Source organism: Companilactobacillus sp. RD055328 (assembly GCF_022835675.1).
Taxonomy (GTDB): Bacteria; Bacillota; Bacilli; order Lactobacillales; family Lactobacillaceae; genus BQUT01.
Map to the genome: position 1 here is coordinate 734,913 of NZ_BQUT01000005.1, position 115,343 is coordinate 850,255.

Annotated in this window: 119 protein-coding genes and 1 tRNA gene (1 of these 120 only partly in view); 32 read left to right on the top strand and 88 right to left on the bottom strand. The window is 33.9% G+C overall.

What is annotated here, in order from left to right:
- A protein-coding gene (locus RD055328_RS05885) for a WxL domain-containing protein (protein WP_244087865.1) crosses the window boundary here: on the bottom strand, positions 1 to 181 show its start. 425 nt of this gene lie to the left of the window's left edge; 181 of the gene's 606 nt are visible here — the first part of the coding sequence; it begins with the start codon at positions 179 to 181; the stop codon falls past the left edge of the window.
- 146 nt (positions 182 to 327) lie between these two features.
- On the opposite strand from RD055328_RS05885, the gene RD055328_RS05890 reads away from it, so the two are divergent.
- Positions 328 to 1,818: a helix-turn-helix domain-containing protein gene (locus tag RD055328_RS05890; protein WP_244087866.1), complete on the top strand. Its 1,491-nt coding sequence runs from the start codon at positions 328 to 330 to the stop codon at positions 1,816 to 1,818.
- A 34-nt stretch (positions 1,819 to 1,852) separates the two neighbouring features.
- On the opposite strand, the gene RD055328_RS05895 is transcribed toward RD055328_RS05890, so the two are convergent.
- Positions 1,853 to 1,925: transfer RNA gene (locus RD055328_RS05895), tRNA-Thr, on the bottom strand.
- Between the two features lie 103 nt (positions 1,926 to 2,028).
- On the opposite strand from RD055328_RS05895, the gene RD055328_RS05900 reads away from it, so the two are divergent.
- Positions 2,029 to 2,664 (top strand): metal-dependent transcriptional regulator, encoded by a 636-nt coding sequence (locus RD055328_RS05900; protein ID WP_244087867.1) that lies wholly within the window; start codon positions 2,029 to 2,031, stop codon positions 2,662 to 2,664.
- Between the two features lie 14 nt (positions 2,665 to 2,678).
- Here RD055328_RS05900 and RD055328_RS05905 read toward each other — a convergent pair whose 3' ends face one another.
- Positions 2,679 to 3,398: a DUF975 family protein gene (locus RD055328_RS05905; protein WP_244087868.1), complete on the bottom strand. Its 720-nt coding sequence runs from the start codon at positions 3,396 to 3,398 to the stop codon at positions 2,679 to 2,681.
- A 313-nt stretch (positions 3,399 to 3,711) separates the two neighbouring features.
- On the opposite strand from RD055328_RS05905, the gene trpX reads away from it, so the two are divergent.
- The 3 genes from trpX to RD055328_RS05920 are packed head-to-tail and all read left to right on the top strand — an operon-like array spanning position 3,712 to position 6,334.
- Positions 3,712 to 4,704 carry a tryptophan ABC transporter substrate-binding protein gene (gene trpX / locus RD055328_RS05910; protein WP_244087869.1) on the top strand — a complete coding sequence of 331 codons (993 nt, stop codon included), beginning with the start codon at positions 3,712 to 3,714 and terminating at the stop codon, positions 4,702 to 4,704.
- Positions 4,701 to 5,579, top strand: a complete 879-nt coding sequence (locus RD055328_RS05915; protein ID WP_244087870.1) for an ABC transporter permease — start codon at positions 4,701 to 4,703, stop codon at positions 5,577 to 5,579. Before trpX ends, RD055328_RS05915 begins: the two co-directional genes overlap by 4 nt.
- Positions 5,579 to 6,334: an ABC transporter ATP-binding protein gene (locus RD055328_RS05920; protein ID WP_244087871.1), complete on the top strand. Its 756-nt coding sequence runs from the start codon at positions 5,579 to 5,581 to the stop codon at positions 6,332 to 6,334. Before RD055328_RS05915 ends, RD055328_RS05920 begins: the two co-directional genes overlap by 1 nt.
- A 27-nt stretch (positions 6,335 to 6,361) precedes the next feature.
- Here RD055328_RS05920 and RD055328_RS05925 read toward each other — a convergent pair whose 3' ends face one another.
- The 7 genes from RD055328_RS05925 to RD055328_RS05955 form a co-directional block, all read right to left on the bottom strand.
- Positions 6,362 to 7,186, bottom strand: coding sequence for a DUF4097 family beta strand repeat-containing protein (locus RD055328_RS05925; RefSeq protein ID WP_244087872.1), 825 nt, complete (start codon positions 7,184 to 7,186; stop codon positions 6,362 to 6,364).
- Positions 7,186 to 7,830: a DUF1700 domain-containing protein gene (locus RD055328_RS05930; protein ID WP_244087873.1), complete on the bottom strand. Its 645-nt coding sequence runs from the start codon at positions 7,828 to 7,830 to the stop codon at positions 7,186 to 7,188. Before RD055328_RS05930 ends, RD055328_RS05925 begins: the two co-directional genes overlap by 1 nt.
- Positions 7,823 to 8,137, bottom strand: coding sequence for a PadR family transcriptional regulator (locus tag RD055328_RS05935; protein ID WP_244087874.1), 315 nt, complete (start codon positions 8,135 to 8,137; stop codon positions 7,823 to 7,825). Before RD055328_RS05935 ends, RD055328_RS05930 begins: the two co-directional genes overlap by 8 nt.
- 75 nt (positions 8,138 to 8,212) lie before the next feature.
- Positions 8,213 to 9,001: a phosphonate ABC transporter, permease protein PhnE gene (gene phnE / locus RD055328_RS05940; protein WP_244087875.1), complete on the bottom strand. Its 789-nt coding sequence runs from the start codon at positions 8,999 to 9,001 to the stop codon at positions 8,213 to 8,215.
- Positions 9,001 to 9,789, bottom strand: coding sequence for a phosphonate ABC transporter, permease protein PhnE (phnE, locus tag RD055328_RS05945; RefSeq protein WP_244087876.1), 789 nt, complete (start codon positions 9,787 to 9,789; stop codon positions 9,001 to 9,003). The genes phnE (RD055328_RS05940) and phnE (RD055328_RS05945) overlap by 1 nt, the downstream gene beginning before the upstream one ends.
- On the bottom strand, positions 9,782 to 10,558 hold the full coding sequence (gene phnC / locus RD055328_RS05950; protein WP_244087877.1) for a phosphonate ABC transporter ATP-binding protein: 777 nt from the start codon (positions 10,556 to 10,558) through the stop codon (positions 9,782 to 9,784). The genes phnE (RD055328_RS05945) and phnC overlap by 8 nt, the downstream gene beginning before the upstream one ends.
- Positions 10,559 to 10,641: 83 nt before the next feature.
- Positions 10,642 to 11,574 carry a phosphate/phosphite/phosphonate ABC transporter substrate-binding protein gene (locus RD055328_RS05955; protein ID WP_244087878.1) on the bottom strand — a complete coding sequence of 311 codons (933 nt, stop codon included), beginning with the start codon at positions 11,572 to 11,574 and terminating at the stop codon, positions 10,642 to 10,644.
- 290 nt (positions 11,575 to 11,864) lie between these two features.
- On the opposite strand from RD055328_RS05955, the gene RD055328_RS05960 reads away from it, so the two are divergent.
- Both RD055328_RS05960 and RD055328_RS05965 read left to right on the top strand, forming a co-directional pair.
- Positions 11,865 to 12,839 (top strand): GMP reductase, encoded by a 975-nt coding sequence (locus tag RD055328_RS05960; protein ID WP_244087879.1) that lies wholly within the window; start codon positions 11,865 to 11,867, stop codon positions 12,837 to 12,839.
- 17 nt (positions 12,840 to 12,856) lie between these two features.
- Positions 12,857 to 13,315, top strand: a complete 459-nt coding sequence (locus tag RD055328_RS05965) for a nucleoside 2-deoxyribosyltransferase (RefSeq protein WP_244087880.1) — start codon at positions 12,857 to 12,859, stop codon at positions 13,313 to 13,315.
- Between the two features lie 35 nt (positions 13,316 to 13,350).
- Here the strand turns inward: RD055328_RS05965 and RD055328_RS05970 are convergent, their stop codons facing one another.
- The 9 genes from RD055328_RS05970 to RD055328_RS06010 form a co-directional block, all read right to left on the bottom strand.
- Positions 13,351 to 13,815, bottom strand: coding sequence for a GNAT family N-acetyltransferase (locus tag RD055328_RS05970; protein ID WP_244087881.1), 465 nt, complete (start codon positions 13,813 to 13,815; stop codon positions 13,351 to 13,353).
- Positions 13,816 to 13,850: 35 nt separating this feature from the next.
- Positions 13,851 to 15,620 carry an ABC transporter ATP-binding protein gene (locus RD055328_RS05975; protein ID WP_244087882.1) on the bottom strand — a complete coding sequence of 590 codons (1,770 nt, stop codon included), beginning with the start codon at positions 15,618 to 15,620 and terminating at the stop codon, positions 13,851 to 13,853.
- A gap of 6 nt (positions 15,621 to 15,626) precedes the next feature.
- Positions 15,627 to 16,199, bottom strand: coding sequence for a MarR family winged helix-turn-helix transcriptional regulator (locus RD055328_RS05980; RefSeq protein ID WP_244087883.1), 573 nt, complete (start codon positions 16,197 to 16,199; stop codon positions 15,627 to 15,629).
- A gap of 144 nt (positions 16,200 to 16,343) precedes the next feature.
- Positions 16,344 to 17,000, bottom strand: a complete 657-nt coding sequence (locus tag RD055328_RS05985; RefSeq protein ID WP_244087884.1) for a hypothetical protein — start codon at positions 16,998 to 17,000, stop codon at positions 16,344 to 16,346.
- 18 nt (positions 17,001 to 17,018) lie between these two features.
- The gene (locus RD055328_RS05990; RefSeq protein WP_244087885.1) at positions 17,019 to 17,654 is read right to left on the bottom strand and encodes a DNA alkylation repair protein; all 636 of its coding nucleotides are present in this window, start codon (positions 17,652 to 17,654) and stop codon (positions 17,019 to 17,021) included.
- 75 nt (positions 17,655 to 17,729) lie between these two features.
- Positions 17,730 to 20,120, bottom strand: a complete 2,391-nt coding sequence (locus RD055328_RS05995; protein ID WP_375708068.1) for a YhgE/Pip domain-containing protein — start codon at positions 20,118 to 20,120, stop codon at positions 17,730 to 17,732.
- Positions 20,121 to 20,316: 196 nt separating this feature from the next.
- Positions 20,317 to 21,006 carry a 2,3-diphosphoglycerate-dependent phosphoglycerate mutase gene (locus RD055328_RS06000; RefSeq protein WP_244087886.1) on the bottom strand — a complete coding sequence of 230 codons (690 nt, stop codon included), beginning with the start codon at positions 21,004 to 21,006 and terminating at the stop codon, positions 20,317 to 20,319.
- A 70-nt stretch (positions 21,007 to 21,076) separates the two neighbouring features.
- Positions 21,077 to 22,126: an AI-2E family transporter gene (locus RD055328_RS06005; protein ID WP_244087887.1), complete on the bottom strand. Its 1,050-nt coding sequence runs from the start codon at positions 22,124 to 22,126 to the stop codon at positions 21,077 to 21,079.
- Positions 22,127 to 22,253: 127 nt separating this feature from the next.
- Complete coding sequence (locus RD055328_RS06010; RefSeq protein WP_244087888.1) at positions 22,254 to 23,591, bottom strand: SLAP domain-containing protein; 1,338 nt, start codon at positions 23,589 to 23,591, stop codon at positions 22,254 to 22,256.
- A gap of 130 nt (positions 23,592 to 23,721) precedes the next feature.
- On the opposite strand from RD055328_RS06010, the gene RD055328_RS06015 reads away from it, so the two are divergent.
- On the top strand, positions 23,722 to 24,249 hold the full coding sequence (locus tag RD055328_RS06015; RefSeq protein WP_244087889.1) for a DUF308 domain-containing protein: 528 nt from the start codon (positions 23,722 to 23,724) through the stop codon (positions 24,247 to 24,249).
- A 24-nt stretch (positions 24,250 to 24,273) separates the two neighbouring features.
- On the opposite strand, the gene RD055328_RS06020 is transcribed toward RD055328_RS06015, so the two are convergent.
- The 9 genes from RD055328_RS06020 to RD055328_RS06060 form a co-directional block, all read right to left on the bottom strand.
- Positions 24,274 to 25,029, bottom strand: coding sequence for an alpha/beta fold hydrolase (locus RD055328_RS06020; protein ID WP_244087890.1), 756 nt, complete (start codon positions 25,027 to 25,029; stop codon positions 24,274 to 24,276).
- A complete protein-coding gene (locus RD055328_RS06025; RefSeq protein WP_244087891.1) occupies positions 25,023 to 26,960 on the bottom strand; it encodes a M13 family metallopeptidase in 1,938 nt (645 codons plus the stop codon). The genes RD055328_RS06020 and RD055328_RS06025 overlap by 7 nt, the downstream gene beginning before the upstream one ends.
- A 74-nt stretch (positions 26,961 to 27,034) precedes the next feature.
- Positions 27,035 to 27,505, bottom strand: a complete 471-nt coding sequence (locus RD055328_RS06030; protein ID WP_244087892.1) for a universal stress protein — start codon at positions 27,503 to 27,505, stop codon at positions 27,035 to 27,037.
- A gap of 85 nt (positions 27,506 to 27,590) precedes the next feature.
- Positions 27,591 to 28,775: a metallophosphoesterase gene (locus RD055328_RS06035; protein WP_244087893.1), complete on the bottom strand. Its 1,185-nt coding sequence runs from the start codon at positions 28,773 to 28,775 to the stop codon at positions 27,591 to 27,593.
- An 80-nt stretch (positions 28,776 to 28,855) separates the two neighbouring features.
- On the bottom strand, positions 28,856 to 29,386 hold the full coding sequence (locus RD055328_RS06040) for a GNAT family N-acetyltransferase (protein WP_244087894.1): 531 nt from the start codon (positions 29,384 to 29,386) through the stop codon (positions 28,856 to 28,858).
- A gap of 173 nt (positions 29,387 to 29,559) precedes the next feature.
- Positions 29,560 to 30,057, bottom strand: a complete 498-nt coding sequence (locus RD055328_RS06045; RefSeq protein ID WP_244087895.1) for a hypothetical protein — start codon at positions 30,055 to 30,057, stop codon at positions 29,560 to 29,562.
- A gap of 21 nt (positions 30,058 to 30,078) precedes the next feature.
- The gene (locus RD055328_RS06050) at positions 30,079 to 30,987 is read right to left on the bottom strand and encodes a DMT family transporter (protein WP_244087896.1); all 909 of its coding nucleotides are present in this window, start codon (positions 30,985 to 30,987) and stop codon (positions 30,079 to 30,081) included.
- A 9-nt stretch (positions 30,988 to 30,996) separates the two neighbouring features.
- Entirely contained in the window at positions 30,997 to 31,548 is a 552-nt protein-coding gene (locus RD055328_RS06055) for a DNA-3-methyladenine glycosylase I (protein ID WP_244087897.1), read from the bottom strand.
- A gap of 132 nt (positions 31,549 to 31,680) precedes the next feature.
- On the bottom strand, positions 31,681 to 32,145 hold the full coding sequence (locus RD055328_RS06060; protein WP_244087898.1) for a universal stress protein: 465 nt from the start codon (positions 32,143 to 32,145) through the stop codon (positions 31,681 to 31,683).
- Between the two features lie 172 nt (positions 32,146 to 32,317).
- Between RD055328_RS06060 and RD055328_RS06065 the strand changes: the two genes are divergently transcribed.
- Positions 32,318 to 33,112, top strand: coding sequence for a tyrosine-protein phosphatase (locus RD055328_RS06065; RefSeq protein ID WP_244087899.1), 795 nt, complete (start codon positions 32,318 to 32,320; stop codon positions 33,110 to 33,112).
- 233 nt (positions 33,113 to 33,345) lie between these two features.
- Here RD055328_RS06065 and RD055328_RS06070 read toward each other — a convergent pair whose 3' ends face one another.
- Positions 33,346 to 34,107: a hypothetical protein gene (locus RD055328_RS06070; RefSeq protein WP_244087900.1), complete on the bottom strand. Its 762-nt coding sequence runs from the start codon at positions 34,105 to 34,107 to the stop codon at positions 33,346 to 33,348.
- Between the two features lie 202 nt (positions 34,108 to 34,309).
- Between RD055328_RS06070 and RD055328_RS06075 the strand changes: the two genes are divergently transcribed.
- A complete protein-coding gene (locus tag RD055328_RS06075) occupies positions 34,310 to 35,671 on the top strand; it encodes a hemolysin family protein (RefSeq protein ID WP_244087901.1) in 1,362 nt (453 codons plus the stop codon).
- On the opposite strand, the gene RD055328_RS06080 is transcribed toward RD055328_RS06075, so the two are convergent.
- Both RD055328_RS06080 and RD055328_RS06085 read right to left on the bottom strand, forming a co-directional pair.
- The gene (locus RD055328_RS06080) at positions 35,668 to 36,036 is read right to left on the bottom strand and encodes an iron-sulfur cluster biosynthesis family protein (RefSeq protein ID WP_244087902.1); all 369 of its coding nucleotides are present in this window, start codon (positions 36,034 to 36,036) and stop codon (positions 35,668 to 35,670) included. The genes RD055328_RS06075 and RD055328_RS06080 overlap by 4 nt on opposite strands.
- Before the next feature lie 27 nt (positions 36,037 to 36,063).
- A complete protein-coding gene (locus RD055328_RS06085; protein ID WP_244087903.1) occupies positions 36,064 to 36,732 on the bottom strand; it encodes an HAD-IA family hydrolase in 669 nt (222 codons plus the stop codon).
- A 105-nt stretch (positions 36,733 to 36,837) separates the two neighbouring features.
- Between RD055328_RS06085 and RD055328_RS06090 the strand changes: the two genes are divergently transcribed.
- Entirely contained in the window at positions 36,838 to 39,141 is a 2,304-nt protein-coding gene (locus RD055328_RS06090) for an HAD-IC family P-type ATPase (RefSeq protein ID WP_244087904.1), read from the top strand.
- Positions 39,142 to 39,170: 29 nt separating this feature from the next.
- Here RD055328_RS06090 and RD055328_RS06095 read toward each other — a convergent pair whose 3' ends face one another.
- From RD055328_RS06095 to RD055328_RS06105, 3 genes are read right to left on the bottom strand one after another with little or no spacing between them, the layout of a single operon-like run.
- Positions 39,171 to 39,497 (bottom strand): DUF805 domain-containing protein, encoded by a 327-nt coding sequence (locus RD055328_RS06095; RefSeq protein ID WP_244087905.1) that lies wholly within the window; start codon positions 39,495 to 39,497, stop codon positions 39,171 to 39,173.
- Between the two features lie 55 nt (positions 39,498 to 39,552).
- Positions 39,553 to 40,515, bottom strand: a complete 963-nt coding sequence (locus tag RD055328_RS06100; protein WP_244087906.1) for a ribose-phosphate pyrophosphokinase — start codon at positions 40,513 to 40,515, stop codon at positions 39,553 to 39,555.
- Between the two features lie 17 nt (positions 40,516 to 40,532).
- Positions 40,533 to 40,910 (bottom strand): YueI family protein, encoded by a 378-nt coding sequence (locus tag RD055328_RS06105; RefSeq protein WP_244087907.1) that lies wholly within the window; start codon positions 40,908 to 40,910, stop codon positions 40,533 to 40,535.
- Positions 40,911 to 41,010: 100 nt separating this feature from the next.
- On the opposite strand from RD055328_RS06105, the gene RD055328_RS06110 reads away from it, so the two are divergent.
- The gene (locus RD055328_RS06110; protein ID WP_244087908.1) at positions 41,011 to 41,247 is read left to right on the top strand and encodes a hypothetical protein; all 237 of its coding nucleotides are present in this window, start codon (positions 41,011 to 41,013) and stop codon (positions 41,245 to 41,247) included.
- Between the two features lie 26 nt (positions 41,248 to 41,273).
- Here the strand turns inward: RD055328_RS06110 and RD055328_RS06115 are convergent, their stop codons facing one another.
- Genes RD055328_RS06115 through RD055328_RS06125 form a run of 3 tightly spaced genes read right to left on the bottom strand, consistent with a single transcriptional unit; the run spans position 41,274 to position 43,223 of the window.
- Positions 41,274 to 42,050, bottom strand: coding sequence for a DUF4931 domain-containing protein (locus RD055328_RS06115; protein WP_244087909.1), 777 nt, complete (start codon positions 42,048 to 42,050; stop codon positions 41,274 to 41,276).
- A gap of 14 nt (positions 42,051 to 42,064) precedes the next feature.
- Complete coding sequence (locus RD055328_RS06120; protein WP_244087910.1) at positions 42,065 to 42,442, bottom strand: HTH domain-containing protein; 378 nt, start codon at positions 42,440 to 42,442, stop codon at positions 42,065 to 42,067.
- Positions 42,432 to 43,223 carry a glycosyltransferase family A protein gene (locus RD055328_RS06125; protein WP_244087911.1) on the bottom strand — a complete coding sequence of 264 codons (792 nt, stop codon included), beginning with the start codon at positions 43,221 to 43,223 and terminating at the stop codon, positions 42,432 to 42,434. Before RD055328_RS06125 ends, RD055328_RS06120 begins: the two co-directional genes overlap by 11 nt.
- 198 nt (positions 43,224 to 43,421) lie before the next feature.
- Between RD055328_RS06125 and RD055328_RS06130 the strand changes: the two genes are divergently transcribed.
- Positions 43,422 to 45,380, top strand: coding sequence for an ABC transporter ATP-binding protein/permease (locus RD055328_RS06130; RefSeq protein WP_244087912.1), 1,959 nt, complete (start codon positions 43,422 to 43,424; stop codon positions 45,378 to 45,380).
- A 55-nt stretch (positions 45,381 to 45,435) separates the two neighbouring features.
- On the opposite strand, the gene RD055328_RS06135 is transcribed toward RD055328_RS06130, so the two are convergent.
- The 12 genes from RD055328_RS06135 to RD055328_RS06190 form a co-directional block, all read right to left on the bottom strand.
- Positions 45,436 to 46,971, bottom strand: coding sequence for a ClC family H(+)/Cl(-) exchange transporter (locus RD055328_RS06135; protein WP_244087913.1), 1,536 nt, complete (start codon positions 46,969 to 46,971; stop codon positions 45,436 to 45,438).
- A 77-nt stretch (positions 46,972 to 47,048) separates the two neighbouring features.
- Positions 47,049 to 47,777 (bottom strand): glycerophosphodiester phosphodiesterase family protein, encoded by a 729-nt coding sequence (locus RD055328_RS06140; RefSeq protein ID WP_244087914.1) that lies wholly within the window; start codon positions 47,775 to 47,777, stop codon positions 47,049 to 47,051.
- A gap of 104 nt (positions 47,778 to 47,881) precedes the next feature.
- Positions 47,882 to 49,039 (bottom strand): N-acetylglucosamine-6-phosphate deacetylase, encoded by a 1,158-nt coding sequence (gene nagA / locus RD055328_RS06145; protein ID WP_244087915.1) that lies wholly within the window; start codon positions 49,037 to 49,039, stop codon positions 47,882 to 47,884.
- A 110-nt stretch (positions 49,040 to 49,149) separates the two neighbouring features.
- A complete protein-coding gene (locus tag RD055328_RS06150) occupies positions 49,150 to 50,022 on the bottom strand; it encodes a PTS system mannose/fructose/sorbose family transporter subunit IID (RefSeq protein ID WP_244087916.1) in 873 nt (290 codons plus the stop codon).
- A complete protein-coding gene (gene agaW / locus RD055328_RS06155; RefSeq protein ID WP_244087917.1) occupies positions 50,012 to 50,803 on the bottom strand; it encodes a PTS N-acetylgalactosamine transporter subunit IIC in 792 nt (263 codons plus the stop codon). The genes RD055328_RS06150 and agaW overlap by 11 nt, the downstream gene beginning before the upstream one ends.
- Positions 50,804 to 50,829: 26 nt before the next feature.
- Positions 50,830 to 51,318, bottom strand: coding sequence for a PTS N-acetylgalactosamine transporter subunit IIB (agaV, locus tag RD055328_RS06160; protein WP_244087918.1), 489 nt, complete (start codon positions 51,316 to 51,318; stop codon positions 50,830 to 50,832).
- Positions 51,319 to 51,341: 23 nt separating this feature from the next.
- A complete protein-coding gene (locus RD055328_RS06165; RefSeq protein ID WP_244087919.1) occupies positions 51,342 to 52,517 on the bottom strand; it encodes an SIS domain-containing protein in 1,176 nt (391 codons plus the stop codon).
- A 9-nt stretch (positions 52,518 to 52,526) separates the two neighbouring features.
- Complete coding sequence (gene agaF, locus RD055328_RS06170; RefSeq protein WP_244087920.1) at positions 52,527 to 52,952, bottom strand: PTS galactosamine/N-acetylgalactosamine transporter subunit IIA; 426 nt, start codon at positions 52,950 to 52,952, stop codon at positions 52,527 to 52,529.
- Positions 52,953 to 52,972: 20 nt separating this feature from the next.
- Entirely contained in the window at positions 52,973 to 53,704 is a 732-nt protein-coding gene (locus RD055328_RS06175) for a GntR family transcriptional regulator (protein WP_244087921.1), read from the bottom strand.
- 119 nt (positions 53,705 to 53,823) lie between these two features.
- Positions 53,824 to 54,234: a hypothetical protein gene (locus tag RD055328_RS06180; protein ID WP_244087922.1), complete on the bottom strand. Its 411-nt coding sequence runs from the start codon at positions 54,232 to 54,234 to the stop codon at positions 53,824 to 53,826.
- Positions 54,235 to 54,245: 11 nt separating this feature from the next.
- Positions 54,246 to 55,304, bottom strand: a complete 1,059-nt coding sequence (locus tag RD055328_RS06185) for a D-alanine--D-alanine ligase (RefSeq protein WP_244087923.1) — start codon at positions 55,302 to 55,304, stop codon at positions 54,246 to 54,248.
- Between the two features lie 133 nt (positions 55,305 to 55,437).
- Positions 55,438 to 56,748, bottom strand: coding sequence for an NCS2 family permease (locus RD055328_RS06190; RefSeq protein WP_244087924.1), 1,311 nt, complete (start codon positions 56,746 to 56,748; stop codon positions 55,438 to 55,440).
- A 202-nt stretch (positions 56,749 to 56,950) separates the two neighbouring features.
- On the opposite strand from RD055328_RS06190, the gene RD055328_RS06195 reads away from it, so the two are divergent.
- Positions 56,951 to 57,898 (top strand): DUF1002 domain-containing protein, encoded by a 948-nt coding sequence (locus RD055328_RS06195; protein WP_375708069.1) that lies wholly within the window; start codon positions 56,951 to 56,953, stop codon positions 57,896 to 57,898.
- A 29-nt stretch (positions 57,899 to 57,927) separates the two neighbouring features.
- Here the strand turns inward: RD055328_RS06195 and RD055328_RS06200 are convergent, their stop codons facing one another.
- Positions 57,928 to 58,575, bottom strand: a complete 648-nt coding sequence (locus tag RD055328_RS06200; RefSeq protein ID WP_244087925.1) for a ribonuclease H family protein — start codon at positions 58,573 to 58,575, stop codon at positions 57,928 to 57,930.
- A 66-nt stretch (positions 58,576 to 58,641) separates the two neighbouring features.
- On the opposite strand from RD055328_RS06200, the gene RD055328_RS06205 reads away from it, so the two are divergent.
- The 4 genes from RD055328_RS06205 (at position 58,642) to cls (ending at position 62,119) form a co-directional block, all read left to right on the top strand.
- On the top strand, positions 58,642 to 59,424 hold the full coding sequence (locus tag RD055328_RS06205) for an alpha/beta hydrolase (protein ID WP_244087926.1): 783 nt from the start codon (positions 58,642 to 58,644) through the stop codon (positions 59,422 to 59,424).
- Between the two features lie 16 nt (positions 59,425 to 59,440).
- The gene (locus tag RD055328_RS06210) at positions 59,441 to 59,866 is read left to right on the top strand and encodes a hypothetical protein (RefSeq protein ID WP_244087927.1); all 426 of its coding nucleotides are present in this window, start codon (positions 59,441 to 59,443) and stop codon (positions 59,864 to 59,866) included.
- Between the two features lie 22 nt (positions 59,867 to 59,888).
- A complete protein-coding gene (locus RD055328_RS06215; RefSeq protein ID WP_244087928.1) occupies positions 59,889 to 60,587 on the top strand; it encodes a zinc metallopeptidase in 699 nt (232 codons plus the stop codon).
- Positions 60,588 to 60,649: 62 nt separating this feature from the next.
- Positions 60,650 to 62,119, top strand: coding sequence for a cardiolipin synthase (gene cls, locus RD055328_RS06220; RefSeq protein ID WP_244087929.1), 1,470 nt, complete (start codon positions 60,650 to 60,652; stop codon positions 62,117 to 62,119).
- 35 nt (positions 62,120 to 62,154) lie between these two features.
- Here the strand turns inward: cls and RD055328_RS06225 are convergent, their stop codons facing one another.
- The 5 genes from RD055328_RS06225 to RD055328_RS06245 all read right to left on the bottom strand — a co-directional run bounded on the left by RD055328_RS06225 (position 62,155) and on the right by RD055328_RS06245 (position 68,169).
- Positions 62,155 to 63,114 carry an ABC transporter permease gene (locus RD055328_RS06225; protein WP_244087930.1) on the bottom strand — a complete coding sequence of 320 codons (960 nt, stop codon included), beginning with the start codon at positions 63,112 to 63,114 and terminating at the stop codon, positions 62,155 to 62,157.
- Positions 63,114 to 64,175 carry an ABC transporter permease gene (locus RD055328_RS06230; protein WP_244087931.1) on the bottom strand — a complete coding sequence of 354 codons (1,062 nt, stop codon included), beginning with the start codon at positions 64,173 to 64,175 and terminating at the stop codon, positions 63,114 to 63,116. The genes RD055328_RS06225 and RD055328_RS06230 overlap by 1 nt, the downstream gene beginning before the upstream one ends.
- Positions 64,168 to 65,673, bottom strand: coding sequence for an ABC transporter ATP-binding protein (locus RD055328_RS06235; protein ID WP_375708074.1), 1,506 nt, complete (start codon positions 65,671 to 65,673; stop codon positions 64,168 to 64,170). Before RD055328_RS06235 ends, RD055328_RS06230 begins: the two co-directional genes overlap by 8 nt.
- 63 nt (positions 65,674 to 65,736) lie before the next feature.
- On the bottom strand, positions 65,737 to 66,759 hold the full coding sequence (locus RD055328_RS06240; protein WP_244087933.1) for a BMP family protein: 1,023 nt from the start codon (positions 66,757 to 66,759) through the stop codon (positions 65,737 to 65,739).
- A gap of 147 nt (positions 66,760 to 66,906) precedes the next feature.
- Positions 66,907 to 68,169, bottom strand: coding sequence for a solute carrier family 23 protein (locus RD055328_RS06245; RefSeq protein WP_244087934.1), 1,263 nt, complete (start codon positions 68,167 to 68,169; stop codon positions 66,907 to 66,909).
- 216 nt (positions 68,170 to 68,385) lie between these two features.
- On the opposite strand from RD055328_RS06245, the gene RD055328_RS06250 reads away from it, so the two are divergent.
- Positions 68,386 to 68,577 carry a hypothetical protein gene (locus RD055328_RS06250; protein WP_244087935.1) on the top strand — a complete coding sequence of 64 codons (192 nt, stop codon included), beginning with the start codon at positions 68,386 to 68,388 and terminating at the stop codon, positions 68,575 to 68,577.
- Between the two features lie 82 nt (positions 68,578 to 68,659).
- Here the strand turns inward: RD055328_RS06250 and lacD are convergent, their stop codons facing one another.
- Complete coding sequence (gene lacD, locus RD055328_RS06255) at positions 68,660 to 69,649, bottom strand: tagatose-bisphosphate aldolase (RefSeq protein WP_244087936.1); 990 nt, start codon at positions 69,647 to 69,649, stop codon at positions 68,660 to 68,662.
- A 331-nt stretch (positions 69,650 to 69,980) separates the two neighbouring features.
- On the opposite strand from lacD, the gene RD055328_RS06260 reads away from it, so the two are divergent.
- The 5 genes from RD055328_RS06260 to RD055328_RS06280 all read left to right on the top strand — a co-directional run bounded on the left by RD055328_RS06260 (position 69,981) and on the right by RD055328_RS06280 (position 73,471).
- Positions 69,981 to 70,748: a DeoR/GlpR family DNA-binding transcription regulator gene (locus tag RD055328_RS06260; protein WP_244087937.1), complete on the top strand. Its 768-nt coding sequence runs from the start codon at positions 69,981 to 69,983 to the stop codon at positions 70,746 to 70,748.
- Positions 70,749 to 70,763: 15 nt separating this feature from the next.
- Positions 70,764 to 71,192, top strand: coding sequence for a galactose-6-phosphate isomerase subunit LacA (gene lacA, locus RD055328_RS06265; protein WP_244087938.1), 429 nt, complete (start codon positions 70,764 to 70,766; stop codon positions 71,190 to 71,192).
- Between the two features lie 68 nt (positions 71,193 to 71,260).
- Positions 71,261 to 71,779, top strand: a complete 519-nt coding sequence (lacB, locus tag RD055328_RS06270) for a galactose-6-phosphate isomerase subunit LacB (RefSeq protein WP_244088154.1) — start codon at positions 71,261 to 71,263, stop codon at positions 71,777 to 71,779.
- A gap of 40 nt (positions 71,780 to 71,819) precedes the next feature.
- On the top strand, positions 71,820 to 72,764 hold the full coding sequence (locus RD055328_RS06275) for a hexose kinase (RefSeq protein ID WP_244087939.1): 945 nt from the start codon (positions 71,820 to 71,822) through the stop codon (positions 72,762 to 72,764).
- Between the two features lie 86 nt (positions 72,765 to 72,850).
- The gene (locus RD055328_RS06280) at positions 72,851 to 73,471 is read left to right on the top strand and encodes a histidine phosphatase family protein (RefSeq protein WP_244087940.1); all 621 of its coding nucleotides are present in this window, start codon (positions 72,851 to 72,853) and stop codon (positions 73,469 to 73,471) included.
- A 178-nt stretch (positions 73,472 to 73,649) separates the two neighbouring features.
- On the opposite strand, the gene RD055328_RS06285 is transcribed toward RD055328_RS06280, so the two are convergent.
- Positions 73,650 to 74,090, bottom strand: a complete 441-nt coding sequence (locus RD055328_RS06285) for an Hsp20/alpha crystallin family protein (protein WP_244087941.1) — start codon at positions 74,088 to 74,090, stop codon at positions 73,650 to 73,652.
- A gap of 105 nt (positions 74,091 to 74,195) precedes the next feature.
- Here RD055328_RS06285 and RD055328_RS06290 point away from each other — a divergent pair, with 105 nt between their 5' ends.
- Positions 74,196 to 74,546 (top strand): DUF488 domain-containing protein, encoded by a 351-nt coding sequence (locus RD055328_RS06290; protein WP_375708070.1) that lies wholly within the window; start codon positions 74,196 to 74,198, stop codon positions 74,544 to 74,546.
- On the opposite strand, the gene RD055328_RS06295 is transcribed toward RD055328_RS06290, so the two are convergent.
- Together RD055328_RS06295 and RD055328_RS06300 are read right to left on the bottom strand one after the other, a co-directional pair.
- Positions 74,543 to 75,277 (bottom strand): hypothetical protein, encoded by a 735-nt coding sequence (locus RD055328_RS06295; RefSeq protein ID WP_244087942.1) that lies wholly within the window; start codon positions 75,275 to 75,277, stop codon positions 74,543 to 74,545. The genes RD055328_RS06290 and RD055328_RS06295 overlap by 4 nt on opposite strands.
- A gap of 101 nt (positions 75,278 to 75,378) precedes the next feature.
- Positions 75,379 to 76,719: an Nramp family divalent metal transporter gene (locus tag RD055328_RS06300; protein ID WP_244087943.1), complete on the bottom strand. Its 1,341-nt coding sequence runs from the start codon at positions 76,717 to 76,719 to the stop codon at positions 75,379 to 75,381.
- Between the two features lie 153 nt (positions 76,720 to 76,872).
- On the opposite strand from RD055328_RS06300, the gene RD055328_RS06305 reads away from it, so the two are divergent.
- Positions 76,873 to 77,349, top strand: a complete 477-nt coding sequence (locus RD055328_RS06305) for a hypothetical protein (protein WP_244087944.1) — start codon at positions 76,873 to 76,875, stop codon at positions 77,347 to 77,349.
- A 51-nt stretch (positions 77,350 to 77,400) separates the two neighbouring features.
- On the opposite strand, the gene RD055328_RS06310 is transcribed toward RD055328_RS06305, so the two are convergent.
- Positions 77,401 to 79,314: a fructose-1,6-bisphosphatase gene (locus tag RD055328_RS06310; protein ID WP_244087945.1), complete on the bottom strand. Its 1,914-nt coding sequence runs from the start codon at positions 79,312 to 79,314 to the stop codon at positions 77,401 to 77,403.
- A gap of 126 nt (positions 79,315 to 79,440) precedes the next feature.
- Positions 79,441 to 80,733 (bottom strand): nucleobase:cation symporter-2 family protein, encoded by a 1,293-nt coding sequence (locus RD055328_RS06315; RefSeq protein WP_244087946.1) that lies wholly within the window; start codon positions 80,731 to 80,733, stop codon positions 79,441 to 79,443.
- A 195-nt stretch (positions 80,734 to 80,928) separates the two neighbouring features.
- Between RD055328_RS06315 and RD055328_RS06320 the strand changes: the two genes are divergently transcribed.
- A complete protein-coding gene (locus tag RD055328_RS06320; RefSeq protein WP_244087947.1) occupies positions 80,929 to 82,356 on the top strand; it encodes a C69 family dipeptidase in 1,428 nt (475 codons plus the stop codon).
- A 44-nt stretch (positions 82,357 to 82,400) separates the two neighbouring features.
- On the opposite strand, the gene RD055328_RS06325 is transcribed toward RD055328_RS06320, so the two are convergent.
- From RD055328_RS06325 to RD055328_RS06415, 19 genes are all read right to left on the bottom strand, one after another.
- Positions 82,401 to 82,928, bottom strand: coding sequence for a hypothetical protein (locus RD055328_RS06325; RefSeq protein WP_244087948.1), 528 nt, complete (start codon positions 82,926 to 82,928; stop codon positions 82,401 to 82,403).
- A gap of 326 nt (positions 82,929 to 83,254) precedes the next feature.
- The gene (locus RD055328_RS06330; RefSeq protein ID WP_244087949.1) at positions 83,255 to 83,551 is read right to left on the bottom strand and encodes a hypothetical protein; all 297 of its coding nucleotides are present in this window, start codon (positions 83,549 to 83,551) and stop codon (positions 83,255 to 83,257) included.
- The gene (locus RD055328_RS06335) at positions 83,544 to 83,804 is read right to left on the bottom strand and encodes a DUF2089 family protein (RefSeq protein ID WP_244087950.1); all 261 of its coding nucleotides are present in this window, start codon (positions 83,802 to 83,804) and stop codon (positions 83,544 to 83,546) included. Before RD055328_RS06335 ends, RD055328_RS06330 begins: the two co-directional genes overlap by 8 nt.
- 103 nt (positions 83,805 to 83,907) lie before the next feature.
- On the bottom strand, positions 83,908 to 84,324 hold the full coding sequence (locus RD055328_RS06340; RefSeq protein ID WP_244087951.1) for a hypothetical protein: 417 nt from the start codon (positions 84,322 to 84,324) through the stop codon (positions 83,908 to 83,910).
- 157 nt (positions 84,325 to 84,481) lie between these two features.
- Positions 84,482 to 84,721, bottom strand: a complete 240-nt coding sequence (locus tag RD055328_RS06345) for a DUF2922 domain-containing protein (protein WP_244087952.1) — start codon at positions 84,719 to 84,721, stop codon at positions 84,482 to 84,484.
- Between the two features lie 20 nt (positions 84,722 to 84,741).
- Positions 84,742 to 84,957, bottom strand: a complete 216-nt coding sequence (locus RD055328_RS06350; protein WP_244087953.1) for a hypothetical protein — start codon at positions 84,955 to 84,957, stop codon at positions 84,742 to 84,744.
- A 221-nt stretch (positions 84,958 to 85,178) separates the two neighbouring features.
- Positions 85,179 to 89,939 carry a hypothetical protein gene (locus RD055328_RS06355; protein ID WP_244087954.1) on the bottom strand — a complete coding sequence of 1,587 codons (4,761 nt, stop codon included), beginning with the start codon at positions 89,937 to 89,939 and terminating at the stop codon, positions 85,179 to 85,181.
- 196 nt (positions 89,940 to 90,135) lie between these two features.
- A complete protein-coding gene (locus RD055328_RS06360; RefSeq protein WP_244087955.1) occupies positions 90,136 to 94,944 on the bottom strand; it encodes a hypothetical protein in 4,809 nt (1,602 codons plus the stop codon).
- Between the two features lie 240 nt (positions 94,945 to 95,184).
- Entirely contained in the window at positions 95,185 to 96,243 is a 1,059-nt protein-coding gene (locus RD055328_RS06365) for a DUF916 and DUF3324 domain-containing protein (RefSeq protein WP_244087956.1), read from the bottom strand.
- Between the two features lie 29 nt (positions 96,244 to 96,272).
- Positions 96,273 to 97,019, bottom strand: coding sequence for a WxL domain-containing protein (locus RD055328_RS06370; protein ID WP_244087957.1), 747 nt, complete (start codon positions 97,017 to 97,019; stop codon positions 96,273 to 96,275).
- Positions 97,020 to 97,044: 25 nt separating this feature from the next.
- Positions 97,045 to 97,755: a WxL domain-containing protein gene (locus RD055328_RS06375; RefSeq protein ID WP_244087958.1), complete on the bottom strand. Its 711-nt coding sequence runs from the start codon at positions 97,753 to 97,755 to the stop codon at positions 97,045 to 97,047.
- Between the two features lie 28 nt (positions 97,756 to 97,783).
- A complete protein-coding gene (locus tag RD055328_RS06380; protein WP_244087959.1) occupies positions 97,784 to 98,569 on the bottom strand; it encodes a WxL domain-containing protein in 786 nt (261 codons plus the stop codon).
- Positions 98,570 to 98,601: 32 nt separating this feature from the next.
- Positions 98,602 to 99,363, bottom strand: coding sequence for a WxL domain-containing protein (locus RD055328_RS06385; RefSeq protein WP_244087960.1), 762 nt, complete (start codon positions 99,361 to 99,363; stop codon positions 98,602 to 98,604).
- A 24-nt stretch (positions 99,364 to 99,387) separates the two neighbouring features.
- Complete coding sequence (locus RD055328_RS06390; protein ID WP_244087961.1) at positions 99,388 to 100,086, bottom strand: WxL domain-containing protein; 699 nt, start codon at positions 100,084 to 100,086, stop codon at positions 99,388 to 99,390.
- A 34-nt stretch (positions 100,087 to 100,120) separates the two neighbouring features.
- Entirely contained in the window at positions 100,121 to 100,834 is a 714-nt protein-coding gene (locus tag RD055328_RS06395; protein ID WP_244087962.1) for a WxL domain-containing protein, read from the bottom strand.
- A gap of 40 nt (positions 100,835 to 100,874) precedes the next feature.
- On the bottom strand, positions 100,875 to 101,501 hold the full coding sequence (locus RD055328_RS06400) for a WxL domain-containing protein (RefSeq protein WP_244087963.1): 627 nt from the start codon (positions 101,499 to 101,501) through the stop codon (positions 100,875 to 100,877).
- Positions 101,502 to 101,543: 42 nt separating this feature from the next.
- Positions 101,544 to 102,185, bottom strand: coding sequence for a WxL domain-containing protein (locus tag RD055328_RS06405; protein WP_244087964.1), 642 nt, complete (start codon positions 102,183 to 102,185; stop codon positions 101,544 to 101,546).
- A 52-nt stretch (positions 102,186 to 102,237) separates the two neighbouring features.
- A complete protein-coding gene (locus tag RD055328_RS06410; RefSeq protein WP_244087965.1) occupies positions 102,238 to 102,894 on the bottom strand; it encodes a WxL domain-containing protein in 657 nt (218 codons plus the stop codon).
- Positions 102,895 to 103,218 (bottom strand): LPXTG cell wall anchor domain-containing protein, encoded by a 324-nt coding sequence (locus tag RD055328_RS06415; protein ID WP_244087966.1) that lies wholly within the window; start codon positions 103,216 to 103,218, stop codon positions 102,895 to 102,897.
- A gap of 295 nt (positions 103,219 to 103,513) precedes the next feature.
- Here RD055328_RS06415 and RD055328_RS06420 point away from each other — a divergent pair, with 295 nt between their 5' ends.
- Both RD055328_RS06420 and RD055328_RS06425 read left to right on the top strand, forming a co-directional pair.
- Entirely contained in the window at positions 103,514 to 104,434 is a 921-nt protein-coding gene (locus tag RD055328_RS06420; RefSeq protein ID WP_244087967.1) for a DMT family transporter, read from the top strand.
- Positions 104,435 to 104,486: 52 nt separating this feature from the next.
- Entirely contained in the window at positions 104,487 to 105,479 is a 993-nt protein-coding gene (locus RD055328_RS06425; protein ID WP_244087968.1) for a D-2-hydroxyacid dehydrogenase, read from the top strand.
- 29 nt (positions 105,480 to 105,508) lie between these two features.
- Here RD055328_RS06425 and RD055328_RS06430 read toward each other — a convergent pair whose 3' ends face one another.
- Positions 105,509 to 105,712: a hypothetical protein gene (locus RD055328_RS06430; RefSeq protein WP_244087969.1), complete on the bottom strand. Its 204-nt coding sequence runs from the start codon at positions 105,710 to 105,712 to the stop codon at positions 105,509 to 105,511.
- A 372-nt stretch (positions 105,713 to 106,084) separates the two neighbouring features.
- Between RD055328_RS06430 and RD055328_RS06435 the strand changes: the two genes are divergently transcribed.
- A complete protein-coding gene (locus tag RD055328_RS06435; RefSeq protein WP_244087970.1) occupies positions 106,085 to 106,567 on the top strand; it encodes a helix-turn-helix domain-containing protein in 483 nt (160 codons plus the stop codon).
- A 185-nt stretch (positions 106,568 to 106,752) separates the two neighbouring features.
- Here RD055328_RS06435 and ahpF read toward each other — a convergent pair whose 3' ends face one another.
- From ahpF to RD055328_RS06460, 5 genes are all read right to left on the bottom strand, one after another.
- Entirely contained in the window at positions 106,753 to 108,294 is a 1,542-nt protein-coding gene (gene ahpF, locus RD055328_RS06440) for an alkyl hydroperoxide reductase subunit F (RefSeq protein WP_375708075.1), read from the bottom strand.
- Between the two features lie 17 nt (positions 108,295 to 108,311).
- Positions 108,312 to 108,875, bottom strand: a complete 564-nt coding sequence (ahpC, locus tag RD055328_RS06445; protein ID WP_244087972.1) for an alkyl hydroperoxide reductase subunit C — start codon at positions 108,873 to 108,875, stop codon at positions 108,312 to 108,314.
- A 111-nt stretch (positions 108,876 to 108,986) separates the two neighbouring features.
- Positions 108,987 to 109,658 carry an MmcQ/YjbR family DNA-binding protein gene (locus RD055328_RS06450; protein WP_244087973.1) on the bottom strand — a complete coding sequence of 224 codons (672 nt, stop codon included), beginning with the start codon at positions 109,656 to 109,658 and terminating at the stop codon, positions 108,987 to 108,989.
- A 30-nt stretch (positions 109,659 to 109,688) separates the two neighbouring features.
- Positions 109,689 to 110,048: a hypothetical protein gene (locus RD055328_RS06455; protein WP_244087974.1), complete on the bottom strand. Its 360-nt coding sequence runs from the start codon at positions 110,046 to 110,048 to the stop codon at positions 109,689 to 109,691.
- A 146-nt stretch (positions 110,049 to 110,194) separates the two neighbouring features.
- The gene (locus RD055328_RS06460; RefSeq protein WP_244087975.1) at positions 110,195 to 110,698 is read right to left on the bottom strand and encodes a DUF1836 domain-containing protein; all 504 of its coding nucleotides are present in this window, start codon (positions 110,696 to 110,698) and stop codon (positions 110,195 to 110,197) included.
- 127 nt (positions 110,699 to 110,825) lie between these two features.
- Here RD055328_RS06460 and RD055328_RS06465 point away from each other — a divergent pair, with 127 nt between their 5' ends.
- Complete coding sequence (locus RD055328_RS06465) at positions 110,826 to 111,671, top strand: DegV family protein (protein ID WP_244087976.1); 846 nt, start codon at positions 110,826 to 110,828, stop codon at positions 111,669 to 111,671.
- A gap of 68 nt (positions 111,672 to 111,739) precedes the next feature.
- The gene (locus RD055328_RS06470) at positions 111,740 to 112,171 is read left to right on the top strand and encodes a MarR family winged helix-turn-helix transcriptional regulator (RefSeq protein ID WP_244087977.1); all 432 of its coding nucleotides are present in this window, start codon (positions 111,740 to 111,742) and stop codon (positions 112,169 to 112,171) included.
- Between the two features lie 27 nt (positions 112,172 to 112,198).
- Here the strand turns inward: RD055328_RS06470 and ade are convergent, their stop codons facing one another.
- Together ade and RD055328_RS06480 are read right to left on the bottom strand one after the other, a co-directional pair.
- Positions 112,199 to 113,938: an adenine deaminase gene (ade, locus tag RD055328_RS06475; RefSeq protein ID WP_244087978.1), complete on the bottom strand. Its 1,740-nt coding sequence runs from the start codon at positions 113,936 to 113,938 to the stop codon at positions 112,199 to 112,201.
- 12 nt (positions 113,939 to 113,950) lie between these two features.
- Positions 113,951 to 115,309 carry an NCS2 family permease gene (locus RD055328_RS06480; protein WP_244087979.1) on the bottom strand — a complete coding sequence of 453 codons (1,359 nt, stop codon included), beginning with the start codon at positions 115,307 to 115,309 and terminating at the stop codon, positions 113,951 to 113,953.
- Positions 115,310 to 115,343: the final 34 nt, after the last annotated feature.

Genomic DNA, 115,343 nt, shown 5'->3' on the forward strand with positions numbered 1-115,343 from the left:
TGCCAAAATTAAGACTAGGAACATTGACTATTTCTAATGAATTCTCAGTTTGATTGTTAAATGATATGTTTGTGTTTGTAGCCTTATTATCAGCGGCTAAGATTGAAGACCCTCCCATTAAAAGAGCACTTAAAAACGCTGTAATAATAACTATTTTTTTAATATTTAATGAATTAGTCATTAAATCCCCCCAAAAAATGTATATTACTCTTATAGATATTATATTGTTAAACCTCTTTATTTTTATTCAACATTATTGACGGGGTTAAAGAAATATGAATATAATCTACTTAATGGATGAAATAACTATACTTGGTGGGCAATTCTATGTACGATTTCTTAAATAAACAAGATCAAAAAGGCATGAAAGTTTTCAGATACTTATACGCCAACGGAAGCACCACACTTAAAGAAGTGGCAGAAGCCGTTAATATTGTCACTCCCACTGTCAGCAAAATAATAAGCGACGTCACTAAGGATAATAAGGCACTAAGTAAACAAGTTTTCGAAAAAAAAGGCGATATTATTGTTAATAACTTGGATCTTAATGCTGTTTTGAATCATTATTTAAAAGATTCCATCTTGTATGAAATGATTAATTCTCTTGTATACACAGGAAAAATTAGTCGAGACGACTTTGAGAACAGGTTATTTATTAGTCAGTCTACTTTCTCTAGAAACAGAGCTCGATTAAAAGAAATCCTCAACAAATTCAAACTAGACTTAAATAATAGAAATGAAATTGAAGGTAGCGAATACGTTATTAGGAAGTTCTTTTATTTCTTCTACACAAATACCTCTGGATATACAAAAGTAGATGAAGATGATTTCAATACGAAACTACACTTCTTATTTAAGGCGGCACCTTTTTTAAGGAATAATAATCACGGATCTTATTTCAAAATGTACAGGCTGTTAAAAATTAGTACATTACGAATTACTCAGGGGTATTATATGGATAAAGAAATCCATGTGAATTCAGAATTGTTCCCTATTATCAGCAATCTTAAAGAGAATATGCCCGAATACATCACTCAAAAACAATTACCCGAAGAAGTGAAGAATAAAGAAATCAACTTTTTCATCTATGCATTATATAGAGAGTACATTACTGATTACAATTTGAGCCATGAAGAACTAGTTGAACTGTTTAGAATTCCTGATCCTGAGTTTTACTCTGTTGAAAAGAAAATTGTCGATTCCATTATTAATGAAATTTCCTTTAAAGGTGAAATATCTAAAGATGTTAAAGGAGAAGTCGATGAGCTTGTTAATCGTTATCACTTAGAAATGATGTATGGCTTGATTGATAGGATATTCTTTGAAGTTGTAAGTAGTAAAGAAGAAGTATTAAACGGTGTTGAACAACAACTATTAGAAGAAGCTGACCAGATTTATGAAAAGTTAAAAAATAATGCAGAATATAGCGCATGGGTTAGAAAGAATGATATTGCTCCCGATAAGTATATATTCACAACCAACTTATTCTTCTTTATTTATAAAGCTAAGATATTTAATGCCAAAGCTAACAAGTCACTTCTGAACGCAAATAAAATCAAACTCTTCATTCAAATGACTCATCCTGAAATTGAAAGATTAGTTCAAACAAAGTTTGAACTATTATTCTGGAATCGTATTTACTTTGTTAATGATGTCTCTCAAAAACCAGACTTCATCATTGCCGATATAGACTATCCTGAATATGAAGGATTCAAAACACATTTTCTAGCATCAATTCCTACAGAAGAGCAAACAGAAAAAATTATGCACGAAGTTTCTAAAAATATCTTAAATGAGTTTTTAAAAAAGATGGTCTAAATGACCATCTTTTTTAATTAGTTTATATTTATTAAGCCACCTATCGGATTTGAACCGACGACCCCCACCTTACCATGGTGATGCTCTACCTACTGAGCTAAGGTGGCAAAGATTCTTCAATAATAATATCAAACTATTCACATAACTCTCAACAAAAAATTTCTTTATGCTATAGTTTAATTAATCTATACTCTAAATAAAGGAGTCAACATGTCACCTAACAAAGAAAATTATTTAAAAGTAGTCTACGAACTAACCTTGGACTTTAGAAAGGTTAACAATAAAAATATTGCATTGATTATGAACGTTTCGGCTGCCTCAGTTACCGAAATGTTATCTTCTCTTGCAGAAGATGGTCTTATCGATCATAAGCCATATAATGAGATTACATTAACTAAAGCGGGGCAAAAAGTCGCTCGCGAATTAGTTAAACGTCATCGTATTTGGGAAGTTTTTTTATCAAAAAAACTAAACTACGAAATCGACACACTTCACGAGATTTCCGATCAACTAGAACATACTGCTGATGCAGACTTAATTGAACGATTAAACGAATTTCTTAACTTCCCAATTCGTTGTCCTCATGGCGGACTAGTCCCCGGCAACGTCAAAAAAAGAACCGACGATGACACTCCATTAACTGATTATGATATTGGAGCTATCAAAAAAATTCACCGAGTAGTCGATAACCACGAATTCCTTAAAAAATTCAAAACCACCGGCTTAACCATTGGTGAAGAAATTAAGATTATTGATAAGAATGAAAAAGAAATAATTGTTGAATCTACAGAAGATGGTGCTGTTAAAATCCCATTAGCTGATGCTAACTTTATTTTCTTAGTCTAAAAAAGGCGAGCTTTTTAAAGCTCACCCTTTTTTATTTCTATTAATTTTTTATAAAACATAGTATATGTCATGTTCTTATATGGAACTAACCAAACAGATAACAATCCAAATGTTAATGAATTTAAAATATCCCATCCTAAGAAGCTAAGATCTAATAACAAATATTGCATCTTAAAGCCTTTGATTAAAGCTACACTATTTGAAAAAGTAGCAAGAATACCTAACTTGTTTCCTGAGTCATTGCCTTGTTTATACACAAAATATATTTGTGAAAACATAAGATATAAAATCACTCCAGGAATGATGAATAGATAACTGGCATACTGAACTGCCATTGATGACACTAACCATAACAATATAACTGGCGAGAAATATTTAGCACTAAATATTTGTAGTGAGTCGTTAAATGGATGCTTCAATTCTTTATCACCTGTTTCTTTTAAGAAATCAAGCATTGAATATTGTACTCCGACTTTTATCATAGCCACAAATAACTCGAATCCCATAATTAACACTGTTGTGCGCATTGATTGTCCCTGAGTTGCTAATTTTGAAATATCAGCAGCTGAATAAGTACTAATGATGTTGTAAGTAACCACATTAATACCACTAAAGTATAAAATATTTAAAATAATAGAAATCATGTTTAACTTTAAAAATTTATTTCCTTGTGTCTTCAACAACATTTTAGATTGTTGTTTTATATCCTTACGATTGACTTGATTTAAATTCAAAATCTTACCTGCCCTTCAACAATTAATACTATACTATCACAGTTTTATTACCCACCAAAAATATAAAATTGACTTTCATTTTTATATTATTTATAATTCATAACATTAAGAGAAGAAAGAAGTATGTTATGCAAAAACTATCAGCAATGACTAATAACATTCGTTGGCAAAGCCTACACTAAACGTGTTGGCTAATTTTGTGTAACTCAAAATTACCCACACGGAAAAACTCTGTGTGGGTTTTAATTTGTCGAAAACAAATTATCCCACTTAACTATAAGTGGGATTTTTTTGTCTAATAAGGAGTATATTTATGAAGAAATTATACGCAACTATCGCTATAATAATTAGCTTTTTACTAGTAGCTTTTTTCACTACTAACGACACTACTAAAAATAATAAAATACCTCGAGTTGGAGTATTACAATTAATGAGTCATCCAGCTCTTGATGAAATAAATAAGGGTATTAATGACAGCCTGAAAAAATCCGGCTATGAAAACGGCAAAAATATTCACATTGATTATTTAAATGCTCAAGGAGATCAGAGTAATCTCAATACTATGAGTAATCAACTACTTCAAAAAAACGCTGATGTGTTGGTGGGTATCGCAACCCCATCTGCCCAATCTTTAGCTAACGTTACCAAGAAAACGCCTATTGTCTTAAGTGGTGTAACCGATCCAAAAAAATCCGGGTTAGTAAAAAACAATATACATACTGGCAATAATATCACCGGCGTTTCGGACCAAGCTCCACTAGATCAACAATTCGAATTAATCAAAAAAATCATGCCTGAACTTCGCAATATCGGAATTATCTATACTTCTAGTGACCCTTCGGCAACAACTCAGATGAAACAATTCAAAAAAATCGCAGAAGCTAACAACATCAAAGTACACCTAGCGAGCATCAGTTCTTTGAATGATTTAACACAAGTTACTCGTTCTTTAATTCCCAAAGTTGAGTCTATTTATATTCCAACTGATAATACAGTTGCTAGTGGATTGAACAACATTAAAGATATCACCACTCAAGCTAACATTCCAGTTTTTCCAGCAGCAGAAACTATGATGAAAGATGGCGGTTTAGCAACAGTTGGATTAAGCCAATATGAAATTGGACGACAATCTGGTGAGATGATTGTTGATATCTTGAAGCATAATAAACAACCTAACAAAACACCAATTAGATTTATTAAAAAAGGTAAACTAATTATCAACTTGAAACAAGCAAAAGCTCTACATATGAAACTACCACAGTCAGTGATTAATGAAGCTGAAAAGAAAGGAGAAATCATACGATGAATATTTTAGTATCTACAATTGGTCAAGGATTAATCTGGAGCCTGTTAGCCATCGGATTATATATAACTTTTCGTATTCTAGATTTCCCAGACATGACCGTTGAAGGAAGTTTCCCATTAGGTGCCGCTATTGCAGTAATTAACATTCATTCAGGTAACTCAATTTTTTATTCGATGATTCTTGCTTTTGTTGGTGGAGCTATTGCTGGTCTAGTAACAGCCTTACTATATACAAAACTAAAAATTCCAGTACTACTTTCTGGAATTCTGACAATGACGGCTCTTTATTCCGTTAATCTACGTGTACTTAAAAAAGCAAACCTTTCATTATTAAATAACAAAACAATTTTTTCATTCATGCAAGATTTACCGCCTAATTTCAACATTATTGTAATAGGAATTATTTTCATTTCAATTATCATCTTGTTATTAAGCATCTTTTTAAATACAGAAATGGGACAAGCTTTAATTGCTACTGGTGATAACGAAGTAATGGCTGAATCTTTAGGTGTCTCAACCGATAACATGAAGATTATCGGCTTAATGGTATCTAATGGACTAGTTGCACTAACTGGATCTTTAGTAGCCCAACAAAGCGGTTACGCTGATATTACTATGGGTATTGGCGTGATTGTTATCGGTTTGGCAGCCATCATTATCGGTGAAGTAGCATTTGGGGATCTTTCCTTAACTAATCGTATTATTGCAATAGTGATTGGTAGTATTATCTATCGTTTAATATTGTTAGTTGTATTACAGTTAGGATTTAACCCTAATGATTTAAAACTTATTTCTGCTATCATCTTAGCCATCTGTCTGGCTCTTCCCACAGTTAGAGGTAGAGCAAAACACCTTTTGAAAAGAGGTATTAAGTAATGACAATAAAATTAAATATTACAAATATTTCTAAAATAATTACTAGTAATGAAACAGAAATTTCAATCCTAAAACCCACATCTATTGCTATTAACGATCAGGATTTCGTTGTAATTCTAGGTACAAATGGAGCTGGTAAATCTACTTTCTTAAATTTAATAACCGGAAACACTCAAGCCTCAACAGGTTCTATAAGTATAAATAATATAGATATTACTAATCTAAAAAAAGAAAAACGTGCTAAGTATATTAGCCAAGTATTTCAAGATCCAAAATTAGGTACTGCCCCACGAATGACGGTCGCAGAGAACTTATTGCTGGCTCAAAGACGTGGATTATCTCGTCGCCTGTTCCCAAGAAAATTAAAATCTCAACTTAAATTATTCCAGGAGCTCACAGCTAAGTTGCCTAACAATCTAGACTCGAGATTAAATACCGCTACTGAAAAACTTTCTGGCGGACAACGTCAGACACTTAGTTTTTTAATGTCGGTCCTTAAAAAACCAGAATTGTTATTACTCGATGAACACACAGCAGCTTTGGATCCACAAACCAGTAATGAATTAATGCAACTAACGGATGAAACCATCAAAAGTGAAAAACTCACTTGTTTGATGATTACCCATAATATTGAAGATGCATTGAAGTACGGCAATCGATTATTAATCTTTAATAACGGTGAGATTGTTCTAGACGCAAATAAAGAGTCTAAGAGTAAACTAACAAAATCACAACTAATGGAATACTTCGACTAAAAAAGACACTCAATTGAGTGTCTTTTTTTAACGAATGCTAATTTCTCCATAGCGACTATTTAAATTGATAAGGTTAGCATTGTTTTCATCATTCTTGAATGATTCTCTATACTCGCGACCTTGATAATCAATCTCTTCATCATTATCTTCTACATTTGCTATGATTCCAGCATTAGTGATTTGATATGCTTCAATTTCACCATCACTAGTATCAACATAATTGTTACGGCCTTTAACAGTAACTTGTCGAAGTTCAATATCCCCTGTATTAGTTGAGATTTGTGTTCCTTCTATAGTACTATTTTGAAGTTTAACTTCACCATCTGTCAATTCAATTTTTGAACCATTCTGTAGATTAACATTACTTAAATCAACATCTGAATCATTTGAATTAATAGTTAGAACATTAACTAAATCATCACCGATAATTATGTCACTATCATAGTTATTGATTTTTATATTATCGAGTTTTTGTCCACGAGGAATAGTTACTTCAATTAAAGTATCTAAATAATCATCAGAAAAACCAATGTTAATACTTCTATTCTCTTTACGGTCAATTGATAATGTATCATTGCTCAAACTCATTTTTACAGGGTTATTTTTGTATGATACTTGTCTTACTGAATACTCAGTTCCATATACAATTTTAACGTTACCATCATTGCCATTAATTTCAAGATTTTTAAAACTATCGAATTTTTTAGTTTTTTCTAGAGTACCCGTTTTAGCAATTCCCATGTGACCATTATTATACTCAATATTGCGGAAACCGCCCATTGAGAGGCCAACTATAGCTAACAACATCCCGAAAAATAATACAATCGAAGTAATTATATAGTATTTTTTCATTATTTTTCCTCCTTTGATTGATAGTATTGTTTATTAAAAAATTTACGTCCTACCCATCTTACAAACATAGTAATTCCATCAATTAATATCTTAATTAAATAATATGCAGCTGGTACTAACATTAGACCAATTGTTGTTAGGATAATTCCTATACCTAAATATAGCATTCCCACCGGTAATGAACCAAATAGTGTGGCTATAGCAATTCCCATTAATACTATTCCACCAATTACAAGCCCAAAAATAGTTCCAAAGAATCCTAAAAAGATTCCGAATACTGCCATAAACAATCCAAACACTATTCCTAATAAGGCAAACGCTACTGGAATTGCAGCTGGAATAGCAAACAATCCGATAATAATAATCCAAATTGTTTTCATTTGATTTTCTTTTTTCGGTTGTTTTTCTTCTTTAGTATTCGCTGAATCATCTTCGACAGTTACTGAATGATCAGCCAAAATCTTTCTAGCCAACTTTTTAGGTGTTCCTAGTTCTGATATTATTTCATTTTCGCTATTCATATCAGAATCTAAAATAAATTCACGATAGAATTCTAAAATGTCATTCTGCTCATCTTGCTGAAGTCGAGTGATATTATTTTTTAACTCATTTATATATGAGTTAACGATTTCTTGTTTAGTCATCTTTTTCCTCCAATATATCATTGGTTGTTAACATAAAAGTCAACCAATCTTTTTGTATTTCCTTTAAACGAATACTACCATCTTCTGTAATTTTGTAGTAGCGACGATTACGTCCTTGAAATGGCTGATCGTAAGTTTCTAAATAACCATCTTTTTTAAGTCTTCTTAAGACTGGATAAATAGTTGATTCAGAAATATCAAATTTTTCCTGAAACTTCTGAGTTAATGTATATCCATACAAATCTTCTTTTGTTAAAAAAGCTAACATAGATCCATCGAGTATTTCACTTGGAATTTGAATAGCCATTATTATCCCCTTTCTAATATTATATGTTATATAGTATTATACAAAATAAAAAAGACGTTTGTCAACGTCTTTAATTTATACTAATTTTTTCCTCAAAGTTCCTGATAATAAATCGATAGCTGTGACCATAATAATAATACCTATTAGAATGATACCAACCCTACTCCAAGAACGAGTTTGAATTGCAAATATCAATGGTGTACCAATACCACCGGCTCCTACCATCCCTAGAATTGAAGCAGACCTAACCGCAATTTCAAACCTATATAAAGTTAAAGATAAGAATTCCGGAAGAACTGTTGGTAATGTTGCAAAGAACAATACTTGACCATGATTCCCACCAGCACTCGTTATTGCTTCACTAGGTCCAAAATCAGCATTTTCTAAAGCTTCAGAGAATAGTTTGCCAAGCATACCGATGGAATGAATACTTAAAGCCAGCACTCCGGCAAAAGCTCCTGGCCCAACAGCTTTAATAAACATAATTGCTAAAACTATTTCTGGAAAAGTTCTAATAATAGTTAGAATAACTTTCCCACTTTGACTACGCCATCTATTACTTGATTGTTGAATATGTGCTGCCCAAAAAGCAAAAGGAATACTTAGTATTGCTGATACAAATGTTCCTAAAAAGGCGATAGCAAGTGTTTGAATAATTAATGAGAATAGATCTTCTCCTGATCCATCATACATATAAGACCAATCAGGATTAAATAATCCACTAAAAATAGATTTACTCACTTCACTTGCACTATCTTTTATTCCACTAAATTGAATCCCTGAAAAACTCCATACATATATGGCAATGATAATAGCGCCCCAGAAAACCCAACTGTATTTAGAGTTACTTTTTATTTTTTTCATTACATAAATTTCTCCCTTAATACATTACTTAAAGTATCAATTACCACTACGACTACGAAAATAGCAATAATAATAACTGCTGTTTGATCATATCTAAACGATGATAATGACCTCTGTAAATACACACCAATTCCGCCGGCGCCTAAGTATCCCAGAACCGTTGATGCACGAACATTAATCTCAAACGTATATAGGAAGTAACTAATAAAATTATTCAATACCTGCGGAATAATTGCTATCATGATAATTTGTATCTTATTAGCTCCACTAGTAGTTAAAGCTTCAATGGAGCCGATATCAATTGTTTCAATTGCTTCATAAAAAAGTTTAGAAATCATTGCAAATGAAAAAACTGCTAAAGTTGCAACCCCTGCGACTGGTCCAATTCCTACAATTGCTACAAACAATGCTGCTAGTAACAAATCAGGTAATGTTCTCATCAAGTTTAAAAAGAAACGAACTATCCCGGTAACAAACTTATTTTTAATAACAGTTCTTGCAGCAATAAATGATACCGGGAGCGCAACAATTGTTCCGATACTTGTACCAATTACTGCCATTTGAATGGTTTCTAATAGTGGACTTAATATGTACTTAGTATAAGCCCAGTCAGGGTGTGCCATTTGAGTTAGCAATTCAAAAAATTGTGAAATATTTTGAACTAGTAATTCAAAATTAACACCGGTTATGACAGAACTTGCTACTAAACAAAAGATAAATAGACCAAACCATAGAATAAATTTCACATGGAATTTTTGAATTAAAGTTCTCTGTGGAATTTCATTCATAGACCTTCTCCTTTTTAGTATTCTCACCATCATAGATACTATCTAAATCAGAATCAGTTACATTATCTATTGGCTTATCATAAATTAACTCGCCATCTCGAAGCCCAATTATACGAGTAGCATACTTCTTAGCAAGTTCTTTAGAATGAAGATTGACCATAATTGTAATTCCTAATTCTTCATTAATACTTCTTAAATCATCAAGAACTAGTTTTGCAGTCAATGGATCTAAGGATGCTATTGGTTCATCAGCCAAGATAATCTTTGGATCTTGCACCAATGCTCTAGCAATTGCCACACGTTGTTGTTGGCCACCAGATAAAGCATCAGCTCTGGTATATATTTTTTCTAATAGTTGCACTTTTTTTAATGCTTGTTCTACTTTCAACTTATCTTCTTTTGAGAATAATCCAAAAACACTTCGCAATGTTGAATAGTGCCCAACTCTACCTGACATAACATTTCGTTGCACGCTAGATTGTTTAACTAAATTAAAACTTTGAAAAATCATCCCGATATTTCTTCTTAATTCTCGAAGTTTTTTCCCTTTAGCTGCAACAATGGATTCACCTGCAATCAATACATCACCTGAACTAATCGTTTGTAATTGATTAATCGATCTTAATAGCGTACTCTTCCCAGCACCTGATAAACCAACGATAACAATAAATTCGTTAGGCTTAACTGATAAATTGATGTCTTTTAAACCTTTTGCTCCATTATCGTATATTTTAGAAACATTCTTAAATTCAATAATAGGCTCATTCATATTGATTAACCGCCTTCTCATAAAAAAGGGCGTTTATCAAAAATAAACGACCTTTCCCTAATTCATATTATTTTTTTCGAAAATTATTTTGTTAGCTTTTTAACGTCTTTACTATATTCTCTCATTAAATCAAAGTTACTATCCTTTGATTTTGTATATCCTTCATGAGAATAAATTTCAGAGACAATCTTGTGTCCTTTTTTGCTCTTAGCAATATCGATAAAGGCATTTTGAATCTTCTTTTGCCATTTATCTGACATATCTTTTCTTACTGAAATAGTATCGTTAGGAATTGGTTGAGTAAAGTAGATAGGTTCTACTTTATCCATAATATCTGGAACGTCTTTTTTAACAATATTACGAGCATCTTCAAATACAAAAGCTGCATCTGTATCACCGTTTAGAACTGACATAACACCTTGATCATGTCCTTTAACTTGTACTGTCTTAATACCATTCTTGTTGATATTAACACCTTTTTTCATTAGATCTACTGCGGGGAAAATAAATCCTGATGCTGAAGTTGTATCTTGTACGGCAATCTTCTTGCCTTTTAAATCATCAATAGTTTTGATTCCACTGCCTTTTTTAACAACAACCATTGAGCGATATTTATCAACTAACTTAGTGCTGTTTTCTCCACCAGGTTGTGTGATTTTGTAACGTTCAGCTTGTAGTAAAACTTTGGTTCCGTTTTGTTTGTGTGCCATTACATAAGCGTCAGGTGGTAAGAAACCTACATCAACTTGTTTTGAACCCATTGCTTCAACTATCGTATTGTAATCAGTTGATACACTTACTTTAACAGGAATCCCTAATTCCTTTGAAAGTAATTTTTCAAGTGGTTTAGCCTTGGCTTCCATCTTATCAGCTTGAGATGATGGGACAAACTGCACCTTTAGTTCTTTAGGTGTGTAGGCTGTATCCTTACTACTGTCTTTAGATCCACATGCAGCTAAGCCAGCACCAAGAACTAATGCCAGTGATCCCAGTAGCACTTTTTTCCAGATTTTCATATACTTCGTTCCTCCTATTTGTTATAGACCAAGAATAGTACAAAAAACGAACTTTATCAACGTGATTTTTTATAAATATCGTTTTTTATTGGTACGAACCAATATGAAAAGGCTACACAAGTGTGAAATTTGTAATTTAACAGTAAAATACGAACAATAACCCAAAATTACGTATTGACTTTCGCCTGGGTTAAGTGCTATATATAGATGGTAGTTATATTCTAGATACAACATAGAGTATGCTACAAATAATAGTTCGGTCGTTAACATTCGACTTTAAGGGGATTTACATGCAAACTTTCGATTATAATGATATCCAATTAATTCCAAATAAATGTATTGTTGCAAGTCGCTCAGAATGCGACACATCAGTGACTCTCGGCAATCATACATTCAAAATTCCCGTTGTACCTGCTAATATGCAAACCGTGATTGATGAATCATTAGCAGAGAAATTAGCGCAAAATAATTTTTTCTATGTTATGCATAGATTCGAACCAAACAGAAGAAAATCTTTTGTTGAACACATGAACGAAAAGAATTTAATTAGTTCAATTAGTATCGGTATTAAAGATGAAGAATTCGAATTCATCTCTGAACTAGCAGCAGATAATAACATACCTGATTATATAACTATTGATGTTGCTCACGGTCACAGTGATATTGTTATCAAAATGATTAAACACGTTAAACAAACACTCCCTAATTCATTTTTAATAGTTGGCAACGTAGCAACTCCTGAAGCTGTACGTGAATTAGAAAATGCCGGAGCTGACGCTACCAAAGTCGGCGTTGGCCCAGGACGCGCTTGTATTACAAAACTAAAAACCGGCTTTGGTACTGGTGGTTGGCAACTAAGTGCAATCCACTTATGTTCTAAAGCTGCGCGCAAGCCGATAATTGCTGATGGTGGTTTACGTTTTAACGGAGATATCGCAAAATCAATCCGCTTCGGCGCTTGTATGGTTATGATAGGTTCATTATTAGCTGGTCACGAAGAATCTCCAGGTGAAACAATCATTACTGATGGACACAAACAGAAGGAATATTTTGGTTCTGCTTCTGAATATCAAAAAAACGAGCATAAAAATGTTGAAGGAAAAAAATTATTTATCGACTATCGCGGTAGTATTTTTGATACACTAAAAGAAATGCAAGAAGATTTACAATCTGCAATATCATACGCTGGTGGAAAAGATCTTGATTCAATTCGTAAAGTTGATTATGTAATTGTTAAGAATTCAATTCTAAATGGCGATATATAACCTAAGGAGAAAGATTTATGAGAAACATTTACCTTGCTGCCCCATTCTTTGATGAAAAACAAATAGAACGCCGTGACAAAATGGTAAAGTTGTTAAACGAAAATCCAACTGTTAACGAAGTTTTTATTCCTGGTGAACATGAAGAAGATACTGCTTTTGAATTCGGAACACTTGAATGGCAAGTTGCTACATTCAAACTTGATACTAATCAAATTGATGTTAACGACATAGTTGTTGGAATCCTTGATTACGAAGAAGCTGACACATCAGATCCTGGAACAATCTGGGAACTAGGGTATGCATCTGCAAGTAAAATGCCTACAATTGCTGTTAAGTTTGGTGATTCAAACAAATTGAATTTAATGTTAGCTCGCAGTCTAACAGCCTTCTTCAATGGTGAAGAAGACGTTGAAAATATTAAAAACTACGATTTCAACTTATTACAAACAAGATTTTCTGATTACGAAGTATTCTAAATAAAAAACACCACTTTAAAAGTGGTGTTTTTTTATTAAAATGCTTTTTGATAAATAATATTTCCTTTAATTAGATGAGCAAATTCAAAACCTGCTCGTTGAGCAACATTAATGGCTCGTGTATTATTTCGATTGACAATAATTTTGAGCTTATCAACTGTTGTTTTTTCGTCTAAATTTGCCACTAAATTTGAAACAATCCCTTGTCCTTCAAATACTTCATCAATCCAATAGCCAACTTCAGCAGATGCATTATTTAGATCTACACGTTGTAAATCTACAATACCAATAATATGATTTTCAAACTTAATACTATATAGTTCTTGAGTTTCATCAAATATTGATATTTCAATGAATTCCTTCTCATCTTCAACTGTTGTGACTTTTTCAACCCAATTAAACCATTGATTAAAACGATCACGATTGCGATTGATTAATTCAAATATTTCCTGAGTATCATTTAATGTTGTCTCTTCTAATCTTATTTTCTTAGTTTTCATGTATATTACCCCATACATCACATGAAATTTTGTGATTAATCTTGATTAAATTGTGTTTCTACATATTCGCGGTACAGTTCATGATTTTTCACTAATTCAGAATGAGTTCCAGATCCACTGACCGAACCGTGTTCAATAAAGTAAATTTTGTTAGCATCTACTATTGTACTTAAACGGTGAGCAATCACTAATGTCGTGCGCCCTTTCATCAATTGATCTAACGCTTTTTGAACCATTGCTTCTGATTCTGAATCAAGACTTGCAGTAGCCTCATCCAACATCAAAATCTTAGGATTTCGTAAGAATGCGCGAGCAATCGCAATTCTTTGGCGTTGTCCACCTGACACTTTAACCCCACGCTCTCCAACTTGCGTATCAAGCTGGTTAGGCATTTCTTTTACAAAACCATCTGCAAAGGCTAACTTTAATACATCCCACAATTGGTCATCTGTATAATCACCATCTAGTCCGTATGTTAAATTATCACGAATAGTTCCAGCAAGAATAGCTGAATCTTGACTAACAAAACCTATCTGTTCACGCCAACTATGTAAACTAATATCTTTCACATTCTGGCCATTAATTGTGATCTCACCATTAGTTGGCTCATAAAATCTTTCTAACAAGCTAAAGACGGTAGATTTCCCACCACCTGAAGGTCCCGCAAATGCCACAACTGTATTTGGTTTTGCCTCAAAACTAACATCTTTCAAAATTGGATTACTATTATCGTAGGCGAAGTCTACATTCTTCATTTCTAAAATCTTACCTTCAACATCTACGTAACTTCCATCTTCTAGTTTCTCTTCATGTTCCATTAATAAGTTTTGAATTCTTTGTGTTGAACCACTAGCTTTAGCTAATGTTGTGAAGAACGTTCCCAAAGTCGCTGCTGGTCCAATGATTTGGAACATATACATAAGAAATGAGAACATAGCTCCCATTGAAAGAGTTCCCGCAGAAACACGAGAAGCACCGTAAGCTAACACTCCAACAAACATTCCCATCATTACAGCTGTCATAATTGGTCCTGCAACTGAATCAAAGAATACTTCTCTTAAACCGATTTTATATAGTTTTTCGATTTCACCATAACCGCTTGTTGCTTCTTGTTGTTCAGAGTTAGATGATTTAACTAATCTAATCTCTGATAAAATGTCTCCGGCATCGCCAGAAAAATCTGCTAAGGCATCTTGTCTTGCATGTCCTACTTTGTGACTTTGACGACCGATTGGAATCATAACTAACATAACTAACGGAATTGCCAAGAATACAATTGCTGTCATTTTCCAATCCATAATAATCATTAATACTAAAGCGCCAACTATTGATAATAGTGATGTAATTAAACTAGGAAAAGCTCTAGCTAACAAATCTTTAACTTGTGTCGAATCGTTAACCAACCGTGATGTCATCTCACCCGACTTGTTTTCATCAAAATAATTGACATGTAGTGTTAATAACTTATCCCATATTTTCTTACGAAGTTCACTAACAATATCTTCTCCGAAGAATCCTAACAAGCTACCTGACGCTGCACTAATAACTGCACTTGCTAAAAACACAACAATTATTAAAGCTACAAGTTTGCCATCTACTGAGTGTTGGAATCCATTAATCAAATTCTTAGCAAAGCTAGGAACAATTAACTGCATTCCTGTCGCAATCATTCCTAAGAATAATCCTAACCATAATTGCCAATATTTTGGCTTAGTATCTTTTAACAAAGCCATAAATGTCTTTAAATTAAATTTTTCTGGCTTAGCTTCTCGCTTAGCCTTATTCATTGCTTGTCGATTGTCCATAATTCTTTAATCCCACCAACTTCTGTATTCTCTTTTTAAACGATTCATATGATGATGCATTTCATGACGCATTGCTTCTCCATGTATTCCCGCAAAATTATCGAAGAATTTATTAGTCTTATCCTTATCCAACTTCGTTAACCGTTCATTTATCTTGTTTAAAATACGACTTAAGTCTTCTTTTTCTTGTTCTGTTAAATCTTTAAAAATATTGTTTGTCGCATTATCAGTTTTTTCAGTCCCATTTTCAATCTCTTGCTTACCTTTTTCTGTCAGATAAATTAATGATACACGCTTGTCATTCTCACTTTCATGCCGTTCAACTAGACCCTCTTCTTCTAGCGTTTGAACCTGCATGCTAACTGAACTAGGTTTAATATCCAAAATTTCTACAATTTCAGAATTCTTCAGACCATCTTTGTCTTTCAACAAAAACAAAATTCTCGTTTTTCCACGAACCGAATGTAAATCATCATTTAGCTGTGTCTTACGATGACTGGCCATCATAGCTGTCATGAAATAGCGTGATCTTGTCATTTTGCCAAATAAACTAATTAAATTATCTGTATTATCTGTCATATTAAGTCCTCCCAATATAGTTAGTTAGTTTTTATTTTACCTAACGAAATATTATAATAACACTTAGTTAGTTTATGTCAATCATAAACTAACTATTTTTGTAAAATAAAAAAAACACCACTTAATCGTAGTGTTCATCAATCTTTATATATTATGTTTCAGGTTAGTAAATATATACCTGTCAGCCCATCCTATTAAGCTACCTTGGAAGAATAAGGCTATTACTGTTCCAATATTCACAGCAACTAAATTCTTCATTATAATTCCACTAATAATCAAAATTATTAGCGGTGGTATGAAACTAGCAATCTGTGCTTTAGAAGGATCGCCGTGTAAATATTTAAATCTCAAGATATATGCTAAGTCATCATTAGGATGCAAAACTAAATTGACACGTTGATATATCGATACCGCAATAGCTATTAATAAGATAGCAACTAAGTCTAGTATCAAACGAATAATTATTGGCATTTCAATAATATGTAGAGATGATAGCCATTGAGTTATAACTTGTACTAAATAACTAAAAGGGGTAATAAATATTAAATTTCCGACCATTCTTGGCCACTCAAGGCGACCCAATAAAATCGCATTAAAAATAACTACTAATATTCCATAGAAGAACAATACTGTACCTAAATCGATTCCTGTTAGTTTCGACAAGTTCGCCGCAGAAGCCGTCCATAAGGCACTTCCCAAATTAGTTGAAATCGTTAAAGCATTAGCAAATGAATTTAGAATAATAGAAAATATAAAATAAAACATTGTTTCAGTTGTTGTTAATTTTCGATTATCGTTCATTACCACTCCTCTATTACATTATTTTAAGTATTTTGACGCTTCATCTTGGGCTAGTTTAGACAGTTGAGTTGTACTTAAAAAATTATACACCCAATCTCTGTTAGTTTTTGAATAATCTCGTAGTGCCCACCCAATTGCTTTTTGAATAAAAAATTCTTCCGTATCTTTATCATACATAATCATTTCGGTTAAGTATTCAATATCTGTCTCATCTTTAAATCCTAATTGAAGTATGATGCCAATTCTTCGCATCCAAAATATTTCGTGATTTTTAAATAAAGAACTTATCCACTCAAATTCTTCGGGATTAACTTTGATATATTCACTGAACAACTTTCGCCAGGCATCAATACTATCCCACCACATCTTAGTTTGAGATAACTGCAAGAATTCTAGAATGTTGTCTCTAGACCATTTTCTTTTTGCTCGCACTGCTAGATCAATAGCTAAGTATTGATATTCGCGTGGAGTTTTTTCATAATATCTTTTAATTTCTATTAACAGTTCGTCAGCAGGCATGTCTTTTATTTCTTGCCAAGCTAGTTTTTCTAACTCATGTCTTTTTTTAGCTCCCACTCCGTTGAATGGAAATAGATCCCTCATATAGGAAGCCATTTTAACTTGGCTATCTTGATTAATTGGTAACTCAATCATTATTATCCCTCATTTGACTACAAAAATTTCACAACATATAAAAAGCATAACCAAAACGGTTATGCTTTTAAACTATTATTTTTCTAATTCTTGTAATTTTTGATTATCATCAAGTTGTGAAATTCCTGCTTGTCCACGTTTTTGTAGCCAGTTCATTCCAACCCATAGTAATGCTAAATTAACTACGGTGAATACTAATAGAATTAGCATTGATTGTGTAATTTGTCCATTACCTAATCCTGAAGTAATTGCTTGACGGAAGCCTAGAGTAGACCAAGTCATTGGCAAGAATGGATGAATAGCATTGTAGAATCCATTTGTTACTTCCATTGGGAACGTACCACCGGCACCACCAAGTTGAAGCATCAAGAGAATCATTGCTACAAATCGACCAGGATTATCAAATACCATTGATAAGAACATAACTATGGCCATCGATGTTATTGAGAACATAATTGAAATTGCAAAGAATTGTCCTGGATTATCAATTTGTAAGCCAGCTACCATCATTAATGCTGGTTCAATAATAGCCATTGTTACAGCAACTAATCCACCAATAGTGATTTTACTTAAGAACCATGCTGTTGCAGATTGACCTTCCATTGAAATCTTACGGATTGGGAAAGCAAAGTTAAAGACAATGGCACCAACATATAATGCAAGTGATAGTACATAAGGAGCTAAAGCATGTCCATAATTAGGAACATAACTGTAGTTCTCATGTTTTAACTTAGAAGGAGCTGCAAATTGAGCTGCAGTCTTATCAGTTAGCTTAATTGAGTTGATTGTCTTAGCTCCATCACTTAATGAGCTAGCAAGAGTTTCATTACCATCTTTCAATTGGCTTGCACCATCTGTTAAGGTACTTGAGTTAGCTGCAAGTTGACCTGTACCATCAGCTAATTGGTTAACACCTGATGTCAAAGCAGGAACACTTGCATTCAATGTGCTAGTTCCACTAGCTAATTGACTTGAACCAGAGTTTAAAGCACTTGAGTTAGCTGCTAATTGACTCGATCCACTAGCTGCAGTAGCAACGCCACTAGTATATTGAGTCAATCCAGATGAAATTGTCTTAGATCCAGACTGTAGTTTTGTAATTCCTTTATCAAGCTCACTCATACCTGGTGCAAGTCCAAGTTGCTCTTGATTTCCATTAAGTGCACCCTGTATTGTATGCAGGTTATTTAGCATTGAAATAGAACCATTAGTAGCGGTTTGTAAGTCAGCAAAATCTTTATCCGTTATCTTACTATTAACAGTGGCTTGAACACCGGAAATAATTTGATTTGCTTCATCAATAGCGCCTGTTTTTAGTTGTTCCGCCACAAATTTTTCGACGTCTGCTTGTTTATCGGCAGGTACTTGCGCACCTTTCATTTTCATACCTAATACAAATAATTTTGCTTTTTTATCATAATCTTGATTCTCAACTTGATCAACTATTGGTTGTAATAGAGTACTCAAGTTTTTTGAAGCTGTTTTAACTTCTGTTATTAATACTGAAATTTTTTTATAACTATTGACAGCATTATTATAGGCTTCTTCAGTTTCAAAGTTTTCATTATTATTCAACTCAGTTTGAATTTGTGTTAACCCATCAGAAATTAAAAAACTACCCTTCTTTAAGTCATCAACACCACTAGTCAATGCATTGGCACCTGTTCTTAGCTCACCATTTTTACTAGCTAAAGTTTGTAATCCACTGTTTAGGGTTCCAACACCAGATGTGTAAGTACCAATTCCTGTGTTCAATTGGCTTGAACCACTAGCTAGTTGAGCAACTCCACTTGATAAGGGAACGACACTTGTTTGCATTGTCATAACACCATCATTAACTTTATCAACACCTGATGTATAAACATTCAATCCGTCTGATAAAGTTGTTGAACCATCACTCAATTGTGTAGCACCTTTAGCAGCTGTTTTGAATCCTTTACCTGCAGTTGCAACTTGTTTGAACATTACTTTTGAATAAGCTGTGGTTACTGCTTCTCGCACTTGAGAATTAAGTTCTTTAGCACCAACCTCAGAGATTACTTCACCAATGAAGTTCAATGAATCATTGGTTTTGTATTCAATGTTCATCTTCTTAGGATTCTTGTCTAAGACAGTTGCAGCATTAGCTGAGAAATCTTTTGGAAGAGTAATTACAGTGTAATATTTTTTGTCTTTAAGTCCTTGCTCAGCCTTCTTAGCTGAAACGAACTTCCACCCTAATTGATCATTTTTCTTAAGTTCTTTTACCATATCCTTACCAGCTTGCATTTTTACCCCTTCATACGTAACTGGCTTATCTTGGTTAACCACAGCGACTGGTAAATTACCAGTGCTTCCATATGGATCCCAAACTGATTTTAGAAAGAACACACTATATAGGAAAGGAATAAACACAATCGCGAATAGTGAAATCATCATTAGCTTACTTGATCTAATGAATTTAAATTCATTTTTTATCATTTGCATTATATTAAAGCACCCCTGTATTTGTAATATCATGTTAGCTTAATACACTTGAAATTAAAAAACAAGTCATTTAACTTAAAATTTATAATTATTTTTTGAAGATAAGTATTATTGTCAATTTCCAAAAATCGTTTTTTATTAATTGAAAAAACAAATAAAAAAGCCAGTACATTAAAAATGTACCAGCTTTATATTATTAGTTTAATTTCTTTTTACTAACAACTTTTAGGTCTTTATCTAGATCATAAACAACTGGTTCACCAGTAGCCATTTCTACATCCATGATGTCTTCATCAGAGATTTCTTCGATATATTTTGTTAGAGCACGTAATGAGTTACCATGTGCAGCAATAATTACGTTCTTACCTTCAATAAGTTTAGGTGCGATTTCATCTTCCCAGAAAGGAATTACACGTTCTAGAGTAACTTTAAGGTTTTCACCACCAGGAATAGCTCTTGGGTCTAAGTCAGCATAGCGACGATCGTTTGCTGCTGAACCTTCATCAGATGCATCCAATAATGGAGGAAGTGTATCATATGAACGTCTCCAAATATGAACTTGATCTTCACCAAATTGATCAGCTGCTTCTTGTTTGTTTTGTCCTTGAAGAGCTCCATAATGACGTTCATTTAGGCGCCATGATTTTGTTTCAGGAATCCAAAGTTGATCTGAACCTTCTAGGGCATAGTGTAATGTTTTGATAGCACGTGTTAATACTGAAGTATAAGCTTGATCAAATTCGATGCCTTCTTCTTTTAAAAGACGGCCGGCGTTTTGAGCTTGCTTAACACCTTCTTCACTTAAATCAACATCAACCCAACCAGTAAATAGGTTAGATAAGTTCCATTCACTTTGTCCGTGACGAATAAATACTAATTTTGCCATTGATATAATTCCTCGTTTTCATTTTTAAATTACAGGTACTATTTTACACAATAAGCCTATCAGTATCAAACTATGACGACTTCTTTTTTCGGTTTAACTTAATCGGCAATTTCTTATCTTGAGGCTTAACCTTCACATCAAGTATATCTAATAGGAAAGTAAAAATTGGAATTCCGACTATTAATCCCCATGCTCCCATAAACTTCTCGGCTACTATTAAGACAACAAACGTAAAGAACATTGGTAAGTGAGTTTTGCTCGACATGAACTTAGGATTTAGGAAATATGTTTCAAAAGCGTGAATAACAATAATCATTATAATTATATATATAACGTCTTTTATCCCACCGACTGAATAAGCCACCATCGATAATGGAACTAAGGAAATTACAACACCCGCTACTGGAATTAGTGATAGCAAGAACACCATTACTGATAGCGCCAATATACTAGGCATATTCATAAATACCAATGTGATACCAGTAATTATCGTATTTGTGAACGCAATGAATAGTTGGGCTTCAAGAACCACACCAAAAGTATTTACAAATTTATCAGCATAAAATTTTAGATCCTTGAACAACCAGCTATATCTGCTCTTTAAGAATGCATCGCCAAAACGATCAATGTTATCGAGATCAAATGAGTAGAAGAAACTCAAGATGAAGGAAATAAAAATTGTCATTCCAACTTCGCCGATATTCCCAATATACTTAAGAGCTTGAGAAGTCGCCATCTTAATTTGTCCATCTAAGTTAACTTGATCAACCCATTCCATAACATAAGAGAACATTTTACTCTTTTGTAAGCTCGGATCATTATAGAATTCCGTTAATGACTGGAACATCTTAACTACTTGCGTTGCCAGTTGTGGAACATACAATGTTGCCGCTAGATACACTAAATAAATAATTAATACATAGACCGGAATTATAATCCAAATTGGCTTGATATTAATAATTTTTTGAACGCGACGAACCATTTTAACCATTAAAAAAGTCAAAATAAAGGTTAGTAATAAAGTGTTCATCATTCCTCTGAACAAAAACAATACAAAAATAGTTGTTAATAGAACAGTATTTCTTCGTAGTCGCTGATTTGCGATAAATTTTTCGTACATCATGGTACTCCCATATCATTTATTATTACTAATAATAGCAGTATCTCACTTAATATAAAAAGATTTTTGCATTTCTTAACAAAAGCATATTACTAAAACAAAAAAGTACTCCTAAGAGTACTTTTTATTATTTATTAAAATATTTGACTTTGTCTTCAGAAACCCATGCATCTTCAGCAATTTTGTAGAAATTATTTCCGTTCATATCTGTTCCCAATTCATTGGTATACCAGAAAGTACCACCTTTGACTTTTTCTTTTGCAAGTCGACGGTCTTTTTTGTATGAGTTGAAAACATTAATTTTCTCACTATCTTCTCCGATAATTTGCACAATTCCATTCACAACTCGTGTTTCTTCTACGAGAAATGCTTTTTTCACCGCATAAGCATCTGTTTTAGCCATTTCTTCATCATAACCATCTAAGTCTACATCATTGTCAATTACTTCTGATTCTTGATTATCTTCTATTGATTCAACTTTAATGTTTTGTTCAGAACTTTCGTCTTCATTATCAACTAACTCAACGTCAGTTGACAAAACGAATTTATCCGGTGCAATTTGAAAGAAATCGACAATACCATGTAATACACCATTAAACACATATTCTTGCCCTAAAACTGGAGACTCATCAGAGATAACATCACCATGTAAATCATAGAAGAACTGCACGTCTTCATTTCTGAATTTACCCTTGAAGGCTGGCACTTCTTCAAAATCATCTTGCAAGACTTGTTCGTCAGTTATTTTTTCTAATTCTGCTTGCTTCAAAATCGCTTGTAAAGCAACATCTTCTTCAACTTGTCCTAAGCCACTCTCAACATCATCGACTCTTACATATCGATTATTAAAAACTTTATAGTATTCAACGTTCTCTAGTTTGTTAGTTCTCTTAATGTATGTTGTGAATTCTTCGCCGGCAGCTAAATGATCATCAGGTTTTTCATTACCAAAAGTGTCAAAAACTGGAATTGCATCTTGATCTTTTTTTGCAAATAATGAACTAACTTCAATTTTTTCATTTTGCCAAACCGAATTAGTATTTTCAGATAATTCGTCATCTATATCAGGATTGATCTCTGTTATATCAGTTTTTAATTTTGGTGCATTAACCACAATATCGCGACGCAACACTAATATATCTTGATCAATTAGGATTGTTTCCGCATCATTTACCGGACGTCCATTGATAGCTATTTTGGCAACAGAAAAATTACTAATCTCAGGAATCATAGTATAAATAGTTTGGTTATATGTATCTTCTGTTTCAAATATTCCGTCGATTTCTACACCTTTAATATCAGGTAATGAAAATCTTAGACTCTTAATAGAAAATTTGTTTTTTCCACTTTCAACATCTACGTCGAAACTATCCGGATGACACAAATCAGCAACTGATTCGCCCTTGATAGCTTCTACTTGTTCAGTGTAATGTACAGAAAGTATTGATGATTTTGATTTAGCCATGTCGCTTGTCTCTCCCGTATTTAACTATATACATTCTACCTTACATTAATTAATTAATCGAACTAATTAGATATAATTCAACGCTTATCGTTTTTATGTTAAAATTATTTGGTTATTTAGGAGGAGAAATATGGGACCATTTTCAACACAATTTCATTTATATCGCTGGTTAAGAATTATCTTTTTATTTGCCAGTGGTCTAATTATCGTTATCTCCCCAAGTGAGAGCTTAAATATAATAATTTATTTCATTAGTGCTTATTTATTCCTTTTTGGATTAATCGCAATTGCCGATAACATAAAATTACGCCGCATTTCTAACACTGATAGCATTGCCTTAGCGCTAGGAATCGGTAGTATTATTCTTTCTATTCTAACTTTATTCATTGCTAAATTCATAATCTTATTAATACCTGTAACTCTAGGAATTATTCTTGTGATTAATGCTATCAACTTATTCCGAGACACTAATGAAGATCGTCAATTCGTCAATGTCACTCCTTGGCTAGATTATCTTTATTCACTTCTAATGTTTTTACTAGGACTTATTTTTATCTTCAATCCTATGAATATTGTTAATCTATTCTTTTGGCTTTCAGGCGTTGGCTTAATCATCCTTTCAATTTTCGAACTAATAAACACAAGAATTTATAAATAAAAAAGACACCTTACGGTGTCTTTTTTATATGTTTTCTTTAAAGAAATCAGCAATTACATCCATTAGCTCTGTATTAACCAGGTGCTCTTGATTCTCTCCTATCAAAAATTCAACATTTTTAGCATAGTCTTCATTTTTAATTTTATTATAAAAATCATTTGGCTCACTAAAAGGGATTCTTTGATCATTAGTACCGTGCCACAGCAAGAAAGGTCTTTCATTAATTGCATCTGGCTGTAAGTTCAAATCATAATGTTCAATCCAACTAGTCATCAATTCTAAATCTTGCGGGACATCTAGACCGTATTTTTTTGCTGAATCGCTAACTCGCTTTGCATAGATACTTGGCGCAGGGGATCCCATGATACAAGCTCCCACTGTTATTTCTGGATGTTGCACCAACAACATGCTTGTTGTGATACCACCCATAGAGTATCCGCCAACGCCGATATGCGACTTGTCTAATAATTTTATCTTGTCATAAAAATTTACAATCGTATCAAACTCTGCAATGTTAGCTTGAATACTATTCCAAAAAGTAAATGAAGGGATACTTGAAATTGGCTGTTTTCGTTTTCCGTGATTTTGTGCATCAGGCAATATCACGCGTAAATTATTTTGCGCTAATTTTCGTGCTTGTGTCAAAACTAACTCTTTGCTTGATTTCCATCCGTGATAAAAAATAACTATTGGAATTTTTTCTTTACGAAGTTCTTCAGCTACAACTTCTAGAACAGGAATGTTCTTAATGTCTCGTGATAATACAGTAACTTTTACCAAATATTTACTCGTTTCTCAGGAGCTAACCACATACCATCATCTTCCGTAACAGAAAATGCAGAATAGAAATCATCCATATTTTGCGCATGAATGTTAGCACGCATTGGTCCGGGAGCATGTACATCAGTTGATAATAATAGTTCTGCAAATTGTTGAGTAGATTTTACACGCCAAACACGAGCCCAGTTGCTGAAGAAATCTTGTAAATTAACATCATCATGAGTTTTTGCTGCTTCTAAAGCACAGCTAAGACCACCAGCATCAGCTACATTCTCACTGACAACAAGTGTCCCATTAACTTTGCCACCAGCAAAATCAATGTCGTCAAATTCATTAATCATCGCTTTAGTTAAGTCTTCAAATTTTGAGTAATCTTCTTTTGTCCACCAATTATTTAAATTCCCTAGTTCGTCAAACTGAGAGCCATTGTTATCAAAAGCATGTGAAATTTCATGCGCGATTACTGCACCAATTCCACCATAATTCTCACTAGCTGATTGTTCTAAACTATAAAAAGGTGCTTTTAAAATTGCTGCAGGGAAAGTAATATCATTTCTTGATGGATCATAACATGCATTAACCATATGTCCTGGCATTGCCCATTCATTACGATCAACAGGTTTTTTAAATTTATCAAAATTATGTTGACGAGTGATGCGAGAAATTGCCGCGATATTTTCAAATAAACTGGCATCAGTATCAATTTTGAATTTATTATAAATAGCATCTGTTTTGTCTGGGAAACCTACTTTGATAGCAATTTTTTCAAGTTTAACAATTGCTTTTTTCTTAGTGTCGGTTCCTAACCAAGTATTAACATTGATTCTTTGCTTGTAGATTTCAACCATTTTATTAATCATAGCGATGACATCGTTCTTAGCTTCAAGTCCAAAATATTTCTCGCCGTAGTAAACTCCAACTACTTCACTAAAAATCCCACTTGCTTTGTGAAAAGCTGCTTTTTTACGATCGGGTAATTCGGCACTACCGCTAAGTGCCTTACTATATTCACCAGCAGTTTGGCGAATATCTTCACTTAATAGCGATGCTGCTGACATAACAGCTTTAACGGTCATCCAAGCTTTTAGTTCGTCAAAACTATCATTCATAACTTGTTCAAAAGCCTCATAATACTTTGGTTCTGTTACGATGGCTTTATCTGGTGTTGCATCTATTAATTTAGTAATTAATTGATCCAAATCAAAGGTTTTGATTTTGTTAGTAAACTCAGTAAAGTCCATAGGGTTATAGGCTTTAGTATAATCTGCCCATTCTTCAGAACTCTTAACATGTGGTACCAACTTAGCATCGAACTTAATATTGTTGTCACTCAATTCAGTCGCAGTTGTTTTATCAAAACCGGCCTTAATCAATGTTTTAATAACAACATCCCTGTATGTTGATAACAACTTATCACCTGAAGGATTATTATCATAATAAGTCTTATCCGGCAAAATCAAACTAGGTGCATACATGTAAACAACATTAGTAGAAGTATCTTTCATATCTGCATCAACATCAATTGTAAATGGCAATGCTACTCCACTCATTACAAGTTCTTGTAACTGATTATTAATATCTGAAAAATTCTTCAAACTATTGATAGTTGCCAGTTTAGAATTCAATGGTTTAGCACCATCAGCATCTAGTTTCTCAGTATTCATTGCGACTTGATAGAGCTTAATAGTTTCTTTCATCAAATCGTTATCAATTTTATTTTCATCTTTTGCCATCTCATCGAAATCTTGCATGAGTTGCTTTTCAACTTCTAAATCAAGATCTGAAAAACCACCGGTGCGCGCTTTATCACTAGGAATTTTAGCAGTTTTGAGCCATTCACCGTTTACTGATAGATACAAATTATCTTTAGCAGAAGCTGTTGCTCCAACGGTTGTGTCGCCCACACCACTAATAATTTTTGAATTATTCATACTACACACTCCTTAATTTCATTATTGAAATAATAACACATAACTAAAAAAAGCCGTCAATTGACGACCTTACTTTATCTAACTACTGATACGGTAACTGGTGAATATCTAACGATATGCTCAGCTTGTGAACCTAGTTTTCTATGGAGATTTTCTGAACGTTCTGATCCAATAATAACAAGATCTGGATCGTACTTAGGAATTACTTTTTCAACAATCACATGTCCTGGATTACCTTCAGATACCATTGGTTTAACATCACTAACACCAAAATCTTTAGCTTTTTGGACATATACATTCAAGTCATCCTTGATTTGTTCACGTCGTTCCTCTAATAGCTGCGGCGATAATGATTGGAATATATTCAAATCTCCAACTTCAAGTACCGAGATAATTCCTAACGGAACATTCATTGTTTTTGAAATTGTACAAGCATAATTAAAAGCTGCTTTTGATGAAATGAAATCATCATCATCAATACATACTAATATTTTGCTATATTGCAATGGTTCTACAACATATTCATCTAAGTTTTCGTTGTCCATAGTTCAATCCCTCCGAATTTAAAAGTCTTGCCCTTTGTTTTAATCTTCCAATGTAATTATAAAACATATAGCTTATTAATATACTCTAAATTTCAAACTGTTTAATTTTAGTGGCAGCTCCATAACCGAGTATTGTTAACAAACTACTTTGGTAGTTAATATCAACAATATATCCAGCAAATTCACTAGGATCATTTATTTTACGATCCCATTTTTTGTTGTAATTAGTAGTTAATCCATGATTTTTGCCCATTAACGCCGAGCAATTAAGCAATATATGATTAATATTATCAAACTTGAAGCTTTTTTCAACGTGTTTATGGCCACATATATATGCTGAAATCTCAGCATTATTAACGTTGGTAAAGTCAAACTCAGCATCTAAAACGAAATCTTTATTACCCTCTTGATTGTCCAAATGGCCTTTAAGTTTCTCATTAAAGGCGACGAACAATTCATGTAAGGAAATTCCATTGTAAGTAAGTCCGCTTTCGCCTTTTTCATTTAAAATAGGCGAATGTCCAAAGATAATAATCTTTCTACCCGCAGACTTCTCTAAAATGCTGATTAATTCAACTATTTGAGCTTGACGAATAGCACGTACTTTTTTTACGTCGTACTTCTTAACACCAAACTTGTGCAACTTATAAGGAACATCTGACGTATTAATAAAGATTGTTCGAACTGGTCCCTTATCAAAATAAAACAGACCACTTGTTTCAGATTCATATTTAATTTGAGGTTGATTATAAAGATAACCGCCAACGATATTTTGATAAGTATCTTCGTTAAACGATGCTTTTTTACTAAGAGTATGTTCATCAAACTTGTCGTTATCATCATGATTACCTTTAATCATCGCAAAAGGTAACTTAGAATTATTCAAACTCTTAACCATAAGTCGTAATAATGTTTTACTATTTTCTGGATTATCGCTGCCATCAATCGCATCACCAAGATGAGCTTTTAGGTCAACTTTATAATTCTGATCAAAAACATTAAGTTCTTGTGTATGTACTAATCCATTAATTCCATAAAAGCTTGAGCTATTAATATCTTTAGCATGAGTATCTGTTATCACCGCCAATGTAAAAGAACCATAACTGACATTAGGCTCTACAACATTACGATTGAAATCATCAATATAATTTTTGAAAAAATCACGGTAGGCGATATTGCTTCGAATTGATGGTGCATATTCTTCTAATAATTTAACATTTTTCACACTAGTAACTCTTCTAAAAATATTGGTTAATCCTCGAAACAACATCCCTACCTCCTGTAATAATTAAGTATCTATAATATACCACTAAGACATCAAAAAAGTCGTCTGAAAAGTAGACGACTTTTTTATTCTATAAGCATTTGATAAGCAATTCTAGGAACGCTGTTTTCATCTTCCATCATCGTGATAGTTCCTCGATGTATAAACCCGTTTTTTTCGATAACATGTTGCATAGCCATATTTTCAAAATGAGTATCTATTCTTACATCCGTATAACCAAGTTCACGTGATAATGTTAATAAGTGATGAATCATTGTATCTGATAAATTATGTCCAGAGTAATTAGGATCAACAGCAATTCTATGAATCACCGTGTATCCAGGCTTAGAATTCTCATCCCACTTACCTTCATTAATTGTCTCATAATTTTCTTCGATACCTTGTTGAAGAGCTGCAGTTCCTACTATTTCACCATCAAGTACCATAATATAATTGATTCCATCTTTAATATCTTGTTCTAAAATAACAGGATCTGGATATCCATTTTGCCATTGATCCACTCCGCGTTTTTTTAGTGTTTTTTTAGCTAAATCAATAATATCTAATACTCTTGGCAAATCTTGCTCAGTTGCCTTTTTCATATAAATTGTCGCCATAGCTTCCACCTCTAAAAAATCATTACTGGAAGATTTAAACAAATTTGAATGAAAAATACAACACTTTTTTCTGAAAAATAGTTTTAATATTGATAAAATCACTAATCTTATTCACTAAAAACATTATAAAAATTAAAAATAATAAATAAAAAACACTCCCTGAGGAGTGTTTTTTATTTATTTTGCCATTCATCTACTGCATGAGCAGCTAAGCCGACACTTAATAAAGCATCACGTGACAAGATATTACGGATATTACCAATTCTTGTATTAGATGATACCGCTCCTATTACTTGCAATGAGAAACTTATTAAATGTAAGTCTTCAGCCGGTAAATATTGTCCATCATCGTCATAAGGAGTTTCATGATTATAAGTGAAGTTTATTTCTTCATTAACTAGTGATCCATCTACATGGTTCAATAAGACACGATCACGTAAATCACTCATTTTTTGTTTTTCATCTTGTAATGTTAAACCATGATCTGATTCTTCTTGATAGTATTCATTTTCAGTCATATCAAAATATTCAGCTATTGGTTGTCTTAATAGCGATATTTCATCAATTAACTTATATACTTTTTTTGTATCTAATTTTTTATTTTTTTGTACAATGTCATCTGTTTCATCATATAAAGTTGAAGCAAATTTGCTTATTTCAGAAAAATTCATATTTTCCACCTCAATTAGTTATTATAAAGGTTCTTCTTTCGAACTTCCATATGCCATAATAAATGCGGTTGCCATAATTAAAATCATACCAAATATTTCAACAATTCCAATATTAAGATGCATAAAAGCGACCGAAGCTACTGTTGCCGCCAATGGTTCAAACGAATCCATTAACGAAACAGTACTAGCCTTAGTATATCTCAAACTGGCTAGATTCATAAAGTATGCTAAAACTGTACCAAAGAAAAAGACAAAAATATACATCATTATTCCTAATGGACTAAGTTTAGGCATTGTCCAGAATGGATGTTGCACATTCAAGATTAATCCACCAAAAAACATTGCCCAGCCGACAACAATCATCGAACCGTAATTTTTTAATAATTTCCCAGGTAAAAGAATTGATAATGCTGAAGTTACAGATGCTACAATTCCCCATACTAATGCTTTTGATCCAATCGTAATTGAAGAAATATTACCTTGTGTCACAATTAGAAATGTCCCTAGTAAAGCGAAGGCAAGTCCAATTACGTCAGTTCTTCGTGGCCAAGTTTTGGTTGCTATAGCAATCCAAATTACCACAAATATTGGAGATGTGAATTGTAAAATCGTAGCCGTTGGTGCATCTGAATATGACATTGTTTTATAGTATGCCAGTTGCATTAACATCATTCCAAAAATTAAGAAAACTAGTAAATGCGCTGCATCTTTTTTATTAGTTAAAATTCCAAAAGTTTTTTTTCTACCACTTTTAAAATATGAATATACAATTAACACAAACCCAGCAAATAACATTTTTGAACTTACTAATAAGTCCGAATCTAAATGTTCCAATTTGATTAAGGCATCTGACATCGTGTCTGATAACCCCCAAAAAATGGCCGCTAAGCCCGCGATTAGTATCCCATAATACTTCTTATCTATTTTCAAAACATACCCTCACTTGAAATCACAGCTATCAATATGATCATTAATAACTCCTGATGCTTGTAAAAACGAATAGATAGTTGTTGGCCCTACAAACTTGAATCCCCGTTTTTTCATAGCTTTACTTATTTCTGTTGATAATTCATCAAAACTTGGAACTTCTGATGATGTCTGATAATGATTCATTATTCTCTTTTTATTAGTAAATGACCATACAAAACTATCAAAAGTTTGATTATTCTTATGCATATCAGAAATCATTCGTGCATTAACAATTGCAGCATTAATTTTTAGCTTGTTCCGAATAATTCCCGTATCTCGCATCAAAGTAGAAACCTTATTGTCGTTATAATCTTTAATTATCTCAATATCAAAATTATCAAAGGCACTTCTGAAATTATCTCGTTTATTAAGAATCGTTTGCCAACTTAAACCAGATTGAAATAATTCTAACATCAACATTTCATATAAATAATGGTCATCATGTTCAATAACTCCCCATTCTTTATCGTGATATTCTCTCATATTGTCTGATGCTTCAGCCCATTCACAACGATTGGTCATAATTTTTCTCCCGATTTGACCATTATAAACTATAATCAACCAAATTCGAAACGTGTTGGCCTTATAAAACAATAAAAGACTAGTTGCCATTAATAATGGTTAACTAGTCTTTTATTTTATAATTATCAAACTTTATTTATTATCTATGTCTGTTCTTACAATAATAACGTCAGTTGTAGCATTTCTTGTTACAAACTCTGAAACTGATCCTACAAGAATTCTTTCAACCGCATTAAGCCCTGTTGAACCAATCATAATAAGATCATTTTTATATTCTTTAGGAAATTCTGAAGCAATAACAGTTTTAGGATCCCCAAAACGAATATGAACACTAAGATTGTCCTTAGTCATACCTTGACTATATGCACGTTCTTGCAATTCTGTTAAATATTCTTGAGCATCTTCTGAGATTTTATAAACCACATCACCGCTAAGCATTCCACCATACATACCCACAAATTGTTTAGTATTTAAAACATTCAAAACATCTAAGTGGGCACCATTTAGCATAGCTACTTTGACAGCTTTATCAAAGGCTTTCTCAGATTCTTCCGATCCGTCAACTGGTGCTAAGATTCTCTTGTAATCTTGTGTCATAAGTTTGTCCTCCACTACTTTAGGCTCACATTAAGAATAAATGTTAGCGGTTAACATTGCAAGAATTCTAAGAGTAAATCTATTAATTTTTCTAAAAAACACAAAATTATCTATCTGCAAAAATTTTGATATAATGAAAGATAATACATTTTTCTTAGAATGGAGTTTTTATATGAACGAACGTATTCTAGATCCGTTTTTAGACGCTGGGCGTAACTTCCGTGAACTTGGAGGCTACAAGACACAAGAAGGACAACAAATTAAGTTCCACAAAATTCTACGTTCTGCTAATTTGGCAGAATTGACGCCAAAAGACCAAGAATTCTTAGCCAACTATGGCTTAAAAAAAGATATTGATTTTCGTTCAACTGCCGAAAAAAACAAAGAACCAGACCTTGTACCTGCAGGTGTAGAATATATTTTTAACCCTGTTTTTAAAGAAGATGAAACACAAGCATCTAAGTCATCTAACGATATCGAAAAACAATTTGGATTTGCTTTTGATGATGGATATAAGCAAATGATTAAAGTTTATAAAGACATCATTATTGATGATAAGTCTAAAAAAGCTTATCGCCTTTTCTTTGATCACCTATTAGATAATTCAGAAGATAATCAAGTTGCTTTATTCCACTGTACTGCCGGAAAAGACCGCACTGGTATGGCTGCCGTCTACTTCCTTTGGGCATTAGGCGTTGATCAAGCAACTATTAAACAAGATTATTTATTAACAAACGACGTAATTAAATCATACGTTGATAGTCGAATTGAAGAATTAGAAGCAAAGAATGTTTCTTCTCAAACAATTTCTTCAGTTCGTGCTTTAATGTCTGTCCAAGAAGACTATCTTGATACTGCCAAAAAAACGATAATTACAGAAACTGGTTCAATGGAGAACTATCTTAACGAAGCAATTGGACTTTCAAAAAACGAAATTCAAGATCTTAAAAAAATTTATTTACGCTAGTATTTGAGGTTTGTGAAGAACTTCTCATTTTCTATGATTTTTGTTCACAAAAAATTCATATTTTAAGTTTAGTATACTGTGTATAGGTTAAAGGAATAATTCCCCCCAAGAATTCCCTTTAATTTATTCCCCTCAGAATATGATATGCTAAAAAAAAGACATTTCCCCAATGTCTTTTTTTTGCGCCCAAAATTAGGATAAATTAAAAAGCTTGACCAAATTGGTCAAGCTTTTTAACGTTGCCACCACTTCTTTTTACCCTCTGTTAACTGCATGTTAGCAAGCGTACGCAAGTTTTGTTGTTCTGTTTTTTCTTTAGTTGTATCTTCTACTACAGTAGCTTTTTGCTCTAATTGTTTTTTCTGATCTCTTATCTCTTTTGCTCTTGCTAAAGCTTGAGCATACTTATCATCACTATCTTTATTTTCTTGTGTCTTATTAGAAATGTCTGAAGTTTGATGAATTGAATTCATATTTTCTGTAGCCTGAGATGGATTTTTTATGGTTTTTGGTGCTATCGCTTTTTCATTGACCTTAAGATCATAATCAAATAACGGTGTTTCTTGAGAATTCTTAAGTGCTCTTATTAAAGCGTAATTTTCTTGTTGACTATCTTTTAATTGTTTTCTTAAATGCATAATTTCTTTAGCTTGTTTAGCTATTTTTTCATTTAGCTTCTTTTCTGTACCTGACATTCCCTCAGTTACAACTTCTGCGATTTCTTGATCAGGTAGTTGTCCATCATAAACTTCAGCAGCAGCCAATTCTAATGTCATCGCTTCACGTTGACTGATTTCTAACATTTTTTTGAAATCGAGGATATTTTGACGAGTATAGTTACGTCGCTTATTATTCTTCCGCGCAAAAAAAGCTTCATTTCCCGTTACTTTTTCAACAAGTAATGAATACTTACGTAAGGTAGTTACGTTCACATTCAATTCTTCGGCCGCTTGCGCCGGCGTTAATAAATCTAATAAACTATTCTCTGCTATCATAATAATCCCCCTATACATAGTAATTATACAAAAAAACTAATGATATATTCAATAACTATTAAGATTGTCTTTTCTACTTAAGAATACTACAATGTGCTTATATTATAGGGGTTTTAATAAATTAATAGAAAAAGGAAGTTAATTGCGACTTTTTTGATATAATTATCCCATTCTTACTATTATAAAGAGGTAAATTCTTAAATTGGCAAATTCACAATTAATAACAAATTTAATAATTATTCTTATTACATTTGTTCTAGCCTTTTATTTTGTCGCGGCCGAGTTCGCACTTGTTACAGTTCGACCAAGCCAAATTGAAGATGCTATTGAAAATGGAACCGGTAATAAAAAGAAACTTAACCGGATTCTTCACATGACACATAATTTAAACGAGTATTTATCAACGACTCAAGTTGGTGTTTCTGCTGTCGGAATCATCATTGGTTGGATTGGTGAAAGTACTATTGAAACTATCTTCGTAGATATTTTGGGAATTCTTCACGTTCGCGGTGGTACAAGTATGCACGCTGTTGGTTCAATCATTGGTGTTGTTATTCTTACTTATTTAGAAGTTGTTTTAACAGAAATCGTGCCTAAAAATATTTCGATTGATATGCCTTTAAAGATGTCATTATTTGTAGTTACACCGCTTCATGTTTTCCATACAATCTTTTATCCATTCGTATGGTTATTAAACATTTCAGCTACTGGGATTGTTAGAATGATGGGCTTCAAACCGGCAAATACCGACGATCAATCTTTTTCTCAATCTGAAATCCTTCGATTATCACAAACTGCTGTATATAGTGGAGAATTAGATCAAGAAGACTACGATTATATGCAACGTGCTTTTCAATTCAATGACAAAGTTGCTAAAGACGTCATGGTTGATCGTACTCGCTTATACACAATTGATATCAACACCACCGTTGCCGAAGCTGTCAAAGAATATTTACAAGAAGGATTCTCAAGAATTCCTGTCGTCGCTGACGGTGACAAAGATAATATCTTAGGTTACGTATATTCTTATGATCTAGTTCGTCAAAACCAAGTGGATGGTAATATTTCTGTTAGTCGTGTATTAAAAAATATCATTACCGTACCAGAAACTATGCCTATCCAAACCATCTTGAAAAAGATGATTCATCGTCAAATGCCGTTTGTAATGGTAGTTGATGAATATGGTGGTACTAGTGGTTTAATCACTGATGATGATATTTATGAAGAATTATTCGGGCCAATGTACGATGAAAACGATGATGCTTCTGATGAATATATTTATAAAGATGAACAAAATCAAATCAACGTTTTAGGTAAGACTACCTTGTATGATATTGAAAGATATTTCGATGTAGACATCAAAGAATTCGAAGAATCAGATATTATTACTATCGGTGGTTTCATTATGGAGAACTATCCAGAAACCAAAGATGGCAGTGTCGTAACTATTGAGAATCTTGAATTCACAGTTACAGAATTCGATCATGCATTTCCTAATCAATTCACTGTAGTAGTCCTACAACAAGAAATAGTAAAAGATGCAACAAAAAAAGAAGAGGTTTAAACCTCTTCTTTTTTGATATGTTCAACATTTACTGTACCATCAATTAATCCAGCTGAAGAACTCATTTGTAATGTTTGTGAATTAGGTCTTACTCTAAAAGTTATATTTTCTGTGAAGATATAATCTGAACTTGCTTTAATATAAATTGGGTCGATATTACTATCGATTTCAACTGAATAATCTGATTTGAAGTCAATATCTTTTTCCACTAATAGAATTCTGAAACTAGTATCCAATGAGCATTGGCCTACTTTACTAAACATCCCTACTCCGTCATCTAAGTCTAATAAAATAGCCTCATTTGCGGCTTTTTTATTTTTAAGAATTTCTGCTGCTTCTGAATCAAATGTAATTTTTATGTCCATAGTTGAACCTCCCTTAAGTAAACATACTTACTTATTTTCATTATCCACAATTTCAGCAATTTCTAAAGGATTTTGCACTATCCAATCAGAATTAGCCGCTTGTAGCTCTTTTAAATTCCCATATCCATATAAAACGCCTATTGCACGTAAGTCATTATAATGACCACCTTCAATATCATTTTCACGATCACCAACCATCGATATTTGTTTCTTATCAATATGGTTTGGTAGATTATTTAAACCATACGTTATTACATCTTTTTTTGAATTGCGTTCACTTTCTATATCAGCAGCTCCAAATATATCATCAATATGAACATCTAATTTCAAATCCGCCAAAATTCTTTTGGCTGTTCGTTCTGGCTTAGAAGTAGCAATATAAATTGGAGTATTTTGTTGATTTAATGATTTCAACATATCTTCAACACCTGAGTATATAGTGTTTTCTTGCCATCCTTTGACATCATAATATTCGCGAAAAATATTAATCCAATCTTGAATTTTTTCATGATCATTAGGGTCAACGCCATCATACTTTGCAAATGTATCACCTAGTGGTGGGCCAATAAATGTTTTAAGGGTCGCTTCATCGTGATAAATGCCAACTTTTTCGTACATATATTGCAAGGCTTTGATAATTCCTTCTTGCGAATTAATAATTGTTCCATCTAAATCAAAAAACACACTCGATATCATCACGATCTCCTCTTAATAGTTTAATTTTTATTATAATCAATCAAATTTCAAAAAACTATCATAAATCTCTGATATATTAGAATAAATAATTAGAGGTACTTGTGTATGTTATGGACTGACTTAGATCATGGATTAACCGATAATGACGTCACTGAACGTGTTAAGAATAAACAAACTAATATTACTATTGATGATTTAACAAGAACTACTTATCAAATAATTTTTGATAATCTATTCACTATTTTTAATATTGTCAATATGGCTATTGCGATTCTTATTTCTATCACTGGTAGTTTTAACAATCTTTTTTTCCTTGGGCCCGTAATAGTAAATCTGATATTTGGTACTTATCAAGAACTAAAATCTAAACGTGCACTTGATCGTATCAGTCTAGTGAATGAACATGAAATATCAACCTTACGGAATGGCTTATTTGTTAACGTAAAAAAAGAAGACTTAGTCCTCGATGATCTAATTAAACTAAGTCGTGGTGATCAAATTCCAGCTGACGGAATAGTTCGCCAAACTGATAGATTAGAAGTCAATGAATCTTCGCTAACTGGAGAATCTAATTCTATTGAAAAAAAACCTAATGACAAGGTGCTTTCTGGTAGTTTTATCGTTAGTGGTAATGCCTTAATTCAATTAACTGCTGTTGGAGCAAATAGTTTTATTTCAAAAATGTCGTTAGAAGTCCGTCAAGAAAAACATAAAATTAGTTTTCTAATGAAAACTATCAACACAATTATCAAAGTCTTGACCTATACTCTAATTCCCTTAGGGTTAGCACTATTCTTTTCATCTTACTTACAAGATCACAGCTACAACAAAGCTATATTAGGAACGTCAGGTCTTGTTATCGGTATGATTCCTCAAGGACTTGTCTTATTAGCAACCGTTGCCTTAAGTGTTGGCGCCTTGAACTTAACTAGAAAAAAAGTCTTAGTGCGTTCATTATCATCTATCGAAACGTTAGCACGTGTTGATGTCTTATGTTTAGATAAAACAGGAACAATTACAACTGGTAACCTTAGTATCACTGATATTGTTGCTAAAAATAACTCTTCTAAACAAGAGCTGATTAATATCGCTAAGAGTATTGTTATTGGCACAAAAGAGACCAACCAAACTGCTACTGCTATCACTAACTATCAGTCTGATTATGATTTAATAACATATAAAACCACTATTCCGTTTTCTTCAGAGAAGAAAAGTTCCGGATTGATTGATGAATCAGGAAATAAATACCTGATGGGTGCTTTAGAATTCATGCTAGATGATCCTAATCCTAATGACATTGAAGCAATCAATAACCATGCTAAATCTGGTAAAAGAGTTATCTCAATAACTAAGAATGATACTCTGTTAGGCTACTTATTAATCGTTGACGAAGTACGTAAAGAAGCTAAAGAAACCTTCTCTTATCTTTCAAATCAAGGAATCACTCTCAAAATAATTTCCGGAGACAATCCCTTGACTGTTTCAAACGTAGCTCAACAAGCCAACATCAAAGACGCAAAACATTTCATTGATTTGTCAAAATTCCCTGGAGATATTGATTATAACCAACTCGTCACAGAATATACTGTCTTCGGTCGAGTTAAACCAGATCAAAAGAAATACTTAATTATGGCAATGCAAGAGCAAGGTCTTACTGTCGGAATGACTGGTGACGGCGTAAATGATATCTTAGCAATGAAACAAGCTGATTGTAGCATTGCAATTGCAGGCGGAAGTGATGCTGCTGAGTCAACAGCCGACTTCGTATTGTTGAACAAGAATTTTGATTCCATGATTTTCGTCTTAAATGAAGGCCGTCGTGTAATTAATAACATTGAACGTGTTGCTTCACTATATTTACTTAAAACTATTTATTCTGTTGCATTAACAATCATATTTATTTTTATGCAAACTGATTTACCCTTCCATCCTTCTCAAATGACACCTGTTAATATGCTAACAGTTGGAATTCCAACTTCCCTACTTGCCTTACAACCAGACTATCGACCACCGGCAGGAAAATTCATGCGTAATGTATTAGAAATAGCTCTACCAGCTGCTATAAACATTGTTATCTGGACCATGATTATTACAACTATTGCGCACTTCACGAATATGCCACATTCCAACTCATCAACCTTAATTGTCTTACTAATTTGCTCTATAGAATTTGCTACATTGTATGTTGTTGGACGCCCTATTAACAGATTAAAAATTGCTATATTTGTAATCTTATATACTCTTATGGCATTAATCTTTATATTTAGCGGTAATATCTTTAATTTAGTTAGTCCGCTTAACAAGTCCATGATTATCTACAGTGCAATCATTGTAATTGGATCATATCCAATCTTTGAAATCACTCGAGAGTTACTTGGACGTCGAATATTTAGTCGATTTGCAAAATAAAAAACCTGGCAAAATGCCCAGGTTTTTTTTTATTTGGATAATACAATATCTGAACTCGGTAGGCAGAACAGAATGATAACCGCTATATTTCCAAATACCGGAATTAGTCCAAGGAAGATTAAGTACCAAGGATATCCCGCATCAGTTATTCGTTTCGCCCCAGCCGCATAAAGCAGATATTTCATGAATAATATAAATATTACATGTGAAATAATAAATGTATTACTTTTTACATTAATCCCACTAAAAAACACCCCACAAAGAAAAGCTATAACAATCAGAACATAAATCAAAAATGTTAGCCAGAATGCCGTTCTTGTTAGCTTCCCGAAAAAAGAAAAAATATTTTGTTTCATATCATCTACCCTCCTATCAATTCTAAAAAAAACAACTTCTAAAGAAGTTGTTTTTTTACTCAACAATATCGACATCATCTCTCATAGTGAATAGATAATGTGTTGATTCACATTTTTCAATTGAATTAATTGCATCACCAAACATTGGTGCAACTGATAATTTAACTAACTTATCAAAATCTTTGTCATCATCAACTACAACAGAGTCAGTTACAACAATCTCTTCAATAATAGAATCATTTAATCGTTTAGCTGCATCTCCTGAGAAAATTGCGTGAGTGGCAGCGGCATATATTGTACTTGCACCAGCAACGTTTAATGCACGTGCAGTATTTATTAAACGTGTTCCTGTATCAATCAAATCATCCATAATGATACATACTTTACCTTCAACATTACCAACAATATCAGGCACGTTAGTTTTTGAGTCTTTACGTTGATCAATAATAGCGATTTGTGAATCAAATACTTCTGCTAATTCACGAGCTCTTTTACTTGAAGAATGACTAGGAGCCACTACTACTACGTCAGAGTTAGCTTCCTTATCATGGAAATATCTTTCGAATAGTGGCATTGCTTTCAAATGATCTACAGGCATATCGAAGAATCCTTGGATTTGTTCAGCATGCATATCCATCGTGATTACACGATCAATTTCAGTCATTTCAATTAAGTTAGCAAACAACTTCGCCGTAATTGGTTCACGTGAACGCGATTTGCGATCCGCTCTTGTATATGAGAAATATGGAAGAACCGCAGCGACTGAATTTGCACTTGCACGTTTCAAACAGTCGATAGCAATCAATAATTCCATCCAATTAGTATTAACAGGTTCTGCGACTGAATCTAGTAAATAGACATTGCAGCCTCGAACACTTTCATTCAAATTGATGCTGATTTCACCATCTGAGAAATGACTAATTGTACAATCTAACAGAGGCATTCCCATATATTCAGCAATTCGCTTTGATAATTCAGAATTTCCATTTAAAGACATTAACTTCATTTTAGTTGGCATTGTCTAATCTTCTCTCCTTATAAAACAACCGGTCTATCAACTGGTGAATTTTCATCAGCAATAACCAATCCCATTTCGTTATCATTATTGTCTTTTTGAACTCTTACAGATTCTTTAGCTATAATTGTAAACTTGAATCCTCTAGCTGCTGCTAATGATATGTAGACACCTAACGTTGATTGTCCCATATCGCCATTTATATACATGTGGTAATCCGGATGATCAGCCATTACTTTGTCTACTATTGCCTTATTATCCGGGTTAATAGCTTCAATCATAGTTAAAGCTATTGCAACACGTTCTTGAAAATTACCAAGATATTTATTTTTTTCATCGGGTTTTAATTGGGGTTTACCAAAAACATTATCCTTTAAATACTTCTCTAGTTCTTCCATAGATACCTCAAATCAAAATTAATATCTATATTATACAAAATATTGGTGTTATATACACCCTAAGAAGTATAATTAAGAAAATAAGTTAGGGAGTGATAATATGTCAGAAAAAGTGTTCTTTAATCCAGGTGATCAGATTGCTAATACTCACGATTTCGGGGAAGCTATGCGTAGTGCTCAAATATACAAAGCTAAGGACCCATTGGCATCTTCACTAATTATCGCTAAAGATGCCAAAAATAATAAGTCATTTTCAGTTTACTTCGAAAAAGATGCCACTAAAAAGAATACTGATGACGTCAGCGTCATAGAATATGATCTTGTAGATAGAATATAAGAATATAAAAAGAGCTAAGCGAACGCTTAGCTCTTTTTATTTATATAATTCTGTAATTCTTTAGTTAATTCAATAACTCTTTGATCACAATTAACTTGTGGAATCTTATATCCAACAAAGTATGGTGAATCATTATATCGGGGCACAATTTTGGCAACAATGTCGTTTTTATTCTGATAAAAGAATAAGTTATACGAATTACAACGACCATTTTGATAGTCATTAATAAAATATGATATTCCATTATTAATCCACTTAGAAAAGGTTGTCATTTTTGCTTTGTCATGTAGAATAATATTCAGTTCTACAAAGCCCATGATGGGATTATCTGAAATATTCATTGAAACACCTTTTTCAGATACAACATTAGTTCCTTCAAAGTTAAAGGACTCAATGTTTTTCATACAATCAATATTATCAAATCCCACTATTTGTAAATGTGGATGGTGTAATGATCCACCAGAGTATGGACCAAAATTTTTAAACATTGCTACACTTTTATATTTTTTGCTATCGATCATTTCTTGCCAAGCATCGATAGCAAACTCAACAATATCGTTAGCCTCATCATCGGAATAATTAGAAAAGTCCCCATCATGTTTATCAGATTCGATAACCACTGTCTGAAAAGTATTCTCTAAAGTCCGAAATTTATTCATCAGCCAAATCTTTGAGCCATCTATCTTCATGATATCTACTAATTCTTCCGTATTACAAAAAGGACAAGTAGTTATATTTCTTCTTTCAGAGACATCTCGAGGCTTATTCTTAGCTACTTTTGGATTAAATATTAGTTTATCCACGTTTATTCACCATCTTATTTCAATACGTAATATAAAGATGCCATGTAACTGTATATTCTTACCTTGCTGTCACGGTCGATTAGCTCATTGTTCATGAATTTCTTGAATTCAACTTCATCGACATCAGCATAATAATAAAGCTGCTCTTTAGTTAGCCCATATTTAGTTTGCAATTCTTCAATAACTTCTTCCAAACGGTCTTTTGGCGATTCAAACCCGAAACCATGTGCTAAACAAAAAACTTTTGGTTGAATTATTTCTGCTATCTTTTCATCTATATCTTGTTCATTAATGATGTCATTTATAATCGTTTCATCTGTTCCAATAGCTTTTGCTAGCGTATTAACAGTAAACCCTCGTTTTTCTAAAATTAATTCAACATCATTTTTCATCGTCAACATCCTTAATCTCAGGATCAATCTGATCCCCTATATTTTGTATTATTTGTTTATGAATTCGAAAATTTGCCACTCCAACATCTTTAATATTATTCAAGTCAAAGTATGCGTGACTAGCACTATTTTTCCGTTGTACATAATGATACAACGGATCTGAACTAAAATAAAATCTATCTGTAGCGCTAGTATATTGAACATTAAAAATAGCGTCTTCCATCAATCCTACATCAGTAGCAAATGTTAGTTCATTATTACGAATAACATCTAATTTATATGCTTTGTTCCAGGTATATCCCATCACAGTGCCATTAACACTAATAATTCGCTGTAGCATTTCATTTCGCTTAATTAGTTTGCCAGACTCTTTAATCAAACCTTTAGGCTTTGATGATTTTTCTGTTTCAATCATAAACCCACAAGCTGACAAGTCTAAGTCATATTTATTAAAAGTATCTACAAAATATTCTAGATAATTAGCTTCCACCCAATCATCACAATCAGCAAAAGTAATCAGTTCACTATTAGCTAACTTAATTCCAGTATTTCTTGCAGCTGAAACGCCTTGGTTAGTTGTATGTTTAACTAGTTTGAAGTTCTTATTGTTTTCAATGTACCTTTCACAAATCTCTACACTATTATCACTCGATTTATCGTCCACTAGAATCAGTTGGAAATCTTTGAATGTTTGTCTCTCAAATGAACTTAAGGCTTTTTCTAAATAATCAGCGGCATTAAAAACAGGTATAACCACTGTGATTTTATATTTATTATCCAATTGAATCACCTTTTATTTGTCAGATTTATCTCCTTAATTCTATCAGAAATTATCATCCATTGCATATTCCTGTTATTGCTTTATCTGTATGTGTTACGTTTATATTATTCAAATAATTAAAAATAATTAAAAATAATTTAGCCAATTCACTTCAAAAGTGTTATAACTGATAAATACCTTATAGGAGGATAAAAATTAATGGCTTTCTTACAATTAAAGAATATAAAAAAATCATTTTACCTAGGTAAAAAAGAATTTCCCGTATTAAAAGATATCTCTGTGAATTTTGAGCGTGGTGAATTCGTATCAATTTTAGGAGAATCAGGTGGTGGAAAAACCACCCTACTTAACATTATTGGTGGTCTCGATTCACAATACGAAGGTGACGTTTTATTAGATAACACTTCCGTAAAAAGTGGTTCAGAAAAAGGTCTTGATGCATATAGAAGCAAAACTATTGGTTTTATATTCCAAAGTTTTCACCTAATTAGTCATCTAACTATATTACAAAATGTGATGGTTCCTCTAGAAATGTCTAACCTATCACACTCAAAACGTGTAAAACGAGCTCAAGATCTGCTTAAACAAGTAGGCCTTGAAGAACATATGTCAAAACATCCCGGTCAGCTATCAGGTGGACAAAAGCAACGTGTAGCAATCGCCCGTGCGCTTGCTAACGATCCAGATATTATTATTGCTGATGAACCTACCGGAGCTCTAGACTCACAAAACACTGATGAAATATTAGACATCTTAAATGATATTTCTAAACAAGGAAAACTTGTAATTGCCGTAACTCATTCAGATAAAGTTGCTAACTATGGTACACGAGTTATTCATATTGTTGATGGTCAAGTGGATTCTGATACTCAATTGCGTGATAAAGCTCCTGATGTAGAGAAGAAAGTTTCAGATGCAAAAGTAACTCACTTAAGCTTCCGTAATACATTCTCAATGGCACTTAATCATATGCGTTATTACTTAGGTCGTAACTTATTAATTATTTTTGGTTCAATGATTGGTATTTTCTCGGTTATCTTCATGCTCGGTCTGGGTAATGGTGTCACTGGTTATATTACTAGCGAAATGAATAAAACAGTTAATCCAACTGCTATTCAAGTTACGAAGAATGTAACATCAAGCGATCCAACTGGTGCTGATATCGACCCTTCAGATATTAACATTACTGATAAAAACGAAAAAACTCTCAAAAAAATTGATAACGTAAATAGTGTTGAAGAAGGCTACTTTGTTCAAGGCGCTAAATTAGTCGCCAACGACAAATCAGCTCAAGAACAATTCTTCCAAACTTTTAATAAGACTATTAAAACTAACGATATTAAACAAGGAACAAAACCTGGTAAAAATGAAATATTAATTACCAAAGCTCAAGCTAAAAAGTTCAATAAAAAAGACTACAAGAGCATGATTGGTAAAAAAGTTAATCTATTTCTAACAACCACTAACGCTGATAAACAACCTGTTCAAGTTCAACGTGAATTGACAGTTTCTGGAATTATCAAATCAGGAACAAGTTCAATTAGTTACAATACTTTGAAATCAATGTTTACTGATCAAGGAATAAAAATCCAGCCTAACTTTGTGACTGTTAATGTTGATAAAACTCAAGATGTAAAAGCTGTACAAACTAAAATCAAGAATTATGAACACAAAGATGCTAAAGGCAAGACTGTAAAGACTTATCAAATTACTGGTGTAGGTGCAATTATTGATACGCTAAATACTTATCTACAATTAGCCTTCAACGTGTTAGCCGCAATTGCTGGGATTTCTCTATTGGTTTCTGCAATCATGATTATCGTTGTCTTATACATCAGTGTTTCTGAACGTACTAAAGAAATTGGTATCTTGCGTGCTATTGGTGCAAGAAGAAAAGATATCCGCAACTTATTCATATCAGAAGCCTTCTTATTAGGATTATTCTCAAGTATCTTAGCCGTAGGAGTTGCTTATCTTGTACAAATGGGTGCTAACAGTATATCTATGTCTGCTCTTAAGATGCCAATTATTGATATTACAACAGGAAATGCAATCTTTGGTATTCTTGTCAGTGTAATCATTTCATTGCTTGCAGCACTAGCTCCTTCTAGAAGAGCTGCTAAACTTGATCCTCGAGAAACACTAACAGACGAATAATTATTTACATTAATAAAAAAACACGAAATCTAAACGATTTCGTGTTTTTTTTATTCTACAAATCTGACATAGCTGTTAATGTTTTTTTAACCTGTGCTCGCTTCTTGCTATTAGTAAGAATAATTAGTGTATCACCAGGTCTAATTATCGTATCACCATTTGGAATAATATCTTCACTTCCATGTCTAATGTGTGATAACAACGTACCTTCAGGCCATTTAATTTCACGAACACGCTTTTGAGTAAAACAACTATTTTCATATACAGGAAATTCTAATTGATCAATTTTTCCTTTTAATGCATTAATTTTATTTATTGTAAGTCTCTTTTGTAATAATGATTCATAAATAGGTGCTCCACCTAAACTATCAACCGTAATATACGCAATTAATGAAACCATCGCTAAAGGCATTAAATGTGAAAGATTTCCCACCATTTCTGTAATCAAGATAATAGCTGAAAAAGGCGCCTTACCAATCCCTGCAAAGTATCCCGCCATTGAGAATATTAAAATACTTACAATATACTGCTTAGGTAACAGTCCTAATTCATAAAAACTAAGTCCTACTCCACTTCCAATTAATGCCCCAAGTGTCAAGACTGGTAAGAAGATCCCACCAGGCAACCCAGAACCATACGAAATAATTGAAAAGAAGAATCGAATAATGAATATTAAAAATACCAATAATACAGTAACTTTTTGTTGAGGTAAATTCAAAATCAAAGAATTACCACCACCCAAGAATTGCGGCATAAAATAACCAATTGGAATTAATAATATTAACGGAATAAATCCATAGAAATAATTAGGAATACGTCTGAATAATTTTGCATAAATATCCGGCATAACGATAGTTAGCTTCTGATATATATATCCCAGAATCCCTAGAACAATACCTAAGATTAATAATATCCAGTAATATTTCAATGGGAAATCCTGTGAATGATGAATACTAAGAACTGGCGTTAATCCGAAAAAGTTCGAAGAAATAAAATTAGCTGATAATGAACTGGCTAGTGCGCTAATCCATACTAATGGTGAAAAATTATGATAGACTTCTTCCAAAATAAATAATGCTCCAGCTAACGGCGCATTAAAAGCAGCCGACAAACCGGCAGCTGCGCCACTAGCAATTAATATTCTTTTTTCAGAAGGTCCAGATTTAATCCCTTGAGCCATACCTTGTCCAATAACTCCACCTAATTGAATTGATGGTCCTTCTCTACCAAGAAAAAGTCCAGATCCAATGCTTAAAACTCCTGCGATAAATTTTTTCCATAAAACAGAAAACCAATTAATCTCTACCTCACCCATAAGTTGACCTTCAACTTCGGGTATCCCGGATCCCTTGATATTTGGATCAGATTTAATCAGCAAGGAAGAAACAATTCCAATTACTGTAAGAACTATTATCATCAACCAAAAATACAAAATAGATTGATGCATTAGCTTAAAGATCTCAGTAATTTTATCCAGAATCAACTGAATCGACAATCGAAAAAGACTAACTACAAATCCCGTAATTAGTCCAATAATTGTTCCCTTAATAATAAATAAAATGTTCGTATTCTGAAGTGTTTTTTTATTCATACTTAATATTATAGTGCAAAAAATCATACTTGAAACATTAAATAGGTAAAATATCCATAAATATATAAAAGAGCTATTTAAAATTCTTGTGCAATATTAGTAAATATTCCATCAACACCCCAATCGAATAATTGCTCAGCTCGTTTCTTATCATTAACAGTCCAAACATTCACTTCATATCCTTGTTCTTTGAACTTATTAACTTGTTCTTTAGTAAGAGTTTTATTTTCTACGTTAATTACCTTAGCATTACAGGCTTGTAAATATAAATTCCAATCATCTTTTAGTGTTTCTTTATCAAATAAACAAGCGTACTTAAGATTTGGTTGATATTCTTGAAGCTTCAAAAGCATAATAGGATTGAAACTTGAAATCAGAATTTCTAAATCTGGATTTAGTCGATCAATCTCATCACTTAGTTTTCTAACTAGTACGTCAGCAAGATGATTAGAGTTCTTTGCCACAACACCTTTAATCTCAAGATTAACATTTAACTTGTTCTCATTAATTAAATCAATTGTCTCACTTAGACTTGGGACGTGCTCACCAATAAATTTAGAATCATACCATGATCCAGCATCTGCTTTTTTTACTTCTTCACTAGCAGTCTCTGTAATAGCACCTTTTAGACTAGTCGTGCGATCCAGATAGTCGTCATGCAGAATAAATAATTCTTCATTTTGTGTTATTGAAATATCTGTTTCTAACCAGTTAGTATTCGTATTATTAATTTCTTTAAAGGCAGCAATAGTATTTTCTGGTGCTAAACTTGGTACTCCTCGATGTGCATAAATAGTATGTTTCATTTTTTCCCTCTTCAACATTATTGTTTTTATTTTAGCATTAAGTATTAAAAATAAAAAAGACCTTAGGATACTTCATATCTAAGGTCTTTTATTATATTAACTTCTTATGCTTTATATCTTGAAACTCCGTCTAGGTATGTTTCTGATAATGTCATATCTTGATTTAATACGATGAAGTCGGCATCTCTTCCTGGTAAAATTGATCCACACTTATCGTTAACTTTACTACTCTTAGCAGCAACGTAACTAGCCATCATAATTGAATCTTCTGGAGTTACGATATTCCAGTCGACAACGTTTTTAATAGCATCGTTAAGTTTTAGAATACTTCCAGCTAATGAGTGAGGCTCTTCTTGTAAACGTGCAGTTCCATCTTTAACAACTACTGGGAATTCTCCTAATACATAGTCACCATCTGGCATCAATCCAGCACGCATACAGTCAGTTATTAGCGCAACGTGTTCTGGTCTTTTTGCTTCAATAAGTGATTTAGCAGCATATGGTTGAACATGGTGTCCATCACAAATTAATTCGTCATCTACAAGATTCATGCTCATAGCAGCACCAACCATCCCTGGTTCACGGTGACCAAATGCACTCATACCATTATATGTATGTGTGAACATTGTAGCTCCAGCTTCAACACAATCTTTAGCTTGTTCAAATGTAGCAGCTGAGTGTCCAAGAGCAACAACTGTACCGTCAGCAGTTACTTTGCGAGTAAATTCAACAGCCCCTTTACGTTCTGGAGCTAGAGAAATCTTCTTCAACATCCCTTTAGCACTTGCTTGCCATTGAGTATATTCATCAATACTTGGGTCTCTAAAGTATTTAGGATTTTGAGCACCCTTATGTTCTTCAGTATAGTAAGGTCCTTCAAAATGGATACCTTGAATTTTTGCACCTGTAGATTTTTGGTAATTGTCACCAACTGTCTTACAGATATCATTAAGTTGGTCAAAAGATGCAGTTAATGTTGTTGGAAGCCATGAAGTTACACCAGTCTTCAAAAGACCTTCTGCCATTTCATTTAGCTTATCCCAATCGTTATCCATAACATCATGGCCAAGAAGTCCATGGATATGAGTATCAACAAGTCCTGGAGCAATCCATTGATCTCCATATTCAACAATCTTTCCATCTGGTTTTTGGTTTTCTTTGAAGTAGTCGCCAAACTTGTTATCATCTGTGATTTCCAAGTAACCACCGTTTTCTGTAGCATTTTGCAAGAAGAACTTATTTGCATGAATAAAATATGACATTAAAATACCTCCAATATTTTCTATTAATATTATAACAATTTAAATAGGTCTATACCATAGTAATAGCCCTTAAAAATAAAAAAGCAGGTTCCCCCGCTTTTTTATCTGTCTTATGCCAATAGATTGAAGAATGCACCTACTAAACCAACAACAATTGTAATACCAATTAAAGCGATTGGTGAGCGACCCTTCTTCAACATCCAGTAACAGAAGAATGTATATAGAAGTGGTAATAGTTGAGGCATAATCTTATCAATTACCCCTGTTTGTAATGGAACTTTAACTTTACCAGCGTGAATAGTTACACCGAATTTGAATGCAACATATGTAGCAACTAAGGCACCAACAACTGTCAAACCAATGATTGAAGCTGCACGTGAAATTTTCTTTGTGTTTTCTTTCATTGAAGCAATAGCTTTTGTACCAGTATTGTAACCATAGTTCATTAGCCAGAATAGTAATCCAAAGTGAACTGCATTAAATAATGCTAAGAACAAGATTGGACCGGCAATGTTACCTTGCATTGAAAGTGATGCACCAATACCAGCTGTAATAGGTAATAGTGTTAGCCAGAACAAAGCATCACCAATTCCACCGAATGGTCCCATCAACGCAACTTTAATACCACGAATTGTTGAACGGTTTTCTTTGTTTTCTTCCATAGCAGTGATAACGCCTTGAATGAAAGTAACTAAGAATGGGTGAGTATTAAAGAATTGTAAATGATCAAGTAATGAGTTAGATAAGTCTTCTTTGTTAGTATGAATCTTCTTCAAGGCTGGTGTCATACTGTAAGCCCAACCACCACCTTGCATACGTTCGTAGTTAAATGATGATTGAAGCATCAATGAACGCCATACCATTTTGTGTAAGTCTTTTTTGTTAATTACTTTTTTAACTTCTGGATCTTTGTATGTATCAGGAATTGTATATCCTTCAGATTTTGTTGCTTCTACTTTTGTTTCTTCTTTTTTAGATACCATTACTATAATCCTCCTCTTCAGAGTCTGATGGTGCCGCTGCTGCAGTTTCAGGAGCAGATGGTGTTCCTGTCTTGAAGAAGTCATAAGCAGCTACTGAAGCACCAATAATTGCTACAGCAAGAATTGGAAGTTGTCCATAAGCTGCCATGATGAAACCACCGGCAAAGAATGGAGCATATTCGATCTTCCACATAATCTTAAGTAACATAGCAAAACCAACGGCTGGCATAATTCCACCAGCAAATTGTAATCCGTTTAGGATCCATTGTGGAACCCATTGAACAAATGCTTGAGCTTTGTCAGCACCAAAGTAAACTGGCAAGAATGCGATAATAAAGTAACCAATGAATAAAATAATAGGTTCAAGCCATGCCATACGATCTAAAGCTTTTGTATCTGCTTCTTCAGCTTTCTTATCCATTGTATGTGCAACTGGTGAAAATACTGTGAATAATAACGTAATAAGTCCTTGTACTGCAACAGCAAACGGAACGGCGATACCAACGGCAACAGTTGGTTTTACACCTGTTAAAATAGCGAATGCTGATCCAATAACACCACCGATAACAACATTAGGTGGTTGTGCTCCAGCAAGCGGAACCATACCTGCCCAAACTAATTCCAAAGTACCACCGACAATAAGTCCTGTTTGTAAATCTCCCAGGATTAATCCAATAACGGCACCCGTTACAATAGGTCTATGTACATGGGTTAAACCGTTAAACATATCGATACCGGCAATACCTGCCCAGATACCGACTAAAATAGCCTGTACTAACATTTCTCTTCCTCCTTATTATTGCTAAATTATGCTTTCTTCAACAATTCCATTAGATCTTTCTTTCCTTCATTAGGAATTCCTTGAACTTCAAGCTTAACTCCTAATTCGTGAAGTTTCTTGAATGTTGCAATGTCATCTTCATCTACTGAAACTGTCTCAGAAAGTTGTTTCTTACCTTCCGCAAAATGTAGATTACCCACATTTAACGTGTCTACTTTAACACCCCCTTCAATTAGTTTTAGAGCATCTTGCGGTGTTCTAATAACTAACAAAATATGTTGACTAGGTATTGATTTATCAATAACCTTGATAGTCTTCTCAATTGTGAAGAAACGGATTCCTGTAGTTTCAGGGATTACCATTTCCATCAAATTTTGTTGAACACTATCTTGGGCAACATCATCGTTAGCCACAACCACAAGGTTGGCGTTCAATGTGTTTACCCAAGTCATACCTACTTGTCCATGAACTAAACGATTATCAATACGTGCTAATAAAATATTTTCTTGTTGCATAATGATGCCTCCTATAAATTTTTTTATTTGGTGAACTCATGTAAGGTAACACCCTTAACAACACGGTTTACAGTTCCCGTAGCTGACGGAGTATCTGGTGTATTCTTAACTTTTAATGAACATTGAAGAGCAATTGTTTGACCGAACATGATATCTGGTAAGGCCATATACCCTTCTGGAATATCTAGTGAACCATTCTTAAAGAAGAAATTATTACCGGAATAATCATTATCTGATGAAATTCCGATTGCTGTAATATTCTTGGCAATTTGATCACCTTTCATTTCTTCTAAGACATCGACATCATACATACGTGTATAAGCGTCGTTGCTCAAGAAATCAAAGACAATTGTTTTTTCATTAACGAATGATTTTGGTCCATGACGGAATCCCATTGAAGAATCAAAGATTGTTGTTAATTGACCAGCTGTTAGTTCTAGAACTTTCAATTGTGCTTCGCGAGTTAACCCTGCTAAAGCTCCAGATCCAAGATAAGTAATACGATCGAAATCTAAATCCGTAATTTCTTGAATTTCTGATTCTCTTTGGATAACTTCATTACCCATTTTGATAATTTGGCTTACCCAGTTAGCTTTGTCTTCATCTGAACTTTGATCAAAGACAAGCATTGCTGTTAATGACATACATGAGAAACTTCCTGTCATTGCAAATCCTTTATCATTTGATAATGCTGGTTGCATCAATAGTAGATTGTCATTTTCAGTTTCAGCTTTTTTAGCTAATTGTCCTTCAGGTGCACAAGTAATTGTAATTTGAGTTAGGTTCTTAACAATTTGTTCTGCACGTTCAACTGTAGCTACACTTTCAGGACTATTTCCAGATCTTGCAAATGAAACAAGGATAGTTGGTTCGTTTTCTTTTAAATAATCTAGTGGACTAGAAACGATGTTTGTTGTCGCAATTGATTCAAAAGTGAAATTAGCAATATCTCCTGTACGGTTCAAATATGGTGTAATTGTGTCACCAACATATTGTGATGTACCTGCTCCAACAAAAATTACACGAATTTTCTCACCATTTGCTTTAGCTTTAACATCATTCAAGAATTCAGTTATTTCTGACTTCTTGCTCTTATAAGTATCAAAAGCTTCTTGCCAAAGTTTTGGTTGTTGTTGAATTTCTCTTGTTGTAATAACTGCCCCTAATTTTTCTAATTCTGCATCTGTATTTTTAAACAATCTTTTCACCTATATTCCTTCATCATTATTTGTTGCTTCTTGTTTTTTCTTCATTTGGAATTTTGTAATTCCATTTTTTCCGTTTTCTATTGAGCTTTCAACGAATTGATCAACTGACATTTCTCGGTTGAATAGTCCTTCCATAATTAATGGAGCATTAACTCCAGCAATTACTCCAATATTATCGTTGTCAGCCTTAATCATTGCTGCTTGGTTGAATGGTGTTCCACCTGCTAAGTCAGTTAAGAATACAATTCCTTCATCAGCATTTAATTCTTCCATTGCTGAGATAAAAGCCTCATATAATTCTTCTGATGTCATTCCTTTAGCAAAATCAATTGTTTTGAATTTTTCTTGAGGTCCGGCTACCAACTCAATATCACTACCGACACCTGTCGCAAAATTACCATGTCCTGTCAAAATTATTCCTAACATAACTAACTATCAACCCTTCATTATTTATTTCCTTGGTAGTACTGTCTGATGTGATAAGTGAACTTGTCTGCTCTAGCAATACTCAATGTGAATTCGACGATTCGGCTATCTGTATCAGAAGTTAAGCGTTCAATTCGCAAACTAGGCGAACCAACTGGAATATCTAATAATTTGTTATTATCTGCATTTGCTAATGTTGCTGTACAAGTTTCATCTGCTGAAAAGATCTTGATATCAAAGTCTTCCGTGAAAACATCATATAAGCTGCGATGCTCAATGCGTTTCAATGACAAATCATCAAATATTTCTTTGTTCAGATAAGTTCTCTCGACAATCATCGGCTCTCCATCTGCATATCGAATACGTTTCAACTCATAAATTGGAGCCCCAACTTCAATTCGTAACATCTTAGCTTGATACTCTTTAGCAGCTTTTTCTTTCAAGAACAAAATTTTGGTCTTAGTTTGAATCCCCATTTCTTTCATTCGTTCAGAAAAACTAAAAGTATTCGCTAAGTTAGTTACATTTTGTGGCCGATAAGAAACAAACGTTCCTCTACCATGTTGTCGATAAACATATCCCAAAACCTCTAACTCTTCGAGTGCGTTCCTAACAGTTGTTCGACTGACTTTGTATTGTTGAACAAGTTCTCTTTCAGAAGGCAACTTCTCATTTGGGCTTAGTTTTGAAATAACTTTGTATCTCAAAACGTCTATCAGCCCTTGTGATAACGTTTCGCTTTTCTCTTTCACATCTCACCTCACGAACTGGTTACTACCAATTTCGTTTAAAGTGTACAATGAAACCGCTTTCTTGTCAAACGATAACTAAGAAAATAAAAGATGCCGCCATAAATGGCGACATCTCAATGTTATTTAACTAAATTCAATTTGTTTTCTTCTATAAATTCTTTAAAGGCTTTTGTGTCAGCGTGGCTCAATATAACACCATAAGTCCTATCCATCATTGTTAATGGTTCAGAATTCTCTTTGAAATCGAAGCGATTCTTGGTGCGATAAATATACAAATCTTCGTAAGGAATTTTTTTAACTTTTTTAACATCTTTAAAAATAGTTAAACTATGTTTATGAACACCGATGAAACCTGTTCCACCGCGCCCAACATAATATTTAATATAACGACCGCGTTCAGCTTTTTCAATTGAACGTTTCTTCTTGAAGTAGCCATTAAGCCATATCCACTGTACAGATATCAACAAAACAAGCGCAATCATTAAAATAACTATTAATGTTGTTGTTAAACCATTCCCCGATTCTTGCATTTTTTACCTCTTTATTTGTTATTTTCATACCAAGCTAACTTACTATTGATGATCATTTCACATAAATCAGCATAGTCAACGCCGTCAGCCGCAGCTTCTCGTGGCAATAATGATAGTGGTGTCATACCTGGAAGTGAATTAGCTTCAATTACGTATGCCCCTTTATCATTAAGTAAGACATCTACTCGACCGTAGTTAACCATTCCTAATGCTTCAAAGGTCTTCAATGCAAGATCTTGCATTTGCTTGTGAATAGCTGGATCTAAGTTTTCTGGCGGTGTAATGAAATGTGTTACGTTATTTTCAATGAACTTGTGTTCAAAATCATACCAACCTGTGTCAACAACAATTTCAACAGCCGGAAAAACTCGTTGATCGATTAGGCCAATTGAAAATTCACGACCTTCGATGAATTCTTCTATTAATGCTTCACCGTCAAACTTCAGTGCTTCTTGAACAGAAGACTTAAGTTCTGATTCATCGCGAACTATGCTTGTACCAACTGATGAACCACCGTTAGCTGGTTTTACAACCATTGGAAAGTCGAATTCTAAATCAGAAGACTTAATCTCGCTGTTTTTTGTTGCGAAATATTTAGCTGTTAGAATATTGTTTTGGAAGAAGATTTCTTTTGAGAATTTCTTATCCATTGCAAGTCCTGAAGCCAATGTACCTGACCCAGTATATTTAACCTCATTCAAGTCTAGCATGGCTTGAACTTTACCATTTTCACCGTCTTCACCATGAAGACCCATGTATACGATATCTGCTGCTTGGCAGACGCGCATTACATTCTTACCAAATAAACCACGAGTTCCATCAGTTCTTAAAGCATTAATCTTTTCAGTAGTTAATACTTCGTCACTGATAATTAATTTACTTTCATCTTCAGGATCAGTTGTGAATAGTGCATCAACTTCAGCATCACTATTTGCATCAACTCCTAAAAATGAATCAACATAAGCAACCTTATGCCCTTTACTTCTTAGTGCGTTTGTAATTCTCGCACCTGATGACAATGAGACGTTTCTTTCAGTACTACGTCCACCTGATAAAACAACGATTTTCATGGGTATTATCCTCCTGCAAATCCATTTTTTAATATACGTGTTTTCCTAGAACCTTAACTTTACCATAATTTCTAAATTATATGCATCATGACGTAACCAAAACTTAAAAAAAACGTCATTAGACGTTTTTTGTTTATTTATTAGTTATATAGAAGAAGAAAATAAAAATCAAAGCTAGTATATACATTAATGGATGAATTTCCTTACCACGTTTAGCTGTAATCATAGTAATTGGATAGAAGATAAATCCGATAGCAATACCATCAGAGATACTATAAGTTAATGGCATTGTTACTAATGTCATAAATGCTGGAATTGCGATTTCTAATTTGTCCCAATCGATTTCTTTTAATGATGTGGCCATCAATACTCCAACAACAATTAATGCTGGAGCTGTAACATTACTTGTAATAATTGATAGTAATGGTGAAAAGAAGAGACTTAATAAGAAGAAAATAGCTACAATTACTGAAGTAAATCCAGAACGACCACCAACAGCTATTCCGGCAGAAGCTTCTACATAAGCTGATGTTGGTGAAGTACCAAGAACTGATCCTACCAACATTGATGTTGAATCGGCGGCTAACGCACGTCCTGCTCTTGGTAATTCATTATCTTTCATGAATCCACCTTGTTGAGCTAATGCTACCAATGTACCCGCTGTATCAAAGAAGGTAACCATCAAGAAAGTTAAAACGACCATTACCATTTGAATACTATTAAAATCACCAATATGTTGAGGAGCCACCATAAAAGTAGACTTAATACTTGGGACACTAGCAACAATACCTTGCGGTAAAGCAATTAGCTTTGTAACTAGTCCTAAAATAGTTGTTAGTACCATTCCGATAAATACGGCACCAGGGATTTTTTTAACCATTAAAATTGCTGTAACAACGATTCCAAAAATTGTTAACCAAGTAGTTCCTATACTTAATGAACCCATCCCTACCAAAGTAGATTCATTAGCAACAATGATTCCACCTTCTTGTAAACCTAAGAATGCGATAAATAGTCCAATCCCTGCAGCAATTGCTAGCTTCATATCTTTAGGAATGGCATTAATAATTGCTTCACGAATTTTAAAAATTGTAATAATAATAAATATAATAGATGCTAAAAATACTCCAGCTAATGCAGTCTTCCAAGATACTCCCATACCAATAACTACTGTATAAGTGAAGAAAGCATTAATTCCTAAACCGGGAGCAACTGTAAATGGATACTTAGCTACCAATCCCATAATTAGACAACCTAATGCAGAAGTTAGCGCAGTTGCTGTAAAAATAGCTCCCTTACTCATGCCTGCTGCACCCAAAACATTAGGATTAACAAATAATATATAAGCCATTGAAACAAATGTAGTGATTCCTGCCAAAGTTTCAGTTCTAAAATTTGTTTTTAATTCATCAAAATTAAAATATTGTTCGATTTTGTCGATCATTGATTAAATCCCCTTCAAAATAGTTCGTATTTTTAAGAACATATTCAATATTAAATCACTATGAATGACAATTCAAGAACAAACACCTATTTTATTCAAATTAATGTTCGTGTTTTGTTAAAAATGTTAGTTTAAAAAAAGTTAAACTTTGTTATTTTCTTATTAAAATGTTGTATCTTATATAAACGGAGGATTTAAAATTATGAATAAAAATAAATTAATCACACTATTACTGACAACCGCTACTATGTTTGTCAGCGCGGTTTCAATTAATGGTGTTGCCAAAGCCGATACTTGGGAACAACCAGTTATGACACTTGGTACATCCCTAACAGATTCGCAAAAACAAGGAACTATCGACGTTCTTTCAAGTAAATTGAGTAATAACAACTATAAACAAATCACCGTTAATGGTGATATCTTAGTTAAATATCTGAACCCTTCAGGTTCAAACTTCACAACAACATCTGGAGCATGGTCTTCTGCTTTAATTGAGAAGACGAGTTCAGGATCAGGTATTAACGTTGAAATTCTTGATTACAATAATCATAATAACATCACTACTATTACTGAAGATCAATACAAAAACGCTGCTTTAACTGCCGGGATTTCTGATGCTAATATTTATGTAACATCTGCTACACCAATAGATGGTTCTGGAGCATTAGCAGGAATATATGCTGCGTATTCACAAAATGGTGATGCTTTAAACCAAGATCAAGTTTCAGCCGCTCAAGATGAAATGAATACATTGAGCAACATTACAGAAGCAAATAAAAACAAAGATGGTTATACTGATGAACAGTTAAATAATGCCATGGCCGGCGCTAAGAGTGATATGGCTGAAAAAGGATCAGAAGTTACTGTTAATGAAATTACGAATATCGTTAATAACCAAATTTCTGATAACAATTTAGAGAACACTGTAACTAATACTCAAAAACAACAACTTGTTAAAGTACTTGTTTCAATCCGTGATTCAGGTGCGCTTGATAACAATAGTTTCAAGAGCCAAGCTGATAAATTAGGAAATAACATCAAGAAGTCAGCTAGTGATATCTTTAATAAAATAAACACTGAGAGTAATCGTAATTTCTTCCAAAAAATATGGGATGGAATAGTAAATTTCTTCTCTAGTCTACTTAAATAAAAAAGAAGCCACATTGGCTTCTTTTTTATTTACATTTTATCCATTGTCATATTTAACATTTCGTCAACTAAGTTATTCCCTGCGTTTTCAGCATGACCTTTGGTCCACGTTATTTGTAATTTGTTAAAGTCAGCTAATAGTTTATCTAATTGAACCCACAATTCTTTGTTAGCAGGTTCTTGTCCATCAGCTTTTTTCCAGCCACGTTTCTTCCAACCTTGTAACCAACCTAACGTTATAGCATTAATAACATATTTGGAATCAGAAATTAAAGATATTTCTTCGTTTTGTTTACTTAAAGCTTGCAACTTCTCAAGTGCCTTGATAAAAGCTGTAATCTCCATTTTATTGTTGGTTACTCCGTATTCTCCGGCTGAATCACCAACTTGTTTCCCGTGGTCTAAAATCACATAAGCCCATGCTGCTTTATCATGACTATTTACATGTCCACCTTTAACATTACCTGTATTTCTAGAACCACCGTCAGTATAAACAACGATTGCATCTTTTGAGACTTTGACTTCCTTCATTCCTGAATTCATAAACTCTTCAGCCTCAGCTTGCGAGGTGAATCCTTTATAAACTGCACCAGAAAATCCGGTTACTTGTGCCTTTGCTTCAGGCCAATTAGTATAAATCCCTGGTTTCTTACCTTTTTTTATCGCATAAAACTTCATATTATTTCACCTCAATTAGATAGAAGTATTATAATATAGTAATCATAAAATAAACAGGAATGAAAATTGACTAAAAAAAATCATCTTACATCCATCCCTCAGCATGAAAAACATTTAAGTGACGCCCAAGTGCCCACTTTATTTGTTCATGGCTTCCGTGGTGGAGATTATACTACTGAAAAGATGGTTCTTGCTTCATTAGCGCATACGGATGCTAATGATTTTCTTAAGGCTACTATTGATGGTATTGGTCGCATTACATATGAGGGTACTTGGACAGCTAACAAATATCCATTAGTCCAAATAGTTTTTAAAGAGAAATGGACTGGCGCTCATTTCATGGCTTATTGGATTGTTAAAGTCCTTAAAGACTTATCAAAAAATTTCGAATTTGAAAAATACTATGCTGTTGGACATTCTTTGGGCGCCGTTGCGCTTGTACTAGCTGAAATTAATGCCCATTCAAAAAATTATCTTCCAAAGATTGATAAATTAGTATTAGTCGCTGGTCCTTTTTCAGGAGTTATTGGTCTTGGAGATTTACCTAATGTTAATCGAATAAACAGTAATGGTCGTCCAACTTTTACAAGCCCAACTTTTATTCAATTACGACTAACTAAGAACCGTTTCCCCAAAAATGTTGATGTAATTAATATTTTTGGAAACGTTAATGATTTCTCCAATTCCGATAAGTACGTCTCGGTCACTTCTGCTCGGTCAATTTCTTATATATTAAAAGATCATGTACGTTCATATGAAGAAGTTGAGATTATTGGCAATAACGGTGAACATTCTCAAATGCACGATGACACAAGAATACTTGATGCAATGGTAAGATTCTTGTTCTAATTTAAGGGGAAATATAATGTCAAAATATGCTTATTTAAGGCCTTTAGTTACACCAAATTTCATATTTGATTTCCCTTCTCAATTTGAAATAAAAAAAATAAATGAATTTATTTCTGGTAACTACAATCAAACCGTTAAAATTGCCAACCAGAACATGCAGGCCATTATGAGCGGTTCACAATTAATTTGGTATATTCAATCAAAAAACAACAACCAAATAGTCGGCAAGTTAAATTTAACCTTTACTAATCAAGAACTAAATACTGCTGATATTGAATGTTTTTTAAGTGAAGAACTAACTGATTCCCAGATACTTGAAATCAGTCAAAGAGTTGTTCACATTTGTACTACTAATCTGGAGCTTAAAGATATAAATATTATTAACAGTCTGAACAAAATCACTTGCCAAGAGTTAAAAAACCACTATAATATTGGGCAATAACAATTAATAATGAGGTAAATGAATGTATCCAATGATGGGATTTTTTGATCCAACGTATATTCTTGTAATTATCGGTATTGCGATTGCTGGAATTGCTCAAATGAATGTTACTAATACCTTTAGTAAATACGACAAAGTAGGAAGTAAAAACAACATTACTGCTGCTGATGCTGCTGAAAAGATAATGACTAATGCTGGCATTAACGACATCAGAGTAGAACATATTGCTGGTCACTTAACTGACAACTATAATCCAGGCAACAAAACCTTGAATCTATCTGACGCGTCATTTCAATCAACATCTGTTGCGGCTATTGGTGTGGCTGCTCATGAAGCGGGACATGCTATTCAAGATAACAAAGGCTATTTACCAATGCGTTTGCGTTCAGCCTTTGTTCCACTAGTTAACTTTGGTTCAACTGCTTCATTTCCATTAATACTTCTTGGAATGTTTTTAGGTATGAACCGCACGCTTATTCAAATAGGTGTATATGCATTTGCCTTAGTTGTAATTTTCCAAATTATTACATTACCAGTTGAATTCAACGCTTCAATGAGAGCGGTTCGCATTCTTTCTGACAGTGGAATGCTTCGCCAAGAAGAAATACCCGCAGTTAAAAAAGTCTTAACAGCTGCCGCCCTAACATATGTTGCTGCTGTATTATCAACTGCATTACAGTTTTTAAGACTTCTTATATTATTTGGAAATCGACGCGACTAGCTTTTTCAAAATCAAAACAGTAAACTAATTATATTAGTTTACTGTTTTTTTGAGGAAATTTTATGACAATCAATTCTATCGTTTTAATCGCAATCATTATTATTTTATTAGCCAATACAATCGGTGCTATCATCACTGTTTTCCATAGGCCTCGAAGTATTTCTTCTATACTTTCTTGGTTGTTGGTCTTATTCTTCTTTCCTGTTGTAGGTTTTTTATTCTATGCCTTTTTTGGACGTGGATTAGCCGAAGAAAAGTTATTTACAATTTCTAGCCAGGATCACGTTGGTCTTAATAGTCTAAAAAGTATCATCTTAAAGAATAATAAGAACTACGAATCTCGTATTCCCGATGACACATCTAATAATTGTAAAAAAGTAATCAACTACTTCGATAGAAGTGAAGATTCTCCATTAACTAGACATAATGGTGTTAAGTTGTTTACAGATGGCGATGAAAAATTTAACGCATTATTTGAAGATATAAAAAATGCTACTGAATCAATTCATATCGAATATTATTCTATCTTTAACGACAATATCGGAAACAAGCTATTAACATTGCTGGCACAAAAAGCTGAAGAAGGTGTTGAAGTTAAAGTTCTTTATGATTCATGGGGTTCCGCCAAAACTCGTGGTATTTGGTTTAGAAAATTCGAAAAAAGCGGCGTTAAAGTACTTCCATTCATTACAGGACGTAACGTCATCGCTAAGGCACGATTAAATTATCACCTCCATAGAAAAATTGTCGTTATTGACGGTATCTACGGTTGGATTGGCGGTTTCAACGTCGGCGATCAATACCTAGGAGAATCCAAAAAATTTGGATATTGGCGTGATACACATGCTAGGATTCATGGTTCAGCAGCATTCCTAATGCAAGAACGATTCATCATGGATTGGAACGCATCCGTTAGAAACGTTAGAGATCAAATTAATTTTGAATCTAAATATTTCCCAGAAAATAAAATCCCTTATGATCTAAATACTCGTACTCAAATTATTGGTGACGGACCTGACCGTAATGAAGAAGTTCTTAAGGGCGGATTCATCAGTATGATCTTAAATGCTAAGAAGCATATTTACATCCAAACACCTTATTTAGTTCCTGATGATTCTATGATGGATGCTCTAAAAATTGCCGCAAGATCAGGAGTACAAATAGAAATTATGATTCCGGATATGCCTGATCATGCTTTCATCTATCGAGCAACACAATATTACGCAAACTACTTAACAGGTTATGGTATCAAGGTATATAACTATCACAAAGGATTCTTACATGCCAAGACAGCTGTCTTCGATGATCAAATAGGTGTCGTTGGTTCTATGAACCACGACTTTAGAAGTTACAGTTTAAACTTCGAGGCCAATGCATATTTCTATAATTCAAATATTGCTGGCCAATTAAGAACAATTTTTAATGAAGATATCAAACACTCAACTTTAATTACTGAAGAGACAATTGCTCAACAGAGCCATTGGTTAAGCTTCAAACAATACTTCTCAAGATTATTAAGCCCTATTTTATAGAACCAAAAAAGCTACAAGCAATTGCTTGTAGCTTTTTATTTAGCCGGAATATACGTTTCTCCATCAGCAGCTGGCGCTACTGCTTTACCAAAGAACAGCGTTAATACAACAATAGTGATTACATAAGGTGCAATTTGGAACCAAATAGTATCTACATTGGCAAATAATGGTAAGTATCCACTAATGATTGGTAAACTTTGGGCAAGCCCAAAGAATATCGCGGCTAAAGTGGCCCCAATTGGATTCCACTTACCAAAAATCATTGCTGCCAAAGCCATAAATCCTTGACCAGCAATTGTAGTAGCACTGAAATTTAGAGTAATAGATTGTGCCATTATCGCTCCACCAATACCACCTAAAAGACCAGAGATAACAACCCCTGAATATCGATAGCCTTGAACACTGATTCCTAAAGTTTCAGCGGCATGAGGATTCTCACCTACAGATCTAAGTCTTAAGCCGAACTTAGTTTTATACAAAACATACCAACAAATAATACCTATAACGATGGCTAGATAGGCAACTAATGATGTCTTTGTGAAAAACATCTTTCCGATTATTGGAATATCTGCCAATACCGGAAATGTATAACTTCCTATACTCTGATTAATAACAGGTGTTTGCCCTTTGCCCGAAAATATTATTCGTGTTAAGAACACACATAGTGCCGGTGCTAATAAATTAATTACTGTCCCACTGATAATGTGGTTAGCTCGTAAACTAACAGTAGCCACACCATGTATCAAGGAGAATATTGCTCCAATAATCCCACCGATTAATAAAGCAATCCAAGGTGTAATACTACCAAAAATCGATGAACATTTAAGGGTGAAAACAACACTACTGAATGCCCCAACAATCATAATCCCTTCTAATCCAACATTAATTATTCCACCACGTTCTGAAAATGTTCCGCCAAGAGCTGTCAGAATTAAAGGCGCAGAATAAATTAGTGTAGTTGAAAATACCGTAACTAAAATTACTGAGATATCCATTAGTTTGTCTCCTTTCTTTTAAGTATGAACTCAAAGAGATACTTCACTCCAACAAAGAAAATAATTGAAGAAATCACAATATTAACTATTTCTGGCGGTGTATCAGAATATACCGAAATACTAAGACCACCTACTTGTAAGGAAGAAAATAAAATTGACGCAAAAATTATTCCTATGGGATTTTGATTAGCAAGTAATGATACTGCCATCCCATTAAATCCAATATCAGGCAAAACAGTAGATACAGAAATATTTTGATAGTTACCTAACCCATCAACTGCACCACCGATTCCTGCGAGTAATCCGGATAACAACATGGAAATGATAATAACTTTTTTTGTGCTGATTCCTGAATAACGTGCTGCTTCTTCGTTAATACCAACAGATTTAATTTCAAATCCTTGTTTCATTTTGTTCAAATATAAGTACATTAGAAACGCCATTACTAATGCAATTACAAACCCCCAATGAAATGTCGAGTTATTAGTTAACCCTTCTAACATTGGTGAACGTAGACTTGCTTTAGGAAGAATATTAGGTGATGCATCTGAATTATGTTCGGCTAAATATTTCTTAACTGCAAAGTTAACAAAATAAAATGCGACATAATTCATCATAATTGTAGTTATAACTTCACTTGTACCAAAATATGCTTTTAATAATCCTGCAATTCCCGAATACACCGCTCCAAAGATTGCTCCAGTTAGTATTGAGCCGATAATTAATACTGGCCCTGGTAAAAATGAGAACTTCAATGCAAAAGTAATCGCACCCATCCACCCTAATAGTAATTGACCGGATCCGCCAACATTAAACATGCCAGCTTTACTAGCTACAGAAAAACCTAGAGCTGTTAAAATCAACGGCGTTGCATTTCTCAGCGTTTCGCCAAATGAATATATATCACCAAATGATCCTCTGAATAGATTTAAATAGTTCTCTGTTGGGGAATAACCAAAAATCAACATGATAATTCCACCAACTATAAATCCTGCAATTACAGCCAAAAATGACAACACAACTATTCTATTAATACGTAATTTAGTTAAAATATTATTCATTATTTTCACCTGCCATTAGTAATCCTAGTTCTTCACTTGTGGTTTCTGTTGGATTAACCTCTCCAACGATTTTTCCATCACTCATAACTAGAATTCGATCAGACAATTTCAAAATTTCATCTAATTCAAAACTAATAAGTAAAACTCCACAACCAGAATTTCTTTGTTCAATTATTTGTTCATGGATATACTCACTAGCACCAATATCCACCCCACGAGTGGGGTTAACGGCTACTAATAACTTCGGATGATTAGCCACTTCTCGAGCAACGACAACTTTTTGTTGATTCCCTCCAGATAGATCTTCAACAAGTGTCTTTTCTGAGCGAGTCCTTATATCAAATTGCGAGATTAGTTTTTTAGCATATGAATTTATCGCATTATTATTTAGCCACCCAAAACTACTGAACTGTGGTTGATAAAATGTTTTGAGAGCTAAGTTATTTGCAACTGTAAACGGTAAAACTAACCCTGTTTTTTGTCGATCTTCAGGAATAAACCCAAAGCCTAATTCATTAATCTCACGAATGCTCTTTGATTTTACTTTTGAACCGACAATTTCAATATCGCCTTTGTTAAACTTCTTAAGTCCAGAAATGAACTCTACTAACTCGTTTTGGCCATTACCGTCAACACCAGCAATACCGACAATTTCACCAGCTGCAACTTGTAAGCTAACTAAATCTTGATGCTTACGAAGTGCTAATTCTTTAATATTCAACACATTGTTCCCATAATCATGATCCACTTTTTTTGTTTCTTCCATGATTTTATGGCCAATCATCGCTTCAGCTAACTGCTCTTCACTGGTATTTTGTACATCAACTATATCAATGATTTTACCAGCCCGAATTACTGCACAACGGTCGGCAGTTTGTTTAATCTCTTTTAGCTTGTGAGTAATGAAGATGATTGATTTTCCTTCATCACATAATTTTTTAAAGATGACTAACAATTCATCAATTTCTTGTGGAGTTAAAGCCGCTGTTGGCTCATCAAAAATGATAACGTTAGCTTTTCGATATAGAGCCTTAATAATTTCAACACGTTGTTGCATCCCAACCGAGATATTCTCAACTTTTTCTTTTAAAGAAATATTCAAATTATATTTTTCAATGATTTCTTCAACTTCTTTTGTGGCTTTTTTATAATCAATTCGCCCACGAACTATTGGTTCACTTCCAAGAATAATATTTTCTAATACTGTAAAAACTGGGACTTGCATGAAATGCTGATATACCATACCAATACCTAAGTCATTAGAAACTCTTGGATTTTGAATCTGTACTTTTTGTCCATGAACTTTAATTATTCCAGATGTTGGACGATTAATTCCGGATAACATGCCCATTAATGTTGATTTACCCGCACCATTTTCACCCAATAGCGCTAATATTTCACCACGATACAGATCCAGAGTAATCTTGTCATTTGCAACAAAATCACCAAATTTTTTAGTGATATTTTTTATCTCAATTACTTTTTCTTCCATACTCATCTCCACTGATAAAAAAGGATGAAGCACTAGTCATGCTCCATCCTTTTTATTGGTAATTCGAACTTATTTAGGAGAAACTGTGATTTCACCATTTTCAATTTTCTTTTGGTAATCTTGTACAACTTTCCATGTTGATTCAGGCATATTATCGTTAACCAATGCAACACCTTTACTCTTCAAGTCAAAAGTAATAACTTTTCCACCAGGGAATTTACCATTCATAGCTTTGTTAGAAATATCTTTAACTGCGCTATCAACACCCTTAACAGCTGAAGCAAGTGTTACATTACCACCTGAGTATTTACCATCAGCTTTTTGGTCAGAATCAACACCGATTACCCAAACTTTTTTACCATTTTTAGCAGAATTCTTGGCTGCAGTAAATACTCCTGCACCTGTTCCACCTGCAGCATGGAAAATTACATCTTCATTATTATTAATCATAGCTGTTGTTAAAGATTGTCCAACATCAGCTTTAGAGAATGATCCAGCATATTTAACATCGACTTCAATTGATGGATCCACCGCTTTAACACCGGCAATAAATCCTGTCTTGAATGTTGTTACAACATCACTATCAATACCACCAACAAATCCAACTTTTTTGGTTTTTGTTGTTTTAGCAGCAGCAACCCCTGCTAAAAATGATGATTGTTCAGTTTTGAATTTAACTGATGTAACATTTTTACGTGTTTTTGCAATATCATCAACAATTACAAAGTTAACCTTTGGATTTTGTTTTGCAGCTTGATTAATTGAATTAGTTAGTTTGTAACCTATTCCAAAAATTGTTCCGTAATTAGCTTTTACTAGTTTATTAATATTAGGTCCAAAGTCTTGATCAGATGCTGACTGTGCATAGTTATATCCATCAACACCTTTTTTAAGATTATGGCTCTTACCCCATGCTTGTAGTCCTTCCCAAGCAGATTGTTGGAAAGACTTATCATCAATTCCGCCACCGTCAGTTACCAATGCGACAGTGTGTTGTGATTTTTTAGAGCTGGCTGAGTTTCCATTGCCGCACCCTGATAATACTAATATAGATATGAACATTACAGATAATAGCGAAATAATTTTTTTCATGTTGTTCCTCCTATTTTTTATAATTATAACCAACAACTACAGAATAAATCAATATAATTTTTACATTTTAGAGGTAAATGTTCGTATTTAACATTAATTTATATATTTTTAAAGTTTAATAAATATATTCATATTAAAATACGAACATTATTGTTTTTCGCTACGAGCATTTTGTGGCAAGACTGCATTCAATAGCATTCCAACAATAGTTGCTACCGCTACACCAGAAAATTGAAAATCTCCAATTTGTAAAAATGCATTACCGATACCAATAACAAGTACTGAAGAGGCAATCATTAAATTACGATTCTTATTAAAGTCGACTTGATTATCAACTAAAATTCTCAAACCACTAGAAGCAATTACACCGAAGAGCAGAAAACTTATCCCCCCGATTACTGGTAAAGGGATACTCTGAATCAAAGCACTTAGTTTCCCAACAAATCCAAATATCATCGCAAAAATAGCTGCACCAATAATCACATAGACACTGTAGATTTTGTTAATTGCCATTACTCCAATATTTTCACCATAAGAGGTAATTGAAGGCCCACCAATTAAACCAGCCACTATCGAAGCTGCACCATCACCAGCTAAAGTTTTATTAAGACCTGGGTCTTTCAAGAAATTCTTACCAGTTAATTCGTTCAAAACCATAATGTGTCCCATATGTTCTGTCATAGTAACGAATGCTATGGGTGCCATACCAAGAATTGCTCCCCAGTAAATTTGTGGTTGATAAGAAACAAAAGGGACTTGAAAATCGGGCGTTTTAAACCAAGGAGTATTAATTACCGCTGTAAAATCTACCAACCCAAAAGCCAGTGCAATAATATATCCGCAGAATACCCCGATTAAAATTGAAATTTGACTAGCAAAACCTTTCAACAACATATTGAACATAATTGTGATAAACAAAGTTGCAAAAGCGACAATAAAGAATCGAATGTCATAGTGTCCATTATTCATAGTTGCATCTTTACCAGCATTACCTGCTAGTGATAATCCAATTACCATGATTATTGGGCCAACTACAATTGGTGGCAACGCCTTATCAATCCAACCTGTACCCAAAAATCCAACCAAAATAGCAACTAATAAATATACAACTCCAACAGCAATTGTTCCTTGAGCAATTGCCGGATAACCTACCGTCTTCATTAAGGCAATCATCGGAGTTATAAAAGCAAAGCTAGAACTCATGTAAGACGGAATTTTTCCTTTGGTTACCAAGATATGCATCAATGTTCCAACTCCAGAACTAAATAATGCAATTCCCGGGTTCAAACCAACTAAGATGGGGACTAAAACCGTTGAACCAAACATAGCAAATAAGTGCTGTATTGATAATCCTAACCACTGCATTGGTCTGGGACGATCATGAACATCTAAAACAATATTACTTTTCATAGTACTTCCTCTTTCCAATAAAAAAAGACCCGCTAATCCGTGTGAGGTTAGAAGGTCTCTAGGTTTACTTAAATAGAGTTAGTCTATTACTTATGACTACCTTGTGAGCCTCACAGGACTCAATTAAAGGTTTATTATTTTTACTAATAATACATAGTAAATTAGTACCTGTCAATGATAAATGGTAAAATAGCAGTAAAGGACGGTAACTAACTTATGGATATAAACGAAAAGAAACGACGTAACAAAATTTTCATTTGGGCTATTATTGTAATAGTTGTAAACTTGCTACAATATTTCATTCACAATTCAGTAACAATCGGTATCGCTTCACTTGTAACCGTCTATGCTCTATACGTAGTTACAATCAAAGATAGAGTTGAACAAAATAAAAACAAGAAAAAATAATTAGTTTAAAATTAATAAATAAAAAAACCACGAAATCATTTTGATTTCGTGGTTTTTTATTTCAAAAGTAAGTTATCATACTCTACTTAATTTTTGTTGTCCATGGAGTTGCAGTCTTAGCTAAAACTTCATTTAATTCTTCGATATTCTTCTTACCTTGTGTGCCCATCCATTGACGACCAGCTTCTTCACCATCTTTAGCAAATGGTTCAATTCCAGGTTTCCAAGTTGCACGTCCACATAGAACACCATTAAATGTTGATCCAGCTTCTTTAGCAAATACTAATTCTTTTTGGAACAATTCAGGTGTAACACCAGCACTTAAGAAGATGAATGGAAGTTGTGTTGCATCACTTTGTTCTTTGTATAACTTAGATGCTTCTTCTTGTGTGTAAACAACTTCGTTGTCGCCGTTAAAGCCTTCAACAAATTTTTGGTTAACTGGAACTTCTACTTTTAGAACAGTTACATTATATTGAGGTTTTGAAAATTCTTTCATAGCTTCAATAACTTTGTGAGGTTTAACTTTAGCATATTCAGCTGAGTTAACATCGTCCATATTTGCATCATATGAAACAAGTTCAAGGAAGAACGGCATATCTTCTGCTTCACATTCTGATCCAATACGTTCCATAAATGCATGTTTTCTGTTGTTAATCTCTTCTGATTCATCTACATCATAGTAAAGAAGGAACTTAATAGCATCTGCACCTTCTGCTTTTAAACGTTTAACAGACCAAACATCCAAGATGTCAGGAAGACGTCCAGGTTCAGTAGCATCGTATCCAGTCTTTTCATAAGCAGCTAAGAATCCAGCATTTGCATCACGAACATTAGCAGCTGGCAATCCATATTCAGGATCCAACAGAATTGATGAAGCATATTTAGTTAATTCACTTGAAATAACTTTTTTGAATTCAACAATATCTGTTTCGTTAGCTTCCTTACCACTAGCTGATGCCAACATCTTCTTCAATGATCCACGTTGGTCGATAGCCAAAGCTCCGATAACGTTATTTGAATCTGATAATTTTTCAAGACCTTTTTTTACTCCACTTGTAACATTAAGCATTGATTAATAACTCCTTAGTTTTATATTTATAGCACATTCAAAATAGCATCCACCATAAAATCGTTCTTCGAATATCCATATTTTGCTAATTACGACTCTAATTAATCAAGATTTATGTTCGTTTTTGATTATTTATTGTCTCTTAACACTCACAATTATTGTTCATTTTCAAATTAAAGTCAAGCAAATTTAACCGTTTCCATTTCTTTTGCTTTATTAATTAATTCGCTTTCATTGCCATTTTAGCAACAACATTAATTTGACACCTTTTTTTGTTATGATATATTTTACTTACAAATAAAAGAACATTTTCGAACATTTAGATAAGGGGGTGGTTTTCCTGTTAAAAAACGAGCGATTATCAAAAATAGTTAAATTAGTTAACGAAAACGGTATTATCACAGTGACAGCATTAGTTAAAGAATTAAATGTTTCAACTATGACAATTCGTCGCGATTTAGAAGAACTTGATAAAACCGGACAAATTATTCGCATTCACGGCGGTGCAGAAAGTAAACTTTCAACCATTAGCAAAAATGAATTAACCTATACTCAGAAAAAAAAGCTAAACGTTGAAGAAAAAAAGGCTATTGCTAAAGTTGTTGCTTCCATGATTAAAGAAGATGAAACAATCTACATAGGTCCGGGATCAACTAACGAGTTTGTTCCTATGTATTGTACTCAAAAAAATATGCGCATTATCACCAATAGTCTTCCCGTATTTAATTCTTTCAACGAATTACACGATTACGAAGTAACTCTTATTGGTGGAATATTCCGTAATAAAAGTGGTGCCTTTATTGGTCAAATTACTTCAGACACTCTTAAACAACTTAGAGTTAACAAAGCATTTGTCAGTGTAAACGGAATCAACGGTAACACTCTTATGAATGCCAGTCCTGAAGAGGGAAACACGCAAAAAATTGCTTTAGAAAATGCAGATCGCCGATTTATCGTCGCTGATTTCTCGAAATTTAACCATTCTGACTTCTTTAACTTTTGGGATTTAAAAGATATAGACGCAATTATCACAGATAACAAGCTGGATAATTCACTCAGAAAGCAATACGAAGAAAAGGTTGCTATTATTCAGCCTTAACAACAGGAGAATACGATGAAAGTAGTTTTAGGTGCTGACCAATCTGGTTTTGAATTAAAAGAAAAAATAAAAAAATATTTAATCGACAACGGTCAAGACGTTATTGATGTAAGTCAAACACCTTCTAAAAATTTCGTTGAATCATCATTAGCAGTTACAAAAGAAGTTCTCGATAACGGAATTACAAAAGCTCTAATGTTTGACGAATATGGTGTTGGTTCAGCAATGGCAAGCAACAAAGTCAAAGGTATGGTTACTGCCAACGTGAACGAAGAAAGAACAGCACATATGACTGCTGAACATAACGGTGCTAAAGCCATCGCTATCGGTGCAGGAATTATGGGATACAGATTAGCCGAATCAATTGTTGCTGATTATCTAAAAACTGACTACGCAGCCGGACGACATCAAATACGTCTAGATATGTTAGAAAAAATGATTTAAAGGGATAAACTATGTTAGACACTGACAGACCACAACCAAAATTTATGGAACCAGATATTGATAAACACATGACAATTGCTATCGGAAATGATCATATTGTTACAGATGTAAAGATTAAAGTATCTGATCACTTAAAATCTCTTGGTTATAAAGTAATTGATGAAGGTACACATGATTTCTCACGTACTCATTACCCAATGTTTGGTAAAAGAGTAGCTGAGGATGTAGCTGACGGACGTGCAGACTTAGGAATCGTACTTTGTGGTACAGGTATTGGTATTTCAACTGCCGCAAACAAAAACGAAGGAATTCGTGCCGCTATGGTTGGTAACGTTACTCAAGCTAAGTATGCTCGTGAAGAATTAAACGCTAACGTTCTTGGATTTGGCGGAATTGTATTAGGTCGTGATTTCATCTTCGATATTGTTGATGCTTTTTTAAACGCTGAATATAAACCATCAGCCAAGAATAAAGCACTTATCGAACAAATTGACAGTATCGCTAAGCCTAATCCAGAACAAAAAGATAACGAACATTTCTTCGATGAAGAAAACAAAAAATGGGCACAAGGCTTTTACCGTGATTAATAAGAATAAATAATGAATTTATTAATAAGGAGTGTTACAAATGATATTAACTTTAACAATGAATCCCTCAATTGATATGTCTTACCCTATCGAGCATCTAGAAATTGACGATGTGAATCGTGTCAGCAAAGTATCAAAAACAGCTGGTGGTAAAGGGCTAAATGTTTCTCGAGTTATCAGATTAATGGGACGAGACTTACTAGCATCAGGATATAACGGTGGAAACTTCGGTGCTTTTTTGGAAGCAAAATTAGACGAAGATGATATTAAACACGATTTCGTTCAAATAGACGCTGAAATTCGTAATTCTATTGCCCTATTACATGACGATGGAAAACAAACTGAAATCTTAGAGCCAGGTCCTGAAATCAATATTGATGACCGCCAAAAATTCCTTGATCATTTTGAACAAATCGTCAAAAACTACAAAGTAGTTACTATGTCAGGCAGCTTGCCTAAAGGTCTAGAGAGTAGTTTCTATTCTGAATTAGTCAAAATTGCTAATAATTATGGTGTAAAAGTATTACTCGATACTTCAGGAGCTTCTTTAGAAGCTGGATTAAAATCAGAAGCAAAACCATATCTAATCAAGCCAAACGAAACTGAAATTGCTCAACTATTAGATATCGATCGTCCTAGTGGAGATATTGACTATACCGCGTTGAAAAATAATTTAATGAATCCTATCTTTGATGGAGTTCAATGGATTGTTGTTTCATTAGGAGCTGCTGGTGCTTTTGTTAAAGCTGGGGACAAGTTCTATAAGGGACTAATACCTAAAATTAACGTTGTTAATCCCGTTGGTTCAGGTGATTCAACCCTTGGTGGTTTAGCTATCGGAATTAGTGAAGAATCAACCATAGAAGATACGATTAAAACCGCTATGACAACTGGTATGTTAAATACCATGTCACCAAAAACTGGTTTTGTAGATAAATCATTATTTGATGAATACTTCGCAAAAGTTGTTGTGGAGGAATTCTAAATGGTGCTCTTATCGGAGTTACCGGTGATTTATTAACCTTCAACATGGTAGAATAGAAGCATTAAATATTATTTGAGGTGATTTTTGTGGTAGAAGTATATATTATTAGACACGGTCAAACTGATACAAACAAAGAAAAACGCATCAATGGGAATTCAACTGATTTGCCATTGAATGCTACAGGTAGACAACAAGCTAGTCAATTACGAGAATCTTTTGATTTATCAGATTTTGATGAAGTTATTTCAAGTCCGTTAATTCGTGCTTACGAAACAGCTCAAATCGTCACTGAATCAACAGGTATCGAAGTAAAAACTGATGCACGTCTAAGAGAAGCTGATTATGGTAGCTGGGATGGCAAATCTGAAACAGAATTATTTGCTAAATACCCTCAAACTTTTGATAATAATGGCTATTTATTACCTAACTATATTGAATACGCTGAAAACGCCGAAGATTACGAAGACGTCTACGCCAGAATTGACGAATTGCTTAATGAAATTAGTCAATTAGGTGATGATAAAAAAGTGGCACTAGTATGTCACGGTTTCATTAGTCGTGCTTTGATGAAAGTTATTCTTGGTGTTGATGATATTTCAAAAATCATTCAACCAAAAAACTGTGGTGTCAGCAAGTATCGCTTAACTGAAGCTGGTCAACGTCACATTCTATATTACGCAAGAATTGCTCCTGCTAATTTTGAATAAATATGCAACAAAAAAAGACACCGGGGAAGGTGTCTTTTTTGTATATCATAGAGGAGTAAGAATATAATAAAAATTCTTAAAGAGTATATAGGGGACTCTTTAATCACTTTCTATAATTTATACTATATCCTCCAGATTTGAATTTCGTTTAATTAAAGTTTGAAGCTTTTGTGAAGAATTACTCAATTTCGATGAACTTATTAGGCTCGTCTTCTTTTTCGCCAGTTTTTGGAAGAGTAACTTGCAAAATTCCCTTATCATATTTAGCAGTAATTCCAGCTTCATCAACATTACTTAGTCGATAACTTCTTGAAAATTGCCCCGAACTACGCTCACTCATCAAAATATTGCCGTCCTTATCTTCATGATCAGCAAAACTATCACGTTTTCCTGAAACAGTCAAAATATCATTGTCATAAGATAGTTTTATATCCTTCTTATCCATTCCTGGTAAATCAACCTTCAATAAATAATTCTTATCATCTTCAGAGAGATCTGATTTCATATTAATTCTAGGAAGCGATCCAAAATCACGAAATCTGTCCTCAAAATCATTAAAAAATGGTGCATTAAACCAGCTACCAATACCACTATTCCGATTCATCATTTCATTTTTCATAACCAAAACTTCCTTTCTTTTATTTATACCTATATTTTAGTTCGCCAAAGTATGATTGTTAAACAAAAAGCATTATTGCGGTATTATAAATGTAAGGAAGTGATTATGATGACAAAAATCATGCGAATATACGATAGCTATGATCAACCTGGATTTAGAATACTCGTTGATCGAATATGGCCTCGAGGAGTTTCCAAACAAAAAGCTAAATTAGACCTATGGGCAAAAGATATCGCCCCTACCAAAGAACTAAGAACTTGGTTCAATCACGAAGATGAAAAATTTCCCGAGTTCAAAAGTAAATACTTTCAAGAGCTGCAAAAAAATCCCTACACTTCAGACTTCTTGCAGTTAATTAAAGAACATCCTGATGTCATTCTTTTATTCGGCGCAAAAAACATTGAACATAACCAGGCTGTCGTCTTACTTGAATATATAAAAAAAGAACTCGATTAATTCGAGTTCTTTTTTCTTAAGAAATGAATAACAAAAGTTACACCAAATACTAAGAATGTAAAAATTAAAAATAGATATGATGGTATTTCAACATCAATAGCTGGAATAGTTAAGAACAGCTTAATAGAAATGAAGAATATCAAAACATATGCTGCTTCAATCAACTCTGGAATACGGTTCATAATTGAAGAAATTACTTCCGCAATTAATCTCATTGCAAGGATTCCTATCAATCCACCAAGAATCAAGATAATTGGATTCTCTGATAAAGCTAGCGATGCTAGAACCGAATCAACAGAAAATGCAATGTCCATTAACTCGATTGATATTACTACTCGCCAGAACAGTGATAGTTTACTCATTGCCGGCAAGAGCTTATGACCGTTATCTTCATTATTACGTTTGGTGAAAAATGAGACAGACAAATATAATAAGTAAGCGGCCCCAATAACTTTTACAATCCAGAATCGAATTAAGAAACTACCAACTCCAACTGCAATAAATCGGAATATATAGGCCCCTAACAATCCGTAAAGAAGTGCTTTTTCTTGGTCTTTCCTGTCAGGCAGAATCTTAGTTTGTGCTGCTAGAACAACCGCATTATCAAGAGACATCATACATTCCAAGATAACCAAGGAAATAATAATAATCCAATCCTCTTTACTATTAAAGACAGCACCCCAATTACTTAAATCAAAAAACGGCTGGTAAAACTCTAAAAAATTATCCATTGTATATTCTTTCTATCCCCCTTATTATTCTTGTTAATTAAATAAAAAAGAGAGCCGAATCCTTTAATTCGTTCTCTTTTTTATATTACGCTAAACATTATTTAAAATGATGTGATAATCAACCAGATATTCAATATTGTTAGAATTATAGCAATAATGTAACCTGTCCATTTTACAAGTTGCGTATTAGCAAAATTACCCATTAACTTCTTACTACTTGAGAAGTATACCAATGGGAAAATTGAGAATGGTAAAGCCACACTCAAGAACACTTGTGAGAAAGTCAAAAGACTTTCAATCTTAGCTTCATTACCATGGTAGTAAATTGTGAAGAAGATTACTGGTGAAATTGATATCAATCGAGTAATCACACGTCTCGCCCACAATGGAATCTTCATGTGAATGAAACCTTCCATAACAATCTGTCCTGATAGAGTCCCAGTGATTGTTGAGTTTTGACCTGAGGCAAGTAAGGCAACGGCAAACAATATAGCTAGCATTGGGCTAGCAATTGAACCAGCAACCGCTGGATCTTGTAACGCATTGAACAAATCACCTAAACGTCCAAGGTCTGTTTTTGTTCCATAGAACAATGCAGCTCCTAAAGTAAGTAACAATGAGTTAACTACAAAAGCCAACGTTAATTGGATGTTAGAATCCCAAGTTGAGAAACGAACAGCTGTTGCTACACTCTTTTCATCTTTACGATCATACTTACGAGCTTGGGAAATTGATGAGTGCAAGTACAAATTATGAGGCATAACTGTAGCACCAACAATACCCAATGCAATATATAGCATTGATTGGTTTTGTGTTATTTCAATGCTTGGAATATAACCTTGAACCATTTCGCCAACATTAGGTTGAGCAAGTATTACTTCATATAGGAAGACTCCTAGGATAACTGTAATTAACATAGCAACTATAACTTCGATTTTTCTAAAGCCAAGTTTCATTAATAACAATAGAAGTAAAACATCGGCAGCGGTGATTAAAACACCGACTAATAATGGTACGTGGAATAACAACTTAATAGCAATCGCCGAACCAATAATTTCGGCAATATCTGTAGCCATAATTGCTAATTCCGCAACTATCCATAACAAGAACCCACCTGGTTTACTTGTGTGATCACGCGTTAATTGAGCTAAATCACGGTTTGTTACAATACCTACTTTAGATGCCATGTACTGCAATAGCATCGCAACTAAACTAGAGATTAAAACAACACTTAGTAATTTATATTTGAACTGAGCACCACCAGCGATTGATGTTACCCAATTACCTGGATCCATGTAACCAACAGCAACTAATGCACCGGGTCCACTATAGGCAAGTAATGTTCTGAAGAAACTAGCATCTTCAGGAACTTCAACAGTATCATTGATTTCTTCTAAAGATGGGCCGTTAGCATACTTCACGAACTTCTTTTTTTCAGCCATATTAATACCCCTTTTAATTTTATTCTTTCACTATAGTACACTAAACCTATTAGGAATGAAACAATTTTGTTAGGGTAACTTAACTTTTCTAAATAATATACATTTATAACACTTGATGGTAAGCTATATACAATAAGAATTGAGGTGTTTCCTATGGAAAGCATGAGTCTAATGATTTGGATTATCGATATAATTTTTATAGCAGGCGCTGCTTTTAATATATATTGGCAATCTCAAATAACATTAAAAGCTAAATATAAATATACACCGATTATCCTTTCAGTAATTGTAGTAACTTGGATTATTGGCGGTTCTGGATATTCACTTGAATACATCATCATGATTGCAGCCTTTCTTACAACAGGTATCATGAATGGAGTTGGCGGAATCGGAACTAAACGCATCGTTAATAGTGGTTTCTTCTCTAACGTATATGATTATAAGAAGTTAGCTCACATTACATTGATTCCATTAACATTAGGAACAAAAGAGCGCGTCGTAGCAATTTTCAACATTAATGCTCGCCAATCTGCACAAATGATCTTCAATAAAGACTTATTCACTATTAAGACTGAATTAGAAAAACATGTTGGTGATTCTACTGAAATAGAAATTGGTAGTTTAAGATAAAATAAATATAAAAAGACTAGATAATAAATTATCTAGTCTTTTTGTTTGAGACTAATATTGATCTAACACTTCTTTTAATTCTTTGATTTCTTCTTTTAACTGACTACCAATATCTGTGTCGGCAACCTTCATTCTATGATCTACTTGTGCTACAACTTTTTTTGTAGAAACAATATCACTCAAGTTCTTAATTGCGTCGTCTCGAGTAGTAAATGGCTCATGTGTTACTAATTGGAACCCATACGAATTAGACAAGAGTGTATAACCACCAATTCCAGTGGTTTTTTGATACGGTTTAGACATCCCTCCATCAATAACGAACATCTTCCCGTTTGCCATGATAGGTGAATGACCTTTCTTAACTGGAGTATGCCCATTAATAACATGCCCCTTGTCAGAATCTAGCCCGAATTCAGTTAGTATCTTATCAATAAACCATTCTTCATGACGTAGTTTGTAATAGGGATTCTTATGTTCTTTTTGTATATCCTTATTATCAATGAAATAACGTTCGAAAGTCTTCATTGCTCGTTTACCAAACAATGGTGATAGTGATCCTGTCCATAAATACCACATCAAATCTGTTGCAAGGTCATTAACACATTCCGGTTCTTGATAACTTGCACGTAGGTTATCTTCAAGAAATTCAAACAACTCTTTACCAGCATACTTCTTACCATCAATGACTAACGATTCAAACTCACCTTGATTATTGACCGGTACACAACCATGAATTAATAGATTATCATTATTCTTTAGATACATACTTCCTTTTTCTATCAAAAAGTCCATATGTTTACGTAATTTATTAGACGTAGTAAACGACTTAACTAATCCATCCATGATTTCTTGTTCTTCTGCAGTTAATTCATACGGATTATTCTTATCGATTGTTTGAAAACATCCATTAGTGATTGGATAAGTTTCACCATCTATAGTTATTTGACTGAAGTCTTCATTCATCTTATCTAGCAACTTACGATCTTCCATACCAAACTCTGGCCGACGATTAATAGCACGTCCTTCGAGTTTGAATTGCATAATTGCAATAGCCTGTTGAATCTTGTTAGTTTGCTCCAATTCACTAGAAATTACTGTTTGGCCATCACTCTTTGATTCAAAAGCGGGATTAGGTGTGTAATTCTTATCAGCAAACATTGATAAATGGCGAAGATTAATTCCATAACTATCTTCAATGATAGATAGGTTATTATAACGAGCACTAATTCTAATTAGATTACAGATGCAAAGCGGTGAACCTGAAGCTCCACCAAGCCAAAGAATATCATGATTACCCCATTGAACATCAACTTGACTAAGGCTAGACAATTTGTCGACGATATAATCCGGATGTGGACCACGATCGTAAATGTCACCAATAATATGTAATCGGTCAACCACTAACCTTTGGATACTGTGACTAGTTTCAACAATGAAGTCATCAGCGATACTTAAATCAATCAGATTCTCAATAATCTGATTATAGTATTCATCTTTATTAATATCTTTTTCATTCGTGTATAAGAGTTCTTCAGTAATATATATGAAGTCTTCTGCTAAAGCCTTACGAACTTTAGAACGTGTATACTTACGACTGACTACTTTTAATAGTTCAATAACTAAATAAAAATTCCTTTCGTACCATTTACGAAGTTCGTCTAAATTATCTAGTTGACGTTTCTTCCTTGTCACCATTTCACTTGGATAATAGATTAGAAAGGCTAGTTCTTTTTTCTGTTTATCTGTTAGTTCCCCATTGAAACGATCATTAATTTTTTGTGCAATGTTCCCTGATCCGTTTCGGAAAATATGTGAAAAGGCATTATACTCGCCATGAATATCACTCATGAATTCTTCTGTACTCTTAGGCAGATTCAAAATAGCTGATAAATTAATAATCTCAGTTTTAATATCATTCTTATTAGGAAAATACGAGTGCATAACTTTTGTTGTTAACTTCTTCATAATTAAACTATACCAATCCCCACATTACTGTATTTAAGCTTATTGTAAAACAACAATAGCAACCATACCAAATTAATGCAAGTGTTTGATTAAAAAATAATAAAACCATAAAAAAAGAAACCGCAACTAAGCGATTTCTTTTTTCATAATTACATTTAAGAATAAGTTCAAAATAATTGCGGTGAAACTTCCAACAACTAATCCATTGTTAAGGATAGTTTGTGCTGTTGCTGGTAATGCTTGTAATAAAGTTGGTTGAACGGTAACGCCTAATCCCAAACCAATTGAAACACCAATTATCAATAAATTATTACTTGTCATCTTAATTTTGCTTAGCATTTTGACACCTTCAGCACCAACAATACCAAACATAACTAACATTGCCCCACCAAGAACTGCAGACGGAATCAATGTTGCAATTGCTCCAACCTTAGGAATTAATCCTAGAACCATCAACATAACTGCTGAATAGAACACCGGAACAATACTCTTGATACCTGATAATTCAACAACTCCCACATTTTGCGAGAATGTAGAATAAGGGAAAGTATTAAAAATCCCACCGAATACCGCAGCAATTCCTTCTGCACGATATCCTTTTTTTAGATCTTCTTCACTTATTTCACGTTCCGTAATTTCACCCAAAGCAAAGAACACTCCAGTTGATTCAATCATACAAGTTAAAGCTGCTAAGAGCATAACTAAAATAGATGACCACTCAAACTTAGGGGCTGCAAAGTAGAATGGACGAGGTATTTGGAACCAATGTGCTGTACTAACCGGCTCAAGACCAATCTTTCCAATAGCTAAAGCCACAAAACTCATAACAACAATTCCAATTAAAACTGAGATTTGTTTCAAAAATCCCTGACCAAAAATATTGATACATACAATTATCGCAACCGTTGTGAAACCAAGCCAAAGATTAGTTGTATTACCAAAATCAGGAGCGTTAACATTACCCCCACCGATATTTTGAAAAGCTACCGGAATCAAAGTGAAGCCAATTAGAGTAATTAATGAACCTGTTACTACCGGTGGAAAGAAACGTTTAAGCTTCGAAAAGACACCAGCAACAAGAAAAATACAAATACCGGTAATAATAATAGCACCATACATATAAGCAATACCGTGGTTCTTACCAATATTTTGAAGCGGTGTTACATATTCAACCGCTGAACCAAGCACGACTGGTAATCCAATACCTGTCAACGGTGTACGCTTCAATTGTAAAAGTGTAGCTACACCACACATGAAAATATCCGCAGATATTAAATAAGTCATTTGTGTGGCATTAAATCCAAGTGATGCACCAACCAACAGTGGAATCAAGATATCTCCTGAGTACATGGCAAGTAGATGTTGAAAACCTAGGATTATATTTTTAACAGTTGATGTATTATTGTTTTTTGCTTCCATCAATATCTCCTAAATATACGCAATTTAAATTACTTGTTTAATATATTATCACTGCAGACTTTTCAAAACAATGCAAAACCAAACGTTTTTGACAGTTTTTTCACAAATAGTTCGCTTTTATTTCCCTATGAATATTAGAATTTTTTTAATTGTTGTGATAGACTCATTTCATTACATATATTTGGAGGTAATCTCATGGCACAATATGAAAGTGCATGTACTACAATGCTTGTTGGTAAAAAAGCTACAATGGACGGATCAACGATGATTGCCAGAAATGACGATACATTCCTAACAATTTCTCCACACAATTTTGATTTCCATCCTGCCGTTAAAGGTGAAAAAGGTCGAGTAGTTAAATCTTGGCTTAATGGTTTTGAAGAAGAAATCCCTGCTGATAACTACAGTTGGCAAGGAGTTCCTAACGTTGACTACAAGAATCGTGGATTCTACGACGAAAGTGGTATCAACGGCATGAACGTTGCTATGAGTGGTACTGAAAGTACTTACGGCAATGAACGCGCTCTAGCTTATGACCCACTAGAAAAAGACGGACTTGACGAAGATTGTATCGTCAGAATGGTTCTACCATTCGTAGATTCAGCAAAAGCTGCTGTCACTCGTCTAGGTGGACTTATCAAAAAACACGGTAATCCTGCTGGAAACTCTGTATTATTCAGTGATAAAAACGATATTTGGTATATGGAATTAGTTACTGGTCATCATTGGGTTGCTCAACGCATTCCTGATGATTGTTATGCAATCACTGGTAACCGTGTTGCCATTCAACAAGTCGACTTCAATGACCCTGATAACTTCATGTGGTCAGAAGGCATTCAAGAGTTCGTTGAACAACATCATTTAAATACCGACCAAACAGGTTGGAATTTCCGTCATATTTTCGGAACAAGCAATCTTAAAGATCGTCATTACAACACACCTAGACAATGGTACGGTCAAAAAATGTTCAATCCCGAACTAATCCAAGACCCCGAAGATACCGAACTACCATTCATTATGAAGACTGAACACAAATTCTCAGTTGATGATATCGAAGAGTTCTTAGGATCACATTATAACGAAACAGAATTCGACCCATTGGGACATGGTTCTGATGCTGATAAGCACCGTTACCGCCCAATCGGACTTAACAGAACCCAAAACGCGCACGTACTTCAAATCAGAAATGATGTTCCCGAAGAATACGCAGCAATTATGTGGCTGTGTATTGGTACTCCAACTTTCACTCCATTCATTCCATTCTTCACAAACATGAATGATACAGAAGAAACATTTAAGAACTTAACACCAGAATTTGATATGAACAAAGCTTATTGGATGTACAAAGCTCTATCAGTTCAAGTTGAATCTAACTATTCAGCCTATATCCAAGATGATATTGATTACTTAATATCTTGTCGCCAAATCTTGCGAGCAGCTGTTGAAGAAACAGACCAAGGCGCAGCTAAATTATCAGGTGATGAATTAACAGAATTCTTAACTAAACGTAACCAAGAATTGGTACAAGAAATGCACACAAAAGCATTGAAACTAATGGATAACTTATATCTTAAAGGTATGACCTTATCTAAATTAACATTTAATATGGATGCCAATCTATAAAGAACAAAAAAGCTCAACAGGACAATTTCTGTTGAGCTTTTTTATTACTTAATTAATAATAGCAAGAATCCTACTTGAATTATTAAGAGAGCTAAGCAAGTATATGCATACTTACTCTGCTTATCAAATACGTTATATATCTTCATGATCAATGTATAAATCAATGCACTCAATACTGAGAAACCAATCGAAGCAATGGTCATGTATTCTTGATTCCCTAATATATTATATGTAAATAAAGTATATGCTGTTTGCGGGAGAACTGACATCATTAGCCATACCCAAGATACTCCCGTTGAAAACTTATTATCTGGCGAAAGCATATTAACTATGAATTTCATTACCACTGCAGTAACAAGCGGTATCAACATATACAACATCATAACCAGAATTCTTCCAGTGATAACACATGTAGTAGGAGCAATATTTGTATTTTTAAAATCGTTAGGAATAATCAAAAGATTCGCGTTATTATTCAATACCAACATTACTAATGTGTAAATGCCTATTCCTTTTAATGAAATATAGTTGTTTTTAACGTTATAAATGTTTTCTTCTAAGTCCAGTCCCATCTCCTCTTCCTCTCTTTGCCTAAAAAAATAAGGGCATCATTTACTACGAATGCTCTTATCGTACGTGTTTAGGATGTTATTGACACCATATAATATCGCACAACAAATATCAACCTGACAATAAGACAATTATCGCTTTCACATCTCTTGAATACCACTTATTACCGAGCTACAATCTATATGCAATATAAAAAGACCGGTGCTCGATACACCGATCCTTTGGGTAATAGAATTGCGTTTTTTGGTTTTGTTAAGACCGCTAGTAGCGGTCTTTTTTTATACGATCAATCAAGTCTAATAGTTTGTTCAAATCACTAATCGACTTTTCAGTTCTTTCCTTGACTCAGATCATTACTTAACATCTTATTTTTTTCTTTTGAAATTCTTTTATTATATCGATTATGTCCCTCACCCCAAAAAACTAACAAGACAATAATACCAATAGCGGCTATTATAAAATCTATAAATACTAAATGTTGGCTTTTAACTAACACATAAACAATACCAATTGTACCTAATAAAGGTATTACTCCACCCAGCCAAAAATATTTTGTATTTGCCAAAACATATGTCTCTATTAAAATCAAAAAAATAATTATTATAAAAAAAGTCAATTCAGTCATCCTGTTCTCCTTCATAAAAATCTATAATTTTTTTAGCCGAATTATAGCTAATTTCATCGTCTGTTACTAGGCGCATAACATCCATTATAAATGGTTCACTATCTTTCTCATCTATAATATCAATTTTATTTATAACCTCATTCAATCTATTCCGTACTGTTGGATACGAAACTGAATATTCCTTTGCTACTTGCTTTAATGAGCCTGAAGATAACACAAAACGTTTAATAAAAATCATATCTTCATCCGTCATATCTTCATACCATGTATTAATAATCGCACCCTCCTTTTTAACTTTATTAATAAAATAGCACAAATAATAATAAATAAAAAAGAGGCCCGCAGGCCTCTTTTTTCTATTCCGTACATTTCTTCTTTAGTCGCTGACGTACAGCTCGTAAATATCTAGTTGATACATTTAGTTTTTGTGCCAAAGTCTTTAACGAGATTTCATTAATGAAATGGTCCAATAAGATTATTTCTTCAACCTTAGTGAATTTAACATCTCGTAATAATTCTACAACGTTCAAACTTTCCTTATCAGGAAAATCCAAATTTTCAAAATTATCCAGCTTGTGAAACCTGTGATAGACACGTTCTTTACGTAAGTGATCGATAACCGACCAAAGAATTTTTCTATAAACGTACTTATTAAAACTTGTAATTTCAAACTCTTTTGAATAGTTCTCATAACACTGCGCATAAGTAATCAATCCTTCTTGTAGATAATCATCATAATTACTATTTCGAAAATAAATATGCAGTTGTTTCAATACTCCATAGATAACACCTTGATTCTTCGCTGCTAGCTCAAAGCCATAATTTATATTATTAGAATTAATAAAAACAGTCTCCTTATAAGATTAAATCCCCAACCGGTTGTGATTTTTATTTTTTTAGAGCAAGTGCTCGAGTTTGCTCAAATCTACATTACGCTAATGGTGCTGAATCTTTGTCTCCAAATATATAATCTTCTGTTTTTGTTATATATTTGGCTGATAATGGTTCGTGATATAAATCGTCACCATCTTTATTAAACAATTGTGCATCCGCTATCTGTTGCATGGCTGCCTTAACTTCATCAGTCTTTAAATCATCACGAAAGTAATTCAAAGTTAAACTTCGACGAGCCCCACCAGCTGTTTTGAACCCTAGTTGTAATTTTCTCATATCTTATTCTCCTCTATTAACTAAATATCTGTTGCTAAGTTTGTTACGGTTGTTACTTCAACTCCATCGAGTTGATCCCCGGATAATTTGGCATAGACTTCACCAAACGTCATTAGTTTTTCACTGTCAGGATTTTCAATAACGTTGGCTAGATGGAATAATTTAACTCCACCTTCGTAACGATCTTCATTATCCAACAGCAAACCAATTGATGTTTTCTTCCATGTTGTCTTCATTTTGCTTCCTCCAATAAGTATTTTGTAAGTTGTTTTCCGGCCGGAAATAATTGCTTACATCTACACTAACGTTTGAAAACTCGAAAACGGTACTACAATTTTAAATTTTGTAGAATTAATCTTTTTCCTCCCAATCTAATACACTACGTAAACGCAACACATATCTACTTATACAAATTAAAAAAGCTATAAATCAAATGATTTATAGCTTTTTAATTGAATTATTGCGGTGCATTAACCTGCGTCCAAGTAAGTTGCGTTGAATAACTACCAGCTAACGAATCAGTCCCAATAGGTTCGAGTAGTCCCATATTTGCAGACCAATCCAATGTCCCATCAGACTTGAATTTAACCTCTTTGGCGTTACCAACTCCTAAGATTGATTCTCCTCGATGGTCGTTGTATTGAGCATCAGAAGTAATCATCTCAATAGAACTCAACGTCTTACCATCACTAGAAGTCCAAGGTTTCGATTGATAGACAGTGTAATTTACTGTGCTATCATTTCGTTTTATTTTATCCCAACCTGTGTCTCTTGCATCCAGTTCTCGTGTATCTCCAACCGTTATTGGTTTAAATGTCAATACATCAGGAACTTCTAATGGTATTTTCTTTTTAAGTACCAAAGTGAATATTTGTGACCCAGTGCCACTATCTAGCCCGCCATCATCAGTTAATACTATCTGTATGTTATAAACCTTACTATTTTCAAGTTTACTTATATCACTTCCAGAAATATTAATTGAAGACGTATGTTCTTTTGATGATTCAGAATTATCAAGTTCACCTAAATCTCCGGTGGCAACAATTTCATTACTATTAGATGTATTGATAATTGTATATTTACCCTTCACCACTTGGCTATCATCATGCCAAGTTAGCTTCATTGGAAAATCATTAGTATCCCCCTCAGTTATCTCATTAATAGACATTTGCTTACCTGCATTGTCTGTTAACTTGTCCACTACGGGCGCTGTATTAGCAGGGCCGACATGGATAGTGTAAGCTACAGCTCTTGAGCTGTCACTTAACTCTCCGTCATCAGTTAGTACAACAGTTACTTTGTAATCAGTATCTGCTTCTAATTTAGATAATTGAGTTCCTGGGATTGTAAATGATGTTGTATTGTTTTCTCCAGGGTTTGGGTTAGTTAAGTCCTTAGAATCTATTGTTCCATTAGCAGCTTCGTTGCCATTTGAATCAGAGATTGAATAAGTTGCCGTGAATGATGTACTTTGCTTATCGGTCCAATTCATCTTCAAATCCAAGTCATCTGTAGACTTATGCTTAATATCACTTTCGGTAGTACCGTCTTTATTAGTGATTTTATTAATGACCGGAGGATCATTTGGTATCTTAGTAACTTCAAACTTATCAGTTGAACCAGTTCCTACGGTTAAATCTTCTTCTGATACATTGCCTTCTGAATCAGTCGCAAAAATTCTAACCGTATGTTCTCCTATTTCTTTATCGCCAAGTGCTGCAATTTCTTCTTTTGGTATTGTGAAGTTAAAGTCTTTTTTGGGTTCTTCTTTTTGATTCAGAATAATTGTTGCATCTGCATATGACTTCTTCTTGCCATCACTACTTGTCATAAAGAATCGAACAGTATTAGTTCCAAATTGCCAGTTCTTAGAAGTAACATCAGCTGAGTATGTTCCATCAGTATTAACAGTAACATCTTTAGCCGAAGTTCTAGGTGTTTCTCCACTCGGGTTAACTTCATACTTAATTGTAGGCTTAGAACCCGTTGAATCCATATACGTACCTGTTATTTGCTTACTATAGCTTGAGAGTTTTGAATTCGTAACATCATCACTATACTCATTCTCATTAGTAGCAATTGAGATAGATCCGACTTCTTGTCCAGGTAAAGATGTAGAGATATATTTAGCAAATAATTGCCCATTGTCTCCTGAAGATCCTGATCCATCATATACACCAGAATAGAACTTTAGTTGATCAGTACTCATTCCTTCAGCATTGTTATTAACCTTATACTTGAAAGTAAACTTGAAATAGTCATTTTCTTGCATCTTATTTTGTTGAGCAACATAAGAAATAGTATTAATCCCTGCGGGATTTCTCCCGTCAAGTTCTAAATATTTGTGTGTTTTATCAGCAACATCTCTGTATTGTTCTTTGTCGTAAATTTTAAATCCACTATTATTATAAAAAGTTGTAGTCCCTTTTAAACTGAACCCCATAATAGAACCAAATACACCACCAAAACTATTACTTGCGTCCCACATCGCCTGCATACCACTTGTTTGATTAGGGTCAGCATCAAAAGAACCATCACCGTATCCCCACAATGATAAGTCCGCTTTTTTAGTTCCATCAGCACTATATAATGCTGCACTATCAGTATGTTCATCAGTAAAAGGATTATCCTTTCCACCAACCTGGATAGCATAAGGGAAGATAAATGCCGAATTAACCATATTCATAAACACACTTTGACCATTAACAAGCGTCTTTTGTGCAGCAATACCAGTCAAAGTTGTGGTAACTGTAATTTCATCACCAATAGCAGTTTGTGTTGGATTTCCAGTCTTAGTATATGAAATATTAAAACCTAACTTCCCTCCATCAGATTCTATGACCGTGTTATCTGGATAATTCATTCCTTCTGTTGGAAGAATAGAATTCTGACCAAAAGGCAGTATATCTTTCTTAACTACACTTGGCCTTGTTTCTTGTTTAACTTTAGTCTTATTACTTACATTTTGATAACCGGCGATATCTTTTAATTGGCCATCATCTATTTGATATTGAAGAGAAACTAGATCCCCATCTTCATCCATATATTTCCCTGAAACAGGAACATCAACTTCCGACTTCTCTTCCATTGTCTTAGCGTCATCTGCAATAGCTACATCACTAACAACTGGATTGTGATTAGGTTCTGTAACTTCAAATTCAGCAATTGCGTCATCATCTGATTCTGAATTACCATCGGAAGCAAACACATGTATTTTGTGAGTGCCTTGTGCAAGATTTCCTAAATCAGAATTTTTAATTGTGAAATCAAAACTTCCAGCATTAGCTGCTTTGGTATGTTTTGAAGTCTTTAATTTCTTAAGTTTCTTCTTGCTTAACTTAACATTTTGATAATCATCAACCTTAATTTTTTCCCCATCATCCACTTGATAAGACAGTGACACTTTGTCACCTTCAGGATCTGAATAGTTCCCCTTAACATTAATATCCTTCAACTTGTTCTCATGCATTGTTGTTGGATTAATCGTTACATCTGTAACTTTCGGTGGGAAATTAGTAATGTTAACAACATTTGAGAAATAGATTTTCGTGGACTGAATATTTCTACCAGCATCAGCTTCATTAGTTGAATAAGTTACAGTATCTCCACCAGTGGCTAAATCTTGCGTTGTTGATTTATCTGAGATAATTGTTTGTGGATTAGCATCTATTTTAGAAGTGTATATATTCCATGCTTGTGAAAAATCAGTTAGTTTCTTCGCATCAGCTGCATTATTGATTTTTTTATCATAAATGTAAGCACCCTTATCTTCATCATATTTAAGTGCTTCACCAGTATCTGGGTCAATTGGTTGAATATAGTTACTCCAAGTAGTTAGATTAGAATCAGCTTCATAAGCTGTACCAATTACATTCGAATTAATTGACCAATCATTATCATTACTAGTATTTAAATCATCAATTCCATAAAATTGAACACCCATCTTTAACAAACTATTAATTGATGGTGGCATACGTTTAATAGACCTATTAACTACCAGACTTTCATCCGTATCAGAAGTCTTGAACTTATCTTCATCACCATTAACACCTGTCGCCATAGCTTTTGATACATTAATATCAGTAGAGAACTTAATTGGCATGTTAGTCCAATCAGGTCCATATTGATTTTCAGCAATCATTTGATTTAGCAATGAAGCTACTAGAAATTGCACAAAAGCAAGCGCCGTTGGATCAGTTAACGAACCTTGTGCTGGCAAGAATCTATGCAATGAGAAATACATTTTATGTGAATCACCTTCATACTTCTCAAAATATTTTTCAGTATCTTTCAATTGCCAACGATTATGTCCATCAGCAGGTCTTGTCTGTCCTACAGTACTTGGGTCAACATACCCATACCAATTATTCTTTCCATCATATGGCCCAACTGATAACTCACCATTTTCAAAACCAGCAATAATTTGATCATAGGTAACATTGTCAGGTAATTGAATAATCGCTCCAAATCCTAACCCTTTATATACTTGTTGAAGTAATCCTTTTGGGTCAGCAAAATTGGCCGTAGTATTAATCTTATTATCATAAGTAAATTTAATTGTTCCTGCACTCCATGGATCTGCAGGATTGGACGCTGGTACATACTTAGTTGTTAGTTTGGCATTAGTTTTAGCATCTCCTGCTTGTCTTACTGGAACAGGTGAAGTAGCTCTTGTTGATGATGATTGTTTGCCACTTAGGGCATATCCTATTTTTTTTGCAAATCCCGTATCCATCTGGCCTTTTTTATTAATCAGATTATTCTTCAAGAACATGTCATAAATTGCTTGTTTAACAGAATCACCCGAATTATTTGTAATATATGGAACTCCAGAATAAATATGCGTCAAAATAGAAGCAAAAGGACCGTTATAGTTCTTCCACTTAGTCAAATCACGCTGATCATCTACGTTAGAGTTTTTTATAGTTTTTGTTTTAGTTGTATCTGGCACATCTTTAACTATCTTATTATTGTTGACCGCAGTTGTATCATTATTAATTGTTGGAACATCTTTAATAACAGTATCTTCACTTTTATCATCTTTTTGAACTACAGTCTGATTATTATCATCATTTTTTATATTAGTATCATTCCCGGTTGGTGCCATGACAATTGTTCTGTTCAAACCGCTTGTTGCTGAAATCGCAGTTGACACTGGTGATGCTAAAATTATCCCCAAAGAAAAAATAGCTAATAACTTTATTTTCTTGTTACTCATAATTCTTCCCCACTATATATATATGTAAATATAAACCCCAAATATAATTAACCTCATAAAGTAGTTTTATTGTAATGCCAATCTTTCAATTAATCAACACAAAAAACTTATAATCAATATTAGTAAAATATAATTTGTAAAATAAATCAAAAAAAAATAAACCTTCAATTAAGAAGATTTATTTCTTGTATTTTGATTATTGTGGTGCGTCAACTCTAGTCCATGTAAGTTCAGTTGAATAATTATCTGCTTGTGCGTCTGTTCCGATTGGTTGAAGTAATCCCATATTTGCAGACCACTTCAATGTCCCATCACTATTAAATTCGACTGGTTGTGCATTAGCAGATCCCATGATTGAACTTCCTCGATGATCATTATATTGAGCATCCGAAGTTATCATCTCAATAGGACTCAAGGTCTTCCCAGTAGCTGAGGTCCAAGGCTTAGATTGATAAACAGTATAATTTGCTGTGCTATCATTTCGTTTTATATCGCCCCAACCTGTGTCTCTGGCATCAAGTTGTCGTTCATTCCCAACTGTTATCGCGTCAAACGTTAACTTAGCTGGTACTTCTAATGGTATTTTCTCTTTAAGCATTATGTTAAATACTTGTGAATTTGTACCACTGTCTAATCCGCCATCATCAGTCAATACTACTTGTATATTATACAATATGTTAGCTTTAAGTTTAGCCATATCACTACCTAAAACTTTTATATCTGTAGTATTTTTCGTCCCGGGATTTGGATTCTGTAGCTGTCCTATATCTCCTGTGGCCATTTCTTGATTACTTGAAGTATCTACAATGCGATATTTTCCTGTCACTTCTTGACTATCATCATGCCATGTTAACTTCATTGGGAAATCGGTAGTATCACCTTCACTAATTTGACCAAAAGAAGATATTTGTCCAGAACTATCTGTTAACTTATCCACTTTCGGTGCAACATTTGCCGCCCCAACATGAATAGTATACTTTTTAGATTTTGAACTATCACTTAATTTTCCGTCATCAGTTAATACTACACTTACTGTGTAATCAGTACTTGCTTTCAACTTAGACAATTGAGCTCCTGGAATTGAAAACGCTGTTGTATTATCTTTTCCAGGACTTGGATTGGTTAAACTCTTAGGATCTATTGTCCCATTAGCAGCCTCAGCACCACTTGAATCAGTGATTGAATAAGTAGCCGTGAATGATTTACTCTCTTTATCATTCCAGTACATCTTCAATCCTAAATCTGTAGTTGATCCATGTTTGATATTACCTTCAGTAGCATTACTATTATCAGCAATTCTATTGATTACAGGTGCACTATTAGCGCTACCAACATGAATAGTATATTTTTTAGCCTTTGTACTATCACTCAATCCACCATCGTCGGTTAGCACTGCAGTTACTGTGTAATCGGTGTCTGCTTTTAACTTGGCAAGTTGAATTGTAGGAATTGTAAATGCTGTCGTATTATCCGTTCCAGGTTTAGGATTAGACAGATTATTTATTGACCCTGTAGCTACTTCATTACCATCAGGATCAGCAATAGAATATGAACCTGTAAACGATTCACTTTGCTTATCATTCCAGTACATCTTTAAATCTAAGCTATCAGTTGGATTATATTTAATATTACCTTCAGTAGCGTTACTACTATCGGTAATTTTATTAATCACCGGTGGATCATTTGGTAATGGAGTAACTTCAAAGTCACCTGTAGAAACATTTGTTACTTCTTCTGACTTAGCACCCTTAGCATCGGTAGCAATAATCTTAACAGTATGTTTACCGATTTCTTTATCAGCTAGCGCTTGAATTTCTTCTTTACTAATTGTGAAATTGAAGTCTTTAGGTCCTATTTTTTCAGTTATTTTAACCTTAACATCAGTATACGTTGAATCTTTACCATCTGTACTTGTCATAAAGAAACGAACTGTATTATCGCCAAATTTCCAATTACTTGAAGTAACATCAGCCGAATAGGTTCCATCTGACTTAACAGTGGCATCTTTAGCTGCTGAACTTGGTGTCTCACCAGTTGGATTCACTTCATACTTAATCTTAGGACTTGTACCTGAAGTATCATTATAAACACCTGTCATATTTTGAGTATAATTTGGTAAATCGGCACTTGTTGATTCACTATTATAGTCTGTTTGATCTGGTGTAATACTTACTGCCTGAATTGTATCACCTGGTAATTGTGCTGATACGTAATTACCAAATGGTTTAGTTGTATTAGAAAAATCAGCAATACCAGCATAGAAACTAAGATGAACAGGGTCCATTCCTATGGCATCTTCAGTAACCTTGTATTTAAAACTAAATTCAAAATAATCACCTGACTGCATATTATTTTGTTGAGCTATATACGGAACAGAAATCGGCATATTCCCATTGGCTTGATTAGAATTAGGATATCCTTTATAGTCTACTTTTTTAGCACCGTAATCAAACTGTGTTTTTGAATATAGTTTCATTCTTCCGTCAGAATAAAATGACGGCGTCGATTTGATATTGTAACCTTGCTTAGTCCCAAAATCCATCTCACCTTCACCCATACTTGATCCGGATGTCCATAGATAACCTAACATCCCTGTAGAATCATAAGAAGTATCACCTGTTTGCCATAAGCTAACATCTGTTACTTTAGAACCATCTGCTCTATACATAGCAGCTCTACCTAAACCGCCATTCTCACTTATATCAGTAAATGGTTTTTTCCCATCAATACTTTGAGCATAAGGGAATATAAAAAGTGAATTAAGATACTTCATAAATTCTTTTTTACCATTAATTGGTGTATCTTGAGGTGTGATAGCTGTTAACCTAGTTCTAACTACGACTTCATCTCCAACTGCTGTTTGATTCTGGTCTCCACTTAATTCATAACTAATTGAATACTTCAATTCCCCACCATCATCTTTAATAGATATAGTTGATGGTTCACCTTCTGTTGGAACCATTCCTTGAACACCTTTACTAAAGTCATTAGTAAATATTCTATCTTTTTTAACAACACTTGGTTTAGTTTCTTTGTGTGTTTTTTGTTGTTTCTTTTTCTTACTTACATTTTGATATCCAGCAATGTCTTTTAGTTCACCATCATCAATTTGATATTGAAGAGAAACCTTGTCACCATCTTCATCAAAATATTTACCAGATACATTAATATCTTTTTCTGATTCTACTTGCATCGTTGTTGGATCAAGTTTCACATCTGTAACTTCAGGCTTATTATTCACTGTCTCAGCTACAACATTTGAGAAATGAATCTTAATAGGCGTTAAGTCATCTAACGAGTCAGCTTCTTTAGTATAGAAGGTAACAGTATCTCCGCCTTCTTGTAACTCACTTAGACTCTTGCTTGCAAGAATTTTTTCTGGTTCAGTTGCTTCTTTATTGTTATACAAATCCCATGCCTTAGTGAAATCTGTTATTACTTGATTTGTTGCCGAAGTAGTTACTTGTCCATCGTAAACATAGTATCCATTTGTTGCATCATACTTAAGTAACTTACCAGTCGAAGGATCAACCGGTTTAATATAATTAGACCATGTTTTTTGTTTCATTTCGGCATTATAAGCGCTTTGACCATCTAGAATTGACCAGTCGTCGGTACTTGTATCTAATTGTTCAAATCCATAAAATTCAACACCCATATCAAGCGTTCCTGTAGGTGATGCAGGCATTTTTTTCTTAGTCATACTGTTAACAAGAGCTTCATCGGTTGCAGACGTCTTATAGTCATCGTCAGCACTACTTACTCCATCGGCCATTGTCTTACTAATATTAATATCAGTTGAGAAGGTAATTGGTACGTTAGTGAATGTTGATCCTGTAAATCCAGCAACTGATATATGGTTAAATATAGCAAAAAGAATGTAATTATAGAAAGAAAAAGTTATCGGATTGTCTTTTTCTGTTGGAATACTTCCATCTGCTGGGGCATCTGTTAAGAAACGATGTAATGAGAAATACATCTTATGTTTATCCCCTGGAACTGGATCGAAATATTTCGCAGCATCATCCAATTGCCAGCGATTCAAACTAGGATTATCAGGGTCTGGGGATTGCCCTATCTTACTTAATGTATCAGAACTAACCTCCCCATACCATGAAATACCAGGCTCTGCTACTACAAGTTGTCCATTTTGAAATCCACTAATTATTTGATCGTAAGTAATATTCTTAGGTAAATTAATCACCGCACCAAATCCTAGACCATGATTAATTTGTCCATATAAAGCAGCTCCGCCGCCGCCATTTTCTGCATCAAAGTCCGCAACAGCATTGATGGCGTTTGTATATTTAAAATGTAATGTTCCCTCACTCCATGGATCTGTTTTAGAATCAGCAGGTGTATAGGTTGTTTCTAGTTTAGAATTATCGGCAGCATTGCCATATTGATGAACTGGGATTGGCTTATTAGGATCAGCACTTTCCTTAACAGACTTAATACTTTTTCCAGTATTAACATTATAGTTAAGTTGTTTTGCAGCCCCGGTGTCCATTTGACCTTTTTCATTCACTATATTCATCTTCAAAAGAACTTGATAATAACTATAATCAGTTGTTCCTTTTTCTGCTTTAGCTCCTTTAATAGGGACACCTTTATAAATATGTGTTAAATATTTTGCTAATGGACCTTTATAATTCTTCCATTTAGCCAACCCACGTTGATCATCAACGTTAGGATCATTATTTGTATATGAGTCTGCTGATGGTGCGTCTATTTTTGGTTCAACAGATTCAGTTTCATTATTTGTATTTGCTGAAGAATCTGGTGCATCTTTAATAACGGTGTCATCAGATTCACCGGTATTATTAGTATCATTATTTTCAACTACTTGTCCATCAGTTTTGTTAGTTTCATCATTTGCTTGTGGTGCCATGATAATAGTTTTTGCTGAGCTATTTGACACAGCGGTAATTATTGATGACGCAGGTGTCATTAATAACGTAAATAGAGATAATATCGTTAATAGTTTTATATTCTTTTTTTTCATGTAGTTCTCCCCCGAGAGTACATATGCTTTACCCCAAATGTTTTACATATGCACAGTTAACCCATTGAACATTTATATATTATTTATATTACAACGTCAATATTCACATAGCAACAATTTTTACTTGGATTTTGACATTTTAAATTTATTTTTGTAAAAAATTACAAAAATATTATCGTTCATTAATTAATAAATATAAGTAATAAAAAAGAGCCTTATAGGCTCTTTTTTTATTTATTGTTATTTTTTATCTTCGTCGTCTTTATTACGTTTCTTCAACGCCATAATCAACCAAACGATTACTCCAACTAGAATTAATGCAATTACACCTAATAGAATCCATAACCATGTCCAGTCTTTGTTCAAGACTACGGCATCTTTATTAAGTTTATCAGCTTTATCAGCTTTGATTTCAAAGTCTCCACCTAAGTTCCATACATACTTCTTACCTTCAGAAGTTGCATGAATTTTAGCTGTATATTTACCAGGCTTAATTGGATCGTGATTCAAATCGATAGGGAAATCGAAGTTAGAGTTAGGTGCCATTCCCATATCTTTCTTAGTTGTTGTATAAAGAACTTGATTAGAACCCTTCTTATAAATCTTCGCAGTTACGTTGAACTTGTGAATGATTGTCTTTGTAGGGTTTTGTAAATTAGCAGTAATTGTTGTATATGAGTTATCTAGAGTTGGTTTAACTTTGTTTAACTTCAAATCAGGAATTACAGCTGTTGATTCATTTTGTAGTGACAATCCAATAATATAAGCAAATCTGTTACGAATCATTACACCTTTTTCAGATGCACGATTGTCTGCAACTTGTTTTTGAATATGGAAGCCACCTAAAATAATACCTTTATATCCTTTTTCAGGCATAACAATGTGAAATGTTACATTCTTTGTTTCACCAGGTGCAAGAGTTACAGTTTGTTTGGGATTAGTAATAATCTTATTCCAGTCATATTTGAAACTCTTATCTTTTTTAACCTTTGCATTACTATAATCGATAACCCCATTCTTATTAGTTGAGGCATGGATAGCATTTACATTAAATGTACTTGTTTCTTTACTTGAGTTCGTAAGTGAGATTGAAATATCTTGTTGTTGACCAGGATTCAGTTGCAGATCAAAATATGTCAGCTTCTTATCCACTTGATTGTCGGGAATATTAGCTTTTACGCTATATGCCATATCAGGATTAGAATTTGCATCCGCAGCTGATACTGTTGGTGTAACTAAACTTCCAATCATTAGCATTGTAACTGCTAATGCCCATGTAAATAAATTCTTCTTTTTCAATGTAAATAACTCCTATTATTTTATTGCGATTACCTAGGTGTGTCTGTTAGTGTCCAGGTTAATTCAGCTGTATATTCACCATTTTCTACTTCAGATGTAGGAACACTCATAGTAACTTTTTCATTACCACCAAGTCTTTCACCAGCATCTTTTTTAGCGTCGGGTGTATTTGAGCCTTCAAATGTATCTAACCATGTACCTTTACCAGTTTTGTCATCACTTGCAGTCATTACAATTGCTGATGCTGCCGACTTATCTAAAGAAAAATCAGTAGCAGTTGGTGCAATTGAACCATTGCCTGTTTTTGACTTAACAATCCCGTGACTCCATTTCATAACCGCCCCATTAAGCTTAAGACCATTTGCTGAATTTGTAAATGGTTTTGTCATAGAAGCCGTCATCGTCCAGCCATTACCAGCTTCACGCCAGTCAGATACTTGAATGAAAGGATTCTTATTTATAGCTTTCAAAGTTATGATATCGCCAGTAATGAATGATTTTCCAAAATCAACATTAGAAACGTAATCAACCGTTAATGGTCCTTTGTTACCTGTTCCATTATTATCTGGATCATCAGGATCTATAGGTTGACTAGGATTGGGATTATCTGGATTACTTGGATCTAATGGATCAGTAGAGCCTCCGTCATTATGAAAGAAATTAATCTTTGCATTCGAAATGCCAGGTGTAACTTGATCAGCATGAACAGATGATGTAGTTCCTACTATTAAACCAGTAATTACTAACAAGGCACTATTTATAATTGATATTTTCATATTAATGCCCCCTCAGAGAAACATATTAAACGACAGGTACATCTGCTAATGACCAAGTGATCTCAGCACTATAAGTTCCAGCGTTAGGTACACTAGGTACACTAAGTGTAACATTTTCGTTGTTACCTTGTGTACCTCTAAAACGATCTACCCAAGTACCTTTACCAGCAAATCCCTTGGTATCATTTGTATTCATAACTTTAACATCTTGTGAACCATTTTTTAACTCAAATTGTGAGCCTAGAACTGGTTTTGCTGATGTATTTCCATTATTAGAAATAACTTCACCATTTGACCAAGTCATAACAGCTCCTGATAAAGGAGCTTGTGTTTTCTCGTTAGTGAATGCTTTAGTCATTGATGCAGTTAATGCCCAGTTACCAACTTCACGTGAATCAGTAACTTGAACATATGGTGTTTCGTTCAAAGCATTGAATACACCCGTATTAACTTCATGTGAGCCAAAATCAATATTTGATACATAATCAAGTGATAAAGGACCATTATTTCCAGTTCCGCCATTACCAGGATCTGTAGGATCTTCTTTACCTGGTTGACTTGGATCCATCGGATCAACAGGATTTGTAGGAGTGTCTTTTGGAGTGAAGGCAATCTTACCATGCGAAGTTGCTACTGATGGTGTTGATGCATCTGTATCATCAGCTAATACTGATGATGTTGTTGCCATTGCCATTAGAGCTGTCATTGATGCAGCCATATATATTGTTTTTTTCATTATAAATTCCTCATAACTGTCTTATTAATTAAGCACGTGGTGCATCAGACAAAGTCCATGTTAATTCAGCAGTATAAGTACCTGCTGTATTACCGGCGGGAACAAATAAAGTTGTTGGCTTTGTATTATTAGCAGGATCATCGTACATTTTGTCCATCCATGATCCAGTACCAGCATTAGCATCAGCTGACATCAAAGTTGCAGCATCACCATTAACTCCGACAGTCTTACCATTACCAATTGCCATTGTTGTTGGTGCAGTACTTGTATTTGTTGAATCTACAGGAGTAGCTTCACCTTGTGGCAATGAAAGAATTGCTCCATTCAATCCTTTACCAGTTTGGCCTTCAACGTCAGTATTGAATGCTTTAGTCATAGCAACTGTAACATTCCAACCTGTGTTTTCTTCACGAAGATCAGTAACTTGAACGTAAGGATTTGAGTTTCTTCCTTCTACAACAGCACCTTTAGCGCTATCCCAGAACAAAGCATTATATAGTTGAGATCCATCTATTTTTTGAATACCGAAGTCATAGTTTGGAACAACATCAAGTGTGAAGTCACCCTTATTACCTGTGTTGTCATTACCATTACCATCACCTGGATAGTTAGGATCTGTTGGGTCTGTAGGATCAGTTCCGTCGCCACCATCTTCACCACCGCCTGGATGACTTGTATCAGGATCAACAATCAAGCCAATCTTACCGTGTGAAGTTGCTGTACTTGGAGTTGTTTCAGCTAATACACTTGTTGAAGATGACAATGCAAGAAGTGCAATAGCTGAAGCGCTAAATAATTTTGTTGAAATTTTCATCTGTTTCCCCCCTAATTGAAAATTTACTTTCACTAAGCTTCTGGTACTTCTGCAAGTGTCCAGTTAAGGTTAGCTTGATAAGAACCAGCTGTATTACCTGCTGGAATCATTAATGTAGTTGTTGTCTTGTCGAATTCTTCAAACCAAGTTCCCATACCAGCATCTGTTCCTGCTTGTCCAATAATTTGGCTATCAGAACCAATTTGTGTTGTTGCTATGTCACCAGGGTGAGTAGGTGCTCCACTTTGGTTTGAACTATCTTTAGCAGTAAAACTAGCATCACCAAGTGTTAACACAGCACCTTTTAAAGGTTTCTTTGTTCCATCTGTTGATATCCAACCATCAGCATCATAGTTTACTGATAGAGTCCAACCCTTACCAGTATTACGTTTATCTGTAAGTTGTACCCATGGATTTCTTTCAATAGGTGTTGTTGTTGCATTACCATCAGCATCTAATTTCATAGGTGAAATAGTGATTGCATCACCACTATAATCATTCATACCAAAGTTTATGTTAGAAACATAATCAATTGATAATGGTCCTGGGTTACCAGTACCTGGGTTATCTGGATCACCTGGATCAATAGGTTTACTTGGATCAATAGGTTTTGTAGGATCTGTTGGATCAACCGGATCTGTAGGTTTTGTATCTGTTCCTTCTTTAATACCAACTTTACCAGTTGATGTTGCTGTACTTGGTGCTAGTGGATCAGCAAGTACTGAAGTTGTTGCTGTTGAAATTGCTAATAATGCAAGTGCTGATGCACTTATTAATTTAGTTGTTGTTTTCATTTTTTGTTTTCCCCTATGTCTTAATTAAGCTTGAGCAGCGTCTGTTAGTGTCCATTGTAGATTAGCTTTATAGTCACCAACTTTGTTACCTTGAGGAACAGTTAACTTAACGTTTGCTGAAGTAACTGTACCTATCCAAGTACCCATACCAAGATCTTTTGAGGCAGAAGCGTAATCAACATCAGCATCTGTAATTGATGCAGCCTTTGTTAAATCAGGAGCTCCGACTGCTTCATCATTTGTGTTTAACCAAGTTGCTGCTGGTAATTCAAGAAGAGCACCTTTGATATGCAATCCATCTGTTGAAGTCCAAGCTTCGTTAGTTGTAGTTGCAGAGCCATCAGCACCTGCCACATACTTAACTGTTAATTTCCATCCAGCACCTGTACCACGTTTGTCAGTAACTTGTACATGGCCATCTTTATCAGCGTATGTTCCATCAGCTAATAATACTTTAGGAGTATTAAAAATTGTATCTCCACCTTCAAGTGCCTTTGAACCGAAATCGTAACTTGGAACAGTATCTAATGACAATGGACCATCATTTCCTGTTCCAGGATCTGTAGGATCAACCGGATCCGTTGGTTTTACGTCTTCTGTTAGAATAGCTTTTCCTGTTGAGTAAGCTGGTGCTGGAACAGCGTCTTCAGCAAATACTGATGTAGTTGTTGATGCTGCTAGTAGTGCAGTTAGAGCAGCTGTTGTTAGTGTCATTTTTTTCATTGTATAATTCCCCTATTTTTAAAAAATTTATTTTTTAGCCTTGTGGTGCTGAAACAATTGACCATTCAAGATTAGCTGTATAGTCACCAGCTTTGTTGTTACCAGGAACTGTTAGAGTAGCTGCAGTTGCTTCTGCTTGTACCCATGTACCCATACCAGCATCTTTTCCTGCTTCAGCAATTTTTTGATCAACATTTGAAACATTAGCAATTGAGATTCCTGTTGTTGGTGCAGCACCTTCATTGTAAGAAACTGTTGCCCCATCAACTGTAACAGGTGCAAATTCTGTCATATTGAACACAAAACCTTGACCCTTAACTTCAGCTCCATCAACTGTGGCTGTCCATGCTGATTCACCATCTGCAAGTGTTGCCCAAGCTTCATTTTTTGCTTTGTCCCCTTGTGCACCAACGTACTTCACGTTAACTGTCCATCCAGCACCTGTACCACGCTTGTCACTTGTTTGTAAGTGTTCATTAAGTGTATCGTTTGATGCTGTACCACCAATTTTTACGTGGTCAAAATCAAAACTTGGAACATTATCAAGTGATAGAGGTCCTTTGTTTCCTGTACCAGGATCTGTAGGATCAACCGGTTTTGTTTCACCGTCATCAGGATCAACAATAACGTGTCCTTTTGAATGTGCTGGTTCTGGAACGGCTACATCTTCAGCAAATACTGATGTAGTAGTTGTTGATGTTGCTAGTACTGCAAGTAAAGCAGCTGTTGTTAGTGTCATTTTTTTCATTTTGTAATTCCCCTATTTTTTAAAAATTGTTTTTTTAGTATTAGTTTGTTGCTGGAACGTCTTTTAGTGTCCATACAAGTGTTGACTTGTATTCAACAGCTTGGTTATTAGCTGGAACTGTAAGTTTTGTATCTGCTTGTGCAAATGTACCTGTAAATACACCTTTACCAGCTAATTTTGAACCGTCAGCTGTAGCAATCACAGCATCTTTATCACTTACTTTGGCAACAGCACTAACTGTTGGTTTTTCACCTACGTTAGTTGTACCTGATGCATCAGCATATGCTAAAGCAGGCAATTCTAGAATAAATCCTGATCCTGAAACTGATTTATCAGCATTTTGCCAAGCAGTTGCATCAGCTTCTTGATACTTAACTGATAGTTCCCAACCATCTTTTGTACCACGTAAATCAGATGTTGTTACTTCATTTGTATCTGTTGTTACTTGTGTAGCAGCATCACCAAGTTTGATAGTACCGAAGTCTAGATCTGGAACCTTAACTAGTTGTAATGCTCCATTTTCTCCATCACCACCAGCAGTTACGTTAACTGTACCTTCTGAAGTTCTGTTCAAATCATCTACCTTTGTATCAGCAAGTACTGATGTAGTTGTTGATGTTGCAATCATTGCTGTTAAAGCTGCAGTTGCTAAAGTCATTTTTTTCATTTTGTAATTCCCCTTTAATTTTAAAATGTTTTTTAGTATTTATTAAGCTACAGGAGCATCATTTAATGTCCAAATTAATTGAGCTGTATATTGTCCTTGAAGATTGTTAGCTGGAATAGTGATTTTTGTATTGCTCTTATCAAAAGTACCAAACCAAGTTCCCATACCTTCAGCGTTTTCACCTGTTGCAGTATCTCCTGCTGCACTTGCAATTACATTTGCATCTGTATTAACAGTAACTCCGTTAAGAGTTGAAGGTGCATTACCTGTTCCGTTATTTGGGTCATATGCTGGAGCAGCAAGTGCTAATTCAAAACCTTTACCTAACACTGTGTCTTTTTTCCAAGCTTGGTTAATATCAGTTAATACTGCACCTGCTCCATCACCATATTGAACTGTGATATTCCAACCAGCACCAGTTGCACGTGCGTCAGTTGTTTGAAGATTATTATCAATAGTAGTAGCTGAACTTGTTGTACCAACAACAACATCCCCAAAATCAATATTAGGTGCTGTATCTAATGTTAAGTTACCAGTTCCTGGATCAGTTGGTGCCGTAACATTAACAGTTCCGTTAGTATTTTCTGAAGTCTTTGGTGCATCAGCAGCAAAAACTGGCATTGCTGCACTTCCTGTGATTAATGCTGTCATAGCTAAAGTTGTTAATTTGATTGTATTTTTCATTTTAATTTCCCCTTTTAATTTTTTATTATTTCTATTTTTAAAATTAAGATAATTATTTTGGAACGTCGGTTAAGGTCCAAGTTAAATTGGCGCTGTAACTACCCGCCAAGGTAGTTGTAGATGGAACCTCTAATGTAACAGATGGAAGATCTGAAGCATTGTGAATAGTGTGTGTCCATTCACCAAGACCTTGACCTTGTGCAGCATTTAAGTAAGTCATATCACTATTAGATATAGTGATTTCTGTATTCCCGAATGACGGTTTATCATCAGTGCTGGGATTCTCATCTCCATCGTGTGACAATAACCCGTTATCCATAACAAACTTCAATTTTGCACCTTTCAAATGTCTGCCACTAACGGTTGTATCTGTCCAAGCTTCATCTGTGGGTGCTAATTCACTACCATCTTCAGCTGAATACCTTACGGCTAAATTCCAACCGGCCCCAGTACCTCGTGCATCCATGATGCTTGCAATAAAATCTCCATTTTGAATAGTGGTTGTAGTTGCCTTTGAAGAATCCAAGGTTAAGTCATTAAACTTAATAACCGGGGTAATACTAGTAATTGATAGCGTCCCATTAGGATCAGCGTTTACTTGAACGTCGGCTTTTGTTGTTAAATCATCTGCTGCATTGGCAATATTCACAGATCCTATAGAACTCGTGACAATGCCAAGCAACAATGCACCTATAATCTTTCTTTTCATTTATTGTCCCCCCAAATTGCTCTCAGTCTTCTTTTGACTTTTAAAAATCATTAAGAGAATTCCTGAAATTAGCAAAATATACCCTAACAACGAAGTGCCGGGCATAACAAAATCTCCGGTTTGAGGTAATATTTTATTACCAACACCAGAGTTACTATTATTACTATTGTCCCCATTATTAGTTGTGTCTTTTTTTCCATAGAATTGAGCTGTAGTTGTACTTACTGTACCACTTGAACTTGCATTTACTGTAGCAGTTTCAGTAGCTAATCCTACTAGCATTAAAACAACAACAATTAGATGTCCCAATTGTTTGTTTTTCATGTTTCCCCCCAACAAAATCCCCCAATATTTAAGTAACCCCAGCGAATATATTACAGGGTTAACAATCTATACACGAAATATTACACTATACAAATGGGAATTTCAACAATATTGCCCCCATTTATTACCCAAGTTAATTAAATAATTATAAAAAGCATGAATATTTTATCAACAATATCTTTAAACTTGTACAGTGTTTTTATGATGAATTAAAATATTTATTTAAATCATCAGAATTAAAACGTATAATGGTTACTATTATAAAAAAAGAGTTTGAAAGGAAGTAATTTACGCAATGAAGACAGATAAACAAACAATGCATAAATTTCGGACTAAAGGTTTCATCTTAGCCTTAATAGCATCATCACTTTGGGGTGTATCTGGTGCAGTTCTACAATTTGTTTCAAAGAATAAAGCTATTCCTGCCGAATGGTTCATTGGTGTTAGAACATTAATTGCCGGTGCTATCATCTTATTTGTAGCTTTTATTTCTTTACCAAAAGGTAAGAAAAAAGATTTCTTTGCAATTTTCACTAATAAGAAGGACGTATTATTACTACTATTATTCTCAATCTTTGGTTTGATTGGAAATATGTACACTTTCTTCCTTAGTATTCAACACGGGAATGCTGCTTCTGCGACAATTCTACAATACCTAAGTCCATTATTTATCGTTCTAGGTGGAATTGTATTTTTACGCCAAAAGCCAACTCGAGTTGATGTTATATCTTTTGTTATGGCTCTATTCGGTATTGTTTTACTAATTACTAAAGGTAATTTCTCACATCTTAGCATTCCAATGGATTCATTAATTTGGGGTATCCTATCTGGTGTTACTGCTGCTATGTACATCATCTTCCCCGCTAGATTAATCCAAAAGTATTCCCCTCTTCTAGTTACTGGTTGGGGATTCATGGTCAGTGGTATTTTATTTAATATTTATCATCCATTCTGGATTGATCCACCAAAATTAGACACTGGCTCAATTCTTGGTGTTGGAACTGTAATTCTAATTGGTTCTGTAGCAGCCTTTCTTATTATGGTAATGAGTTTGCAATATACAACCTCTACTATTGTAAGTATCACTGATGCTGTACAACCATTCATCACTTTTGTTTTAAGTATCCTATTCTTAGGTTCTACTTTCTCAATCGTAGAAATTATCGGTTCAATTATTGTTATTTTTGCTATCTATATTTTAAATAGGTTTAACTAGCTATTATTACCTCCTTGTTTTACACTTATGTGTAGAAAAAGGAGGTTTTTTTATGAAGATTTTATTTTATTCAATGCGTGCTGATGAGGTGGCGCCATTTAATGAATGGACCAAAAATCATCCTGATGTTCAAGTAGACCAAACAGACAAACTATTTACGGAAGAAACAGCTAAACTAGCTGCTGGTTATGACGGTGTTGTCTTATTCCAACAAGAAACTTACAGTGATGCTGCCATCAATATATTGAATGATTTGGGGGTCAAGAATCTATCATTTAGAAACGTCGGTGTTGATAACATTAATCTAGAGTTAGTAGAATCTAACGGCATGAAATTGACGAACGTTCCAGTATACTCACCTAATGCAATTGCTGAACACGCTTCATTTTTGATGGGACGTTTGTTACGTCGCGTACCCGAATATGACAAAAAAATTGCCCGTAAAGACTTACGTTGGGCTCCAGAAATTGGCCGCGAAATCCGTAATCAAACTATCGGAATTATTGGAACCGGACACATTGGTCAAGTTCTAATCAAGATTATGCAAGGCTACGGCGCAAAAGTTGTTTGTTACGATATTTTCCGTAATAAAGAGCTAGAAGAAGCTGGTATGTACGTTGATAGTTTAGACGAATTATACAAAGTGTCTGACATCATCACACTTCACGTGCCAGCTGTTAAAGATAATGTCCATATGATCAATAAGGATTCAATCGCCAAAATGAAAGACGGCGTGATCATTATCAACGTTTCTAGAGGAACGTTAGTAAATACTGACGATCTATTAGCGGGACTTGATAATAAAAAAATCGGTGGTGCTGGACTTGATGTATACGAAGACGAAGTTGGTATTTTCAATGAGACTTGGGAAGGCAAAGAATTCCCAGATGCTCGTCTGAATGACCTAATGAGTCGTGACAACGTTATTGTTACTCCACACATTGCCTTTTATACTGACGAAGCAGTTCACAATATGGTCACTGTATCTCTAGACTCAAACGTTAAATTAATCCAAGGTGAAAATCCTAATACATTAGTTAAATAAAAAAAGACATCTAATGATGTCTTTTTTATTTAATCAGCATTATTTTTAAGGTCGTATAGGTAGTTAAGTGCCAAAAATATCACTATAATGGCAAAAATTAAGTCAAGTGAAATATCAATTAAACCATACAAAGTTCTAATCTTAGAACCAACAGTTTGAAGTCTTATTATAAGAAGCCATACTCCCATAATCAAAGCTATTGTAGCTGCTAAAATTTTAATGATTTTCTTCAAATTATTCTCCTCAGCTTTTGATAGTTAAATTATGTCATTTTTCTAGTACCATCACTAGCAAGCAATACTTTACATTTGCGCACTTATATCAATCAAGTCTGATATTTATAATCACGCAAGGAATTAAACAACAGTCGGTCCCTAACTAATAGTTATCACTTATCCAATATTCAAACCTATCGTTATTCAACGAATAAACGGCATAAATATTATAGAAGATAGAAATGACAGAGGTTAAAAGAATAAACTAAAAAAGACATCATTAGATATCCTTTTTAGTTAGTTAATTGGCTTCTCTTCACTATCTTTTATCTTTGCTTTACAGTAAAATAGTTTCTTATAGTGTAAGTTTACTATTTAAAGGAGAACTAAATGACGTTAGGGAGACGATTGAAGAAAGTCAGGGTAAAAAGAGGATACTCACAGGGTGATGTGGCTGAGTTTTTGAATATATCAAGACAATCAATTTCACGTTGGGAAACAGATAATGGCTACCCTGATATTGATAATTTAGTTGAACTAAGTAAACATTATGAAATATCAACTGACGAGCTCTTGACCGGAGAAATGCCTCAGCAACAAGAAGTTGAGGGAAAATATAAAAAAATAAATGGTTTGCTGTTTTCGCAAAATGATGAAAGTTGGATTTTATTAATTTTGTCTTTTTTATCTTTGACAATTGTTCCATTCGGATTAGCATCTAGCCCTTTAATTATTTGGCGAAATAAAAAAGAGAATCAATTTCATAAATTAATTCTCTTAGCCTCTATCATTTCTATTTTTTATAATATTTATGCCGTTTATCTTTGGGTAACGATAAGTTTGGATATTGGTTCAGTAACAACCATCGGTTAGGAGTCGACCGACGCTTAATTCTTTGTGTGATTATCAATATCAGATTTGATCGATATGAGTGCGCAGATGTAAATAAAATGATACTTGATAGTGAGGATACTAGAAAAACGACATAATTTAACTATCAAAGCTAAAGAGAATAAAATGATAACGAAATAAAAAAAGACCTCTAACGAGGTCTTTTTTTATTTCGTTATCAAGTAATCAAACGCTGCCAGTCCGGCTGTTGCACCAGCACCCATAGCGATAACAATTTGTTTATAAGCAACATCTGTACAATCTCCTGCCGCAAACATCCCTGCTATTGTTGTTTGATTCATATGATCAACTTTTATTTCTTTTCCTTCATTTAGCTCAACTGTATTTTCAAGCCACTGTGTATTAGGTACTAAACCAATTTGAATGAATATTCCGTCGATATCAATAGTTATTTCTTTATCAGTAGTTCTATCGATATATGTAAAACTCTGAACTTTATTAGTTCCGTGTATTTCTTTGGTGTTAGCACTAGTAATAATCGTTACATTGTCTAGTGATCTCAACTTGTCTTGTAGAACCTTGTCTGCCATTAATTCAGATCCATATTCTAATACAGTGACATGTTTACTTGTCCCAGCCAAATCTATAGCCGCTTCTACACCTGAATTCCCCCCGCCAATTACGGCGACATCCTTACCTTTATATAATGGTCCATCACAGTGAGGACAATATGCTACACCTTTATTCTTTAATTCTATTTCCCCAGGAATATTTATTTTTTTCCATTTGGCTCCTGTCGCAACTATTACAGATTCACTTGTTAAAACATCTTCGGAATCAAGGGTTACTTCAAAATCATCTTCTTGATTTTTTTCGACGTTTTCAACTTTGAATCCTTCTGCAACATGCACTGGATATTGATTCATATGTGCATAAATATTCTTCATAAATGGCTCACCTTCTATATAAGGTGTTCCGGTAATATTCTCTATTCCTAATGTTTCTAGTGGTTGTCCACCGAATCTGTCAGCAACTAACCCTACACGTAGACCTTTTCTGGCAGTATAGATAGCTGAAGTAGCTGCAGCTGGACCACCACCGATAATCAAAACATCAAATTTCTTCTGCATTTCTTTAGAAACTTTATTAACCACTTCATTATCAGAAATCTTATTAACTATTTCTTCGACCGTCATTCTTCCGTCAGACCACTCTTCACCATTAAGGTAAACAGTAGGCACCGCCATAATATTCAAGTCTTCCACTTCTTGTTTGTTCATTCCACCTTCAACCATTGTATGGCTGATTCTTGGATTGATTACACTCATTATGTTCAATGCTTGCACAACATCTGGGCAATTCGTACAAGTTAAACTAGCGTATGTTTCAAACTCTAAATCCTTATCTATATTCAAAATTTGAGCTTTAACTTCTGGTGAAACTTTAGGCTCATGTCCAGAAACTTGAAGTAAGGCTAGAACAAACGACTCAAATTCATGACCTAACGGAATACCGGCAAAGAATATCTTAGGCTTCTCTTGGTCTTTTGTTTTTATTGCAAAGCTAGGAGTTCTCTTCAACTTTGCTTCTTCTATAGATATTTTAGGAGATAACTGAGCTACTTGATTAATAAATTCACTGATTTTTTCTGAGTTCTCACTGTCGTCTTTACTGAATACGATTACTATGTCTTGCTTAAGTAATTGTAAATATTGTTTGAGACTAACTACTAAATTATCATCTAATATCATTTGTTAGCCTCCTTTTATATTTTACCTACAAGATCCAAACCTGGAGTTAGTGTATCTTCTCCTTCTTTCCATTTTGCTGGACAAACTTCACCTGGATGATCTGCTACGTATCTTCCGGCTTTTACTCTATCTATATATTCACTGGCATTTCTTCCGATTCCGTCAGCGTTGATTTCCATTGATTGAACAACACCTTCAGGATCAATAATGAATGTCCCTCTTTGTGCCAATCCTTGTTCTTCATCTAATACATCAAACATTCTTGAAATGGTTTGTGATGGATCACCAATCATTGTATATTCAATCTTTCCAACTGCATCTGAATTGTCGTGCCATGCTTTATGTACGAAGTGAGTATCTGTTGATACTGAGAAAATTTCTGTATCTAATTTCTTTAACTCACCATATTGTTCTTGTAAATCCTCTAATTCTGTTGGACAAACAAACGAAAAGTCTGCTGGGTAGAACATAACTATACTCCAGTGCCCTTTTAGATTGTCTTGAGAAACCTCTATAAACTTACCTTGGCGAAAAGCTTGAGCCTTGAATCCTCCAATTTCTTTTCCTACTAGTGACATAATATCTTCCTCCTTAAGTTTTAATACCTCTAGTATAATTTAGAATCATTCCAAAGTAAATGGATATAACATTAATTTTTAATCGCTTTCAAAACAAAAAGCCGAAGATTTTCATCTTCGACTTTTTCTAGTTATATTTGAGTTGTTATAACTTTCATCAATCAATCTTTTAATTACACTAATAGAAACAGTGTTATCTAGACAAATAGTAATCCAATATTTCTTGTTCATATGATATCCAGGGAGAAAAACTTTGTTATCCAGCAATTCATTAACTCTCTCACTTGAAAAGTGTAAATCAATAACTTCTATCAATTCACTTCCTGACTTGTTTATTACTTCAGGTTTCACCGAGAGTATTGCTGCATACCATTTCTTTGATTCTTTATTGCGAAAGACGGCATTGTTAGGAAACTTAGCCCACAAGAACTCCAATTCGTCATGATATTTTTCTTTGATAAATTCAATCACTTCAATTGTTTGTGTAGATTTAAAGACATCAACATCTGTGCATTTATTAATTATGTCTTGCAAAAGATCTTCGTATTCATCACGTACTTGGCCAACAAAAGCTCCGCTGACAGAATCCTTCAGATGCAATATGTACTCATCATTTGTATTTACATCTATAACTTTTGTTTCTAACTTACCACTAGTATTCGCAATAACTTTCATTTCAAACTGATTATCAACTATTCTTTTCTCAAAAAAGTAATTATCATCTTTTTTAATAAACCCATAATTAACTAACTTAGTAAAATTTATCTTTTTATTTTCCAACATATTTTCACCTAATAAAAAAAGCTGATAGACTTATTTGTCTTCAGCTTTTTTTGTAGTTGTTTTTTTAGCTGTAGTTGCCTTCTTTGCAGCAGGTTTCTTAGCAGCTGTTGTCTTCTTTGCTGTTGTTTCTTTAGCAGTTGTAGACTTCTTAGTTGTTGTAGTTTTCTTAGCTGTTGTAGTTGCCTTCTTTGCAGCAGGTTTCTTAGCAGCTGTTGTTTTCTTTGCTGTTGTTGCTTTTTTAGCTGCAGGTTTCTTAGCAGCTGGTTTAGCTTCATCGTCTTTACGGCCTTTTAGAAATGCAAGTACGCTTGCAGCGTGTTTAACACGGTCTAATCCAGACTTCTTAGGGCGGCGGCGGCCACTAATACCTGTATGTAAATTTCTTGTCATGTGATTCCCTCCTCCCATAAACTATCTTCTATATTTTAAGAGAAAATCATAAATTATTCAACAATTATTTGTATTAAATACTAATAAGGCTTAACCACGCTTCACATCCATTGATTCTTAAAAGAATTTCAGTTCAACTTCAAAGACTATTTATCAAATTCGGCAACCTTGTTAGCAATCTCTTTGTAGACAACAGAACGAATAGCTACGATTTGTGCCATTTTTAATTGATCATCATCGATCTTCAAATCAGCGATTGCACTTTGACTTTCTAACAATTCCATTTCTTGATTAAATAATGAAACAAAATTGTCATAGCCCACTTCAGGTTGATCAAGTTCAAATACTTTATTAATTCCTTTTTTTATTATATCTAGTGGAAATACTTGTTTCATAATACTAACAACAATTATTGAAGCCAGATGTTTTCGACTATATTTTTTCTTTTCTGGTTTATCAATAACTTCCATTTTTACATAACTGTTAATCATTGCTTTAGTGATTGGTTTTTCTAAAATAAAAGCAACGTTACGATCAACTTCAAAAGTTATTTGATCCATATATAAGTCTAAGTCAGGCAATTCATTCCACATTGGTAATCTGTTCTTACCAAAACTTGATAACCATTCTGTAAATTCTCTGTTGTTCATAACCCTACTCCCATTCTTTAATAAAGATTGTAACTTTATTCTATCTAGAGTTCAATTCTAAATATAATTGACTTAGTTTTTAATTGTTATATAATCACATTAATCTTACTAAACGGGGAAATATACGATGACAATTCAATTAGTAACTGATTCAACTGCTCAATTAACTGCTGAAGAAATTAAGAAGTATAACATTCACATAATACCTTTAGTTATTAATAACCAAGGGGAGTCATATCGTGATGGAATTGAAATTACAAAAGAAGAATTCTTGGACAAACTTAAAAATGATCCGGAATTTAGCCCAACAACTAGTCAACCCGCCGTCGGAGATTTCGTAGAATTATATGATGAAATCGGAAAAAACGGTGACCAAATATTATCAATCCACTTAACTAATCTATTAAGTGGAACTGTTGAAGGTGCATTTAGTGCCGCTCATCAAAGCGACGCCGACGTAACCGTTGTTGATAGCAAACTTATGGATAGAGCTTTGGGCGAGCAATTAATTCTTGCCGGTGAATTAATCGCTGCTGGTAATGATCTTTCTAGTATTTTGGACCAATTAGAAGAGGCTCGCAAACAAAAAGAAACTTATATCTTTTTCGAATCGCTTGATGCTCTTCAAAGAGGTGGTCGCATAAGCAAAGTATCCGGAATGATGTCTAAACTACTAAAAATCAAAGTGCTTATTAAGTTAGAAGACGACGAATTAAAATTAGTTGCCAAAGGTCTCGGCCAAAAGTTCATGAAAAAGACCGTTAGTGAACTCTTAACTAAGTTAGAAAACGAAAAATTAGATACCTTCAACCTAATTCACGTTGGCGTTGAAGATGAGAAATTATCAAGTATCACTACACCACTAATTTCGGCTCATCAAAAAACAGAATTTAATACCTCAATCACAAGTCCTGTAGTTATGGCTCATGTTGGTCTTGGAACCTTTGCATTTATTTATAGCAAATCAAAATAAAGCCTACTAACTCTCTTCTTTTTACGGTAGAATAAATTTAGTAAATCAAATAAGAAGAGGTCATAATTTTGGAAGAAAGTATTTCACACTCACTCAAAGTTTTAAATAACCAAATCTCACGCGACATCAACACCTTCGCTTTACAGTTTAAACTAACAGGAACTCAGATACAAATTCTTGATTTCCTAAATGGTTTCACTGCTAACAAAAATGTTTTTCAAAAAGATGTTGAAAAAGAATTCAATATTCGTCGCTCAACAGCAACTAATATTCTTAAAAATATGGAAGAAAAAGATCTTATCAAAAGAACTGCTCTTCCTTCAGATTCACGTTTGAAAATTATTGAAGTTCAAAAATCAGGTCAAGATATCCAACGTGAAATTTCAAAATTCCTAAAAGAAACCGATAATTCAATCCTTAATAAGTTAGGTGCATTTGAACGTAGAAGTTTCATCAAATCTCTTCACAAAATTTCTAATAATTTAGAAGACGCTAAGTAATAAAAAAGAAGCCGATTGGCTTCTTTTTTATGCATTAATACCAATTATTTCAAACTTAGTTACATCTACAACACCTTTATCTGTTAAACGAAGGTTAGGAATAACATCTAACGGGAGAGCTCCTAATTTCATAATTGGGTCAAATTTTGCATTTACTTTTAAATCACGATGACACACTTCATTAAACTTCTCTTGTTTCTTGATTAACTCATCAACGTGATCATTACTCATTAATCCACCAATTTTAAATGGCACAGTGGCTACGACTTTACCATCCTTAACCGCTACTCCACCGCCTTGAATTTCTTTTAATTCATTAACAGCAAGAGCCATATCATTGTCATTAGTTCCTACTACAACTATATTGTGCGAGTCATGACCAATACTTGTAGCAATTGCTCCGAACTTCATTTCAAATCCATGTAATAGTCCTAGTCCAATATTACCTGTCTTATGATGACGTTCAATCACTGCAGCTTTGATGATATCTTCTTCATTATTATAGATAAAATCACCATCTTTAGTATGCTCTACTTCTTTAACTAAATGCTGTGTACGACTAATGTTTTGTAAACCAATAACATTAACGCGCGAGCTAGTTATATCCATCTTTAATTGTTCTGGTTTGAAATCATCTAAATGAATCGTAGTTAGCAAATCATCATATCCGTGCATATCATCTTTTGGTTCCAAGATATATTGTCCATTCTTAGCAACACTTTGACCCGCTATAAATGTTTCACTTACTGTGAAGTGCTCTAAATCATCTACCAACAAGAAATCAGCGCGAAGGCCAGGGGCAATTCCTCCACGATCTGATAATCCTGTACATTGAGCTGTATTAATAGTTGCCATTTGAATAGCAGTAATAGGATTTATTCCTTCTTTGATTGCTACTCGAATACTTTCGTCTAAATGCCCAGTATCTCTTAATGTAACTGATTGGATATCATCACCACAAAGACAACAGAATCTAGAGTTAGCATCCGTTACTCCTTTGAGTAATTCCGGCATATTCTTAGATACAGTTCCGTAACGTAAATATACATACATACCACGGCTTATTCTTTGTAGCATTTCATCGACTTGCGTACATTCATGATCATCATGAATTCCAGTCACCGCATAAGCATTCAAATCATTATTCATCAATGATGGCGAATGTCCATCAATCAATTTATTGTCATTGATGGAAACTAACAATTCATCTAAAACACCATCATCAGCATTTATTACACCATCATAATTCATGAATTCTGCTAGGCCATAAGTCATCTGTTTATCGTAAGATTCTTTAATTTCTGATGCAGTTATCACCGCACCGGCTGTTTCTAAATCAGGGTTAGCTGCTGGAACACATGATGGCATCATATATTTAATATTAAGCTCTGTATCTTTAGCTGCAGCGACCATATATTCTAATCCCCTCATTCCTGAAACATTCACTATTTCATGAGGATCAGCCAAAATTGTAGTTGTTCCATGAGGCATTGCTAATTGCCCAAATACGCTTGGCGAAACATTTGCGGATTCAATATGAATATGTGGGTCTATTAATCCTGGAACCACATATTTACCTTCTCCATCAATAACTTCAGTTGCTTGATAATCTCCAAAACCTAGAATCTTACCATCAGCTAAGGCCAAGTCTTCATCAATTATTCGTGAGTTATAAACATCTACAATCTTCACATTCTTAACTACTATGTCGGCTTTTTTTCTGCCGGCAGCTTGGTCTATTAAGTTCTTTAATTCGGTCTTATTCATTAATATCTCCTATTATTTGGCAGGCATTTGATGCATTGTGAATAGTAAAGCTAAGAATAATAGTGCAGCAATATACATCATTGGATGAACTTTTTTAGCTTTTCCAGAAGCAATCATTACTATTGGATAAGAAATAAGTCCAAAAGCCAAACCATATGAAATGTTATAAGTAAGTGGTGTACATAGGATAATTAGAAAAGCTGGGAAAGATGTTTCGAATTCATCCCAATCGATCTTAGCAATTGTTTTGATCATAAATGATCCTACAACAATCAATACGGGAGCTGTTACTTGAGCAGTAACAACTGTTAATAATGGTGAGAAGAACAAACTCAAGATAAACATCCCTGCCACAATAATTGATGAAAATCCGGTACGTGCACCGGCTGCGATACCAGTAGAAGATTCAATATAACAAGCAGTTGGTGTTGACCCAAAGATTGAACCAGCAATCATTGAAGTTGAATCAGCAAACAATGCTTTACCAACTCCCTTAGGAATCTTATTGTCTTTAATGAATCCTGCTTGCTCTGCTAACCCAATAACTGTTCCTGTAGTATCAAAAAATACACTTAGGAAGAATACTAAAATTACGACTACCATTTGAATTGAATTAATTTGTGGCAAACTTGTGATAGCTACTCCAAAAGTTGGTTGCAAACTTGGAATAGTTGAAACAATATGAGAAGGCATAGCAATTAATCCTGTAGCTACACCCATAATAGCTGTTCCTGCAATACCAATAAATAATGCACCTGTTACTTTTCTTGCTAGTAAAACCATTGTCAAAATTAGACCAAAAACAGTTAACCAAACTTGGGGATCTTGCCAATTAGAAATAGTTACAAAGGAGCTTTCACTTGGGATTACTAATCCACCTTGTTTCAATCCAGTAAATGCTATAAACAATCCGATACCTACAGCCATAGCAGCTTTTAGGTTGGCCGGAATTGCATTAATAACAATCTCTCTTACTTTAAATACGGTAGCTAACATAAATAGAATCGAAGCTACAAATACGCCGGCTAAAGCAGTTTGCCAAGGAATACCCATACCAATCACTACAGAATATGCAAAGAATGCATTACTTCCTAATCCTGGAGCAACAGCAATTGGATAATTAGCTACAAAAGCCATAGCCACACATCCTACAACACCAGCTAATGCGGTAGCAACAAAAACAGCTCCTTTATCTAACCCAGCGTCACTAAGAATTGTTGGATTAACAAACAATATATAAGACATAGCAATGAAAGTTGTTATTCCACCAATTATTTCTGTTTTAACAGATGAACCTTTCTCATTAATCTTAAATTGTTTCTCTAACCATGTTGTTCGTATTTTTGGTGATTTACTTGATAATTCTTGCATATCTTCTTCCTTTAATGTTTATTTATTAACTATT

What these genes read in the sequence shown, in the direction of transcription:
- RD055328_RS06450 (WP_244087973.1), bottom strand. Translation starts at nt 109,658, where the DNA reads ATGTTGGAAAATAAAAAGATAAATTTTACTAAGTTAGTTAATTATGGG.
- RD055328_RS06370 (WP_244087957.1), bottom strand. Translation starts at nt 97,019, where the DNA reads ATGAAAATATCAATTATAAATAGTGCCTTGTTAGTAATTACTGGTTTA.
- RD055328_RS06150 (WP_244087916.1), bottom strand. Translation starts at nt 50,022, where the DNA reads ATGGTATCTAAAAAAGAAGAAACAAAAGTAGAAGCAACAAAATCTGAA.
- RD055328_RS06045 (WP_244087895.1), bottom strand. Translation starts at nt 30,057, where the DNA reads ATGAATTTTTCTGAAATAAGCAAATTTGCTTCAACTTTATATGATGAA.
- RD055328_RS06200 (WP_244087925.1), bottom strand. Translation starts at nt 58,575, where the DNA reads ATGAAGTTTTATGCGATAAAAAAAGGTAAGAAACCAGGGATTTATACT.
- RD055328_RS06290 (WP_375708070.1), top strand. Translation starts at nt 74,196, where the DNA reads ATGATGACAAAAATCATGCGAATATACGATAGCTATGATCAACCTGGA.
- RD055328_RS06465 (WP_244087976.1), top strand. Translation starts at nt 110,826, where the DNA reads ATGACAATTCAATTAGTAACTGATTCAACTGCTCAATTAACTGCTGAA.
- RD055328_RS06250 (WP_244087935.1), top strand. Translation starts at nt 68,386, where the DNA reads ATGGATATAAACGAAAAGAAACGACGTAACAAAATTTTCATTTGGGCT.
- RD055328_RS06090 (WP_244087904.1), top strand. Translation starts at nt 36,838, where the DNA reads ATGTTATGGACTGACTTAGATCATGGATTAACCGATAATGACGTCACT.
- RD055328_RS05925 (WP_244087872.1), bottom strand. Translation starts at nt 7,186, where the DNA reads ATGAAAAAATACTATATAATTACTTCGATTGTATTATTTTTCGGGATG.
- RD055328_RS06425 (WP_244087968.1), top strand. Translation starts at nt 104,487, where the DNA reads ATGAAGATTTTATTTTATTCAATGCGTGCTGATGAGGTGGCGCCATTT.
- RD055328_RS06410 (WP_244087965.1), bottom strand. Translation starts at nt 102,894, where the DNA reads ATGAAAAGAAAGATTATAGGTGCATTGTTGCTTGGCATTGTCACGAGT.
- agaW (WP_244087917.1), bottom strand. Translation starts at nt 50,803, where the DNA reads ATGTTAGTACAGGCTATTTTAGTCGGTATCTGGGCAGGTATTGCCGGT.
- RD055328_RS06195 (WP_375708069.1), top strand. Translation starts at nt 56,951, where the DNA reads ATGAATAAAAATAAATTAATCACACTATTACTGACAACCGCTACTATG.
- RD055328_RS06070 (WP_244087900.1), bottom strand. Translation starts at nt 34,107, where the DNA reads ATGATAGCAGAGAATAGTTTATTAGATTTATTAACGCCGGCGCAAGCG.
- RD055328_RS06215 (WP_244087928.1), top strand. Translation starts at nt 59,889, where the DNA reads ATGTATCCAATGATGGGATTTTTTGATCCAACGTATATTCTTGTAATT.
- nagA (WP_244087915.1), bottom strand. Translation starts at nt 49,039, where the DNA reads ATGTCATATTTTATTCATGCAAATAAGTTCTTCTTGCAAAATGCTACA.
- RD055328_RS05990 (WP_244087885.1), bottom strand. Translation starts at nt 17,654, where the DNA reads ATGATTGAGTTACCAATTAATCAAGATAGCCAAGTTAAAATGGCTTCC.
- RD055328_RS06305 (WP_244087944.1), top strand. Translation starts at nt 76,873, where the DNA reads ATGGAAAGCATGAGTCTAATGATTTGGATTATCGATATAATTTTTATA.
- lacB (WP_244088154.1), top strand. Translation starts at nt 71,261, where the DNA reads ATGACAATTGCTATCGGAAATGATCATATTGTTACAGATGTAAAGATT.
- RD055328_RS06015 (WP_244087889.1), top strand. Translation starts at nt 23,722, where the DNA reads ATGGGACCATTTTCAACACAATTTCATTTATATCGCTGGTTAAGAATT.
- phnC (WP_244087877.1), bottom strand. Translation starts at nt 10,558, where the DNA reads ATGAATGAGCCTATTATTGAATTTAAGAATGTTTCTAAAATATACGAT.
- RD055328_RS06375 (WP_244087958.1), bottom strand. Translation starts at nt 97,755, where the DNA reads ATGAAAAAAACAATATATATGGCTGCATCAATGACAGCTCTAATGGCA.
- RD055328_RS06225 (WP_244087930.1), bottom strand. Translation starts at nt 63,114, where the DNA reads ATGGATATCTCAGTAATTTTAGTTACGGTATTTTCAACTACACTAATT.
- phnE (WP_244087875.1), bottom strand. Translation starts at nt 9,001, where the DNA reads ATGAAAAAAATAAAAAGTAACTCTAAATACAGTTGGGTTTTCTGGGGC.
- RD055328_RS06275 (WP_244087939.1), top strand. Translation starts at nt 71,820, where the DNA reads ATGATATTAACTTTAACAATGAATCCCTCAATTGATATGTCTTACCCT.
- RD055328_RS06455 (WP_244087974.1), bottom strand. Translation starts at nt 110,048, where the DNA reads ATGACAAGAAATTTACATACAGGTATTAGTGGCCGCCGCCGCCCTAAG.
- RD055328_RS06310 (WP_244087945.1), bottom strand. Translation starts at nt 79,314, where the DNA reads ATGAAGAAGTTAACAACAAAAGTTATGCACTCGTATTTTCCTAATAAG.
- RD055328_RS06325 (WP_244087948.1), bottom strand. Translation starts at nt 82,928, where the DNA reads ATGGGACTGGACTTAGAAGAAAACATTTATAACGTTAAAAACAACTAT.
- phnE (WP_244087876.1), bottom strand. Translation starts at nt 9,789, where the DNA reads ATGAATGAAATTCCACAGAGAACTTTAATTCAAAAATTCCATGTGAAA.
- RD055328_RS06005 (WP_244087887.1), bottom strand. Translation starts at nt 22,126, where the DNA reads ATGTACGAAAAATTTATCGCAAATCAGCGACTACGAAGAAATACTGTT.
- RD055328_RS05965 (WP_244087880.1), top strand. Translation starts at nt 12,857, where the DNA reads ATGAGAAACATTTACCTTGCTGCCCCATTCTTTGATGAAAAACAAATA.
- RD055328_RS06105 (WP_244087907.1), bottom strand. Translation starts at nt 40,910, where the DNA reads ATGGAAGAACTAGAGAAGTATTTAAAGGATAATGTTTTTGGTAAACCC.
- RD055328_RS06030 (WP_244087892.1), bottom strand. Translation starts at nt 27,505, where the DNA reads ATGGACAACGAAAACTTAGATGAATATGTTGTAGAACCATTGCAATAT.
- RD055328_RS05915 (WP_244087870.1), top strand. Translation starts at nt 4,701, where the DNA reads ATGAATATTTTAGTATCTACAATTGGTCAAGGATTAATCTGGAGCCTG.
- RD055328_RS05970 (WP_244087881.1), bottom strand. Translation starts at nt 13,815, where the DNA reads ATGAAAACTAAGAAAATAAGATTAGAAGAGACAACATTAAATGATACT.
- RD055328_RS06315 (WP_244087946.1), bottom strand. Translation starts at nt 80,733, where the DNA reads ATGGAAGCAAAAAACAATAATACATCAACTGTTAAAAATATAATCCTA.
- RD055328_RS06245 (WP_244087934.1), bottom strand. Translation starts at nt 68,169, where the DNA reads ATGAAAAGTAATATTGTTTTAGATGTTCATGATCGTCCCAGACCAATG.
- RD055328_RS06065 (WP_244087899.1), top strand. Translation starts at nt 32,318, where the DNA reads ATGAACGAACGTATTCTAGATCCGTTTTTAGACGCTGGGCGTAACTTC.
- agaV (WP_244087918.1), bottom strand. Translation starts at nt 51,318, where the DNA reads ATGCAACAAGAAAATATTTTATTAGCACGTATTGATAATCGTTTAGTT.
- RD055328_RS06185 (WP_244087923.1), bottom strand. Translation starts at nt 55,304, where the DNA reads ATGAAAATCGTTGTTTTATCAGGTGGACGTAGTACTGAAAGAAACGTC.
- RD055328_RS05935 (WP_244087874.1), bottom strand. Translation starts at nt 8,137, where the DNA reads ATGGCTATTCAAATTCCAAGTGAAATACTCGATGGATCTATGTTAGCT.
- RD055328_RS06335 (WP_244087950.1), bottom strand. Translation starts at nt 83,804, where the DNA reads ATGACGGATGAAGATATGATTTTTATTAAACGTTTTGTGTTATCTTCA.
- RD055328_RS06355 (WP_244087954.1), bottom strand. Translation starts at nt 89,939, where the DNA reads ATGAGTAACAAGAAAATAAAGTTATTAGCTATTTTTTCTTTGGGGATA.
- RD055328_RS06350 (WP_244087953.1), bottom strand. Translation starts at nt 84,957, where the DNA reads ATGAAGACAACATGGAAGAAAACATCAATTGGTTTGCTGTTGGATAAT.
- RD055328_RS06300 (WP_244087943.1), bottom strand. Translation starts at nt 76,719, where the DNA reads ATGGCTGAAAAAAAGAAGTTCGTGAAGTATGCTAACGGCCCATCTTTA.
- RD055328_RS06330 (WP_244087949.1), bottom strand. Translation starts at nt 83,551, where the DNA reads ATGACTGAATTGACTTTTTTTATAATAATTATTTTTTTGATTTTAATA.
- RD055328_RS06405 (WP_244087964.1), bottom strand. Translation starts at nt 102,185, where the DNA reads ATGAAAAATACAATCAAATTAACAACTTTAGCTATGACAGCATTAATC.
- RD055328_RS06295 (WP_244087942.1), bottom strand. Translation starts at nt 75,277, where the DNA reads ATGGATAATTTTTTAGAGTTTTACCAGCCGTTTTTTGATTTAAGTAAT.
- RD055328_RS06130 (WP_244087912.1), top strand. Translation starts at nt 43,422, where the DNA reads ATGGCTTTCTTACAATTAAAGAATATAAAAAAATCATTTTACCTAGGT.
- RD055328_RS06180 (WP_244087922.1), bottom strand. Translation starts at nt 54,234, where the DNA reads ATGCAAGAATCGGGGAATGGTTTAACAACAACATTAATAGTTATTTTA.
- RD055328_RS06110 (WP_244087908.1), top strand. Translation starts at nt 41,011, where the DNA reads ATGTCAGAAAAAGTGTTCTTTAATCCAGGTGATCAGATTGCTAATACT.
- RD055328_RS05975 (WP_244087882.1), bottom strand. Translation starts at nt 15,620, where the DNA reads ATGGACAATCGACAAGCAATGAATAAGGCTAAGCGAGAAGCTAAGCCA.
- RD055328_RS05900 (WP_244087867.1), top strand. Translation starts at nt 2,029, where the DNA reads ATGTCACCTAACAAAGAAAATTATTTAAAAGTAGTCTACGAACTAACC.
- RD055328_RS06140 (WP_244087914.1), bottom strand. Translation starts at nt 47,777, where the DNA reads ATGAAACATACTATTTATGCACATCGAGGAGTACCAAGTTTAGCACCA.
- RD055328_RS06420 (WP_244087967.1), top strand. Translation starts at nt 103,514, where the DNA reads ATGAAGACAGATAAACAAACAATGCATAAATTTCGGACTAAAGGTTTC.
- RD055328_RS05985 (WP_244087884.1), bottom strand. Translation starts at nt 17,000, where the DNA reads ATGAACGATAATCGAAAATTAACAACAACTGAAACAATGTTTTATTTT.
- RD055328_RS06285 (WP_244087941.1), bottom strand. Translation starts at nt 74,090, where the DNA reads ATGAAAAATGAAATGATGAATCGGAATAGTGGTATTGGTAGCTGGTTT.
- lacA (WP_244087938.1), top strand. Translation starts at nt 70,764, where the DNA reads ATGAAAGTAGTTTTAGGTGCTGACCAATCTGGTTTTGAATTAAAAGAA.
- trpX (WP_244087869.1), top strand. Translation starts at nt 3,712, where the DNA reads ATGAAGAAATTATACGCAACTATCGCTATAATAATTAGCTTTTTACTA.
- ahpC (WP_244087972.1), bottom strand. Translation starts at nt 108,875, where the DNA reads ATGTCACTAGTAGGAAAAGAAATTGGAGGATTCAAGGCTCAAGCTTTT.
- RD055328_RS06240 (WP_244087933.1), bottom strand. Translation starts at nt 66,759, where the DNA reads ATGAAAAAAATTATTTCGCTATTATCTGTAATGTTCATATCTATATTA.
- ade (WP_244087978.1), bottom strand. Translation starts at nt 113,938, where the DNA reads ATGAATAAGACCGAATTAAAGAACTTAATAGACCAAGCTGCCGGCAGA.
- RD055328_RS06385 (WP_244087960.1), bottom strand. Translation starts at nt 99,363, where the DNA reads ATGAAAACAACAACTAAATTAATAAGTGCATCAGCACTTGCATTATTA.
- RD055328_RS06415 (WP_244087966.1), bottom strand. Translation starts at nt 103,218, where the DNA reads ATGAAAAACAAACAATTGGGACATCTAATTGTTGTTGTTTTAATGCTA.
- RD055328_RS06085 (WP_244087903.1), bottom strand. Translation starts at nt 36,732, where the DNA reads ATGATATCGAGTGTGTTTTTTGATTTAGATGGAACAATTATTAATTCG.
- RD055328_RS06190 (WP_244087924.1), bottom strand. Translation starts at nt 56,748, where the DNA reads ATGATCGACAAAATCGAACAATATTTTAATTTTGATGAATTAAAAACA.
- RD055328_RS06380 (WP_244087959.1), bottom strand. Translation starts at nt 98,569, where the DNA reads ATGAAAATTTCAACAAAATTATTTAGCGCTTCAGCTATTGCACTTCTT.
- RD055328_RS05890 (WP_244087866.1), top strand. Translation starts at nt 328, where the DNA reads ATGTACGATTTCTTAAATAAACAAGATCAAAAAGGCATGAAAGTTTTC.
- RD055328_RS06100 (WP_244087906.1), bottom strand. Translation starts at nt 40,515, where the DNA reads ATGCCAACTAAAATGAAGTTAATGTCTTTAAATGGAAATTCTGAATTA.
- RD055328_RS06400 (WP_244087963.1), bottom strand. Translation starts at nt 101,501, where the DNA reads ATGAAAAAAATGACTTTAGCAACTGCAGCTTTAACAGCAATGATTGCA.
- RD055328_RS05920 (WP_244087871.1), top strand. Translation starts at nt 5,579, where the DNA reads ATGACAATAAAATTAAATATTACAAATATTTCTAAAATAATTACTAGT.
- lacD (WP_244087936.1), bottom strand. Translation starts at nt 69,649, where the DNA reads ATGCTTAATGTTACAAGTGGAGTAAAAAAAGGTCTTGAAAAATTATCA.
- RD055328_RS05955 (WP_244087878.1), bottom strand. Translation starts at nt 11,574, where the DNA reads ATGAAAATCTGGAAAAAAGTGCTACTGGGATCACTGGCATTAGTTCTT.
- RD055328_RS06080 (WP_244087902.1), bottom strand. Translation starts at nt 36,036, where the DNA reads ATGGACATAAAAATTACATTTGATTCAGAAGCAGCAGAAATTCTTAAA.
- RD055328_RS05930 (WP_244087873.1), bottom strand. Translation starts at nt 7,830, where the DNA reads ATGACTAAACAAGAAATCGTTAACTCATATATAAATGAGTTAAAAAAT.
- RD055328_RS06000 (WP_244087886.1), bottom strand. Translation starts at nt 21,006, where the DNA reads ATGGCAAAATTAGTATTTATTCGTCACGGACAAAGTGAATGGAACTTA.
- RD055328_RS05980 (WP_244087883.1), bottom strand. Translation starts at nt 16,199, where the DNA reads ATGACAGATAATACAGATAATTTAATTAGTTTATTTGGCAAAATGACA.
- RD055328_RS06345 (WP_244087952.1), bottom strand. Translation starts at nt 84,721, where the DNA reads ATGAGAAAATTACAACTAGGGTTCAAAACAGCTGGTGGGGCTCGTCGA.
- RD055328_RS06230 (WP_244087931.1), bottom strand. Translation starts at nt 64,175, where the DNA reads ATGAATAATATTTTAACTAAATTACGTATTAATAGAATAGTTGTGTTG.
- RD055328_RS06460 (WP_244087975.1), bottom strand. Translation starts at nt 110,698, where the DNA reads ATGAACAACAGAGAATTTACAGAATGGTTATCAAGTTTTGGTAAGAAC.
- agaF (WP_244087920.1), bottom strand. Translation starts at nt 52,952, where the DNA reads ATGTTAGGAATAATTTTGACAGGACATGGTAATTTTGCGACAGGTGTC.
- RD055328_RS06210 (WP_244087927.1), top strand. Translation starts at nt 59,441, where the DNA reads ATGTCAAAATATGCTTATTTAAGGCCTTTAGTTACACCAAATTTCATA.
- RD055328_RS06040 (WP_244087894.1), bottom strand. Translation starts at nt 29,386, where the DNA reads ATGGCGACAATTTATATGAAAAAGGCAACTGAGCAAGATTTGCCAAGA.
- RD055328_RS06480 (WP_244087979.1), bottom strand. Translation starts at nt 115,309, where the DNA reads ATGCAAGAATTATCAAGTAAATCACCAAAAATACGAACAACATGGTTA.
- RD055328_RS06135 (WP_244087913.1), bottom strand. Translation starts at nt 46,971, where the DNA reads ATGAATAAAAAAACACTTCAGAATACGAACATTTTATTTATTATTAAG.
- RD055328_RS05960 (WP_244087879.1), top strand. Translation starts at nt 11,865, where the DNA reads ATGCAAACTTTCGATTATAATGATATCCAATTAATTCCAAATAAATGT.
- RD055328_RS06010 (WP_244087888.1), bottom strand. Translation starts at nt 23,591, where the DNA reads ATGGCTAAATCAAAATCATCAATACTTTCTGTACATTACACTGAACAA.
- RD055328_RS06060 (WP_244087898.1), bottom strand. Translation starts at nt 32,145, where the DNA reads ATGACACAAGATTACAAGAGAATCTTAGCACCAGTTGACGGATCGGAA.
- RD055328_RS06395 (WP_244087962.1), bottom strand. Translation starts at nt 100,834, where the DNA reads ATGAAAAAAATGACACTAACAACAGCTGCTTTACTTGCAGTACTAGCA.
- RD055328_RS06390 (WP_244087961.1), bottom strand. Translation starts at nt 100,086, where the DNA reads ATGAAAAAAATGACACTAACAACAGCTGCTCTAACTGCACTACTAGCA.
- cls (WP_244087929.1), top strand. Translation starts at nt 60,650, where the DNA reads ATGACAATCAATTCTATCGTTTTAATCGCAATCATTATTATTTTATTA.
- RD055328_RS06435 (WP_244087970.1), top strand. Translation starts at nt 106,085, where the DNA reads ATGACGTTAGGGAGACGATTGAAGAAAGTCAGGGTAAAAAGAGGATAC.
- RD055328_RS06235 (WP_375708074.1), bottom strand. Translation starts at nt 65,673, where the DNA reads ATGAGTATGGAAGAAAAAGTAATTGAGATAAAAAATATCACTAAAAAA.
- RD055328_RS06360 (WP_244087955.1), bottom strand. Translation starts at nt 94,944, where the DNA reads ATGAAAAAAAAGAATATAAAACTATTAACGATATTATCTCTATTTACG.
- RD055328_RS06025 (WP_244087891.1), bottom strand. Translation starts at nt 26,960, where the DNA reads ATGAATAATTCAAAAATTATTAGTGGTGTGGGCGACACAACCGTTGGA.
- RD055328_RS06035 (WP_244087893.1), bottom strand. Translation starts at nt 28,775, where the DNA reads ATGTTGTTTCGAGGATTAACCAATATTTTTAGAAGAGTTACTAGTGTG.
- RD055328_RS05995 (WP_375708068.1), bottom strand. Translation starts at nt 20,120, where the DNA reads ATGCAAATGATAAAAAATGAATTTAAATTCATTAGATCAAGTAAGCTA.
- RD055328_RS06095 (WP_244087905.1), bottom strand. Translation starts at nt 39,497, where the DNA reads ATGAAACAAAATATTTTTTCTTTTTTCGGGAAGCTAACAAGAACGGCA.
- RD055328_RS06055 (WP_244087897.1), bottom strand. Translation starts at nt 31,548, where the DNA reads ATGACCAATCGTTGTGAATGGGCTGAAGCATCAGACAATATGAGAGAA.
- RD055328_RS06120 (WP_244087910.1), bottom strand. Translation starts at nt 42,442, where the DNA reads ATGAAAAATGATGTTGAATTAATTTTAGAAAAACGAGGGTTTACTGTT.
- RD055328_RS06320 (WP_244087947.1), top strand. Translation starts at nt 80,929, where the DNA reads ATGGCACAATATGAAAGTGCATGTACTACAATGCTTGTTGGTAAAAAA.